Source organism: Paraburkholderia nemoris (assembly GCF_905221015.1).
Classification (GTDB): Bacteria; Pseudomonadota; Gammaproteobacteria; order Burkholderiales; family Burkholderiaceae; genus Paraburkholderia; species Paraburkholderia nemoris.
The window spans coordinates 1-115,343 of record NZ_CAJNBO010000027.1 but is presented as its reverse complement, the minus strand read 5'-3'; the positions used below and the strand labels follow the sequence as shown (position 1 = coordinate 115,343).

General features: G+C 61.5%; 101 protein-coding genes and 2 tRNA genes (1 of these 103 running past the window's edge). 67 read left to right on the top strand and 36 right to left on the bottom strand.

Going from position 1 to position 115,343, the window contains the following annotated elements; genetic code table 11:
* The 3 genes from iolG to KHO33_RS32525 all read left to right on the top strand — a co-directional run.
* Positions 1-817: the 3' portion of an inositol 2-dehydrogenase gene (gene iolG, locus KHO33_RS32535; protein ID WP_054042252.1), read on the top strand. It extends 200 nt beyond the left edge of the window; only the last 817 of its 1,017 coding nucleotides appear in the window; the start codon falls outside the window, past its left edge; its stop codon occupies positions 815-817.
* Positions 817-1,857 carry a Gfo/Idh/MocA family oxidoreductase gene (locus KHO33_RS32530; RefSeq protein WP_200566710.1) on the top strand — a complete coding sequence of 347 codons (1,041 nt, stop codon included), beginning with the start codon at positions 817-819 and terminating at the stop codon, positions 1,855-1,857. Before iolG ends, KHO33_RS32530 begins: the two co-directional genes overlap by 1 nt.
* 145 nt (positions 1,858-2,002) lie before the next feature.
* Entirely contained in the window at positions 2,003-2,230 is a 228-nt protein-coding gene (locus KHO33_RS32525; RefSeq protein ID WP_054042293.1) for a sulfurtransferase TusA family protein, read from the top strand.
* 133 nt (positions 2,231-2,363) lie between these two features.
* On the opposite strand, the gene galU is transcribed toward KHO33_RS32525, so the two are convergent.
* Entirely contained in the window at positions 2,364-3,245 is an 882-nt protein-coding gene (galU, locus tag KHO33_RS32520; RefSeq protein WP_054042256.1) for a UTP--glucose-1-phosphate uridylyltransferase GalU, read from the bottom strand.
* Between the two features lie 67 nt (positions 3,246-3,312).
* The gene (locus tag KHO33_RS32515; protein WP_200566711.1) at positions 3,313-6,192 is read right to left on the bottom strand and encodes a valine--tRNA ligase; all 2,880 of its coding nucleotides are present in this window, start codon (positions 6,190-6,192) and stop codon (positions 3,313-3,315) included.
* A gap of 350 nt (positions 6,193-6,542) precedes the next feature.
* Between KHO33_RS32515 and KHO33_RS32510 the strand changes: the two genes are divergently transcribed.
* Both KHO33_RS32510 and KHO33_RS32505 read left to right on the top strand, forming a co-directional pair.
* Positions 6,543-8,894, top strand: coding sequence for a UvrD-helicase domain-containing protein (locus KHO33_RS32510; protein WP_200566712.1), 2,352 nt, complete (start codon positions 6,543-6,545; stop codon positions 8,892-8,894).
* Positions 8,891-9,697 (top strand): 5'-methylthioadenosine/adenosylhomocysteine nucleosidase, encoded by an 807-nt coding sequence (locus KHO33_RS32505; protein WP_054042260.1) that lies wholly within the window; start codon positions 8,891-8,893, stop codon positions 9,695-9,697. The genes KHO33_RS32510 and KHO33_RS32505 overlap by 4 nt, the downstream gene beginning before the upstream one ends.
* A 36-nt stretch (positions 9,698-9,733) precedes the next feature.
* Here KHO33_RS32505 and KHO33_RS32500 read toward each other — a convergent pair whose 3' ends face one another.
* Positions 9,734-11,638, bottom strand: coding sequence for a propionate--CoA ligase (locus KHO33_RS32500; protein WP_200566713.1), 1,905 nt, complete (start codon positions 11,636-11,638; stop codon positions 9,734-9,736).
* 210 nt (positions 11,639-11,848) lie between these two features.
* The gene (locus KHO33_RS32495) at positions 11,849-13,114 is read right to left on the bottom strand and encodes an MFS transporter (RefSeq protein ID WP_200566714.1); all 1,266 of its coding nucleotides are present in this window, start codon (positions 13,112-13,114) and stop codon (positions 11,849-11,851) included.
* Positions 13,115-13,636: 522 nt separating this feature from the next.
* On the opposite strand from KHO33_RS32495, the gene KHO33_RS32490 reads away from it, so the two are divergent.
* The gene (locus tag KHO33_RS32490) at positions 13,637-15,316 is read left to right on the top strand and encodes a methyl-accepting chemotaxis protein (protein WP_054042265.1); all 1,680 of its coding nucleotides are present in this window, start codon (positions 13,637-13,639) and stop codon (positions 15,314-15,316) included.
* Between the two features lie 495 nt (positions 15,317-15,811).
* Here the strand turns inward: KHO33_RS32490 and KHO33_RS32485 are convergent, their stop codons facing one another.
* The 4 genes from KHO33_RS32485 to KHO33_RS32470 are packed head-to-tail and all read right to left on the bottom strand — an operon-like array spanning position 15,812 to position 20,837.
* Entirely contained in the window at positions 15,812-16,672 is an 861-nt protein-coding gene (locus KHO33_RS32485; protein WP_054042267.1) for an efflux RND transporter periplasmic adaptor subunit, read from the bottom strand.
* A gap of 13 nt (positions 16,673-16,685) precedes the next feature.
* A complete protein-coding gene (locus tag KHO33_RS32480; protein WP_054042269.1) occupies positions 16,686-16,886 on the bottom strand; it encodes a DUF1656 domain-containing protein in 201 nt (66 codons plus the stop codon).
* A complete protein-coding gene (locus tag KHO33_RS32475) occupies positions 16,876-19,083 on the bottom strand; it encodes an FUSC family protein (RefSeq protein ID WP_200566715.1) in 2,208 nt (735 codons plus the stop codon). Before KHO33_RS32475 ends, KHO33_RS32480 begins: the two co-directional genes overlap by 11 nt.
* A gap of 11 nt (positions 19,084-19,094) precedes the next feature.
* Positions 19,095-20,837: an efflux transporter outer membrane subunit gene (locus KHO33_RS32470; protein WP_200566716.1), complete on the bottom strand. Its 1,743-nt coding sequence runs from the start codon at positions 20,835-20,837 to the stop codon at positions 19,095-19,097.
* 155 nt (positions 20,838-20,992) lie between these two features.
* Between KHO33_RS32470 and KHO33_RS32465 the strand changes: the two genes are divergently transcribed.
* Positions 20,993-21,931 carry a LysR family transcriptional regulator gene (locus KHO33_RS32465; protein WP_054042271.1) on the top strand — a complete coding sequence of 313 codons (939 nt, stop codon included), beginning with the start codon at positions 20,993-20,995 and terminating at the stop codon, positions 21,929-21,931.
* Positions 21,932-22,160: 229 nt separating this feature from the next.
* Positions 22,161-22,319: a hypothetical protein gene (locus KHO33_RS32460; RefSeq protein WP_172737886.1), complete on the top strand. Its 159-nt coding sequence runs from the start codon at positions 22,161-22,163 to the stop codon at positions 22,317-22,319.
* Positions 22,320-22,454: 135 nt separating this feature from the next.
* On the opposite strand, the gene KHO33_RS32455 is transcribed toward KHO33_RS32460, so the two are convergent.
* From KHO33_RS32455 to wrbA, 5 genes are all read right to left on the bottom strand, one after another.
* Positions 22,455-23,174: an SOS response-associated peptidase gene (locus KHO33_RS32455; protein ID WP_200566717.1), complete on the bottom strand. Its 720-nt coding sequence runs from the start codon at positions 23,172-23,174 to the stop codon at positions 22,455-22,457.
* Between the two features lie 122 nt (positions 23,175-23,296).
* Entirely contained in the window at positions 23,297-24,103 is an 807-nt protein-coding gene (locus tag KHO33_RS32450; protein ID WP_200566718.1) for a metallophosphoesterase, read from the bottom strand.
* Between the two features lie 51 nt (positions 24,104-24,154).
* A complete protein-coding gene (locus KHO33_RS32445) occupies positions 24,155-25,573 on the bottom strand; it encodes an FAD-binding oxidoreductase (RefSeq protein ID WP_200566719.1) in 1,419 nt (472 codons plus the stop codon).
* Between the two features lie 86 nt (positions 25,574-25,659).
* A complete protein-coding gene (locus KHO33_RS32440; protein ID WP_054042280.1) occupies positions 25,660-26,112 on the bottom strand; it encodes a DUF2069 domain-containing protein in 453 nt (150 codons plus the stop codon).
* Complete coding sequence (gene wrbA / locus KHO33_RS32435) at positions 26,109-26,711, bottom strand: NAD(P)H:quinone oxidoreductase (protein WP_115780521.1); 603 nt, start codon at positions 26,709-26,711, stop codon at positions 26,109-26,111. The genes KHO33_RS32440 and wrbA overlap by 4 nt, the downstream gene beginning before the upstream one ends.
* Before the next feature lie 120 nt (positions 26,712-26,831).
* Here wrbA and KHO33_RS32430 point away from each other — a divergent pair, with 120 nt between their 5' ends.
* Entirely contained in the window at positions 26,832-28,145 is a 1,314-nt protein-coding gene (locus KHO33_RS32430) for a YihY family inner membrane protein (protein WP_200566720.1), read from the top strand.
* 39 nt (positions 28,146-28,184) lie between these two features.
* Here the strand turns inward: KHO33_RS32430 and KHO33_RS32425 are convergent, their stop codons facing one another.
* The 3 genes from KHO33_RS32425 to KHO33_RS32415 all read right to left on the bottom strand — a co-directional run bounded on the left by KHO33_RS32425 (position 28,185) and on the right by KHO33_RS32415 (position 30,983).
* Positions 28,185-28,505, bottom strand: a complete 321-nt coding sequence (locus KHO33_RS32425) for an Mpo1-like protein (protein WP_093643326.1) — start codon at positions 28,503-28,505, stop codon at positions 28,185-28,187.
* A gap of 199 nt (positions 28,506-28,704) precedes the next feature.
* Positions 28,705-29,550, bottom strand: coding sequence for an alpha/beta fold hydrolase (locus KHO33_RS32420; protein WP_200566721.1), 846 nt, complete (start codon positions 29,548-29,550; stop codon positions 28,705-28,707).
* Entirely contained in the window at positions 29,547-30,983 is a 1,437-nt protein-coding gene (locus KHO33_RS32415) for an O-acetylhomoserine aminocarboxypropyltransferase (RefSeq protein ID WP_200566722.1), read from the bottom strand. Before KHO33_RS32415 ends, KHO33_RS32420 begins: the two co-directional genes overlap by 4 nt.
* Positions 30,984-31,233: 250 nt before the next feature.
* Between KHO33_RS32415 and KHO33_RS32410 the strand changes: the two genes are divergently transcribed.
* The 4 genes from KHO33_RS32410 (at position 31,234) to KHO33_RS32395 (ending at position 36,469) form a co-directional block, all read left to right on the top strand.
* Complete coding sequence (locus tag KHO33_RS32410; RefSeq protein ID WP_054042287.1) at positions 31,234-31,698, top strand: CBS domain-containing protein; 465 nt, start codon at positions 31,234-31,236, stop codon at positions 31,696-31,698.
* Positions 31,699-31,839: 141 nt separating this feature from the next.
* Entirely contained in the window at positions 31,840-33,777 is a 1,938-nt protein-coding gene (locus tag KHO33_RS32405) for an MFS transporter (RefSeq protein WP_200566723.1), read from the top strand.
* Positions 33,778-33,847: 70 nt separating this feature from the next.
* Positions 33,848-34,948, top strand: a complete 1,101-nt coding sequence (aroC, locus tag KHO33_RS32400) for a chorismate synthase (protein WP_200566724.1) — start codon at positions 33,848-33,850, stop codon at positions 34,946-34,948.
* A 45-nt stretch (positions 34,949-34,993) separates the two neighbouring features.
* The gene (locus KHO33_RS32395) at positions 34,994-36,469 is read left to right on the top strand and encodes a tetratricopeptide repeat protein (RefSeq protein WP_200566725.1); all 1,476 of its coding nucleotides are present in this window, start codon (positions 34,994-34,996) and stop codon (positions 36,467-36,469) included.
* A gap of 136 nt (positions 36,470-36,605) precedes the next feature.
* On the opposite strand, the gene KHO33_RS32390 is transcribed toward KHO33_RS32395, so the two are convergent.
* Positions 36,606-38,279, bottom strand: coding sequence for an electron transfer flavoprotein-ubiquinone oxidoreductase (locus KHO33_RS32390; RefSeq protein ID WP_200566726.1), 1,674 nt, complete (start codon positions 38,277-38,279; stop codon positions 36,606-36,608).
* A gap of 191 nt (positions 38,280-38,470) precedes the next feature.
* On the opposite strand from KHO33_RS32390, the gene KHO33_RS32385 reads away from it, so the two are divergent.
* Positions 38,471-39,247: an SDR family oxidoreductase gene (locus tag KHO33_RS32385; protein ID WP_054040421.1), complete on the top strand. Its 777-nt coding sequence runs from the start codon at positions 38,471-38,473 to the stop codon at positions 39,245-39,247.
* Between the two features lie 91 nt (positions 39,248-39,338).
* Positions 39,339-39,770, top strand: a complete 432-nt coding sequence (locus KHO33_RS32380) for an acyl-CoA thioesterase (RefSeq protein ID WP_200566727.1) — start codon at positions 39,339-39,341, stop codon at positions 39,768-39,770.
* A gap of 37 nt (positions 39,771-39,807) precedes the next feature.
* On the opposite strand, the gene KHO33_RS32375 is transcribed toward KHO33_RS32380, so the two are convergent.
* Positions 39,808-40,353 (bottom strand): LuxR C-terminal-related transcriptional regulator, encoded by a 546-nt coding sequence (locus KHO33_RS32375; protein ID WP_054040426.1) that lies wholly within the window; start codon positions 40,351-40,353, stop codon positions 39,808-39,810.
* A gap of 250 nt (positions 40,354-40,603) precedes the next feature.
* Here KHO33_RS32375 and KHO33_RS32370 point away from each other — a divergent pair, with 250 nt between their 5' ends.
* The 15 genes from KHO33_RS32370 (at position 40,604) to KHO33_RS32300 (ending at position 54,610) form a co-directional block, all read left to right on the top strand.
* Positions 40,604-41,308: a CoA transferase subunit A gene (locus KHO33_RS32370; RefSeq protein WP_054040428.1), complete on the top strand. Its 705-nt coding sequence runs from the start codon at positions 40,604-40,606 to the stop codon at positions 41,306-41,308.
* 2 nt (positions 41,309-41,310) lie between these two features.
* Positions 41,311-41,952 (top strand): CoA transferase subunit B, encoded by a 642-nt coding sequence (locus tag KHO33_RS32365; protein ID WP_200566728.1) that lies wholly within the window; start codon positions 41,311-41,313, stop codon positions 41,950-41,952.
* Positions 41,953-42,307: 355 nt separating this feature from the next.
* Complete coding sequence (locus KHO33_RS32360) at positions 42,308-43,219, top strand: alpha/beta fold hydrolase (protein WP_200566729.1); 912 nt, start codon at positions 42,308-42,310, stop codon at positions 43,217-43,219.
* Between the two features lie 96 nt (positions 43,220-43,315).
* The gene (locus tag KHO33_RS32355) at positions 43,316-43,669 is read left to right on the top strand and encodes a RidA family protein (RefSeq protein WP_054040431.1); all 354 of its coding nucleotides are present in this window, start codon (positions 43,316-43,318) and stop codon (positions 43,667-43,669) included.
* An 84-nt stretch (positions 43,670-43,753) separates the two neighbouring features.
* Positions 43,754-45,997, top strand: coding sequence for a RelA/SpoT family protein (locus KHO33_RS32350; RefSeq protein WP_200566730.1), 2,244 nt, complete (start codon positions 43,754-43,756; stop codon positions 45,995-45,997).
* A 151-nt stretch (positions 45,998-46,148) separates the two neighbouring features.
* Positions 46,149-46,225: transfer RNA gene (locus KHO33_RS32345), tRNA-Val, on the top strand.
* 250 nt (positions 46,226-46,475) lie between these two features.
* Entirely contained in the window at positions 46,476-48,383 is a 1,908-nt protein-coding gene (gene thrS / locus KHO33_RS32340; RefSeq protein WP_200566731.1) for a threonine--tRNA ligase, read from the top strand.
* Positions 48,384-48,432: 49 nt separating this feature from the next.
* Positions 48,433-48,957 carry a translation initiation factor IF-3 gene (gene infC / locus KHO33_RS32335; RefSeq protein WP_074263967.1) on the top strand — a complete coding sequence of 175 codons (525 nt, stop codon included), beginning with the start codon at positions 48,433-48,435 and terminating at the stop codon, positions 48,955-48,957.
* 248 nt (positions 48,958-49,205) lie between these two features.
* The gene (rpmI, locus tag KHO33_RS32330; RefSeq protein ID WP_028200199.1) at positions 49,206-49,403 is read left to right on the top strand and encodes a 50S ribosomal protein L35; all 198 of its coding nucleotides are present in this window, start codon (positions 49,206-49,208) and stop codon (positions 49,401-49,403) included.
* Between the two features lie 29 nt (positions 49,404-49,432).
* Positions 49,433-49,792, top strand: a complete 360-nt coding sequence (gene rplT, locus KHO33_RS32325) for a 50S ribosomal protein L20 (protein WP_006052502.1) — start codon at positions 49,433-49,435, stop codon at positions 49,790-49,792.
* A 157-nt stretch (positions 49,793-49,949) separates the two neighbouring features.
* Complete coding sequence (gene pheS / locus KHO33_RS32320; RefSeq protein WP_028200200.1) at positions 49,950-50,963, top strand: phenylalanine--tRNA ligase subunit alpha; 1,014 nt, start codon at positions 49,950-49,952, stop codon at positions 50,961-50,963.
* A 137-nt stretch (positions 50,964-51,100) separates the two neighbouring features.
* Positions 51,101-53,536 carry a phenylalanine--tRNA ligase subunit beta gene (gene pheT / locus KHO33_RS32315; protein ID WP_200566732.1) on the top strand — a complete coding sequence of 812 codons (2,436 nt, stop codon included), beginning with the start codon at positions 51,101-51,103 and terminating at the stop codon, positions 53,534-53,536.
* Between the two features lie 69 nt (positions 53,537-53,605).
* Positions 53,606-54,016 (top strand): integration host factor subunit alpha, encoded by a 411-nt coding sequence (locus tag KHO33_RS32310; RefSeq protein ID WP_054040433.1) that lies wholly within the window; start codon positions 53,606-53,608, stop codon positions 54,014-54,016.
* A gap of 46 nt (positions 54,017-54,062) precedes the next feature.
* Positions 54,063-54,470 (top strand): MerR family transcriptional regulator, encoded by a 408-nt coding sequence (locus tag KHO33_RS32305; protein ID WP_200566733.1) that lies wholly within the window; start codon positions 54,063-54,065, stop codon positions 54,468-54,470.
* A 63-nt stretch (positions 54,471-54,533) separates the two neighbouring features.
* Positions 54,534-54,610 (top strand) — tRNA-Pro (locus KHO33_RS32300).
* 147 nt (positions 54,611-54,757) lie between these two features.
* Here KHO33_RS32300 and KHO33_RS32295 read toward each other — a convergent pair.
* The 3 genes from KHO33_RS32295 to KHO33_RS32285 all read right to left on the bottom strand — a co-directional run bounded on the left by KHO33_RS32295 (position 54,758) and on the right by KHO33_RS32285 (position 59,328).
* On the bottom strand, positions 54,758-55,888 hold the full coding sequence (locus KHO33_RS32295; RefSeq protein WP_054040442.1) for an acyl-CoA dehydrogenase family protein: 1,131 nt from the start codon (positions 55,886-55,888) through the stop codon (positions 54,758-54,760).
* Positions 55,889-55,900: 12 nt separating this feature from the next.
* Complete coding sequence (locus KHO33_RS32290) at positions 55,901-57,109, bottom strand: acyl-CoA dehydrogenase family protein (protein ID WP_200566734.1); 1,209 nt, start codon at positions 57,107-57,109, stop codon at positions 55,901-55,903.
* A 98-nt stretch (positions 57,110-57,207) separates the two neighbouring features.
* Positions 57,208-59,328, bottom strand: coding sequence for a 3-hydroxyacyl-CoA dehydrogenase NAD-binding domain-containing protein (locus tag KHO33_RS32285; RefSeq protein ID WP_200566735.1), 2,121 nt, complete (start codon positions 59,326-59,328; stop codon positions 57,208-57,210).
* Positions 59,329-59,487: 159 nt separating this feature from the next.
* Between KHO33_RS32285 and KHO33_RS32280 the strand changes: the two genes are divergently transcribed.
* The 7 genes from KHO33_RS32280 (at position 59,488) to KHO33_RS32250 (ending at position 65,361) form a co-directional block, all read left to right on the top strand.
* The gene (locus KHO33_RS32280; RefSeq protein ID WP_054040446.1) at positions 59,488-60,396 is read left to right on the top strand and encodes a LysR family transcriptional regulator; all 909 of its coding nucleotides are present in this window, start codon (positions 59,488-59,490) and stop codon (positions 60,394-60,396) included.
* A gap of 591 nt (positions 60,397-60,987) precedes the next feature.
* On the top strand, positions 60,988-61,785 hold the full coding sequence (locus KHO33_RS32275; RefSeq protein WP_200566736.1) for a transporter substrate-binding domain-containing protein: 798 nt from the start codon (positions 60,988-60,990) through the stop codon (positions 61,783-61,785).
* 13 nt (positions 61,786-61,798) lie between these two features.
* Positions 61,799-62,476 (top strand): ABC transporter permease, encoded by a 678-nt coding sequence (locus KHO33_RS32270; protein ID WP_054040450.1) that lies wholly within the window; start codon positions 61,799-61,801, stop codon positions 62,474-62,476.
* Positions 62,477-62,479: 3 nt separating this feature from the next.
* Positions 62,480-63,247, top strand: coding sequence for an ABC transporter permease (locus tag KHO33_RS32265; protein ID WP_128576684.1), 768 nt, complete (start codon positions 62,480-62,482; stop codon positions 63,245-63,247).
* Between the two features lie 60 nt (positions 63,248-63,307).
* Positions 63,308-63,928 (top strand): type 2 periplasmic-binding domain-containing protein, encoded by a 621-nt coding sequence (locus tag KHO33_RS32260; protein ID WP_128576685.1) that lies wholly within the window; start codon positions 63,308-63,310, stop codon positions 63,926-63,928.
* 28 nt (positions 63,929-63,956) lie between these two features.
* Positions 63,957-64,712: an amino acid ABC transporter ATP-binding protein gene (locus KHO33_RS32255; RefSeq protein WP_054040453.1), complete on the top strand. Its 756-nt coding sequence runs from the start codon at positions 63,957-63,959 to the stop codon at positions 64,710-64,712.
* Between the two features lie 43 nt (positions 64,713-64,755).
* A complete protein-coding gene (locus KHO33_RS32250) occupies positions 64,756-65,361 on the top strand; it encodes a hypothetical protein (protein ID WP_054040455.1) in 606 nt (201 codons plus the stop codon).
* 47 nt (positions 65,362-65,408) lie between these two features.
* Here the strand turns inward: KHO33_RS32250 and KHO33_RS32245 are convergent, their stop codons facing one another.
* On the bottom strand, positions 65,409-66,089 hold the full coding sequence (locus tag KHO33_RS32245) for a helix-turn-helix domain-containing protein (protein WP_236074738.1): 681 nt from the start codon (positions 66,087-66,089) through the stop codon (positions 65,409-65,411).
* A 36-nt stretch (positions 66,090-66,125) separates the two neighbouring features.
* Here KHO33_RS32245 and KHO33_RS32240 point away from each other — a divergent pair, with 36 nt between their 5' ends.
* The 6 genes from KHO33_RS32240 to KHO33_RS32215 all read left to right on the top strand — a co-directional run bounded on the left by KHO33_RS32240 (position 66,126) and on the right by KHO33_RS32215 (position 72,180).
* Positions 66,126-66,638 carry a GNAT family N-acetyltransferase gene (locus KHO33_RS32240; RefSeq protein ID WP_236074737.1) on the top strand — a complete coding sequence of 171 codons (513 nt, stop codon included), beginning with the start codon at positions 66,126-66,128 and terminating at the stop codon, positions 66,636-66,638.
* A 140-nt stretch (positions 66,639-66,778) separates the two neighbouring features.
* On the top strand, positions 66,779-67,684 hold the full coding sequence (locus tag KHO33_RS32235; protein ID WP_200566738.1) for a LysR family transcriptional regulator: 906 nt from the start codon (positions 66,779-66,781) through the stop codon (positions 67,682-67,684).
* A 123-nt stretch (positions 67,685-67,807) separates the two neighbouring features.
* Entirely contained in the window at positions 67,808-68,686 is an 879-nt protein-coding gene (locus tag KHO33_RS32230; RefSeq protein WP_200566739.1) for an alpha/beta fold hydrolase, read from the top strand.
* Positions 68,687-68,703: 17 nt separating this feature from the next.
* Positions 68,704-70,122 carry a 3-isopropylmalate dehydratase large subunit gene (gene leuC, locus KHO33_RS32225; RefSeq protein ID WP_200566740.1) on the top strand — a complete coding sequence of 473 codons (1,419 nt, stop codon included), beginning with the start codon at positions 68,704-68,706 and terminating at the stop codon, positions 70,120-70,122.
* Entirely contained in the window at positions 70,116-70,733 is a 618-nt protein-coding gene (leuD, locus tag KHO33_RS32220) for a 3-isopropylmalate dehydratase small subunit (RefSeq protein ID WP_200566741.1), read from the top strand. Before leuC ends, leuD begins: the two co-directional genes overlap by 7 nt.
* Positions 70,734-70,836: 103 nt before the next feature.
* Positions 70,837-72,180 carry a dicarboxylate/amino acid:cation symporter gene (locus tag KHO33_RS32215; RefSeq protein ID WP_234475532.1) on the top strand — a complete coding sequence of 448 codons (1,344 nt, stop codon included), beginning with the start codon at positions 70,837-70,839 and terminating at the stop codon, positions 72,178-72,180.
* Here KHO33_RS32215 and KHO33_RS32210 read toward each other — a convergent pair whose 3' ends face one another.
* Complete coding sequence (locus tag KHO33_RS32210; protein ID WP_236074735.1) at positions 72,181-72,465, bottom strand: LuxR C-terminal-related transcriptional regulator; 285 nt, start codon at positions 72,463-72,465, stop codon at positions 72,181-72,183.
* On the opposite strand from KHO33_RS32210, the gene KHO33_RS32205 reads away from it, so the two are divergent.
* Positions 72,374-72,754 carry a DUF5594 family protein gene (locus KHO33_RS32205; RefSeq protein WP_200566743.1) on the top strand — a complete coding sequence of 127 codons (381 nt, stop codon included), beginning with the start codon at positions 72,374-72,376 and terminating at the stop codon, positions 72,752-72,754. The genes KHO33_RS32210 and KHO33_RS32205 overlap by 92 nt on opposite strands.
* Here the strand turns inward: KHO33_RS32205 and KHO33_RS32200 are convergent, their stop codons facing one another.
* The 3 genes from KHO33_RS32200 to KHO33_RS32190 all read right to left on the bottom strand — a co-directional run bounded on the left by KHO33_RS32200 (position 72,755) and on the right by KHO33_RS32190 (position 77,848).
* A complete protein-coding gene (locus KHO33_RS32200; RefSeq protein ID WP_200566744.1) occupies positions 72,755-74,338 on the bottom strand; it encodes a methyl-accepting chemotaxis protein in 1,584 nt (527 codons plus the stop codon).
* Between the two features lie 21 nt (positions 74,339-74,359).
* Positions 74,360-76,159, bottom strand: coding sequence for a methyl-accepting chemotaxis protein (locus KHO33_RS32195; RefSeq protein ID WP_054040479.1), 1,800 nt, complete (start codon positions 76,157-76,159; stop codon positions 74,360-74,362).
* Positions 76,160-76,456: 297 nt separating this feature from the next.
* A complete protein-coding gene (locus KHO33_RS32190) occupies positions 76,457-77,848 on the bottom strand; it encodes an aminotransferase-like domain-containing protein (protein WP_200566745.1) in 1,392 nt (463 codons plus the stop codon).
* 347 nt (positions 77,849-78,195) lie between these two features.
* Here KHO33_RS32190 and KHO33_RS32185 point away from each other — a divergent pair, with 347 nt between their 5' ends.
* From KHO33_RS32185 to KHO33_RS32150, 8 genes are read left to right on the top strand one after another with little or no spacing between them, the layout of a single operon-like run.
* On the top strand, positions 78,196-78,678 hold the full coding sequence (locus tag KHO33_RS32185; protein ID WP_054040483.1) for an MSMEG_0572/Sll0783 family nitrogen starvation response protein: 483 nt from the start codon (positions 78,196-78,198) through the stop codon (positions 78,676-78,678).
* 19 nt (positions 78,679-78,697) lie between these two features.
* Complete coding sequence (locus tag KHO33_RS32180; RefSeq protein ID WP_200566746.1) at positions 78,698-79,732, top strand: Nit6803 family nitrilase; 1,035 nt, start codon at positions 78,698-78,700, stop codon at positions 79,730-79,732.
* Positions 79,725-80,795, top strand: a complete 1,071-nt coding sequence (locus KHO33_RS32175; RefSeq protein ID WP_154559110.1) for an MSMEG_0568 family radical SAM protein — start codon at positions 79,725-79,727, stop codon at positions 80,793-80,795. The genes KHO33_RS32180 and KHO33_RS32175 overlap by 8 nt, the downstream gene beginning before the upstream one ends.
* A 2-nt stretch (positions 80,796-80,797) precedes the next feature.
* On the top strand, positions 80,798-81,397 hold the full coding sequence (locus tag KHO33_RS32170) for an MSMEG_0567/Sll0786 family nitrogen starvation N-acetyltransferase (protein WP_200566747.1): 600 nt from the start codon (positions 80,798-80,800) through the stop codon (positions 81,395-81,397).
* Positions 81,394-82,380: a sll0787 family AIR synthase-like protein gene (locus tag KHO33_RS32165; RefSeq protein ID WP_200566748.1), complete on the top strand. Its 987-nt coding sequence runs from the start codon at positions 81,394-81,396 to the stop codon at positions 82,378-82,380. The genes KHO33_RS32170 and KHO33_RS32165 overlap by 4 nt, the downstream gene beginning before the upstream one ends.
* Positions 82,377-83,552 (top strand): MSMEG_0565 family glycosyltransferase, encoded by a 1,176-nt coding sequence (locus KHO33_RS32160; RefSeq protein ID WP_200566749.1) that lies wholly within the window; start codon positions 82,377-82,379, stop codon positions 83,550-83,552. The genes KHO33_RS32165 and KHO33_RS32160 overlap by 4 nt, the downstream gene beginning before the upstream one ends.
* A 17-nt stretch (positions 83,553-83,569) precedes the next feature.
* Positions 83,570-83,854 carry an MSMEG_0570 family nitrogen starvation response protein gene (locus KHO33_RS32155; protein WP_054040489.1) on the top strand — a complete coding sequence of 95 codons (285 nt, stop codon included), beginning with the start codon at positions 83,570-83,572 and terminating at the stop codon, positions 83,852-83,854.
* Between the two features lie 27 nt (positions 83,855-83,881).
* The gene (locus KHO33_RS32150; RefSeq protein WP_200566750.1) at positions 83,882-85,171 is read left to right on the top strand and encodes an MSMEG_0569 family flavin-dependent oxidoreductase; all 1,290 of its coding nucleotides are present in this window, start codon (positions 83,882-83,884) and stop codon (positions 85,169-85,171) included.
* A 107-nt stretch (positions 85,172-85,278) separates the two neighbouring features.
* Here KHO33_RS32150 and KHO33_RS32145 read toward each other — a convergent pair whose 3' ends face one another.
* From KHO33_RS32145 to KHO33_RS32130, 4 genes are all read right to left on the bottom strand, one after another.
* Positions 85,279-87,390, bottom strand: a complete 2,112-nt coding sequence (locus KHO33_RS32145) for a phosphocholine-specific phospholipase C (RefSeq protein ID WP_200566751.1) — start codon at positions 87,388-87,390, stop codon at positions 85,279-85,281.
* Between the two features lie 79 nt (positions 87,391-87,469).
* Positions 87,470-87,793, bottom strand: a complete 324-nt coding sequence (locus tag KHO33_RS32140) for a hypothetical protein (RefSeq protein ID WP_200566752.1) — start codon at positions 87,791-87,793, stop codon at positions 87,470-87,472.
* A 137-nt stretch (positions 87,794-87,930) separates the two neighbouring features.
* Positions 87,931-88,392, bottom strand: a complete 462-nt coding sequence (locus KHO33_RS32135; protein ID WP_054040495.1) for a RidA family protein — start codon at positions 88,390-88,392, stop codon at positions 87,931-87,933.
* 94 nt (positions 88,393-88,486) lie between these two features.
* Positions 88,487-89,350, bottom strand: a complete 864-nt coding sequence (locus tag KHO33_RS32130) for an IclR family transcriptional regulator (protein WP_200566753.1) — start codon at positions 89,348-89,350, stop codon at positions 88,487-88,489.
* A gap of 117 nt (positions 89,351-89,467) precedes the next feature.
* On the opposite strand from KHO33_RS32130, the gene KHO33_RS32125 reads away from it, so the two are divergent.
* The 3 genes from KHO33_RS32125 (at position 89,468) to KHO33_RS32115 (ending at position 93,398) form a co-directional block, all read left to right on the top strand.
* Entirely contained in the window at positions 89,468-90,670 is a 1,203-nt protein-coding gene (locus KHO33_RS32125) for an aminotransferase class V-fold PLP-dependent enzyme (protein WP_211629249.1), read from the top strand.
* 161 nt (positions 90,671-90,831) lie between these two features.
* The gene (locus tag KHO33_RS32120; RefSeq protein WP_200566765.1) at positions 90,832-91,947 is read left to right on the top strand and encodes a porin; all 1,116 of its coding nucleotides are present in this window, start codon (positions 90,832-90,834) and stop codon (positions 91,945-91,947) included.
* A gap of 80 nt (positions 91,948-92,027) precedes the next feature.
* A complete protein-coding gene (locus KHO33_RS32115) occupies positions 92,028-93,398 on the top strand; it encodes a GntT/GntP/DsdX family permease (RefSeq protein ID WP_054040499.1) in 1,371 nt (456 codons plus the stop codon).
* Between the two features lie 56 nt (positions 93,399-93,454).
* On the opposite strand, the gene KHO33_RS32110 is transcribed toward KHO33_RS32115, so the two are convergent.
* From KHO33_RS32110 to KHO33_RS32095, 4 genes are all read right to left on the bottom strand, one after another.
* Positions 93,455-94,333: a prohibitin family protein gene (locus KHO33_RS32110; protein ID WP_054040502.1), complete on the bottom strand. Its 879-nt coding sequence runs from the start codon at positions 94,331-94,333 to the stop codon at positions 93,455-93,457.
* A gap of 473 nt (positions 94,334-94,806) precedes the next feature.
* Positions 94,807-95,637, bottom strand: coding sequence for an alpha/beta fold hydrolase (locus tag KHO33_RS32105; protein WP_054040504.1), 831 nt, complete (start codon positions 95,635-95,637; stop codon positions 94,807-94,809).
* A gap of 8 nt (positions 95,638-95,645) precedes the next feature.
* The gene (locus KHO33_RS32100; protein WP_200566755.1) at positions 95,646-97,238 is read right to left on the bottom strand and encodes a benzoate-CoA ligase family protein; all 1,593 of its coding nucleotides are present in this window, start codon (positions 97,236-97,238) and stop codon (positions 95,646-95,648) included.
* 95 nt (positions 97,239-97,333) lie between these two features.
* Complete coding sequence (locus KHO33_RS32095) at positions 97,334-97,807, bottom strand: DUF4863 family protein (RefSeq protein WP_054040508.1); 474 nt, start codon at positions 97,805-97,807, stop codon at positions 97,334-97,336.
* Positions 97,808-97,991: 184 nt separating this feature from the next.
* Between KHO33_RS32095 and KHO33_RS32090 the strand changes: the two genes are divergently transcribed.
* The 4 genes from KHO33_RS32090 (at position 97,992) to boxA (ending at position 103,613) form a co-directional block, all read left to right on the top strand.
* Positions 97,992-98,996, top strand: a complete 1,005-nt coding sequence (locus KHO33_RS32090; protein ID WP_054040510.1) for a helix-turn-helix transcriptional regulator — start codon at positions 97,992-97,994, stop codon at positions 98,994-98,996.
* Positions 98,997-99,113: 117 nt separating this feature from the next.
* On the top strand, positions 99,114-100,784 hold the full coding sequence (boxC, locus tag KHO33_RS32085) for a 2,3-epoxybenzoyl-CoA dihydrolase (RefSeq protein WP_054040512.1): 1,671 nt from the start codon (positions 99,114-99,116) through the stop codon (positions 100,782-100,784).
* A 98-nt stretch (positions 100,785-100,882) separates the two neighbouring features.
* Positions 100,883-102,310, top strand: a complete 1,428-nt coding sequence (gene boxB, locus KHO33_RS32080) for a benzoyl-CoA 2,3-epoxidase subunit BoxB (RefSeq protein ID WP_054040514.1) — start codon at positions 100,883-100,885, stop codon at positions 102,308-102,310.
* A gap of 58 nt (positions 102,311-102,368) precedes the next feature.
* The gene (boxA, locus tag KHO33_RS32075; RefSeq protein ID WP_200566756.1) at positions 102,369-103,613 is read left to right on the top strand and encodes a benzoyl-CoA 2,3-epoxidase subunit BoxA; all 1,245 of its coding nucleotides are present in this window, start codon (positions 102,369-102,371) and stop codon (positions 103,611-103,613) included.
* Positions 103,614-103,679: 66 nt separating this feature from the next.
* Here the strand turns inward: boxA and KHO33_RS32070 are convergent, their stop codons facing one another.
* Positions 103,680-103,916, bottom strand: coding sequence for a type II toxin-antitoxin system Phd/YefM family antitoxin (locus tag KHO33_RS32070; RefSeq protein ID WP_054040517.1), 237 nt, complete (start codon positions 103,914-103,916; stop codon positions 103,680-103,682).
* Positions 103,917-103,944: 28 nt separating this feature from the next.
* Positions 103,945-104,703 carry a TetR/AcrR family transcriptional regulator gene (locus KHO33_RS32065; RefSeq protein ID WP_200566757.1) on the bottom strand — a complete coding sequence of 253 codons (759 nt, stop codon included), beginning with the start codon at positions 104,701-104,703 and terminating at the stop codon, positions 103,945-103,947.
* Positions 104,704-105,005: 302 nt separating this feature from the next.
* Here KHO33_RS32065 and KHO33_RS32060 point away from each other — a divergent pair, with 302 nt between their 5' ends.
* The 8 genes from KHO33_RS32060 (at position 105,006) to KHO33_RS32025 (ending at position 114,959) form a co-directional block, all read left to right on the top strand.
* Positions 105,006-106,286 carry a Zn-dependent hydrolase gene (locus tag KHO33_RS32060; protein ID WP_054040519.1) on the top strand — a complete coding sequence of 427 codons (1,281 nt, stop codon included), beginning with the start codon at positions 105,006-105,008 and terminating at the stop codon, positions 106,284-106,286.
* A gap of 148 nt (positions 106,287-106,434) precedes the next feature.
* Positions 106,435-107,784: an NAD(P)-dependent oxidoreductase gene (locus KHO33_RS32055; protein WP_200566758.1), complete on the top strand. Its 1,350-nt coding sequence runs from the start codon at positions 106,435-106,437 to the stop codon at positions 107,782-107,784.
* Positions 107,785-107,851: 67 nt separating this feature from the next.
* On the top strand, positions 107,852-109,186 hold the full coding sequence (gene preA, locus KHO33_RS32050) for an NAD-dependent dihydropyrimidine dehydrogenase subunit PreA (protein WP_200566759.1): 1,335 nt from the start codon (positions 107,852-107,854) through the stop codon (positions 109,184-109,186).
* Between the two features lie 124 nt (positions 109,187-109,310).
* Positions 109,311-110,822 (top strand): NCS1 family nucleobase:cation symporter-1, encoded by a 1,512-nt coding sequence (locus KHO33_RS32045; protein ID WP_054040525.1) that lies wholly within the window; start codon positions 109,311-109,313, stop codon positions 110,820-110,822.
* 75 nt (positions 110,823-110,897) lie between these two features.
* The gene (gene hydA / locus KHO33_RS32040) at positions 110,898-112,349 is read left to right on the top strand and encodes a dihydropyrimidinase (RefSeq protein ID WP_200566760.1); all 1,452 of its coding nucleotides are present in this window, start codon (positions 110,898-110,900) and stop codon (positions 112,347-112,349) included.
* Positions 112,350-112,703: 354 nt separating this feature from the next.
* Entirely contained in the window at positions 112,704-113,486 is a 783-nt protein-coding gene (locus tag KHO33_RS32035; RefSeq protein ID WP_054040529.1) for an amino acid ABC transporter substrate-binding protein, read from the top strand.
* A 22-nt stretch (positions 113,487-113,508) separates the two neighbouring features.
* Positions 113,509-114,186 carry an amino acid ABC transporter permease gene (locus KHO33_RS32030; protein ID WP_200566761.1) on the top strand — a complete coding sequence of 226 codons (678 nt, stop codon included), beginning with the start codon at positions 113,509-113,511 and terminating at the stop codon, positions 114,184-114,186.
* Positions 114,186-114,959, top strand: a complete 774-nt coding sequence (locus KHO33_RS32025) for an amino acid ABC transporter ATP-binding protein (RefSeq protein ID WP_200566762.1) — start codon at positions 114,186-114,188, stop codon at positions 114,957-114,959. The genes KHO33_RS32030 and KHO33_RS32025 overlap by 1 nt, the downstream gene beginning before the upstream one ends.
* The last annotated feature ends 384 nt before the right edge of the window (positions 114,960-115,343 follow it).

The window sequence follows — 115,343 nt, the reverse complement described above, 5'->3', positions numbered from 1 at the left end:
GATCGGCGCGACGGTGATCTGTTCGAGCACGGACACCCACGCGGATCTGATCATGAAATCGGCCGCGCAGAAGAAGCATGTGTTCTGCGAGAAGCCGGTCGATCTGACTTTGGAACGGGCACGTGCCTGCGCCGAAGCGGTGGAGCGTGCTGGCGTGGTTTGCATGATCGGGTTTCAGCGCCGCTTCGACCCGACCTTTTCCGCGTTGAAAGCGCGCATCGATGCGGGCGAAATCGGCACGCCGGAAATGCTGGTGGTGACGAGCCGCGATCCGGGCGCACCGCCGGTCGAGTACATCAAGCACTCGGGCGGCATCTTCAAGGACATGCTGATTCACGACTTCGACATCTTCCGCTGGATTCTCGACGACGAAGCCGACACGCTGCACGCCACGGGGAGTTGTCTTTCGGATCCGGCGATTGCCGAAGCGGGCGATATCGATTCGACCGCGGTCACGATCCGCACGAAGCACGGACGTCTGTGCCAGATCAACACCGCACGGCGCGCGGCTTATGGGTACGACCAGCGTTTCGAAGTGCTCGGCAGCACCGGCATGCTGCAGGCGGGCAACGTGCGGCCTACCGAGGTCACTGCGTATTCGAAAACCGAAGTGTCGAGCGACGTGCCCGAGGCATTTTTCCTCGAGCGCTATCGTGCGGCGTACGCACTGGAAATCGCGCATTTCTTCGATGCGATCACGCACGGCAAGCCGGTACGAACCACCGTCGCCGACGGCCTGAAAGCGCTCGAACTCGCCGACGCCGCGACGCGCTCGTGGCGCGAGGGCCGTGCGGTGAAACTCGGGGAGGCATCGTGATGAAGGCGACGACTGGGCGGCTTCGTTTGGGTGTGGTCGGCTTGGGACGGTTGGGCAAGCGCCACGCGGAGAATCTGGCGTATCGCGTGCCGGGCGCGACGCTCGTGGCCGCTTGCAGTCCGGTGGAAGAGGAAAGGGCGTGGGCACGTGAGACGTTGCCCGAACCGCGTCTCTACGCCGATTATGCGGACCTGCTCGCCGATCGCGACGTGGACGCGGTGTGGCTCGTCACGCCGTCGTCCTTGCACGCGCAGCAGATTATCGATGCATTGCGTGCGGGCAAACACGTGTTTTGCGAGAAGCCGCTGTCGCTGGATCTCGCCGAGTGCGAACGCGTATTGGCTGAGGCCGCGCGCTATCCGCATCTGCAGGCCACCATCGGCTTCATGCGGCGTTTCGATCCGAGCTACAAGGATGCGTTCGACAAAATCGAAGCCGGCAAGATCGGCCGGCCGTTTCTGGTGCGCTCGCAAACCACCGATCAGAACGACAACGACGGTTTCTTCGTGCGTTTTGCAGCGACCTCCGGCGGGATCTTTCTGGATTGCACCGTGCACGACATCGACGTCGCGCGTTGGCTGCTCGGGAAACCGCGCGCCAAACGCGTGTTCGCGGCGGGCGCGGTTGCATTGCATGAAGGGCTGCGGGAATTCGGCGACGTCGATAACGGCGTGGCAATCTGCGAGTTCGAAGACGGCAAGCTCGCGATGTTCTATGCGTCACGCACGCAAGCTCACGGTAACGACACGCATAGCGAGGTGATCGGCACTGCCGGCGCGCTGGCGATTGGCCACAATCCGCGTGCAAATCGCGTCGAGATTTACGACGCGACGGGCATTCGCAACGAATGCACGCCGACCTTCTTCGATCGTTTCGAGGATGCGTTTTTGCATGAGGCGCGCGCCTTCGTGGCGGCGGTGCAGGGCGACGCGGCATCGGATGCGCAGGCAGGCGCCACGCTGGCCGACGCGCTCGAAGCGACGCGGATCGGCATGGCGTTGCGGCAGTCGCTGCAGAGCGGCGAGGCGGTCACGTTGTAGCGCCCAAGGCAGCAAAGCGCCGCCGGATTGCGATATTCGACATGACAGCGTCACTTCCGGCGGCTAAACGACACCTGCTGTAGAATTTGACCCTCTGTCCGGCGTCGCTTATGGCGCCTCACCCCGAAGGTCATCGTCGATGCAAATTCAGGTTCACAAGGAAGTCGATGCGCGCGGGCTGATGTGCCCGCTGCCCATCTTGCGCGCCAAGAAGGCGCTCGCCGACATGGAAAGCGGCCAGATTCTCAAGGTGCTCGCCACCGATCCGGGCTCGCAGCGCGATTTCGCCGCATTCGCGAAGCAAACCGGCAACGAAATCGTCGAAAGCTCGTCGCACGACAAGGTTTTCACGTTTCTGATGAAGCGCCGCTGAAATACAAAACAAAAGTACCAAACAAAAGGCGCTGTGCCCGCGATTGCGGGGCACAGCGCCTTTTTTTACATCCGACTACTGCTTAATCGCGAGAGGCTGACAGCGCAAGGGTTCCGCGCGGCTGTCCCGTTGCTCAGCCTTCCAGCACCGGCGAACGGGTACGCAGATATTCTTCGAAATCGGCTGCCACTTCCGGGTGACGCAGCGCGAACTCGACCGTCGCTTTCAGATAACCCAGCTTGCTGCCGCAGTCGAAACGCGTGCCGTGGTACTTGTACGCCAGCACCTGCTCATCGGCGAGCAACGACTGAATCGCGTCCGTCAGTTGCAATTCGCCGCCCGCGCCCGGCTTCAGCGCGCGCAGATGTTCGAAAATACGCGGCTTCAGCACATAGCGGCCCACCACGCCGAGATTCGACGGCGCGACGTCCGGCTCCGGCTTTTCGACGATGCCCGACATCTTGATGATCGAGTCTTCCCACTCCTTGCCGTCGACGATACCGTACGACTTCGTCTCCGAGTGCGGGATCTCTTCGACGCCGATCACCGAGCTGTGATAGTGGTCGAACACCTCGATCATCTGCGTCATGACGGGCGGCTTGCCGTACAGCAAGTCGTCCGCGAGGATGACGGCGAACGGGTTGTCGCCCACCAGCTTTTCAGCGCACATCACCGCGTGGCCGAGGCCGAGCGCTTCCGGCTGACGCACGTAGAAACAGTCCACATGGCTCGGCTTGATGCTGCGCACCAATTCCAGCAGCTTGTCCTTGCCGCGAGCCTGGAGTTCGGCCTCGATTTCGTATGACTTATCGAAATGGTCCTCGATCGCGCGCTTGCTGCGGCCCGTCACAAAGATCATTTCGGTGATGCCGGCCGCCATCGCCTCTTCCACCGCGTATTGAATCAGTGGCTTGTCGACGATCGGCAGCATCTCCTTCGGGCTTGCCTTCGTGGCAGGGAGGAACCGGGTGCCAAGACCTGCTACCGGAAAAACCGCTTTTGTAACTTTTAGCATGTGATTACCCTGAATCCTCTGGTTTAGCTTAGCGCCCTGTCAGCCCGGGGCGGACAGGGCGCGTCGATCAGGCCGGCAAACGTGCCAATTGGGCTTTCAGCTTGCCGATTGTGGTTTCGAATTCTGCCAGCCTTTTCTGCTCCTGCTCAACGACTGCCGGTGGCGCCTTTGCCACAAAGCTTTCATTCTGCAATTTGGCATTGCACTTGATGACTTCCGTGCCAAGCCGCGCAATCTCCTTCGACAGACGCTCGCGCTCCATCGCGACGTCAATTTCCACTTTCAGCACCAGCTTGTCATTCCCTACGATAGCAATTGGCGCGCCATCTGCCTGCGCGTCCAGCGTTGCCTCGTCGGCAATGATCTGCACCTCCGACAATCGGGCCAATGCCTGAGCGTACGGAGCGAAGGTTGCGAGGCGCTCCGCGTTGCCGGTAGCGAGCAACGGCACCTTGACCGCCGGCGACAGATTCATCTCGCCGCGCAGATTCCGGCACGCATCGATCACCGCCTTCAGGTCGGCCGCCCATTGCTCCGCGTCTTCGTCGATCTTCGACGGTTCTGCAACGGGGTAGGGCTGCACCATGATGGACGCTTCGCCCTCGGCTTTGCCTTCGGGATAACGTCCGGCCAACGGCGCAACTTTTTGCCACAGCGCTTCGGTGATGAACGGAATCACCGGATGCGCGAGGCGCAACACCGTCTCGAGTACGCGCAGCAGCGTGCGGCGCGTTGCGCGCTGCTGGTTCGGCTGACCAGTCTGGATCTGCACCTTGGCGAGTTCGAGATACCAGTCACAGTATTCGTCCCATACGAACTTGTATAGGGCGTTGGCCACATTGTCAAAACGATAGTCAGCGAAACCCTTGGCGATTTCCGCTTCCACGCGCTGCAGACGCGAGACGATCCAGCGGTCGGCTGCCGAGAAATTCAGGGGGCCGTCCGGACCGCATTCGCCGCATTGCTCCGGCTTGCCGAAACCGCAATCGTGGCCTTCGCAGTTCATCAGCACGAAGCGGGTGGCATTCCACAGCTTGTTGCAGAAGTTGCGATAGCCTTCGCAGCGCGCCAGGTCGAAGTTGACGTTGCGACCGAGCGTGGCCATCGACGCCATCGTGAAGCGCAGCGCGTCCGTGCCGAACGCCGGAATGCCGTCCGGGAATTCCTTGCGGGTTTTCTTTTCGATCGACGCAGCCTGCTTCGGATTCATCAGGCCGGTGGTGCGCTTGGCGACCAGCGCGTCGAGGTCGATGCCGTCGACGATATCGATCGGGTCGAGCGTGTTGCCCTTGCTCTTCGACATCTTCTGGCCTTCGGCGTCGCGCACCAGACCGTGCACGTAGACCGTGTCGAACGGCACCTTGCCAGTGAAGTGCGTGGTCATCATGACCATGCGCGCGACCCAGAAGAAGATGATGTCGAAACCGGTGACCAGCACCGACGAAGGCATGAAGTGCTTCAGCTCTGGCGTCTCGGCAGGCCAGCCGAGCGACGAGAACGGCACCAGCGCCGATGAGAACCATGTGTCGAGCACGTCTTCGTCGCGCTTAAGCGGGCCCGTGTAGCCGGCTTCCGCGGCCTTCTCGCGCGCGCCTTCTTCGGTCTTGGCAACGAAGATTTCGCCGTTTTCGCCGTACCACGCCGGGATCTGATGGCCCCACCAGAGTTGGCGCGAGATGCACCAGTCCTGGATGTTTTCGAGCCACTGGTAGTACGTGGTGGACCAGTTTTCCGGCACGAACTTGATTTCGCCGCTGCGAACCACGTCCAACGCCGTTTCGGCGATCGATTTGCCCGGATTGAAGGTGCCTTCCGGCGCCGGCTTGCTCATGGCGACGAACCATTGGTCCGTCAGCATCGGCTCGATCACGACGCCCGTGCGGTCGCCGCGCGGCACCATCAGCTTGTGCGGTTTGACCGATTCGAGTGCGCCGAGCGCTTCGAGATCCATCACCACCTGCTTACGGGCTTCGAAACGGTCCAGACCGCGGTAGGTTTCCGGCGCGTTGTCGTTGATCTTCGCGTCGAGCGTGAGGATCTCGATCATCGGCAGCTTGTGGCGCAGGCCGACCTGATAGTCGTTGAAATCGTGCGCGGGCGTCACCTTGACCACGCCGGTGCCGAATTCGCGGTCGACGTAGTCGTCGGCGATGATCGGGACTTCGCGGCCGGAGAGCGGCAGCGTGACCGTCTTGCCGATCAGATGCGCATAGCGTTCGTCTTCCGGATGGACCATCACGGCGGTATCGCCGAGCATGGTTTCCGGACGCGTGGTGGCGACCGTCAGATGGCCCGAGCCGTCCGTGAGCGGGTACTGGATGTGCCAGAGGTGGCCGTTTTCTTCTTCGCTGACCACTTCGAGGTCGGAGACGGCGGTGAGCAGCACCGGATCCCAGTTGACGAGGCGCTTGCCGCGGTAGATCAGGCCTTGTTCATACAGGCGTACGAACACGTCGCGCACGGCGGCCGACATTTTGTCGTCCATCGTGAAGTATTCGCGCGACCAGTCGATCGACGCGCCGAGGCGGCGCACCTGATTCGTGATGGTCGAGCCGGATTCCTGCTTCCATTCCCAGACGCGTTCGGTGAACTTTTCGCGGCCGAGGTCATGACGGGAGACGCCTTTCGCATCCAGTTGGCGCTCGACGACGATTTGCGTGGCGATGCCCGCGTGGTCCGTGCCTGGCACCCAGAGGGTGTTTTCACCGAGCATGCGGTGATAGCGGGTGAGGCCGTCCATGATCGTCTGGTTGAACGCGTGGCCCATGTGGAGAGTGCCGGTGACGTTCGGCGGCGGCAGCTGGATCGAGAAGTCTTTCTTGCTTTCGTCGAAGGTGGCCTTTGCGTAGGCGCGCTTTTCCCATTCGGGGCCCCAGTGGGCCTCGATGGTGTGGGGCTCGAAGCTTTTGGCAAGTGTGGAGGTGGGGTCGCTCGGGGTCTCGCTCATTTCTGTCCGTCTGCTGGTGGATGCAAAGAATGTTCAATTATAAGCGGCGCTGCGCGCGGGGGGCTTTGGGGGTGGTTTTGGGGTTGGTTTTTGCCTGTGCGGCGCTTGTTGTCAGTGTTCTTAGGGCTTTGGCGTTTCCTTGTTCTGGCTTTGGTGCTTTTCCTTGCATTGTTAGTGGTCTATTAGTGCCGCCCCGCACAGGGGCAACGCTAATAGACCACTACCAAATCAAGGAAAGGCACCAAACCCAGAACACGAACAAAAAGCGCCGCGAAGGCAAAAAACCCCCAAAAAAACCCAACCCCCGGAGGGGCATATAATGTCGAACGCCCTCGCCGTCCTCCCAAAAAATGCCCGATCTGCTAGCCAATCTAAACCCCGAACAACACGCCGCCGTCACGCTCCCCAACGAGCCCGCACTCATCCTCGCAGGCGCAGGCAGCGGCAAAACTCGCGTCCTCATCACGCGCATCGCGTGGCTCATCCAGCACGGTCTGGCGTCGCCCGCCACTATCCTTGCGGTGACCTTCACCAATAAGGCCGCCCGCGAAATGATGTCGCGTCTTTCGGCGCTCCTGCCGATCGATACCCGTGGCATGTGGATCGGCACCTTCCACGGCCTCTGTAACCGCATGCTCCGCGCGCATCATCGCGACGCCGGCCTGCCGGCCACCTTCCAGATTCTCGATACCGCGGACCAGCTCTCCGCGATCAAGCGTCTGATGAAGGGCCTCAACATCGACGATGAAAAGTACCCGGCGAAAAATCTCCAGTACTTCATCAACAATTCGAAAGAACAAGGCCTGCGCCCGAAAGACGTCGACGCCACCGACAACTTCAACCGCAAATTCGTCGAACTCTACGAAGCCTACGACCAGCAATGCCAGCGCGAAGGCGTCGTCGACTTTCCGGAATTGCTGCTGCGCTGCTTCGAACTGCTCGCGCACAATCCGCCGCTGCGCGCCCACTATCAGGCGCGCTTCCGGCACATCCTCGTCGACGAGTTCCAGGACACCAACAAGCTGCAATATGCGTGGCTGAAAATGCTGGCCGGGCAGACCAACTCGATCTTCGCGGTCGGCGACGACGACCAGTCGATCTACGCCTTCCGCGGCGCGAACGTCGGCAACATGCGCGACTTCGAACACGAGTTCAACGTCCGGCACATGATCAAGCTGGAGCAGAACTACCGCTCGCACGGCCATATTCTCGACGCTGCCAATCAGCTAATCGCCAACAATTCGCGGCGTCTGGGCAAGAATCTGCGCACCGACGCGGGTCACGGCGAACCGGTGCGCGTCTACGAGTCCGCAACTGATACGCAGGAAGCCGGCTGGATCGTCGAGGAAATCAAGGCGCTGATCAGCACCGGCACCTCGCGCAGCGAAATCGCCATCCTTTATCGCAGCAACGCGCAGTCGCGCACGATCGAACACACGCTGGTCAATGCGGGTATCGCGTATCGCGTGTACGGCGGTCTGCGCTTTTTCGAGCGCCAGGAAGTCAAGCACGCGCTCGCCTATCTGCGCCTGATCGACAATCCGAACGACGACACCGCGTTCGCCCGCGTCGTCAATTTCCCCACGCGCGGCATCGGCGCGCGCTCGATCGAGCAACTTGCCGACGCGGCGCGTCTGTACAACAGCTCGATGGCCGCGGCGATTCCGTATGTCGCGGGTAAGGCGGGGTCGAGCCTCGCGAGTTTCGCGAACCTGATCGGCAAGATGCGCGCGGAAACGCAGCAGATGAGCCTGCCGGAAACGGTCGAATACGTGGTCCGCACGAGCGGTCTCACGGAGTTCTATCAGAACGAACGTGAAGGCCAGGACCGGCTGGAGAACTTGCAGGAACTGGTCAACGCGGCCGCTGCTTTCGTCAGCGAAGAAGGCTACGGCATGGATACGCCTGCGCGCTCGATTCCGCTGCGCCCGGGTGCGACCACGGCGCCTGAGCTGGCCGTCGCCACGGATGATCCGAATACCGTCGTGCTGGACGCGCCCGGCATCGCTGATCCGGCGCAAAACCCGGACACGATGACGCCGCTCGCCGGTTTCCTGTCGCACGCGTCGCTGGAAGCAGGCGACAACCAGGCGCAAGCCGGTCAGGAAGCCGTGCAGTTGATGACGGTGCACGCGGCCAAGGGTCTCGAGTTCACGGCGGTGTTTATCACCGGGCTCGAAGAAGGGCTGTTCCCGCATGAAAACAGCGCGATGGAATCGGACGGTCTGGAAGAAGAGCGTCGTCTGATGTACGTGGCGATCACGCGGGCCAAGGAGCGTTTGTATCTGTCGTTCGCGCAGAGCCGGATGCTGCACGGCCAGACGCGCTACAACATCCGCTCGCGCTTCTTCGACGAACTGCCGCAGGAAACCCTCAAGTGGCTCACGCCGAAGGTCGAAGCGGGCGCGCGCTGGGGCGGGCGTTCGGATAACGCCGGTTATGGTCGCGACTGGTTCGCGCGGCCGGGTTACACGGGCGCCGTCTCGTCGACGCCGGCGCCGTTGCCGGCTTTTGCGAACGAACAACGCGCGGCCGAAACGGGTTTCCGTGTCGGCCAGCAGGTGTTCCACACCAAGTTCGGGGAAGGCACGATCACCGCACTGGAAGGCGGTGGCACGGATGCCAAGGCCCAGGTCAAATTCAAGCGGCACGGCGAGAAGTGGCTGGCGCTTGCGGTCGCCAAATTGCAGGCGGTTGAATGAGCACGGGCGGCATCGATACAAACCGCAGCGGCGCGCCGGTCTCGCATCGTCCGCTTGGCATTCTGGCGGCCTTGCCGCAGGAACTCGGCGATCTGATCGAAGCGATGCGCGCCGAATCCGGCGTACGCACGATTACCCACGGTCAGCGTGACTATCACCTCGGCACTGTGCACGGCGCGCCTTGCGTCGTGACACTGGCGCGTGTCGGCAAGGTCGCAGCGGCGGCCACCGTCAGCGCCTTGATTCATGCATTCGACGTCGAAGCGGTCGTGTTCACCGGCGTGGCGGGTGGGGTGGGGACTGAGGTGCGGGTTGGCGATATCGTCGTCGCCAACGTGCTGATGCAGCACGATCTCGACGCGTCGCCGTTGTTTCCGCGCTTCGAAGTGCCGTTGCTCGGCGTGTCGCGCTTCGCAGCCGATGCGGCGCTTGCTGATCAACTGGCTGCCGCGTGTGAGCGTTTTGTTGCTGAAGAGGGCGCTGCGTCGGCTGCGCGCTTCGGCACGCGCGAGCCGCGCGTACATCGTGGCTTGATTATTAGTGGCGATCAGTTCGTAGCGAGTGCAACGGGCGTCAAGGCCTTGCGCGATGCGCTGCCAGATGCGCTCGCGGTCGAGATGGAAGGCGCGGCGATCGCGCAGGTCTGTTACGAGTACGGCCTGCCGTGCGCGGTAGTGCGGACCATCTCCGACACCGCCGACGATCACGCGCCGCAATCGTTCGTGTCGTTTCTCACGGAGATCGCGGGGACGTATTCGAATGCGATTCTGAAGCGGTTTCTTGAGGCGCGTAGCGCGGGTTGAATCGCGCGAGCTACGAATTGGCCGCGCGCCTGTGCGCTATCCCTTCCCGGAAACCCCCAGCGCCTCCCGCACCTGCTGCAGCGCCGCCGGATCCTCGATCGTTGGCAGATCGCCCGGCTCGCGTCCCTCGGCCAGCGCCGCAATCGCGCGGCGCAGCAGCTTGCCCGAGCGCGTCTTCGGCAGCATCGACACCACCACCACACGCGCCGGTCGCGCAATCGCGCCGAGCTGGCGGTCGACCGTTGCGGTGAGTTCGGCTTCCAGCTTCGCCCGTGCCTTCTCGCTCGCATAGGCTTGCGCGTCGCGCAGCACCACAAAGGCCATCGCCGTTTGCCCCTTCAGCGCATCCGTCACGCCGACCACCGCGACTTCCGCGACCGCCGCGTGGCTCGACAACGCCTCCTCGATCTCGCGCGTGCCGAGCCGGTGGCCGGCGACGTTGATCACGTCGTCTGTGCGGCCGAGGATCGTCACGTATCCGTCTTCATCCTGAATGCCCCAGTCGAAGGTCGAGTAGGCCTGCTGGTTCGGAATGCTCGACCAGTACGTGCTGACAAAGCGCTTGTCATCGCCCCATACCGTCGACATACAGCCGGGCGGCAGCGGATAGCCCAGCGTAAGCACACCTTTTTCGCCGGGCGGGCAGGGCTCGCCCGTCAGTTCGTTGCGCAAGGTCAGATTGAAGCCGGCCGACGGCACGCCCGGCGAGCCGAGCTTGGTGGGCAACGCTTCGACGCCGCGCGGAATCGCCAGCATCGGCCAGCCGGTTTCGGTCTGCCAGTAATTGTCGATCACGGGCTTGCCGAGCGCGTCGGCGATCCATGCGGCGGTCGGTTCGTCGAGCGGCTCGCCGGCAAGGAACAGCGCGCGCAGGCTCGAGAGATCGGATTTTTTCAGCAGCGCCGGGTCCTGCTTTTTCAGCACGCGCAACGCAGTCGGCGCGGTGAACATCAGATTGATCTTGTGCTGTTCGACGAGGCGCCACCAGATGCCGCCGTCCGGACGAATCGGCGTGCCTTCGTACATCACGGTCGTGAGGCCCGCGATCAGCGGCGCATAGACGATGTAGCTATGGCCGACCACCCAGCCTACGTCCGACGCGGTGAACATCGTGTCGCCGGGCTTGCCCTGAAAGATGTGTTCCATCGAAGCCGCGAGCGCCACCGCATAGCCGCCGACATCGCGTTGCACGCCCTTCGGCTTGCCGGTGGTGCCCGACGTGTACAGCACATACGAGGGTTCGTTCGATTCGAGCCATTCGCACGGCACGTGGGCGTCGAAAAATTTCTCGCGCAGCGGCTCGTAGGCGACGAGGTAGCTCGCGTTCAGGCGCTCGGGCGCGAGTTGCCGGTCGATCAACAGCACGTGCGGCGTCTTGTGGGTCGCGCGCGCAAGCGCTTCGTCCACCAGCGGCGTGTAGTCGATCACTTTGCCGCCACGCGCGCCGGCGTCGGCGGTGACGATCAGTACAGGTTTCGCATCGTCGATGCGGGCCGCCAGATTGGGCGCCGCGAAGCCGCCGAACACCACCGAGTGAATCGCGCCGAGCCGCGCGCACGCGAGCATCGCGAACAGCGCTTCGGGGATCATCGGCAGATAGAGCAGCACGACGTCGCCGCGCTTCACACCCAGCGAGCGCATCACCGCGGCCATGCGGTTGATTTCCGCGTACAGCTCGGCGTAGGTGTAGCGCCGCTCGATGCCGGTTTCCGTCGACACGTACACCAGCGCGTTCTGCTGGGGGCGCTCGGCCATATGCCGGTCCACCGCGTTATGGCACAGGTTCGTGCGGCCGCCGACGAACCAGCGCGCGAACGGCGGATTTGAGCGGTCGAGCACGGTATCGAACGGCGTTTGCCAATGAATCCGCTGCGCCTCGTCACGCCAGAATTCCTCGGGCTGCTCGATCGAACGGCGGTGGAAGTCGCGGTAGGTGGTCATCGGCGGCGATCCTTCTGCTGCGTGAGTGAACGGATGTCGAGTCGTACGGCTCGGGGCGGCGGCGCGGCGCGGCGAGAGGGCAGCACGTACATCCGCACAAGCATAGAGCAGGCGTCACCTTGCGGACAACGCGGGTTCACCATGAGGGGGCGGCCCAACGGAAAAAGGCGCCGTAGCGCCTTTTTCTACATGCAACCAGAAGAGATCCCATCACGCTTTCGCGCGCTTGCCTTCGACATCCGGCAGAAACACCGTCAACAGGCCGATCAGCGGCAGGAACGAGCAGACCTTATACACATAGGTGATGCTGGTGGCGTCGGCCAACTGCCCCAGCACGGCAGCGCCGATCCCGCCCATGCCGAACGCGAGACCAAAGAAGAGGCCCGCGATCATCCCCACCTTGCCGGGGACCAGTTCCTGCGCATAGACGAGGATCGCCGAGAACGCCGAAGCCAGCACGATACCGATGATCACCGTCAGCACGCCGGTCCAGAACAGGTTGGCATACGGCAGCAGCAGCGTGAACGGCGCGACGCCGAGGATCGACACCCAGATCACGTACTTGCGGCCGATCCGGTCGCCGATCGGACCGCCGATCACCGTGCCTGCCGCAACCGCCGCGAGGAACACAAACAGATGGACCTGGGCGGCCTGCACCGGCAGATGGAACTTGTCGATCAGATAGAACGTGAAATAGCTGTTGATGCTGGCGAGGTAGAAGTACTTCGAGAACACCAGCAGCATCAGCACGCCCATCGCGAACATGACCTGGTTGCGCGACAGGGTCGCGTGACCGGTCTGGCTGCGCGCCTTCTTCACGGCCGGATGCTGCTTGTACCAGCGGCCGATCTGCGTGAGCACGACGATCGCGACCAGCGCCGCCACCGAGAACCACGCGATGCTGCGCTGGCCGTGCGGAATCACGATCAACGCGGCAAGCAGCGGCCCGAGTGACGAACCCGCATTGCCGCCCACCTGGAACAGCGACTGCGCCAGACCGTGACGGCCGCCCGAGGCCATGCGCGCCACCCGCGACGATTCCGGATGGAACACCGACGAGCCGCAGCCGACCAGCGCCGCCGCGACCAGCAGCACGCCGAAACTCGGCGCGACCGACATCAGCAGCAGGCCGGCGAGCGTGAAGCCCATGCCGACCGGCAGCGAATACGGCTTCGGATGCTTGTCGGTATAGCTGCCGACCAGCGGCTGCAGCAGCGACGCGGTGATCTGGTAGGTCAGCGTAATCAGGCCGATCTGCCCGAACGACAGCGAAAAGTTGTCTTTCAGCATCGGGTAGATCGCCAGGATCAACGACTGGATCATGTCGTTGAGCAGGTGCGAAAAGCTGATCGCACCCAGCACGGAATAGACCGTGCGCTGGACCTTGGCAGCCGGCTGCGCGCCAGCGGGGTTGGCGGAACCCGCGGGGGAGGCTGAGGCGCCTGCGAGGGCGCTTTTATCGAGGCTCGTTTCCATACGCTAGATGAGAGAGAAGAAAGGGTGTGCGGTCATGATTTCAGGCCGCCGGCGCGTCGCGATTCCAGGCATTCGCATGCCTGTGCGTGACCTGCCGGGTTGCCGCGGCATTTCGACGCGGCGCCGGGCCTTGTCAGCTATTTGTCGAAGTTTAATGTGGCTCGCGCGAATTGTAAGGACAAGTTTTGTCGAGAATCGGACACGAATTGCGTATTCCATGCGTCATGGATGTGCCGAAACCTCAAACGCGGTGCACCGCAACGGTGCCTGTGTCAAGCGTGTTGCGCATGGCGATGCGTGGCTGGCACGCCGTCTGATAAATGCGATTCGGGGATTTTTGGCCATGTATAAAACGGTCGCGGGCGCGAAGCTTACAAGGCGACGCGTCGAGGACCGGGCGCGACAATCGGCATGAGACGAGCGGCGTTAAAGATCGCAGACGTTTGTGCCGTAGACCCGGAGAGATAAGTATTAATGCCGGAACCGACCTTTCCGGCAGTTCGAAACGTGGGGACGAGGAATATGAAAGCAGTTTCGCTGGGTGGCCAGACGGGCGCGGGGTTCGTACCGGAAGGGGAAGCGGCGGGCAAGCCGTCGCCATCGCGTGGCCAGGGCAACCGCTCGCGGGCCGTGCGGCTCAAGGGCTTGTCGGTGAAGGCGACGTTGCGGCTGGCGTTTGCCGTGCTGCTGATCGGCACGCTTGCGATCGGCGTGTTTTCGCTGACCCAGATCAGCCGCCTGAATGCTTCCGCACAATCGATCTACGACCAGGGCCACGTCGCGAGCCGCGCTGCGGAAGAGGCGCGTGGCCACATGCTGCGCGCAAGCCGCGCGCAAAAGATGCTGCTGACCGCGACCACCGCCAAGGAGCGCGACGAGCTCGGCGCCGACATCGACAAGGGCTTGAGCGGCCTAGCCCGAGAGCTCGGCACGCTGCAACAGTACGTCGACACATCCGACGCAAAGGCCGTCGACCAGCAGAAAAAATTCGCCGCAGCCGTCACCGTATGGAGCGGCCACTTGCGCGACTTCGTGACCCTCGTAAAAGCGCAACCGCTCGATCTTTCGCAGATGAACTGGCAGGTCGGCACTCAGGACGTCTCGTTGCTGGTCGAGACCGGCAAGCTCGAAAAACTGGTCGACGAACTCGTCGCCCAACGCGGCACAGCCGCGAAGGCGACCATCGAGGCATCGGGCTTTATCTTCCACTCATCGTTCGTGATGCTCGCGGCGATGACAGTCGCGCTGATCGTACTGGCGTTCGGCATTAGCGAGTGGGTAATCCGACGCCTCGCCGGCCAACTCGGCGGCGAGCCGGCATACGCAAAGGAAATCGCGAGCCGAATCGCCGCGGGCGACCTATCGAACCAGATCGCATTGGGCCGCAAGGACAAGTCGAGCATGCTGTACGCGCTGCACGACATGCAAAGCGGCCTCGCGACGACGGTGTCCGACATCGCATCCAGCGCGGACGCAATCGCGACCGCATCCGGCGAAATCTCGATGGGCAACCTCGACTTGTCGCAGCGCACTGAACAACAGGCAATGGCGCTCGAACGAACCGCGAGCAGCATGGAGCAACTGACTTCCACGGTTCGTCAAAACGCCGACAACGCCAAGCAGGCGAGCACCCTAGCCAACAACGCCTCGGAAATTGCGGAGAAGGGTGGCGACGTAGTAAGCCGCGTGGTGGCGACGATGAACGAGATCAACGACAGCGCGCGGAGCATTGGCGACATCATCGGCGTGATCGAGGGGATTGCATTCCAGACCAACATTCTCGCGTTAAACGCAGCGGTGGAAGCAGCACGTGCCGGCGAAGAAGGCCGAGGATTCTCGGTAGTCGCCGCCGAAGTGCGCAACTTGGCCCAACGCAGCGCGGCTGCCGCGAAGGAGATCAAGGGCTTGATCAGCACATCGGTGGAGCGAGTGAGCAACGGCTCGACGCTGGCGCAGGATGCCGGACAAACGATGGACGAAGTGGTGAAGGCGGTGAAACGCGTAACCGACATCATGGGCGAGATATCGGCGGCCTCATCGGAACAGAGCGCGGGAATTGAAGAGATCAATCTCGCCGTCACGCAGATGGATTCCGGCACACAGCAGAACGCCGCACTAGTGGAACAAGCCACGGCGGCCGCCAGATCCCTGGACGACCAGGCCCGCGGCTTGAAGCAGATGGTCGGAAAGTTCAGGCTATAAAACGCTGAAGCACCGCGACTAAAGAAACGAGACTGGAATACCGCCTCGGCGCGCATCGCGCCGCCGAGGCGAGGCCGATGGACCCCACTATGTTCAAGCGAAACTCCTGATTTCCCCGGCATACCGATCCAAGGCGCACGCAGCGCCGCCGCGGTGAAACCGATGGTCCTCACGGTGCGCAACTGAAGCCCCTGGTTTCCCTGGCATACCCATCCGCGACGCACGCAGTGCGGAGTGGGAGCTGATGAGCCCCTTGTCACTAGCGTATGTAGGTGCACGAACCCAGATTCCAGATGCACCACTACCCCAAGCAGACCACGGTGCCCACTTAGCAGTAGCGGTTTGAGCTGCTTTCTCTTGCCTACTTCTCTTTGCAGCCGGCAAAGAGAAGTAGGTGCCGCCCCGCACAGGGGCAACACTAATAGACCACTACCAAAACAAGGAAAGGCCAAAGCCCTAAGAACACAGACAACAAGCGCCGCGAAGGCAAAAACCTTAGCTAGGCTTAACAACAACAGTACAAGTAATCCCAGCAGCAAGCACAACTCCATCAGGCACAGAATCAATCCTCACCCGCACAGGCACCCGCTGTGCAAGCCGAACCCAATTAAAAGTCGGATTAACATCAGCGAGCAGCTCACGACTTTCCGGATTATCCCGATCATAGATGCCACGAGAAATACTCTCGACATGCCCCTGCAAGGTACCGCCACTCATCAACCGAACTTCAGCCTTATCCCCGACCCGCACATGAGGCAGCTTAGTCTCTTCGAAGTAGCCGTAAACCCAAAAAGAATGACTATCAACAATAGCCAGCTTAGCTGACCCAGCAGTAGCATAATCCCCACGAAACACATTCAGATTAGTGACATACCCATCAACAGGTGCCACCACACGAGTGCGTTCAAGATTCAGCTTGGCAGCATCAAGCGCAGCCAAAGCCTGCTGATAAGAAGCCTCAGCAGCCGAAGCAGTATGAGTCGCATTCTCCCGACTCTCTTTAGACACGACCAAAGCATCCATATCAGCCCGCCGTTGCGCATCATCCCGCTTCATCTGCAGCTCAGCCTTACGCGCAGCAACAGCAGCCTCGGCCTGCTCAACAGCAATCTGATAATGCGAAGGATCGACCTGCATCAACAGATCCCCCTTCTTAACCAGTTGGTTGTCTTTAACAGGCAAATCCACAACAGCGCCAGAAACATCAGGCGCCACATTCACAATTTCAGCGCGCACGCGCCCATCACGTGTCCACGGCTCATCCATGTAATGAACCCACAACACGCGCCCAATCAAAATCGCGACGATAAAAATAACGGCTGTCGCGACGAAGCCCACAACATTTCGGATGGTCATGTTTCGACTCTGATCAACGATAAACGGCGAGACCCAGCACGCCGCACACACACACGAGCAAGCTGGCCCGGAACAAGGATGGATGCCACACCACGCGATACAGGCCCGTATAGGCGATCACGCGGTCCAGCACCCAGGTAAGCGCGGCGCCCGCGACAAACAGCAGCACAATGGCCGGCACGTAGGCGTCGAAAACGGCGATATCACGTGGCATGACGAACTCCTTCTGACGCGTCGGCACGTCCGCTCATCAGCGGTTCAAGCGGCGATTGCGGATCGAGCAGCGCGGTACGAATGAAATGCAGTTGACTCAGAATGCGTTGCAGCCGATGCCGATCCTCACGCGGTGGCGTGAAGGTGGCGAGCATCAGTTGAACGGCGGCAATCGCATCGGTGGTGGCGGCGAGCGCGCGGTCGAAGCGGTCCGCACGCGGCCGTTCGAACAGCGCGGTCACCGCATCGCGCATCGCACGCAATGTGATGCGCCACGGCATCGACTTCGCGTAGCGTGCGTCGCGCGGCAGCGCCGCCACTTCGCCGCGCAGGTCGATCATCGCGTTGCCTACTTCGAGCACCGCGAAGAGCCAGCGCAAGGTGTCGCGTTTGACCTCGGGTTCGTTCTGCGCGAGCGCGTTGATCTGGGACATCAGATCGCGTGCGCCGCTCTCGAAGCGTGAACGCACCCGGCGCATGCCCGCGCGGCTCGCCAGCGCCACCTGGCGGCGCAGGTCCACCAGCAGGCGATTGCGCAGCCAGGGCGTCGAGGGCGGCAGCAGCACGGCAAAGGCAACCGCGCACACCAGCATCGACAGCACCAGCGCAATCGCGTCGTTAATGGTGCCGCTCGGATCGTAGTGAATCAGGTTGTCCGGGCCAGCCAGGAAACAGAAGAAGATGCAGTAGCCGACGCCGTAGCCGGCTAGCGCGGGCCGCGTCGTCATGAATACGCCGAGCAGCAGGAACGGCGTGAGCGTGGCACACAGCAGCGGAAAGCCGTCGATGTGCGGATACACGCCGTACACCGCGATCATCCCCATCACTGAGGCGACCAATGTGCCGGCGGCCATCTGGAATGCCGTGCGCTTCGGATTCGGCGACGCTGACGCCAGCGCGCAGACCGCCGCGGCGTCCAGCGTCAAGGTCGAGCCGCTTGGCCACGCGGTCGCGATCCAGAACGCGCCGAGCACGATCATGACGATCGCCGCGCGCAAGCCGGCGACGCCCGCGGCAATTCCATTCGTTTTCGGTTCGTAACGCTCGATCCAGCGCTCACGCTCGTGCGTGTCGACGGCAAGCGAAGCATAGGTGGCCGCGTATGCGTGCAGGTCGTCGATGAAGCGATACAGAAGTTCGGCGCCCGTGTCGAAGTCGAGCAGCGGAGCGTCCGGCTGCGTTTCCAGTGCGGCGCGTGTCTCGCGCACCCGCTTGGGCAGCTCCGCTTTGTACGCGTCGAGTTGCGCGGCGGCGTGGGCGGCATCCGTGGCGCTCAACACCGGTTCGCCGGATTTCGCGAGCAACGGCGCGATTTCCTTGAAGTACGGTTCGAGCGCTTCTACCGCGACCATCGCGCCGCTCGTCTGCGAATCGCGCAGCCGGTTCATCAACTGATGCAGCGCGTGAAAGCGCGTCGAGGCGGTCATGAACTCGCTGTTCAGACGCGCGAGACGGCCGCCGCGCATCCGCGAATCGGGGCCTTCGAACACGGCGACACTGCGCGCGGCTTCGAAACCGACGATGTCGGCGACAAATCTCGCATTGGTCGCTTCGATCTGCGCGCGATCGTTGCGGCCGGCCAATGAGGCCGACACATACTCGACGAACGCCGAGAAACGCGCACGCACGGTGCTGCGCATTTGCAAGCCGGCGAACTGCGGAAACACGAGGCCACTGACGGCGCCCGCGCAGATGATGCCGACCACCACTTCAGCCACCCGCGTGAGCGCGCTGAGAAACGCGCCATCCGGATGCTGTGAAGCGGGAATACCGATCAGCGCGGCAGTGTAGCCGGCCAGCACGAAACCATACGACTTGAAGTTGCGATTGCGCGCGGCGCCCGCGGTGCAGATGCCGACCCAGATCGCGGTGGTGACGATAAACAGTTCCGGCTGCTGCGCGAACAGGCCGATCAGCGCCAGCATCACGACGAGGCCGACCAGCGTGCCGCAGATCCGGTAGAAACTTTTGGCGAAGACCATCCCGCTTTGCGGCTGCATCACGATGAACACGGTAGTCATCGCGGTGCGCGGCTGCGGCAGGTCGAGTTTCATCGCGATGCCGAGCGCGAGGAAGCAGGCGGCGAGCGCTTTGAACAGATAGACCCACGTGAGGCCGTCGGTGCGGGCCCAGTCGGCGGCGGCTGAGTAGAGCGCGGCGAACGATGACGGGCGTGAAAGAGAAGGGGGGGCTGACATGGTCGGCTTCTTCACTCAGCCGCGCCGGCGTTGACGTTGGCGGAAGCGTGGTTCGTGCTTGCCGCGGCGTTCGGGCGGGCGTTGCCATCCGCGCGGTTCGTCGCGGCGCGTGACGGTCCTGCCGCCGGAGCGGTCGGGCCCTGCGCTTGTACCGTGGCGGAATCCGGCGCGGCATTATCCGCGTGGCTGGCGGAGCCGGTTTGCGCCGGCACGTCCGACGGTTTGGCCGCGGTGTTCGAACTGGCTGGCGCGGCGTTGCCCTTACTTTTCCCATGCGCCGGCAGCGTCTCGTTCGCCTGTGGGCCGTTGGCCGGTTCGTCGAGTCCACCACCCAATGCCGTGACCAGCGACGCATGCGCGCCCAGCCGCTCGGCCTGAATCTTCGCAACGCCTTCCTGCGCGCGCAGCAACTGACTTTGTGCGATCAGCACGTTCAGATAGTCGGTCAAACCGCGCCGATAGCCTTCGCGCGCGAGGTCATAGTTCTTGCGCGCCGCTGCAACCGAACGATCTGCGTCTTGCGCCTGGGTGGCGAGCGAACGGATCCGGATCACCTGATCGGAGATGTCCTTCAGCGCGCCGACGATCGACTGGTTATAGCGGTCGACCGCCTCGTCGTACCCGGCCGCCGCAGCGCCGAGCTGCGAGCGCAGACGGCCGCCGTCGAAGATCGGCAGCGAGAGCGCCGGACCCGCGCTCCAGCTATGCGACGGGTCCTTCAGGAACTGGAATAGCGGCCCCATCGCCGCATAGCCGCCGATCGACGCCAGCAGGTTGATGTCCGGGTAGAAGCTGGCCTTGGCGACGTCGATGCCGCGCGCTTGCGCCGCGACCGTCCAGCGCGCCGCAACCACGTCCGGCCGATGGCCGATCAGATCCGCGGGCAACGCGCTCGGCAGAGCGGCGGGTGAGTTGTCGAGCGAGAGCGCCGGACGCTGGATCGCGTCACCCGCGCCCGGACCCTTACCGGCCAGCGCGGCCAACTGATTGCGGCCGAGGGCGATCTTTTCCTCGATCTCGTCGATCTGGCGTTCGTATTCCGGCATCGGCGTTTCGGCCTGGCTCACTTCGAGCTGGGTGCCGATGCCGCCTTTCAGGCGCCGGTTCGCCAGGTCGACGATCTGCTGCTGTTGCTGCAGTGTGGACTTGGCGATATCGAGCAGCGCGTAGTTCAGCGACAGCTCGATGTACGTGCGCGCCACGTTGCCTTCCAGTTCGAGCTGGGCGGCGCGGAAGTCCGCCGCGCTGGCATGGGCTGCGTCGAGCGCGCTCTCGGCGGCGTTCTTGTCCTTGCCCCAGAGATCGAGGTTGTATGAGAGACCCAGCGTGCCGGTGTTGTTCCATGACTGCTGGCCTGCGAGCGGGCCCGGGCCGTAGTAGAGGTTGTCGGCCCATTTCTGACGCTGGATCGACAGGCTGCCGTTCACTTGCGGCGATAACGCCGAACGGGCGACACCCGCCATCGACATGGCCTCGCGCACGCGCGCCTGGGCGACAGCGAGACTCGGGTTGCTCGTCTGCGCGGCTTCGATCCACTCATTGAGCTGCGGGTCGTTATAGGCGCGCCACCAGTCGGCGGCAGGCCATTGGGCGTCCGCGTCGGCGGCCCGGATGGCGTTGCCCACGTCGAGCGAGGAGGGCTCCATTCCGCGATCCTGCGGCGCGATGCCTCCGGTACTGGCACAGCCGGCGATTGTTAATAGGATCGTAAGAACCGCGGCTGCGGCGACCCCTTTCTGTACCGGAGACTGCACGATTTCCTCCAAAATTGGCTATAGAAGCATGTGCGTCATTATATTTTTTGATTGATTGGGGAATAACCGGTAAAGATGCAAGGCATTTTTACGCGATATGAGATAATCGCCTTTGCGAATCGTGTAACAATCGCAGCGGATTACTAGGGAAAAGTATGGATACGCTTCAAAACATGCGCGTATTTGTCCGCGTCGTCGAAGCGGGCAGTTTCACGGGTGCCGCGCAACACCTCAACACGACCACGGCGTACGCGTCGCGTGCGGTTTCCGACCTGGAAGCGCACCTGCGCACGCGTCTGTTGAACCGCACCACGCGCCGTATCGCACTGACAGAGGCGGGTGAGCGCTATCTGCAGCGCTGCGAGCAGATCCTCGCGTACGTGGACCAGGCGGAAGCGGAGGCCGGCGACGCCCACGCGCGCCCGTCCGGCAAGCTCAAGGTCCACGCAATGACAAGCTTCGGCCAGCACTACGTGGTGCCGGCGGTGGGCCGCTATCAGCAGCGCTACCCGGACGTGAGCATTGAACTGACGCTGGCGCAGCGCATGCCCGATCTTCTCGACGAAGGTTTTGACGTGTCGCTGACATTGGCAATCGGTCTGCCGGATTCGGGGCTCGTGTCGCAGCGACTGTGCAGCGCGTTCAGCATCGCGTGCGCGTCGCCGGCTTATCTGGAGCGGCACGGCGTGCCCGAAAAACCCTCAGACCTCGCGCGCCACACTTGTCTGCAAATGGTGACGCCGATATTCCCGACCGACAGATGGATCTTCGACGGCCCGAACGGCGAAGAAACCATCAACCTCGGCCCGACCACTTTTCAGGTGAATGTCGCCGAAGCGATGGCGGTCGCGGTGAGCAGCGGCATGGGGGTCGGACTGATACCGATCTACTCGGCGATTAGCGGTCTGCGCAGCGGTGACCTCGTGTGGCTGTTGCCGGAATACACGTCGCAGGAAATGAATCTGTATGCGCTGTATCCGTCCAGGCAGTATCTGGACGCGAAAATTCGTACTTGGGTTGAATTTTTGCGCGACGAACTGCCCGCCACGCTGGCCGTCGATCAGGAAGAGTTACGCCAGTTCGCGCGCAGCTGAAGCGGCGCCACGCAGGCGGTTGACCATTGTTGACGGTTCAAGGCGGCGGTGGCGTGACAGACTGTTACATAAGTGCCGCGTCGCAACATTTCCTTACTTCTGCGCCGGGGTCGATTTGCTAACGTGTGGTTCATGCGCTGCCGGCATTCTGCCGGACGCGTTCAATTAGCCGCTGTTCGGCAAATCGCAAGATCCGCAACAATCGCAACAACCGAAGGAAGAGGGATTCATGGATACGCATCTGATGATCGGCGTGGCCGTCATGCTGGGACTGATCGGAATCGCCGCATCGCGCGATCTGCTGCGCCGCCTGCGTGACCAGCAGCCGCAACTGGTGCCGATCAAGGTCGAGCGTCCTGATCCGCAAGGGCAGCAGCGCGATCGTTGAAGCAGGCTAGTGCGCCAGGTTGCTGGGCGCGCGGCAATTGAGCTTGCTTTTGTACCTTTTCGGTGTGCCTTGCGCGTGCATTGCCGCGCCCTTGCGGTCCGGCCGCCGATTAGTTTCAATCCGCGCTCCGCACGTTCAGTGCAGCGCTTCAATCAGACCCGGCTCGTCGTTGAGCGTGCGGTCTACCTCCGGGCTCACCCGGTGCCAGCGGAACCGCGCAGCGGGCAGGCAGGCGCTGCGCGCGAGCTGCTCGAGTTCGTCGAACTGCAGGGCCGGATCCAGCCATCTGCGCGCCGCCTCCGGCGCGAACACCAGCGGGCGTCGGCCGTGTACGTCGATCAGACCCTTGTCGGCGGTGGCCGTTACGATCACCAATCCCATGCCTTCCGTTTGCGGTTCGGTGCCGCGCACGCTCGATAGCGCCGCGAGGTACATCGGTGCGTCGCTTTTCAGGTGCACGAAGTAGGGCTGGCGGACCGTTGCCTCAGCGTCCGCTGTGTTATCTCCATGCGATGTTCCCGGCGTCGCTTCCATGCGCCATTCGAACCAGCCGTCAGCCGGCACCAATACTCGCCCGGTTTTCCACAGATCTTTGAAGTAGCGCGTATGCGGCGCGGTTTCGGCGCGCGCATTGATGGTCTGCGGCAGATGCTGCTCGCGTGCCCAATCCGGGCAATAACCCCAGTGGATCGCGTGCAGTGTCTGGTCCGGGTAAATCGCGAGCGGATGCGTGCCCGGCGCGAGGTTGTAGCCGGGGCGGCGGTCGGCGTCGTCGAATAGCATGAGCGGATCGGCGAGGCCGAGCTGCCGTGCGTACAGATGCGGATCGCGATACTGGCTGATTCGACCACACATGAGCGACCTCCGGAGATGACCGGGCTGGCGGGTTTGGCCGAGTCGAAGACCCGAATCCAACGACAACAACAGCGTAGTGCGTGGCGCCTGGCCGCGCTACCCAGATCGGCCCCAAGCCGACGCTATATCTCGACGACTTTATCCCACGCGAATTGCGGATTTTCCCACTGGCGGGTGCGCCGGTCGAAATAGCCGCGCGGATTGCAGACCACGCGCGTGCCGTTCACCGTGTAATCGAACGGCGTATGCGTATGTCCGTGAATCCACAGGGCAACGGGCGAGCGCACCAGTTCCGGCAAATGATTGACGAAACCGGCCGAGACGCGGTCCTCCGCGTAGCGCTCGGCCAGACTCAGCCGATGCGGCGCGTGATGGGTGACGACGATCGTCTTGCCGTCGAACGGCTTCGCCAGTTCGCTTTCGAGCCAGGCGCGCGCCCGCCGGTGCAACGCGAGGGAATCGTCAGGGGTGAAGTCGCGCGGCGAATCCTGCGTGTCGTGCGGCCAGTTCATCTGGATCAGGCCGCGGAAGTCGAGCATCACCCGGCGCGATGCGTCGATGGACTCGGCGATCGTGTCCGGATCCCCGCCGTATAACGCGAAGTCGGTCCATAAGGTGGTGCCGAGCACGCGCCAGCGGCCTTGCGGGTCGACCAGCGCGGCATTGTTCAGCACGTGCACGTTGTCGACCTGGGCCGCTGCGTCGTACAGTGCCGTGTCGAGCGCGCTGAATTCGCCGTCGTAGTACTCGTGATTGCCGGGCACGTAGACCACCGGCACGGCACCGTCGAAAGTCTGCGCGGCCCAGCGCGGACCCGCCGCGTGATTGTGGATGTCGCCGGCCAGCACGATCAGATCCGCTTCCGCATGCGGGACCAGTTCGGGCTCGTCGTTCTCCAGATGCAGATCGGACAGCACTCGAATCTTCACGACAGCGACTCCTGCAATTAGCCTCGCACCAGACGGCGAAGGCTTCAAACCCTAGCGTAGCACCTTGCCCGGATTCATCAGGTTCAGCGGATCCAGCGCGCGTTTGACGGCGCGCATCAATTGCACCTCGACGTCCTGCTTGTAATGCATCGCCTCGTCGATCTTCAACTGGCCGAGGCCGTGTTCCGCACTGATGCTGCCGCGATGCCGGTGCACACTGTCGTACACGATCTGGTTGATCGGGCTTTGCCAGGTCTTGAGGAACGCCTTTGCGTCGACGCCCTCAGGCGCCTGCACGTTGTAATGCAGATTGCCGTCGCCGAGATGCCCGAACGTGACCATGCGCGCGCCCGGCACGGCTTGGGCGATTGCCGCGTCGGTTTCCTCGATAAAGTGGCCGATGCGCGAAATCGGCACCGCGATATCGTGCTTGATGTTCAGGCCTTCCTCAGCCTGCGCGAGCGGGATGTGTTCGCGCAGATTCCAGAATGCCCGCGACTGCGTGAGGTTCTCCGCGACTACCGCGTCTTCGACCAGACCATCTTCGAGCGCGGTTTCCATCAGGCGCTCGAATAGTCCGCGCGCGTGTTCCTCGCTCTCGCTGTCGGACAGCTCCAACAGCACGACTTGAGCATGCGGTTCGGCGAACGGATAGCGCATCTGCTCGAAGTGCCGGCCCACCAGTCGCAGACAGAAATCCGACATCAGTTCGAAGCCGGTCAGAAGCGGCCCGGCGACGCGTTGCGTGAGCGAGAGGAAATCGAGCGCCGCATGCGGCGACGCGAGCGCGGCGAGTGCCGTGACGCGCGCGGCCGGCTGCGGATGCAGCTTGAGCACGGCGGCGGTGATGATGCCGAGCGTGCCTTCCGCGCCGATGAACAGATCGCGCAAGTCGTAACCGGTGTTGTCCTTGCGCAGTCCTCGCAGGCCGTCCCACAACTCGCCTTGCGCGGTGACCACTTCGAGGCCGAGGCACAATTCGCGCGTGTTGCCGTAGCGCAGTACGCCGGTGCCGCCCGCGTTGGTGGCGAGATTGCCTCCGATCGTGCAACTGCCTTCCGCGGCGAGGCTCAGGGGGAACAGGCGGCCGGCTTCCTCGGCGTGCCTCTGTACTTCGGCGAGGATGACGCCGGCTTCGACGGTGATCGTGTTGTTGTGCGGATCGATGTCGCGTACACGATTCAAACGCCGCAGACTGATCACCGCCTGCGCGCCGCTTGCATCCGGCGTGGCGCCGCCGGCCAGACCGGTGTTGCCGCCTTGCGGCACCAGCGCGATGCGATGTTCGACGGCAAGTTTGACGAGCGCCGCGACTTCGTCAGGCGTGGCCGGGCAGAGCACCGCGCAGGCCGCGCCGGTGTAGCGGCGGCGCCAGTCGGTGAGGTACGGGGCGGTGTCGTGCGGGTCGGTCAGCACCTGCGAGGCGCCGATGACGTCGCGGCAAGCGGTGAGGAAAGCGGCTTGAGTCATGTTGGTCGGTCAGGATGTTCGGCGGATAGATTACGCGGAGGGTAACTTGAAAAGCGACGTGAAAAACGACGCGAAAAGCGCAGTTCTCATCGTGTGCTTCCCTCGGCCTGGCCGGTGTTCTGCTGTGCGTTTTCTTGTGCGGCCTGCTTTGCCGCCAGCTTCGCTGCCCGCTTTGCCGCGCGCTTGAACGGGGCGACATAGGCGAGCGTGCAGACGAAGAAAACCACGGAGAGCGCGGTTTCGAGCCAGCCGAGGCGGGCGCTCAGGCCACGATCGCTCCAGCCGCGCACGATGCCCTCGGCAAAATACAGCAGGATCAGCATGGACGCCCATTGCAGCGTGTAAAGCCGGTGCCGCCACACGCCGGGCAGGGCGAGCAGCAGCGGGACGGCTTTGAGCACCAGCGCCGAGCCGCCCGGGCGCAGCGGCGCGAGCCACCATTCCCACGCGACTGACAAAACGATCAGCGCGAGCAAGGCGGCGGTGGCGCCGAAAGCGGCGGCGCGTTTTTGCTGCACCGGCAGGGCGGCTGTATTCACGGCCGCTCGCTCATGGAGGCCGCCGTGCGGGCAACGCGGGCGCCGAGGGCAATCGCTAGCGTCTTTTCGTCGGCGGAGATGCCCTGTTCGGCCGTGCCCGCGCGCGCGAAATGCGACGCGCCGTAGGGCGTGCCGCCGGTTTGCGTGGTGGAGAGCGCGCTCTCCGTGTACGGAATGCCGACGATCAGCATGCCGTGGTGCAGAAGCGGCAGCATCATGGACAGCAGCGTGGACTCCTGGCCGCCGTGCAAGCTGCCGGTGGACGTAAACACGCAGGCCGGTTTGCCGGACAGCGCGCCCGACAGCCACTGCGGCGTGGTGCCGTCGAGAAAATATTTTAGCGACGCCGCCATGTTGCCGAAGCGGGTGGGCGAGCCGAGCGCGAGACCGGCGCATTCTTCGAGGTCGCGCAGTTCGACGTAAGGCGGCCCTTCAGCGGGAATGTCCGGCTGGGTTGCTTCGCAGACGGTGGAAACCGCCGGCACGGTGCGCACGCGCGCCTGCATGCCGGGGACGCTGTCGACGCCGTGCGCGATCGCCAGCGCAAGCTCGCGCGTGGCGCCGTGACGGCTGTAATAGAGCACGAGAATGTCTTTCATAGGCCTCATCGGTGAACGGGTATTATAGGGGCTGGGTCCGCTGCACAGGCCATCCATAGCCATTCGGCCAGGCCTCGGGCACGGTCCTGAAACACCGTTTTATGAAGCAAGGAGGTGGGTTTGTTGTCCAGGGTGCGTTTCGATCTCGACACGCTCAAACGGCTCGCGCAGTTTGCGGCGAAGCGCAGTAGCGAAGACCGCATTCCGCAGGTGGCCGGCAGCCTCACGTTCACCACCATGCTCTCGCTAGTGCCGCTCGCTACGGTTGCGTTTGCGCTGTTCACGGCGTTTCCGATTTTCAGCTCGTTTCAGATGTCGCTGCAGATTTTCCTCGCCGACCATCTGATGCCTGCGCAGCTCAACAGTCAGATTTTCGATTATCTGAATCAGTTCGCGTCGAAGGCCAAGGGCCTCACGACCATCGGCATGATTTTTCTGTTCGTCACCGCCGTGATGACGATGATGACCGTGGAATCCGCTTTCAACGTGATCTGGCGGGTGCGCAAGGCGCGGCCGATCGCGCAGCGCATCCTGGTCTACTGGGCGATCATTACGCTCGGCCCGATTCTGATCGGCGTGAGCCTGTCGATTTCTTCCTATCTGTTCACCCGGTCCATGGCGGTCACGGCTGTCCAGCATATTCCGTCGGTGATCGACTGGGCGCTGACCGGCGCCGCGCTGCCGTTGACGGCGCTCGCCTTCACGATGCTTTACGTATTTCTGCCGAACTGCCGGGTGGAGTGGCGCGACGCGGTGATCGGCGGGATTACTGCCGCGATCGCATTCGAACTCGCCAAGCGCGGCTTTGGCTACTACGTGCGCCGAATTCCCACCTACACCGCGGTGTACGGTGCGTTTGCCGCTGTGCCGCTATTCCTGCTGTGGATGTACCTGTGCTGGTTCATTGCGCTAGCCGGGGCGATGATCGCGTCTGCGTTGCCGGCAATCCGCATAGGCCAGTTTCACCGGCCGACTTTCGAGGGCAGCGACCTGTTCGATTCGCTTGAACTCCTCGCGCGGCTCTCGGAAGCGCGCGATGCGGGTAAGCGCGGCTACACGATGCCGGAGATCTCGCGAATGCTTCGCCGCGACATGGATACCACGGTCAGGCTGCTGCTAAAACTCGAGGAGATCGAGTGGATCGCGCGCTTGCAGGACGACGACACGCGTCCGCACTTCCTGCTGCTGGCGAATCCCGCGCAGATCACGGTCGAGCGTCTGTTCGACCTGTTCGTGATCGATCGGGCGGAACTCGAATATCAGCTTGAACTGAACTCTACGCGCGTGGATGGCCAGACACTTCTTGCGGCGTTGGAAAACGACAAGCTGAAAGTGACGCTCGCTGTGCTGCTGGCGGCGCGTGCTGCCGCGCGGGCAGCGAAGGCGCAGGAAAGTGAACAGGGTACTTCTTCAATGCCGCATCAGGCTGCATGAGCACGCTGCATAAGCAGGCCGTCTGATGCGGCGGCAAACCTACAGCGAAATCTTCCCCACGCAGATGTCCTTGAACATCACCCAATCGCCCATCAGGCTATAAAACGGATGCCGGAAGGTAGCCGGCCGGTTCTTCTCGAAGAAGAAATGCCCGACCCAAGCAAAGCCATAGCCGCAGATCACGGCAGCCGGCAGCCATAGCCAGTCACCGGTGGCGAGCGCCATGGCGAGGCAGCCGATCACGCCGAGCGAACCCACGAAATGCAGCCGCCGCGATACCGTGTTGCGATGCTCGCTCAGGTAGTACGGGTAGAACTCCGCGAAACTCGCGAAGTGATCGGTGTGCGCGGTTTGAGCCATCACGGCCTCCGAATGTCGACGCTACTCGATTCCGTGCCCGTCGCTCCCAGGTTGCTTCGCCGCGCGCGGACATGCTTGGAACGCGCTCGAAACAGGACAGGCTTGACCCATTGTGCGGCTATCGGACCACGCGCGCAACTAGGCCATTCGGCCGATAGCGAGCCTTTACCTGCCCGGTTATCGTGACGACTCGCAGCGACTATCGAACGCCGGTTGGAACCGCGCCTGCGGCTTTCGAGGCGAAGCTGAACAGCGCGTCGAGCGTGGCATCGGGCTGTTCGGTCATCAAGGCATGGCCGGCCTCGAGCGTGACGGTGTCGACCGGTACGCCGGCCTGGGAGAGCGCGGCGGCGAGCGCTTTGGCCGCACGCGGCGGTGTCATCGCATCGCGCCGGCCCACGATCAGGCGCGTCGGGCAACGCACTTCGGTGGCGCGTGTGAGGCCGTCCGCGTAGCTATTGCAGGCGGTGAAGTCGGTGTGGAACAGGTGCGGCTCGCCGCTTGCGGAGACACGCTCCATCAGCCGCTGGTTCATGCCGTGCAGCCAGAAGCCCGGGCCGGGGCACGACGGTTTGGCGGCGAGCGTCGAATGCGACCATTGATTGACCATGCCGATTGCATCGGGCTCGCGGTGCAGGGCAGCGTCGAGCAAGGCGTCGGAGACAGCCATCGGCACGGCGGTGGCGAGCAGCGCCAGGCGCGTCGAGCGTTCCGGATAGCGGCCGGCGAAGTCGAGCGCGACCAGCGAGCCCATGCTGTGTCCGGCCACGAAGGCGCGTTGCACGCCGGCGGCGTCGAGCAGGGCGGCCAGCCAGTCGGCCATTGCGGTCACGGTGGTAAGCGCCGGGCCGGCGCTGCGGCAGTGACCGGGCAGGTCGACCGCCAGTACGCTGAAGCCGTGATGCGCGAAGTAACGCGTTTGCAATGCCCACACGCTATGGTCATGCTCGGCGCCGTGGATGAACACCGCCGTCGGCAGGCTGGGGTCGAAGGGTTTGCCGCCGGTGTACGCGTAGGCGGGCTTGCCTTGAACGGTGAGGATCATGCGGACTCCGGGCGGGGTTTGGCGGCATCGGCAGGCGAGGCGGAGGCGGATGGGTTGCCGGTTGCTGGAGCAGCGGATGAACTGGCGGGGCCGGTTTTTGCCGCGCTGGACGGACTATTGGATGGTCCACTCCCCGCGCTCGTCCCGCTCGCCTTCTGCGCCGCTTTCAGCGCGCGTTTGAGGTCGTCGATCAGATCGTCGGGGTCTTCAAGACCGATCGACAGGCGGATCGTACCTTCGGCGATGCCGGCTGCGGCGAGCGCGGCGGCGTCCATGCGAAAGTGCGTCGTCGATGCGGGATGGATGACCAGCGAGCGTGCGTCGCCGACGTTCGCGAGATGCGAGAACAGCGAAAGCGCTTCAATGAAGCGGCGCCCGGCGGCGCGGTCGCCGCGCAGATTGAAGCTGAACACCGCGCCCGCGCCGCGCGGCAGCAGACGCTTCGCGAGCGCGTGGTCCGGATGCGACGGCAGTTCCGGGTAGGCGACGGCTTCGACGGCGGGGTGTGCGTTCAGGAATTCGACCACCTTGCGGGTATTCGCGACGTGCCGTTCCATGCGCAGCGGCAGCGTCTCGATGCCTTGCAGCAGTTGCCAGGCGGCCTGGGGATGCAGGCACGCGCCGAAGTCGCGCAAGCCCTCGCGACGTGCGCGCAGGAGGAACGGCGCGACCGTGCTTTCCTCAGCGAACACCATGCCGTGAAAGCCCTCGTACGGTTCGGTGAATTCGGGGAAACGGCCGGATGCGTTGAAGTCGAACGTGCCGCCGTCCACGAGTACGCCGCCGATCGTGGTGCCGTGGCCGCCGAGGAATTTGGTCGCCGAGTGATAGACGAAGTCGGCGCCGTGCTCGAATGGCTTGAGCAGGTAGGGCGTAGTGAAGGTCGAATCGACCAGAAGCGGCACGCGGTGCTCATGCGCGAGTTGTGCCACCGTGGCGATATCGAGCACGTCGAGGCCCGGGTTGCCAAGCGTCTCGCCGAACAGCAGGCGTGTGTTCGGGCGCAGCGCGGCGCGCCATGCGTCGATGTCACCGGGTTTGACGAAGGTCGTCTCGATGCCGAAGCGCCGCAGCGTGTAGTGCAGCAGGTTGTGCGAGCCGCCGTACAGCGCGCTGGAGGCGACGATATGGGAGCCGGCGCCCATCAACGTGGCGATCGCCAGATGCAGCGCGGCCTGGCCGCTGGCCGTGCCGATCGCACCCGCGCCGTTTTCCAGCGCGGCAACTCGCTCCTCGAAAACGGCCACGGTCGGATTCGAGATGCGCGAATAGACGTGGCCGGCGCGCTCCATATTGAAGAGCGCTGCGGCGTGGTCCGAGTCGCGGAACGAAAACGAGGTAGTCTGGTAAATGGGCGTGGCGCGCGCGCCGGTAGTCGGGTCGGGCGCGGCGCCGGCGTGCAGCGCAAGCGTATCGAAACGGTTGGCGGACATCCTGGGCGGCGAGGCCACGGACGGCCTCGCGAAAGGTGAAAGTGGCGGCCATCCTATCACCGGCATGGATCGCTTCAAGCGCGGTTTTCCCGCGGGTCGGCCAATGTGGGCGCGCTGAACGGCGCCAGGCTGACCTTGCAAACGCCCGTTGCGCCTTGGTGGGCGGGCCGCTTTCCTTTTATGGACCTTTCCGCTAGGATCGAAAGTCATTCAGGCAATATCAGCTTAGCGGGTATCACGGAGACAGATTATGCGAGTCAGCGACATTCTTAAAGTCAAAGGCAACACCCTTTTCACGGTCACGCCGGATACCACGCTGCACGACGCAGTCAATACCATGGCCGAGCACGATATCGGCTCGCTGGTCGTGATGGAATACGGCGACCTCGTCGGCATGCTGACGTTTCGCGAAATTATTCTGACCTTGAGCAAGCACGGCGGCAGCCTCGGTACCTCCACGATCCGCAAGTTGATGGACGACCATCCGCTCACCTGTACGCCCGAAACGGATGTCAACGAGGTTCGTCGCATGATGCTCGAGCATCACGTGCGCTATTTGCCGGTGCTGGAAAGCCGCACGCTGATGGGCGTGATCTCGTTCTACGACGTCGCCAAGGCGGTGGTCGAAGAGCAAGGCTTCGAAAACCGCATGCTCAAGGCCTATATCCGCGACTGGCCGGAAGAACCGCAGGATCAACAACCGGCGCCGCGTTAACTCACGCACGGTGGCTCACCGCGGCGTTCGCGCCGTTGCTGTGAGTATGAAAATGCGATCAAGGCGCGCGCGAAAGCGTGCGCTTTTTTTGTGTCCGGCCCTTTCCCCTTTGCTGCTCTATTAGCCTGTTCTCCGACCCTCATGAGCGATCGTCCGATACCTGCCGCCCGCCGTGCCGCCCGCTCCCACGAGACGCACGAGTCCCAGTTCCGCCTGCTGAGCCAGCGCCGCTTCGCGCCGTTTTTCTGGACCCAGTTTCTCGGCGCGATGAACGACAACGTTTTCAAGATCGGCTTCACGTCGCTCGTCACGTACCAGGCGGCGCGCTTTTCAGGCGTCGATCCTAAAACCGCGGCGTTCCTGATCTCGGCCATCTTCATTCTGCCGTTCGTGCTGCTCTCGGCCACCTCCGGCCAGATCGCGGATAAGTACGACAAGGCGATGCTCACGCGCTTTGTCAAGAGCTTCGAGATCGTCGTGATGCTGATCGGCGGCACGGGTTTCTGGATGCATAGCGCGCCCTTGCTGTATCTGTGCACGTTTCTGATGGGCGTCCATTCGACCGTATTCGGACCGGTCAAGTATTCGTATCTGCCGCAGCATCTGTCGAAGTCGGAACTGGTCGGCGGTAACGGCATGGTCGAGATGGGCACCTTCGTCGCGATTCTGATTGGGACGATTGTCGGCGGCGTGGGCGCGGGTTTTGTCGAGCATGGCGCGGTGGTGCTGGCCTGCGCCTGTGTCGGGATTGCGCTGGTGGGGCGGCTGGTGTCGAACTTCGTGCCCGTCACGGCGGCGCCGCAGCCCGATCTGAGCATCAACTGGAATCCGGTTAGCGAGACGTGGCGCAACCTGAAACTCGCGCGCGAAAACCGGACGGTGTTTCTGAGCCTGCTGGGGATTTCCTGGCTGTGGTTCGTCGGCGCGACTTTTCTATCTTCGTTTTTCAGTTTTGCGAAAAACGTGCTGTCCGCCGACCCGGACGTGGTGACCGTGCTGCTCGGCACGTTCTCGATCGGCATCGGCCTCGGTTCGCTGATGTGCGAAAAGCTCTCGAAGCGGCGCATCGAAATCGGCCTCGTGCCGCTCGGCTCGATCGGCATGAGCGTGTTCGCGATCGATCTGTTCTTCGCGAGCCATGCGTTGCCGGCCGCCGGGCATCTGCTGAGCGTCGGCGAATTTCTCGTGCGGCCTGCTCATTGGCGCGTACTGGCCGATCTGTTCCTGCTGGCCATGTTCGGCGGCTTCTATAGCGTGCCGCTCTACGCGCTGATCCAGAGCCGCAGCCAGCCGACCCACCGCGCGCGCATCATCGCCGCGAACAATATTCTGAATTCGCTGTTCATGATCGTCTCAGCGTTGATGGCGATGGGACTGACCGCGGCGGGCTTCAGTATTCCGGCGATTTTCCTCGTCACGGCGCTACTGAACATTGTCGTCGCGACGTACATTTATTCGCTCGTGCCCGAGTTTTTGCTGCGCTTTATCGCCTGGGTGCTGGTGCATACGTTCTACCGGATTCGCCTCGTGCACGCCGAACGGATTCCGGAAGAGGGCGCGGCCGTGCTGGTGTGCAACCACGTGAGCTTCGTCGACGCGATCGTCATCATGGCCGAGAGCCCGCGTCCGATCCGTTTCGTAATGGACCATCAGATCTTCAAGTCGCCGTTCGCCGGCTGGGTGTTCCGCCATGCGAAGGCGATTCCGATTGCGCCCGCCCATCAGGACCCAGAGCTGCTGACGCGCGCCTATGAGCGCTGCGCAGAGGCGCTCGCCGAGGGCGATCTGGTCTGCATCTTCCCGGAAGGCAAGCTGACGAAGACCGGCGAGATGAATCCGTTCCGCCATGGCGTGACCGAGATCATCCGCCGCACGCCGGCTCCGGTGATACCGATGGCGCTGCGCGGGCTGTGGGGGAGCGTGTTTTCACGCGCCAACGACGCGCGCTTGCCACGACCGATCCAGAAGGGCGTGATGAGCCGGCTGACGCTGGCGGTGGGTGAGCCGATCGATCCGGCCGAGGCGACGCCTGAGGTGCTGCAGCAGATCGTCACCGAGTTGCGCGGGGCGCGGAAGTAGGGCGGCCGGGACTTAGCCCCTGTAGGGCTGGCATAATGGTGCTTTCCCCGCATTTCTTTGGACGACGCCCATGTCCGGCAACACGCTCGGTACGCTTTTCACTGTCACGACCTTCGGCGAATCGCACGGCCCCGCTATCGGCTGCGTGATCGACGGCTGCCCGCCGGGCATGGCGCTTAGCGAAGCCGACATCCAGCTCGAACTCGACCGCCGCAAACCCGGCACGTCGCGCCATGTCACGCAGCGCCAGGAAGAAGACAAGGTCGAGATCCTGTCGGGCGTGTTCGAAGGCCAGACCACCGGCGCGCCGATCGCGCTGCTGATCCGCAATACAGACCAGCGCAGCAAAGACTACGGCAACATCGCCGACACCTTCCGTCCCGGTCACGCCGACTACACCTACTGGCAGAAATACGGTATTCGCGACTATCGCGGCGGCGGCCGTTCGTCGGCCCGTCTGACAGCACCCACGGTAGCGGCCGGCGCGGTTGCGAAGAAATGGCTGCGTGAAAAGTTCGGTGTTGAGATCCGCGGTTACATGGCGGCGCTCGGAGAAATCGACGTGCCGTTCGTCGACTGGTCGCATGTGCGTGAGAACCCGTTCTTCGTGCCGAATGCGGAGATCGTGCCGGAGCTGGAAGCGTATATGGACGCCTTGCGTAAAGACGGCGACTCGATCGGCGCACGCATTAACGTCGTGGCTTCCGGCGTGCCGGTTGGGCTTGGCGAGCCGCTGTTCGATCGGCTCGACGCGGATATTGCGCACGCCATGATGGGCATCAATGCGGTGAAGGGCGTCGAGATCGGCGCGGGCTTCGCCAGCGTCGCGCAACGCGGTTCGGTGCACGGCGACGAATTGACGCCGGAAGGCTTCGTCGGCAATCACGCGGGTGGTGTGCTCGGCGGTATTTCGACCGGCCAGGACATCACGGTGTCGATCGCGATCAAGCCGACTTCGAGCATCCGTACGCCGCGCCGCTCAATCGACAAGGCGGGGCAGCCCGCTGTTGTCGAAACGTTCGGTCGTCATGACCCGTGCGTCGGCATCCGCGCCACGCCGATCGCCGAATCCATGCTCGCGCTGGTGCTGATCGACCATGCGTTGCGCCACCGCGCGCAATGCGGCGACGTCGCCGTCAGCACGCCGAAGATCGCGGCGAGCGCGCCGTAAAGGGCACTCTCTGAGTGTCTTCGTAGTGCGCGCAGCTTCATCTCAATGACCGATACCAACACCGGGCCGGCCGATAGCCAACTCGCGAACCTGCGCGCGCGTGCCGCCGCGCCGCACGCTGGTGCCGCGGACTGCCTCGCATTCGGATATTTGTCGCTGGAACGCGCCGGCCGCGACAAGGCCCTTCGGTGCGAGGCGCTCGCGGCGCTGGTGCGCGCTTACCAGCTTGATCCCTCCTGCGAACCTACGCTGCTTCACACCATTGCGCAGACGGCCTTCATCGTGCGCGACTGGTCGCTCGTCGACTCCGCCACGACGCTGTTGCTCGCGCAAAACACCGAAGACGCCAACGCGCTGATCTGGCGTGCGGCGGCCGTGCAACAGCGCAATGACTTCGACATGGCCGAGCGGCTGCTGCGCGAAGCGGTACGCGTCGTGCCCGGCAACCCGGTGGCGCTTCACAAGCTCGCGTTGTGCGTCAAGGAGCAGGCGCGGCTGGCTGAAGCGGAGGCCTTGCTCAGGCAAGTGCTGGCCTTGTCGCCCGACAACATGCATGCGCTATTCGATTTGTCGGAACTCGAAATCCGAACCGGACGTTTCGCCGAAGGCTGGGCGCATTACGAGTCGCGCGTCGCGTTCGGCGACGATCTGAATAATGCGCAGCATGCGCTCGCTGAGATCAGCGCGCATTGGCAGGGCGAATCGCTGCAAGGCAAAACGCTGGTCGTCTACGGCGAGCAAGGTAACGGCGACTGCCTTTGGGCGGTGCGCTTTCTGCCGCTACTGGCCGAGCGGGCGCGACGCGAAGGCGGCCGGGTGATTTTCGGTCACGATGGGCCGTTACGGCACCTATTCGAACGGATGCTGCCTGCTGACCTGCCACTCGAAACGAGTCTTGAAACGCGGCCGGATTTCCATTGCGGGTTGATGAGCTTGCCGCTGCGGCTCGGCGTCTTCGATGCAACCGGGTGGGGTGCGCCGTATCTGAGCGCCGAGCCCACGCGCACGCAGGCGTGGCGCGAGCGGGTTCGTGCACACACGGCCGGCAAGCGGGGCAATCGCAACGTCGGTCTAGTGTGGAACGGAAATCCTGAGCATATCCGCGATATGCGGCGGTCGGTGCCTGTCGAGCAACTCGAGCCGCTATTGAGCGTGCCGGGCGTGACCTGGTTTGCGTTGTCGCCTGGGCGCAGCGAGACAGTCGCGCAGTGGCGGGTCAAGGGACTCGATGTTGTCGACCTGACCCACCATTTTCAATCCGGATTCGACGACGTCGCCGCGCTACTGGCGAATCTGGATCTGGTCGTCACGATTGATAGCGGGCCTGCGCATCTGGCGGGGGCGCTCGGCGTGCCGACGTGTTTGATGATCGATCATGTGTCGGCATGGTTCTGGGGCGACGAATCGGGCACCACGGCCTGGTACGATTCTATTGAGCTCTTCCGACAGCCTGAGATTGGCGCATGGGCGCCGGTGCTGGCTAAAGTGCGGGAGAGGATTGAAATGATGCGGGGCGTTTGAGCTTGTTGCTTTGCGGCGACGTTGGCAGTACGTCTGCAATGGATGCCGCTTTGTTTTTACCTGCGTGGAGCTTGCTTACCTGCATGCCGTGCGCGGACAAACAAACAAGCTCCGTGCACGGCAAACAAACACCGAATCACATATTCGGATAGTTCGGACCGCCGCCACCCTCAGGCGTCACCCAGACGATATTCTGGGTCGGGTCCTTGATATCGCACGTCTTGCAATGCACGCAGTTCTGCGCGTTGATCACGAGACGCTCGCTGCCGTCGTCGTTCTTCACGAATTCATACACCGCCGCGGGGCAGTAGCGTGACTCCGGACCGGCATATGTCTGCCAGTTCACATTCACGGGCACCGAAGGGTCTTTCAGCGTCAAGTGAGCCGGCTGATTCTCTTCGTGGTTGGTGTTCGAAATGAACACGGAAGACAAACGGTCGAACGTCAGCTTCCCATCCGGCTTCGGATACGTGATCTGCTTGCACTGCGACGCAGGTTTCAGCATCTCGTGATCGGAATGCTGGTGATGCAGCGTCCAGGGCACGTTGCCGCCCAGCAGCTTCTGCTCGATGCCGACCATCAGGGTGCCGAGGTACAGGCCCTTGCTCATCCACTGCTTGAAATTACGCGCGCGATGTAGTTCCGTGTGCAGCCACGAGGTCTTGAACGACTCCGGATAAGCCGTCAGCTCATCGCTGGTGCGACCTGCCTGCACGGCTTCAAAAGCAGCCTCAGCCGCCAGCATGCCGGTCTTGATCGCCGCATGTGAACCCTTGATCCGCGATGCGTTCAGGAAGCCCGCATCGTCACCCACCAGCGCGCCACCCGGAAACACCAGCTTAGGCAGTGACAACAGACCGCCCGCAGTAATCGCCCGCGCGCCGTACGACACGCGCTTGCCGCCTTCCAGAATCGCTCGGATCGCAGGATGCGTCTTGTAGCGCTGGAATTCCTCGAACGGCGACAGGTACGGATTCGTGTAGCCCAGACCGACCACGAAGCCCACCACCACCTGGTTGTTGTCCATGTGATAGAGGAACGAGCCGCCGTAGGTGTCGTTCTCCAGCGGCCAGCCGGCCGTGTGCATCACCAGACCCGGCTTGTGCTTCGACGGATCGATTTCCCACAGTTCCTTGATGCCGATACCGTAGACCTGCGGATCGACGCCGTCGCGCAGCTTGAACTTGTCGTTCAGTTGACGGCCGAGATGCCCACGTGCGCCTTCGCAGAACAGCGTGTACTTTGCGTGCAATTCCATGCCGAGCTGAAAGTTCTCGGTCGGCTCGCCGTCCTTGCCGATACCCAGATTGCCGGTGGCGACACCTTTAACCGAGCCATCGTCGTTGTACAGAATCTCAGCGGCCGGAAAGCCCGGGAAAATCTCCACACCGAGCGCCTCAGCCTGCTGGCCCAGCCAGCGCGTGACATTCGCGAGGCTGATCACATAATTGCCGTGGTTCTTGAAGTTGTCCGGCAGCGCCCAGGTCGGCACGCTCTTCGAACCGGTTTCCGTCAGGAACAGGAACTTGTCTTCGGTCACGTCCACCGTCAGCGGCGCGCCTTTTTCCTTCCAGTCCGGGATCAGTTCGGTGATCGCGCGCGGATCCATCACCGCGCCCGACAGGATATGAGCCCCGATCTCCGAGCCTTTTTCCAGTACGCACACGCCAAGCTCGACGCCTTTTTCCGCCGCCAGCTGCTTCAGGCGGATCGCTGCGGACAGGCCAGCCGGGCCGCCGCCGACGATCACGACGTCGTATTCCATCGACTCGCGTGGACCGTATTGCTCAATGAGGCTTGCGGGGGTCATTGATGCTCCTCTTCTTACCGTTAGAATGCTTTTTTCGGGATCGTATTGTGGGCGATGGTCTCCGCCACTGCAACCAGATGAGCAGAGATTAGCACGATCGTTCTATTTCTGTGATACGGTATGACCCGCAGTGACGGTCCTACCGCACCTGTCAACCGCGTCTGTAACAACAACCGAACAAGGGAACGACAATGGGCCGTTCGATCAATCTGGAAGGCAAGGTCGCGCTGATCACCGGCGCCTCGAGCGGGTTGGGGAAGCGCTTTGCTCAAGTATTGTCGCAGGCTGGCGCCAAGGTCGTGTTGGCAAGCCGCCGCACCGAGCGCCTGAAGGAGTTGCGCGCCGAGATCGAAGCCTCCGGTGGCGCGGCGCACGTCGTCTCGCTCGACGTCACGGATTATCAAAGCATCAAATCAGCCGTTGCCCACGCGGAAACCGAGGCGGGCACGATCGACATTCTGGTGAACAATTCTGGTGTGTCGACCACGCAGAAGCTTACGGAAGTCACGCCGGCCGATTTCGAATACGTGTTCGACACTAACACGCGCGGCGCGTTCTTCGTTGCCCAGGAAGTCGCCAAGCGCATGATCATGCGCGGCAATAGCGCGCAAAAGCCGTCATACCGGATCATCAATATCGCGTCGATGGCGGGCCTGCGGGTGTTGCCGCAGATCGGCCTGTACTCGATGAGCAAGGCCGCTGTCGTCCATATGACGAAAGCCATGGCGCTGGAGTGGGGCAAGCACGGCATCAACGTGAACGCCATCTGCCCGGGCTATATCGATACCGAGATCAACCATCATCACTGGACGACCGAGCAGGGGCAGAAGCTGGTCTCGCTGCTGCCGCGTCATCGTGTCGGCAAGCCGGAGGATCTGGACGGGCTATTGCTGCTGCTGGCGGCCGACGAATCGCAGTTCATCAACGGCTCGGTGATTGCCGCCGACGATGGGTTCGGTCTCGCCTGAACGCGGCATTGGGCGGCCGTTCCCTGTTTGTCATGTTTGCCCCGGCCCATGCGCCGGTTTCACCCTCGTTTCAACCCGTTAAAGAAGTACGATGAGCGATTTTCACGCAGTTTTTGAGATGTCGATGCCGATCCGCTGGGGCGACATGGACGCATTCGGCCATGTGAACAACACGGTCTATTTCCGTTACATGGAGCAGGTGCGGATTTCCTGGTTCGAACAACTGGGTCTGGCCGGGAGCAACGCCGACGGGCAGGGGCCGGTGATCGTCAATGCGTCGATGGAGTTTCTCAAGCAGTTGCACTATCCGGGCGATGTGATCGGCCGGATGTCCGTGGCCACGCCCGGGCGCAGCAGTTTTGACACGGTGTTCGAACTCGTGCGCGCCGATGATCCGACCACCGTCTATGCCCGCGGTGCTGCGCGCTGCGTGTGGATCGACTATGCCGCGGGCAAGTCCGTGCCGGTTCCGGATATGCTGCGCGTGACGATCGAGAGCGCGGCGCTGGTCAAGGCGGCTTAAGAGCTCCCAGCGCTCCCAGTGCCTCCTCAGCGCTTTCTCAATGGCCGAGCAAGCGCTGCAACAGCTCGGTCGCATTTCCCGTATCGTATTTGCGCATCAGCCGCGCGCGGTAGACATCGACCGTGCGCGGGCTGATATCCAGCGCCCGTCCGATCTGCTTGCTGGTTTTGCCTGTCACCAGTTGCGCGGCGATTTCCCGCTCGCGCGGCGTTAGCTCGACCGCCACGCGTCGTGTCGCGCTCAAATCCTCGAAAGTCCACACACCCGCTGCGTGCGGGTCCATGCGTTGCTGCGCGCGGCCCGTCACGTGGCACCAGAACAATTCCCCGTTGGCCCGCTTCATGATCCGGTCATCCGCGTAGCTGCCTTGGGCGGTCATGATCGGCGGAATCCGCGCGCCGATCCGCTCGAATTCGTCCGTTGACGGATATAGCACCTGGAACGACTGGCCGAGCAGCGCCTCGCGCGTGCAGCCGAATATCGACGCCAGCTCGTCGTTGCAGTCTTCGATGATCCGTTCGCGTGACAACACGAGTCCGATCGGGGCGAGGTGAAACGCGGTTTGGTAATCCAGTGCGGGCATGGGCTGGCGGCAAGTACTTATGTATTTTTGCGTATTGTGCCGCATGGTGCGCCCAGCGTACTCTTTCGGGCACATGACAACGCGGCGAAATGTTCGCAGCAGGCATTTGCGTGAGGCAGGGTAACCTGAGCGCAGAACAGGCCGCGGATGACTAGAATGACGTGTCGGGCGCTTGCCCGCTAAGCGTCATATCGAAGTCGCAACGATCCGAATTCCGTTTTCGGGTTTCCATAAAGGAAGGGACATACTGATGAACAAGGTCTATCCAGGCGCCGCCGAGGCGCTGAAAGACATCGTCAAGGACGGGCAGACGTTCGCCGTCGGCGGTTTCGGGCTGTGCGGCATTCCTGAGGCGCTGATCGCGGCGCTGCGCGATTCGAAGGTGCAGGGCATCACCTGCATCAGCAACAATGCGGGCGTCGACGGTTTCGGCCTCGGTCTGCTGCTCGAAACGCGCCAGGTCAAGAAGATGATTTCTTCGTACGTGGGCGAGAACAAGGAGTTCGAACGCCAGTATCTGGCCGGCGAACTCGAGCTCGAATTCACGCCGCAAGGCACGCTCGCCGAGAAGCTGCGCGCGGGCGGCTCGGGCATTCCGGCCTTCTTCACGAACACCGGCTACGGCACGCTGATCGCCGAAGGCAAGGAAACCCGCCAGTTCGGTGAAAACCATTACGTGCTCGAACATTCGCTGACGGCCGACGTCGCCTTGGTCAAGGCATGGAAAGCCGATAAATCGGGCAACCTGATCTATCGCCGCACCGCGCGCAACTTCAACCCGATGTGCGCGATGGCCGGCAAGATTACCGTCGCGGAAGTCGAGGAAATCGTTGAAGTGGGCGAACTCGATCCGGATGCGATCCACACGCCGGGCATTTTCGTGCAGCGCATTGTGCTCAATGCGAATCCGGAAAAACGCATTGAACAACGCATCGTCCGCGCGAAAGGAGATTGATCATGGCATGGACTCGTGACGAAATGGCCGCACGCGCGGCGAAGGAATTGCAGGACGGCTTCTACGTAAACCTCGGCATCGGCTTGCCGACGCTGGTGGCGAACCACGTGCCGGCTGGCGTCGAAGTGTGGCTGCAGTCGGAAAACGGCCTGCTCGGCATCGGCCCGTCGCCGACCGAAGAAGAAGTGGATGCCGACCTGATCAACGCCGGCAAGCAGACGGTGACCACGCTGCCGGGTTCGTCGATTTTCTCGTCGGCGGATTCGTTCGCGATGATTCGCGGCGGCCACATCAACCTGGCGATTCTGGGCGCGATGCAAATCAGCAAGAAGGGCGATCTGGCCAACTGGATGATCCCGGGCAAGATGATCAAGGGCATGGGCGGCGCGATGGATCTGGTCGCGGGCGTCAAGCGCGTGGTCGTGCTGATGGAACACGTCGCGAAGGGCGACCAGCACAAGATTCTCGAGGAATGCACGTTGCCGTTGACGGGTGTGGGCGTGGTCGATCAGATCATTACCGATCTCGGCGTGATCGAAATCACGGAAGACGGTCTGAAGGTGACTGAGCTGGCGCCGGGCGTCAGCGTCGAGGAAATCCAGACAAAGACGGGCGCGCCGCTGGATGTGAGCGCGGTGATCTGAATGGTGGTGTGAGCCGCCTGCTTTGGTCCTTGTGACGGAAGCTGGTGGCAACGCGAGTTGTCTTGTGGATCTTGGGGTGGCTTGCGAAGCGAATTGAATTGACGCGAGGTTGTAGGCGGGCGAGGCGCGAGTCTCGCCCGTTTTGTTTTGGTGGCGCCTTTTCGTGCCGTTTTTGCGCTGCCCGGATCCGGGCGCCGGCGCTGCGGCTTATACCCTAGTGCATCCTGATCAGTCTTAGGCCGTTCGGCCGATCCTTGCCGCGCGGCAAAGCGGTTTACAATCGTTTGAAGATTCGACGTTCATTTCCCGCCGCTTGGTCTGCGCCGAGCCCATGGCGCTTTTGCAAGGAACCCAGATGACCGAGACGTCCGCTTCCACCGCCGGGCGGCCCGCGCCGCGCCAACGTTATGTGCAGTGCGCGAGCGCCGGTGGCCTGCACCGGATCGCCTACACCGAGTGGGGCGACCCCGCTAATCCACGTGTGCTGCTGTGCGTGCACGGTTTGACGCGCTCGGGGCGCGATTTCGACCGCCTTGCTGCGGAATTCGCCGGCACTTGCCGCGTGGTATGTCCGGATGTAGCGGGGCGGGGCTTGTCTTCTTGGCTCGCCAACCCCAACTTCTATAGCGTGCCGCAGTACGTCGCCGATATGGTCACGCTGATCGCGCGCCTGAACGTCGAAACGGTCGACTGGTTCGGCACCTCGATGGGCGGTTTGATCGGGCTCGCGTTGGCCGGCCTGCCGGAAACGCCGATTCGTAAAATGCTGCTGAACGACGTCGGGCCGCATCTGGAGCCAGTGGCCGTGCAGCGCATCGGCGATTACCTCGGCAAGCCCGTGCGTTTTGAAACGCTGCAGCAGGGCATCGATTACGCCGCGTTGCTCGCGCAAACTTTCGGTCCGCTCACGCCCGAGGAGTGGCGCGAGATCAATACACCGCTTTTGCACGAGCAGGACGGCGCATGGTTGTTCCGCTACGACCCGCGAATCGCACAGCCGTTTGCCGCGACCACTGAGGAGGCGGCCAAACTCGGCGAGGCCGCGTTGTGGCATTCGCTGGCTGCGTTTCAAGGGCCGGTGCTGGTGGTGCGCGGCGAGCAATCGGATCTGCTCTCGCGCGAGACGGTCGCGAAGATGGTTGAGACCGGGCGCGCTGTATCCAGCGCCGAAATTACGGGCGTAGGGCATGCGCCGGCGTTTCTGTCGGCCGATCAGATCGACCTCGCGAGGCAGTTCTTTATGGGGCCGGCCGCTGACGCGTCATAATATCGAGTTCCGCGCGGCGTCCTTTATTGGGTGCCATGTGTAGGTGCAATGCGGAACGCATCTGCGGTCAATTTTCAACCAACCTCAGGATTCTTCATGGCAGTCATTCGTCACCACGTCGGCAAGCGCCTCTCGGAAACCGCTGTGTACAACGGCACCGTGTACCTCGCCGGCCAGATCGCCGAAGACGCGGAGCAGGACATCACGGGTCAGACGCGCGAAGTGCTAGGCCACATCGACCGTCTGCTGGAAGAAGTGAATAGCGACAAGTCGCACTTGCTGTCCGTGCAGATCTATATCTCGGACATGGTGCACTTCGCCGGCATGAACGCAGTGTGGGACGAGTGGGTCGCACAAGGCGCCACGCCGCCCCGCGCGACCGTCGAAGCGAAGCTCGCTAACCCGAAGTGCCTCGTCGAAATCGTCGTGGTTGCGGCGCAGCGCGATTGAGCCTGGCTGAGTCTGGTTTAAGCCAGGTCCCGCAGTTGTTGTTGAAAATCCGTTGATCCGTCTGGCCCGGTGGGCCGTCGCACCATGACTACCGAAATCGTTACGAGCACGCCGACCCCCATCCCTTCCTTCGACGAAGCGATGGCGTTCGTGCGCGAACATGCGGGCGAAGTGCGGCTCTCGTCGGGCGAGTTGCTGGCGGATCATGCGGCGGGTACGGCGTCGATCATGCGCAAGCTCAATGTCGATCCGCCGGCTGTGCTGGCGGCGGCCTTGTTTGCGCTGACGCCGCATCTGCAGGACCCGGAGCGCGTGATCGCCGATAATTTCGGCGAAGAAGTCGCGCAACTGGTTGGCGACGTGCGCAAGTTGTTGCGCCTCGGTACGGTGAGTTTGCGCGCCGCGCAGAATGCGATGCCCGAGGCCGGGCGCGATGCGCAGGCCGCGCGCCGCGCGCAGGTCGAGGCGCTGCGCAAGATGCTGCTCGCGTTCGCGCAGGACATTCGCGTCGTGCTGATACGGCTCGCGTCGCGCTTGCAATCGCTGCGTTATTACGCGGCGGCGAAAATCACGCCGTCGCCCGACGTCGCGCGTGAAACGCTCGATATTTACGCGCCGCTCGCCAACCGGCTCGGCATCTGGCAACTGAAGTGGGAGCTCGAGGATCTCGCGCTCCGCTTCGAAGAGCCGGTCACTTACAAACGCATCGCCAAGCTACTCGACGAGAAACGCGTCGAGCGCGAGAGCTATGTTGCGCAGGCAATCGAACGGCTGCAGCAGGAACTGGCTGCGGCGCATGTACAGGCTGAAGTCAGCGGCCGGCCAAAACACATTTACAGCATCTGGCGCAAGATGCACGGCAAGGAGCTGGATTTCGCCGAACTGTACGACGTGCGCGCGTTTCGCGTGATCGTGCAGGACATCAAGGATTGCTACACCGTGCTCGGCATCGTGCACAACCTGTGGCAGCCGGTGCCGAAAGAGTTCGACGACTACATCTCGCGGCCGAAGCCGAATGGCTATAAATCGCTGCATACGGTCGTGATCGGCGACGACGGCCGCGCGTTCGAAGTACAGATCCGCACGCAGGAAATGCATCAGTTCGCCGAGTATGGTGTGGCGGCTCACTGGCGTTATAAGGAAGCGGGCACGCGTGGTTACGGCGGCCAGTTCACCGCCAATGAGAAGTACGACGAGAAGATTGCGTGGTTGCGTCAACTGCTCGCGTGGAAAGACGATGTCTCCGAAGGCGAGCACGGCGAGAAGCGCGCTGCGCAGCCGTGGGAGCAATTGCGCCAGGCTACGCTCGACGACGACCACATCTACGTGCTCACGCCGCAAGCGCGCGTGATTCCGCTGCCGCACGGTGCGACGCCGGTGGACTTCGCGTATCACCTGCATAGCGAACTGGGGCATCGCTGCCGTGGCGCGCGGGTCGATGGCGCGATGGTGCCGCTCAACACGGCGTTGCAGAACGGCCAGACGGTCGAGATCGTCGCGGTGAAAGAGGGGGGTCCGTCGCGTGACTGGCTCAACCCGCAACTCGGGTATCTGCAGAGCCATCGGGCGCGGCAGAAAGTGCGCGCGTGGTTCAACGCGGTCGAAGTGCAGGAGCACATCTCGAGCGGCCGTGCGATGGTCGAAAAGACCCTGCAGCGCGAGGGCAAGACGTCGGTCAATCTCGATCAGCTCGCCGCCAAGCTCGGCTTCAAGACCACCGACGATCTGTTCTCAGTGGTCGGCAAAGAGGAGTTCAGTCTGCGGCTCGTCGAGCAGGCGCTGCACGATGCGCCGCCGCCCGAGCCGGTAGTCGAAGCGCCGGAACAGTTCGAGAAGCGCAGTAGCGGCGCGAGTGTCGCCCGTGGGGCTTCCACGGGTGTGCTGGTGGTCGGCGTCGACGCGTTGCTTACGCAACTCGCGCGCTGTTGCCGTCCCGCACCGCCCGACGACATCAGCGGCTTTGTCACGCGCGGCAAGGGCATGTCGATTCACCGCAGCGATTGCCCGACCTTCGTGCGCATGGCCGATCGCGCGCCGGAGCGTGTGTTGCAAACCGCGTGGTCGGCAGATGTCATGAGCGGTCGCGGGCAGTCGGTCTATCCGGTCGACCTCAGCATCGAGGCCACGGATCGGCAAGGTCTGCTACGCGATATCTCCGAAGTTTTCGCGCGCGAGAAGATGAACGTGATCGGCGTGAAGACGCAGTCGCGTCGCAATGCGGCGTTCATGCAATTTACTGTCGAAGTATCGAGCGCTGCGCAAATTCAGCGCGCGTGTACGTTGCTCGGTGAAGTAATTGGCGTGGTGCGCGCTTCTCGCAAGAGTTGATGCGCCGGCGAGGTGGTGGGGTGCCTTTGGGTACCAGCAGGTGCCCGGCAGGCATCGGTTCGATGCGCTCGCGCGCGTGAGTAGAAATTTAAAGTCGGTGCATAAAAGTACTTGCCAAGCGGTGTGGGGCTTCATATAATCTCGTTTCTTCAGGCTCGTAGCTCAGCTGGTTAGAGCACCACCTTGACATGGTGGGGGTCGTTGGTTCGAGTCCAATCGAGCCTACCAACGAAAGAGAAATTCCGGTTTTGCCGGGGTTTCGCAAACTGCAGTAAGCGCTTCGGCGCAAAAGGCAAATACGGTTATGGCACCGCGAACGTTGACCGAAACTACTTCGGAGCGACGCTAGTCGAGGACCACTTTCGCCACTGTAGTTAGCAGGAAATGTGAATGCGGCCCCTCGAAAGCGGGGCCGCATTTTTTTTGGTTTTTGACCTGGTTGTATGTGCCGCCGCCGGTCGGCACCACGGAGAACGCAATGGTTTCGATACGTCTGCCTGACGGTTCTGTTCGACAGTACGAGCATCCGGTGACCGTCGCCGAAGTGGCCGCCTCGATCGGTCCCGGCCTCGCGAAAGCTGCGCTCGGCGGCAAGATCGACGGTGAACTCGTCGATACGTCCGCGCTGATCGATCGCGACGTGGCGCTTGCCATCGTCACCGAGAAAGACGCCGACGGCCTCGACATCATTCGTCACTCCACGGCGCACTTGCTCGCGTACGCGGTGAAGGATCTGTTCCCGGAAGCACAGGTGACGATCGGCCCGGTGATCGACAACGGGTTCTATTACGACTTCGCGTATAGCCGTCCTTTCACGCCGGAAGATCTCGAGAAGATCGAAAAGCGCATGCAGGAGCTCGCGAAGAAAGACGAGCCGGTTTCCCGCCGTGTGGTTTCGCGCGACGAGGCCGTGGACTACTTCAAGAGCATCGGCGAAAAGTACAAGGCCGAGATCATCGAATCGATTCCCGCTACCGACGAAATCAAGCTGTACTCGCACGGCGGCTTTACCGATCTGTGCCGCGGCCCGCACGTGCCGTCCACCGGCAAGTTGAAGGTCTTCAAGCTGATGAAGCTTGCGGGCGCCTACTGGCGCGGCGACTCGAAGAACGAGCAGCTGCAGCGCATCTATGGCACGGCCTGGACGAAGAAGGAAGACCAGGAAGCGTATCTGCACATGCTGGAAGAGGCGGAAAAGCGCGATCACCGCAAACTCGGCAAGCAACTCGACCTCTTCCATATGCAGGACGAGTCGCCGGGCATGGTGTTCTGGCATCCGCGCGGCTGGACGCTGTGGCAGCAGGTCGAGCAGTACATGCGCCGCCGTGTGAACGACGCCGGCTACCTCGAAATCAAGACGCCGATGATCATGGACCGCTCGCTCTGGGAAGCGTCGGGCCATTGGCAGAACTATCGTGAAAACATGTTCACGACGGAATCGGAAAAGCGCGACTACGCGATCAAACCGATGAACTGCCCGGGTCACGTGCAGGTGTTCAACCACGGCTTGCGCTCGTATCGCGATCTGCCGCTGCGCTACGCGGAATTCGGCTCGTGCCACCGCAACGAATCGTCGGGCGCGCTGCATGGCCTGATGCGTGTGCGCGGCTTCGTGCAGGACGACGCCCACATTTTCTGTACCGAAGACCAGTTCATCAGCGAATCGATCGCCTTCAACACGCTGGCGATGAGCGTCTACAAGGACTTCGGCTTCGACAATGTCGAGATCAAGCTGTCGCTGCGCCCGGACGCGCGCGCCGGCACGGATGAGACATGGGACCGTGCCGAGCAGGGCCTGCGCGAGGCGCTGACGGCCTGCGGCGTGACGTGGGAAGAGTTGCCGGGCGAGGGTGCGTTCTATGGCCCGAAGGTCGAATACCACATCAAGGATGCACTCGGCCGCTCGTGGCAGTGCGGCACGTTGCAGCTCGATATGGTGCTGCCGGAGCGCCTGGGCGCCGAATATGTCGCCGAAGACAATAGCCGCCGCCGCCCGATCATGCTGCACCGGGCAATCGTCGGATCAATGGAGCGTTTCCTCGGCATTCTGATCGAGCACCATGCTGGTGCAATGCCGTCGTGGCTCGCGCCGATGCAGGTTGTGGTGATGAATATCGCCGAAAGTCAGGCTGAATATGCGCAGTCGCTAGCCCAATCGTTGCAAAAACAAGGGGTTAGAGTAGAGGCCGATTTGCGCAACGAGAAGATTAGCTATAAAATACGGGAGCACACGCTGGAAAAGGTGCCGTACCTGCTTGTGGTCGGCGACAAAGAGCGTGAAGCCCAAACGGTAGCCGTGCGTGCCCGTGGTGGTGTCGATCTGGGCGTGATGCCTCTCGATACCTTCATTGAACGTCTGCGCCAGGATGTGCAGTCGTTCAACTGAGCCACTTGGCAGCCCGGCTCGTTTTTTTAATTTTTAGAGGAAACGTAACATCGCTACTGATAAGTCTGCGCACCGCATCAACGGTGAAATTACAGCACCCGAGGTGCGTCTGGTCGGAGTCGAGAACGAACCGCTCGGCATCGTGAAACTCGCTGATGCGTTCCGCATGTCGGAACAGCAGGATGTGGATCTGGTTGAAATCGCTCCGCAAGCGGTTCCTCCGGTCTGCCGTTTGATGGACTACGGCAAGTTCAAGTACTCGGAAGCGAAGAAGCAACACGAGGCCAAGCTCAAGCAGAAGATCGTCCAGGTCAAGGAAGTCAAATTCCGCCCGGGCACTGATGACGGCGACTACAACGTCAAGCTGCGCAACCTCATCCGCTTCCTCGACGACGGCGACAAGACGAAAATCACGTTGCGTTTCCGTGGCCGCGAAATGGCTCACCAGGAAATCGGTATGCGCATGCTCGAGCGCCTGCGCACGGACCTCGACGAAGTCGGTCAGGTCGAGCAGATGCCGAAAATGGAAGGGCGCCAGATGATCATGGTGCTCGCGCCGAAGAAAAAGAAGTAAGCCGCTGGAGCAGCGGCGCATCGTGTGATGCGCGCTCCGGTTGTGAAAGATTGAAACGATGCTGCGCCGGGTGTCCGGTGCGGGATCGGCAGGTTTCGGAACGGCGCATATGCAAATGTGCGCCTCTTCCTGAAAAGCGGCTGCCGGCAGTAACGGCGGTCTGCATACCAAGTGGAATGGGTTTCGAAGGGCGGGTAATGGCCATCTGGCCGACCGCACACCCATATCCATCTAATAATGGAGTTGTCATGCCGAAGATGAAGACCAAGAAGAGTGCTGCAAAGCGCTTCGTGGTGCGTCCGGGCGGTACCGTCAAGCGCGGTCAAGCCTTCAAGCGCCACATTCTTACCAAGAAGACCACCAAGAACAAACGCCATTTGCGCGGTTCGACGGCAGTTCATGAAGCAGATATGAACTCCGTGCGCGCAATGCTGCCGTTCGCTTAACCCTTAACCGACACTCATAGGAGCAAGACATGCCTCGAGTAAAACGTGGGGTTACCGCACGGGCCCGTCACAAGAAGATCATCAAGCTGGCCAAGGGTTACCGCGGCCGTCGCAATAACGTCTATCGCATCGCCAAGCAGGCGGTCATGCGCGCAGGCCAATACGCCTACCGCGATCGCCGCAACAAGAAGCGTGTGTTCCGTGCATTGTGGATCACGCGTATCAACGCGGCGGTGCGCCAGCACGACATGACGTACAGCGTGTTCATCAACGGCCTGAAGAAGGCTTCGATCGAACTCGACCGCAAGGTGCTGGCCGACATGGCTGTGTTCGACAAGGCTGCTTTTGCTGCGATCGTTCAGCAGGTGAAAGCCGCCGTTGCAGCCTGATTGCGCTTTGGGCAATTAAACTGCGTGGTTCGTTGCAGCGAACATCCGGTAGTCTCGGTGACGCTGCAGCAAAAACGGGGCTCCTCACCGAGCCCCGTTTTTGTTGGTAGAACCGGATTTGCTTCGATAGAACACTGACGTTGAAATGATGGGATCAATGGATCTGGACCAGATTGTCGCCGACGCGCAAAAAGCCTTCGCAGAAGCCTCCGACGTCACCACCCTCGAGAACGAGAAAGCGCGCTTTCTCGGCAAATCGGGTGCGTTGACCGAGCTATTGAAGGGCCTTGGCAAACTCGATCCCGAAACGCGCAAGACCGAAGGCGCACGGATCAACCTCGTCAAGCAACAAGTGGAGGCCGCGTTGACGGCCCGCCGTCAGGCGCTCGCCGACGCGTTGCTGAACCAGCGCCTCGCCGCTGAAGCCATTGACGTCACGTTGCCCGGCCGCGGCACCGGCGCAGGCAGCCTGCACCCGGTGATGCGCACATGGGAGCGCGTCGAACAGATTTTCCGTACGATCGGATTCGACGTGGCCGACGGCCCCGAGATCGAAACCGACTGGTACAACTTCACTTCGCTGAACAGCCCGGAAAACCATCCGGCGCGTTCGATGCAGGACACCTTCTACGTCGACGGCAAGGATGCCGACGGCCGTCAACTGCTGCTGCGCACGCACACCAGCCCGATGCAGGTGCGCTACGCCCGTACCAACACGCCGCCGATCAAGGTGATCGTGCCGGGCCGCACGTATCGTGTGGATAGCGACGCAACGCATTCGCCGATGTTCAACCAGGTCGAAGGCCTTTGGATCGACGAGAACATCAGCTTCGCGGATCTGAAAGGCGTCTACTCCGACTTCCTCAAGAAATTCTTCGAGCGCGACGATATTCAGGTGCGCTTCCGTCCGTCGTACTTTCCGTTCACCGAACCGTCGGCTGAAATCGACATGCTGTTCGAAACGGGCAAGAACGCCGGCAAGTGGCTCGAAATTTCGGGTTCCGGCCAGGTTCACCCCACGGTGATCCGCAATATGGGCCTCGACCCTGAGCGCTACATCGGTTTTGCTTTCGGCAGCGGCCTCGAGCGGCTCACGATGTTGCGCTACGGCGTGCAAGACCTGCGTCTGTTCTTCGAAAACGACCTGCGTTTCCTGCGTCAATTCGCGTGAACTGGCGCGTACGAACGCGACAAGCATAGAGCGCGGCACTGCACGCAGTGCCGCAGCAGCGTCCCCGGCAGTGCCCAGTGAATCAATGGGCCGCCTGCCGGACCTGGACCTAACCTGATCAGAACGTACACAGAACCATGCAATTCCCGGAATCCTGGCTGAGAACCTTTGTCGATCCGCAACTGACGACCGATGAGCTGTCGCACGCGTTGACGATGGCGGGTCTCGAAGTCGAAGACCTGCGGCCGGCCGCGCCGCCGACCTCGAAGATCGTCGTCGGCCAGGTGCTGGAAGTCGTCAAGCACCCGGACGCGGACAAGCTCAACGTGTGCCAGGTCGACGCCGGCACGGGCGCCACGCTGAACATCGTGTGCGGTGCGCCGAACGTTGCGCCAGGCATCAAGGTGCCGGTCGCGCTGGTCGGCGCGCAACTGCCGCCGGCCGAAGAAGGCGGCACGCCGTTCGCAATCAAGCTCTCGAAGCTGCGCGGCGTGGAAAGCCAGGGCATGCTGTGCTCGGCACGCGAACTGAAGCTCTCGGAAGATCATAGCGGCCTGATGATCCTGCCGGAAGCTACGCCGATCGGCCAGGACATCCGCGAAACGCTCAATCTCGACGACACGGTTTTCGAAATCAAGCTGACGCCGAACAAGGCGGACTGCTTGTCGGTGTTCGGCGTGGCGCGTGAAACATCGGCCATCACCGGCGCGCCGCTGCGTCCGCTCGAGATCAAGCCGGTCGAAGTCAAGTTGAACGAAACGTTGCCCGTCAAAATCTCGGCGCCCGATCTGTGCGGCCGCTTCTCGGGTCGCGTGATTCGCGGCGTGAATGCGCGCGCGAAGTCCCCGCAATGGATGGTGCAGCGTCTCGAGCGTTCGGGGCAGCGCAGCATTTCCGCACTCGTCGACATCTCGAACTATGTGATGCTCGAACTGGGCCGTCCGTCGCACGTGTTCGATCTGGACAAGATCCACGGCGGCATGGACGTGCGTTGGGGCCGCAAAGGCGAAACGCTCAAGCTGCTGAACGGCAACACCGTCGAACTCGATGAAACCGTCGGCGTAATCGCCGATGAACAGCACATCGAAAGCCTTGCCGGCATCATGGGCGGCGACAGCACGGCCGTTACGCTCGACACCACCAACATCTATCTCGAAGCCGCGTTCTGGTGGCCGGATAGCATTCGTGGCCGCTCGCGCAAGTACAACTTCTCGACCGATGCAGGCCATCGCTTCGAGCGCGGCGTCGATTATGCGACCACCGTCGAGCACATCGAACGCATCACGCAATTGATCCTCGATATCTGCGGCGGCGAAGCCGGCCCGGTCGACGATCAGATCGTCAACGTGCCGAAGCGTGAGCCGGTGAAGATGCGTGTCTCGCGCGCGAACCGCATCATCGGCATCAAGATCGACGCGGACGAAATTGCGCAGATCTTCACGCGCCTCGGCCTCACGTTCGAACGTGACGGCGATACGTTCTCGGTGATCCCGCCGTCGTACCGCTTCGATATCGAAATCGAAGAAGACCTGATTGAAGAAGTCGCGCGTATCTACGGCTTCGAAAAGATCCCCGCACGTCCGCCGGTCGCGACCAGCGAAATGCTGCCGACCAACGAAACGCAGCGCTCGATTCACGTGATCCGTCACGCGCTCGCCGCACGCGATTACGCTGAAACGGTTAACTTCAGCTTTGTGGATGCCGAGTGGGAGCAGGACTTCGCCGGCAACGACAAGCCTGTTCGTCTGTTGAATCCGATTGCGAGCCAGTTGTCGGTCATGCGCACCACGCTGTTCGGCAGCCTGATCGAGGTCCTGCGCACGAACCTGAACCGTCGCGCGGCCGATCGCGTGCGCGTGTTCGAAGCCGGCCGCGTGTTCCTGCACGATCCGTCGATCAAGGCGGGCGAACTGACCGTCGAAGGTTTCGCGCAGCCGAAGATGATCGGTGGCCTCGCCTACGGTCCCGTGCTCGAAGAGCAGTGGGGCGCACAAACGCGCACAGTCGACTACTTCGACGTGAAGGGCGATCTGGAAGCGGTGCTCGCGCCGGCCGTGGCGCGCTTCGTGAAAGCGGAGCATCCGGCATTGCATCCGGGCCGCAGCGCGCGTATTGAACTGAATGGCCGCGCAGTGGGCTGGATTGGTGAATTGCATCCGCGCTGGATGCAGAAATATGATTTGCCGCATGCGCCGATTCTGTTTGAAATCGAATCGGAAGCATTAATGCAGCGTGTATTGTCGACTCCGGCGGATGTGTCTAAATTCCCGCCGGTGCGTCGCGATATCGCGGTGGTTGTCGATCAGAAAATCGAGGTGCAGGCGCTGCTGGACGAGCTCCAGAAGGCTCAGTCCGAAGAGGCCTGCAAGACTGTTCAGAAGGTTGTGCTTTTTGATGAATTCCGTCCAAAATCAAACACTTCCGGTGGTTTGGCTGCTCACGAGAAAAGCCTTGCGTTCCGTGTGACCTTGCAAGATACTGGCGGGACCCTTCAGGATGAAACGGTCGATTTGGCCATTCAAACTCTGGTGGAACGTCTGGCTCGAGTATATGGCGCACGGTTGCGTGGATAACCCGCATTTAACATTTGCACGGCATTTTTTCGCAACCTCCGTTTCTGCTTGGCGCGCCATTTGATAGATATGAATGAAATGAACTCGAGTGATTTCGAAGCCCTTCTTACGGCGCAACGCAGCGCCATGATTCGCGATATTCCGACATCACCCGCGGCCGTTTCCACCGAAACGCCGACGCTTACCAAGGCTGAACTTGCCGAGTTGCTGTTCGACAATGTCGGGCTCAACAAGCGGGAAGCGAAAGACATGGTCGAAGCATTCTTCGAGGTGATCCGCGATGCGCTGGAGAGTGGCGATAGCGTGAAGCTGTCGGGGTTCGGCAACTTCCAGTTGCGCGACAAACCCCAGCGTCCCGGCAGAAACCCGAAGACCGGCGAGGCGATTCCGATCGCCGCGCGCCGCGTTGTGACGTTCCATGCAAGTCAAAAGCTGAAAGCGTTGGTCGAGAACGGCGCTGAAGCGAGCTTCGCGCGCTGATCGACTGGCGCGTCCCTGCGCAACCCACCACGACGGCTAACTGACGATGACAGCGACGATCGAAAAAGTCGTCTTGCCTCCGATTCCGGCGAAGCGCTACTTCACGATTGGTGAGGTCAGCGAACTATGCGGCGTGAAACCGCATGTGCTGCGCTATTGGGAACAGGAGTTCACGCAGTTGAGGCCGGTCAAGCGGCGTGGGAATCGCCGGTACTACCAGCATCATGAGGTGCTGTTGATCCGGCGGATTCGTGAGTTGCTGTACGAGCAGGGCTTCACGATCAACGGTGCACGCAATCGGCTCGATTCGCATGGCGGTGGCGCGCAGGGTGGGCCGGCAGATCTGATCGAGGAAGGCGAGGGCGTGGCGGTTCCGGCCGCAGCAACGGCTGCGGTAGATGTGGAGCAGTTGCGCAAGGAATTGCTGCATGTGATCGACCTGTTGGGTCACTAGTTTTCTTTGTTAGCGCAGAGCGGTTCTAATCGATTGAAGTGTCTGTTATAATTTTTAGCTGTTCGGGGCGTAGCGCAGCCTGGTAGCGTACCTGCATGGGGTGCAGGTGGTCGGAGGTTCAAATCCTCTCGCCCCGACCAAAGAAATCAAGGCCTTACAAGCAATGCTTGTAAGGCCTTTTTCTATTTCCGAGGCGACTAGTGAGTCGCTGGCAAAACGAGCGAGGCCAGCGCCGCCGGAAAACCACCACAGCGGCGCTGATTCGAAGAAAGCCTGAAAACCGGATATCACCCTCTGCCGAGCGCGATAAACCGCTCGAGATGATGATCCTCATCGCCCAACTGATGGTCGATCATCACAAGACGCTTCGCATAGTGCGCCATCGGCAACTCCCACGTCATACCGATACCGCCATGCAACTGAATACATTCCTCGGCGACCATCGTCCCTATCCTGCCGATGCTGTATTTTGCCGCTGAAACCGCGCGTTCCCGCATCGTGCGCTCAGCGCCAAGCGCCGCTGCGGCATTGATCACCGCCGATCGCGCCTGCTCGATCTCGAGCAGCAGATCCGCCATCCGATGTTGCAACGCCTGGAAGCTGCCGATTGGCACGCCGAACTGCTTGCGCGTACGCAGGTACTCGAGCGTGTAGTCCTTCGCAACATCCATCGCGCCGACGGCTTCTGAACACAACGCAAGCACGCCGCAGCTGATCGCGTATTCGAGCGTTGCAAAGCCTTCTCCAACTGCGCCGAGCATCGCATCGTCGGCGAGCATGACGTTGTCGAACGTGACCTCAGCCGCGCGGCCGCCGTCGATCTTGCGATAGCCGCGCACGTTGACACCCGCGGCGTCGCGCGGGACGAGAAAGAGCGTGATGCCGGCTTCGGCGTCGTCAGCACCTGCGGTGCGTGCGGAGACCAGAAAAACGGAAGCGTTCTCGCCGTGCTGAACCACCGCCTTCGCGCCATTCAATTGCCATGCGTCGCCAATACGCCGGGCACGTGTTGTGACGCGCGACAGTTCGTAGTGGCCGTCCGGCTCACCATGCCCGAGCGCAACGATCCGGGATCCGTCGATCAATTCGCCAAGCGCGGCCTTTTGGGTTTCATTGCCGCCCCGCGCGATTGCCTGGCCGACGATCAGCGTATCGAGAAACGGCTCGACCACTAGGCCGCGACCCAGGCTCTCGAATACGACGGCGATATCGAAGCCGCCGCCGCCAAAACCACCGTGCGCCTCATCGAACAACGCGCCGATAATGCCGAGTTCCGCGAAGCGATTCCACAGGTCGGCGCTGAAGCCTTCGGGCGAGCCTGCGATGCGGTCACGCGTTTCGAAGGCGTATTGCTCGGTGACAAAACGGTTGAGCGTATCCGCCAGCATGCGGCGGTCTTCGGTGTGCTGGAAATTCATGACGTGCGCCCCTTACAGTCCCAGGATCATTTTGGAAATGATGTTCTTCTGGATTTCGTTGGAGCCGCCGAAGATCGACAGCTTGCGGTTGTTGAAATAGAGCGAGGCAGCGCTCGCGGCTTCGTCTGGACCGACTGGCGTGCCCTCGAAGCCATCGTGCAAGGCTTCCTCGACGAACGGTTGCGCATACGGTCCCATCGCGCGGCGCGTGAGCGAGGAGATCTCCTGGCGAATCTCGGTGCCGCGAATCTTCAGCATCGAACTCTCGGCGCCCGGCACGCCGCCACCGGCCACCGCCGCGATCACGCGCAGATTGGTGGTCTTCATGTTCTCCAGATCGATCTCGACGCGCGCCATGCGTGCGGCAAACGACGGATCTTCCGCAAGCGGCCGGCCGTTGCGTTGCTGCTTCGCGGCGATCTTGCGCAGCCGGTTGAACGCGGCGACCGAGAAGCCGACGCCCGCGATATTGGTGCGCTCATACGTGAGAAGGTACTTGGCGTAGGTCCAGCCTTTATTCTCTTCGCCCACGAGGTTCTCAGCCGGTACACGCACATCCGTGAAGAAGACTTCGTTGACTTCATGCTCGCCGTCGAGCGTGATGATCGGCCGCACTTCGACGCCTGGCGTGTTCATGTCGATCAGCAGAAAGCTGATGCCTTCCTGCTTGCGCACGTCGGTGGCGCTGCGCACGAGGCAGAAGATCATGTTCGCGTAGTGGCCGAGTGTGGTCCACGTCTTCTGACCGTTGACGATGTAGTGCTCGCCTTGCGCGTCGCTGCCGCGTACCGCGGTGGTCTTGACCGATGCGAGGTCCGAGCCCGCGCCCGGCTCAGAGTAGCCTTGGCACCACCAGTCCGAGCCATCGAGAATGCGCGGCAACCAGTGGCGCTTTTGCGCTTCGTTGCCGTATTTGATCAACACCGGGCCGAGCATGTTGACACCGAACGGCACGACGCGCGGTGCGCCCGCCAATGCGCATTCATTCTCGAAGATAAATTTCTGCACGGCGTTCCAGCCCGGGCCGCCGTACTCCTTCGGCCAATGATTGGCGAGCCAGCCCTGCGCGTTGAGGATCGCATGCCACTCGGCCATGTCGTCACGCGTGAGGCGGCGGCCGCCGTGTACCTTGTCGGCGAGACGTTGCGGGAGTTTGTCGCGCAAAAAACGCTGCACCTCAGTGCGAAAAGCCTCTTCTTCAGGTGTGAAGTTCAAATCCATAGCGGGTTCTTCCCTAAATATTCAATGGGCCAGCGAACCGGCGAACCAGGGGCGATCAGGCCGCCACCGGTCGAGAATGCTCCAAATAACGTGCCGTCTCAAGCTGACTGGTTGAGGCTCGCGAAATTCGCGCCGCGCTCGACCAGATCGACCAGCAGCGGCGACGCTCTCCAGAACAGCGGGTCTTCTTTGGCGAATTCGCGAATGTCAGCGAGAACCGTCGCGAGGCCCACCGTATCGGCGTATTTCATCGGACCGCCGCGATAGCGCGGAAAGCCATAGCCATAGAGGAAGGTCACGTCGACATCGAGCGGCCGCAGCGCGATGCCTTCGTGCAAGACATTGGCGCCTTCGTTGATCATCGCGGCCATGTAGCGGCGCATGATTTCTTCGTCGGTGAACGTGCGCGGCGTGATGCCGGCGCGCTCGCGTTCGGCGTCGATGATGGCCTCGACTTCAGGGTCGGGTGCGCCGCTGCGCGAACCTTCGGGGTACAGATAAAAACCACGGCCGGTCTTCTGACCAAACCAGCCGCGTTCGCAAAGACGGTCGGCGATCTGCACGTAGCGCGCGTTGGGGTTCCGCGTGGCCGCGCGCCGCTTGCGCGCAGCCCAACCGATGTCGCCGCCCGCCAGATCGACCACCTGGAACGGGCCCATCGGGAAGCCGAACGCGCGCACTGCCGCGTCGATCTGATACGGCGACGCGCCGTCTTCCATCATCGCGTCAGCCGCGCTGCGATACACCGCCAGCACGCGATTGCCGATGAAACCGTCGCACACGCCGGCCCGCACCGGCGTTTTGCGCAGCTTCTTGGCGAGTTCGAACGCGGTGGCGACCACGTCGGCGCTGACCTGCTTCGGCACCACCACTTCCAGCAGCTTCATGATGTTGGCGGGGGAGAAGAAGTGCAGACCGATCACATCCGCGGGGCGTGAGATGCTGGCCGCGATCGCATCGATGTCGAGATACGACGTGTTGGTGGCGAGCACCGCGCCCGCTTTGCAAACGCGATCGAGTTCGGCAAACACGGCTTTTTTCACCGACAGGTCTTCGAATACCGCTTCGATCACCAGATCGGCGTCGGCGAGTGCGTCGTATGAAGTGCTGCCTTGCCAGCGCGTCATCACGTCGGCTTTCTTTTCCGCGCTCATGCGGCCTTTGGCGATCAGGCCGTCGTAGACCTTTTCGATGTGCGCGCGACCGCGCGCGAGCGACTCGTCGTCGCGTTCGATCATCGTCACCGGCAGGCCGGCATCGAGCACGGCGACGGCGATGCCCGCACCCATTGTGCCGCCACCCACCACGCCGACTTTGTTCAGTGCGCGCGGTTTGGCATCGCGTGTTTCCGGTGCCTTGAGCACTTCGCGTTCGGCAAAGAACGCGTGAATCAGGCCGGCGCGCTGCGGGCTGTCGATGCATTCCAGGAACAGTTTGCGTTCGAGCCGCAGGCCTTCGTCGAAAGGCTGTTCGATGGCGGCTTCCACGGCGTCGACGATCTTTAACGGGGAGAACAGGCCGCGCGATTTCTTCGCCGTTTCCGCGCGCGCCGTGGCGACGGCGGCGAGGCTCGCCGCGCGGTCGCTTAGCGCAGCAGCATCGCGCGTGCGGCGTACCGGCGCATGGGCGGCCAGCAGTTCGTGCGCGTAGGCGAGTCCTTCTGCGAGGATGTCGTCACTGCTGCCGAGCCGGTCGATGAGGCCAAGCGCGAGCGCTTCTTTCGCGCCGGCGTGGCGGCCGCTCAAGATCAGGTCGAGGGCAGCCTGCGCGCCAATCAGGCGCGGCGTACGCTGTGTGCCGCCTGCTCCCGGCAGCAGGCCCAGTTGCACTTCAGGCAAACCGAGCTTCGCGCCATTCACGGCGAGACGGTAGTGCGCCGCGAGCGCCACTTCCAGGCCGCCGCCGAGCGCGGCGCCGTGAATGGCGGCCACCACCGGCTTCGAACATGCCTCGATACGGTCGCATACATCCGGCAGCGACGGCGGCACCGGCGGCTTGCCGAACTCGCGAATGTCTGCACCCGCGATGAAGTTGCGCCCGGCGCCGACGATCAGCACGGCTTCGACGGCTTTGTCTGCATCCGCGGCTTCGATGGCGGCGAGCAGGCCGCGCCGCACGTCGGCGGACAAGGCGTTGACCGGTGCGTGGTCGATGGTCACCAGCAGGACTTTGCCGCGCAATTCGCGCGTCACAACGTCGGCGGAAGGGTTGAGGGTCATCGTGTCGTCTCCTGATTGATATCGGGCAAATCGGGCCGAGGCGGGCAGATCGGGCATACCTGGTCTGCCGATTTCTCCGATTGTGGGTTGGTCAAGGTTTATTGACAATTACATAGACGGTTGACAGACTGTCAAAGATACTTTGACAAAGGCCTGTCCATGGACGTCAATTCGCTGACCTTGCTGGTCGATATCCTCGATGCGGGCAACCTGAGCGAAGCCGCGCGCCGGCTGAAAATGAGCCGCGCGAATGTGAGTTACCACCTGAACCAGTTGGAGCGCTCGATCGGGCTGCAACTGGTCAGGCGCACCACGCGCCGGGTCGAAGCGACTGAAATCGGTCTGCAGTTATACGAGCATGGCCGCACCATTCAGAATGCGTTGCTGGCCGCGCGCGAATCGGTCACCACGCTCGGGCAGAGCTTGCAGGGGCGGGTGAGGTTGAGTGTGCCGAGCGGTTACGGGCAACTGGTGATGTCGGATTGGCTGATCGCATTCAAGCGTCTGTATCCGGGCATCGTGCTGGATGTGATGTTCGAGAATCGGGTCGAGGATCTGATGCGTGACGAGGTCGACATCGCGGTTCGGGTGATGTCGGAGCCGCCGCAGAATCTCGTCGCGCGAGACATGGGGCCGGTGCGATATGTTGCGTGTGCGTCGCCGGATTTTGCTGCAAGCCGCGGTATGCCGGTGCGTCTCGATGATTTGCGCACCACGCCCTTGATTACGGCGGCGGTGGTTGGCAGGCAGTTGCGGGTGGCGGCGTATCTGCGCGACGAACGCCACGAAGTGCTGCTTGAGCCGACGATTATTTCCGAGAACTTTCTGTTCTTGCGCCAGGCGGTGCTGGCTGGTCTAGGCGTCGGTCTGGTACCCGACTACGTGGTGCAGGACGACCTGCGTCGCGGCGACGTGGTGACGGCGCTCGATGAATGGCGCCTAAGTATCTTCGGTACGAACATGTACCTGCTCTACATGCCGAATCGGCATCACACGCGGGCGGCAGCGAGTTTTATCGAGTTCATCCTTGAGCAGGCGCGCGGAAGCGGCAGAGGGGTAATCGCGTGAGTCGCAGCGAAGCGCGGGTGCCTCACTCGCGGGTATGCTTAACAAAACGGCGAGATAGCCGTGCATCTGGCAGCACATCAAATTTCAGGGGAGACGGAGATGAAATGGGCAATCGCATGTATCGCGCTACTTGCAATCGCCATTATCGTTGTGTTGGTCTCGCGTCTCCCGAGTGAGGATGCCATTCGCCTCGCCGGCTACGCGGCCACTGCGGGCTTCGCCGCATTAGTCGGCCTGCTGATTCGCTGGCGAGCCAATCGCGTTCAGCGAAATAAGCGCGCAGGCTGAACATGAACACACGCGTCGGGTATTCACCCGACCCGCGTGACAGCCCTGCAGTGCCTCGCTTCCCGCACGCTCGCTAAACCCATCGACCACCTGCTTCCATCCCGTCTCCGGGAAGGTCGACGCACGTCCCGAGTTTCGTCTGCGGCACGACTTTCGACCCATCCCACGCCACCCATTTAAGCGTAAACCCGATTAGGGAATTTGCATAAAATTAAAATATTGACGTTAAATTAACGACGGGCTACCTTTACTTCCAATGCGACGGAACATCCGGGGCGCAGCAATCGCGACGAGAGAGTTGCCATGTCACACAGCCTGTTTCAACGTATTCGAGGATTGGTCACCTGCGCCCTGGCGGCGACAGCGTTGGTCATGTCGGCGCCCGCTTTTTCCGAGGGCGACACGCTGAGGGTCGCCACGGAGGGCACCTATCCTCCGTGGAGCTTTAAAGATGCCTCCGGCCAGCTGCAGGGCTTCGATGTGGACATTGCGAATGCCCTCTGCGCACAGATGAAGATGAAATGCCAGATCGTTGCGCAGGCATGGGACGGCATCATTCCCGGTCTTCAGGCCAATCGGTATGACGCAATCGTTGCGTCGATGTCGACAACGCCCGCGCGCCGCAAACAGGTGCTGTTCACCAACAAGTACAAGGACACGACGTCCAGCTTTATCGCGGCAAAAGACAGCGGGATCAAGGACGTGTCGCCTGCGGGTCTGAAAGGCAAGCGCATCGGCGTTCAACGCGGCGCCTCGCAGCACCAGTGGCTGGTCGCCAACGGCTACGACAAGACGGCGTCACTCGTTCTGTATGACGATACGCGTCAGCCTGAATTGGACCTCGTTGCAGGTCGTGTCGACCTCATCATCGGCAACAAGGCAACCTTTTACTCAGACTTCTTCAAACGGCCTGACTCGAAAGACTTCGCGTTTGTCGGACCCGAATTCAAAGGCGGCGTACTCGGGGACGGAAACGCAATTGCCGTTCGTCTCGACAACGCCGAGCTCTGTAGTCGTATTAACGCTGCGTTGGCCGCAATTATGGCGAACGGCACCTACGATCAGATCAGAAAGAAGTATTTCCCTTTCTCTCTGATGTAAAGCGGGAGCCAGCATGGTCGATTTCACTTTGAATGGTTATGGCGGGCTCATTCTGCTCGGGGCCGTGACGACGTTGCTGGTCGCACTCGCGGCCACAGCGATCGGCTCGGTCATCGGGATCCTGATGGCCGCTGCCAAGTTGTCTCCCATGCGGATTCTCAGCCATTTCGCCGGGGCGTACACAACCACGATACGAGGTGTTCCGGACCTGCTGGTCATCTTCCTGGTGTACTACGGCGGCAGCGCAACTCTTTCTCATGTCCTCGGCCGATCCATTGAAATCAATGCGTTCGGCGCGGGTGCGGTGTCGCTCGGGCTGGTGTTTGGCGCCTATGCAACGGAGATCTTCCGGGGGGCGATTCTGGAAGTTCCGCGCGGGCAGTTTGAAGCCGCCGCAGCGCTTGGGTTGACGGGCACGGGGAGTTTTGTCCACGTTATTGCACCCCAGGCGTGGCGCCTCGCAGTCCCGGCTTTCGGGAATCAACTGACCGTACTGCTGAAGGAAACTGCGCTTGTTTCGCTGGTTGGTCTGGAAGATTTGATGCGACGAACAGGCTTCGCCGTTGAGGCGACCAATCGCCCATTCTTCTTTTATCTTGTTGCTGGCGTGCTGTACTTTGTTCTCAGCTTCGCCCTGACAAATGTCTTTAGTACGGTTCGACGCAGGACGTCGACCGCATTGACGAGGTGAGCCATGTTTGATTTCTCATTGCTCATTTCGAGTCTTCCGCGTCTGCTTGCTGCGCTGCCTGTCACGCTTGAGTTGTTTGTCTGCATCGTGGTTGTGGGTCTCATTGTGGGTGTACCCACCGCGCTCTTGGGATTGAGTTCGTCGAAGATTCTGAGCGCTTGCGTCAAGGTTTATATCGGCGCATTTCGCGGCACGCCGGCGCTCGTGCAGCTGTTCTTTCTCTACTACGGATTCGGACAGTTCTCTTTTATCCGACACTCCATGTTCTGGCCGCTCCTGCGTGACCCATTCACCTGCGCCGTCATTGCGCTGGGGTTGAATTCGGGCGCGTACACGGCGCGCATTCTGATGGGGGCGCTGTCTGCCGTACCCAAAGGCATCGTGGAAGCTGCCGAGGCACTTGGGCTGAGTCGGGCATCGATACTCAGCCGCGTTAAAGCACCGATCGCCATTCGTATTGCAATCCCCGCGTACGCCAACGAAACGATTCTGAATCTGAAGGCGACTTCGCTGGCATCGACGGTGACCATCATGGAATTGACCGGGACGTCGAAGCTGCTGGTCAGTGAGACCTATGCGCCCTATGAGATTTTCGTTGGAGCGGGATTGATTTATCTCGCGATGACGTTCTTCCTGTCGCACGCGTTCCGGATCCTCGAGCAGAACATCGCACGCAGAACAGGTAAGGACGTTAACGTTGCCAATCCTCGAAAGCCCAAGCAACCCGCGATGCTGAAGTCTTCCGATTCTGGCGACACCCACATAGCCTAGTGATCTTGTAGCGCATTTTTATAGGCGGACTCATGTTCCCGAGTCTCCTACGCAAAGTTAATGGAGAAACTAAAATTGCTTCGGTTTCTGACACTTGGACCCAGTGGTAGTAATCACGAGTTTGTGACTGCTCGATACATTCAACATCATGGTCTGGAAGAAAAAGCATCGATGGCTCTGGTGTTGAGCTTCGACGAGGCAGCGCGCATGGTGATCGACGGCGAGGCCGACTATATCGTTCAGGTTGCAGTGCATCCTTCAACGGCCGACATCGTCGCGAAGTACCGCAAGCAATTGTTCGTCATCGACGCCTTCGTCTCTTCCAGCAAGGACATGGCGGTAGTGACCCGAGTTGATATCGGTACACCACGAACGCTCGCGCTTCAACCGGCCACGCGTGACTATGTCAATACAGATGGACTGACGCTCATTCCGGAGACATCGACAGCATCGGTTGCGGATGGACTCCTCTCGGGCAAATACGAAAGTGGTTTGACGTACTCGTCTCTTGCAATCGAGAACCCCACGCGGTTCAGAATCGACGAGCGAATCGGTACCGTTGACGACCCATGGATTGTCTATGGGCGTGAGCGGTTGTCCGACGGTCAGGTTGTAGCCTGGAAGGACAGCCCGGCGGCTCGCGCATTCCACGCCCAGACACCCACGCGGCTTGATAGCTGAGTCGCACGAAATGCACAGGATTTCCGCTATGAACACGGTACCGAACAATGAGCTCGCGATATCGATCAAAGGACTCTCAAAGAGCTTCGGCGCGTTCAATGTACTCAACTCTATTTCGCTGCATGTCCGCCGCGGTGAAAAAATCGTTCTGTGCGGGCCGTCCGGTTCTGGAAAATCGACACTGATTCGCTGCGTGAATCGGCTTGAGAAGCATGATTCGGGAGATGTGCACGTCGACGGAATCGAGCTCACCGACGATGCGAAACACGTGCGCATGGTACGTGCGGATGTCGGCATGGTGTTTCAGCATTTCAATCTGTTCCCGCATATGACGGTGCTGGAAAACTGCACCTTGGCTCCGATGCGCGTTCGCGGACTGAAGCGGAAGGAGGCTGAAGCACGGGCGCTTGAAATGCTCGAACGGGTTCGTGTTGCGAGCCACGCCACGAAATACCCTGCGCAGCTTTCCGGTGGTCAGCAGCAGCGGGTGGCTATCGCGAGGGCACTTTGCATGTCGCCCACCATCATGCTTCTCGACGAACCGACGTCGGCGCTCGATCCGGAGATGGTCAGAGAGGTGCTCGATACGCTTACGCTGCTCGCACAAGACGGCATGACGATGCTTTGCGTCACACACGAAATGGGATTTGCAAGGGCAGTAGCCGATCGCATTCTGTTCATGGACCAGGGCGAAATCGTGGAAGACAGCGAGCCCGCCGATTTCTTCGACGCACCGAAGACTGAACGCGCGAAGCGCTTCCTCAGTCAGATGATTCAAAAATGAATGCGCCACGTTGAAGATGCGCGCGAATTTTCAGGAGTAAAGCATGGCCACAATCAGGTTTGGCACGCTCGGCCCATCCGGGACGAACCACGAGTACGTGACTCGTCGTTACATTGAATTCCACGGGCTTGAGGCTGAGGTCAAACTCTTTGGAAATTTCGACGATGCCCTGGCTGCGTTTGACGCAGACGAAATTGACTATCTCGTTCAGTGCGCGGTTCATCCAGATACGCCGCGCGTGATGGGCAGTAACTTCCGCGAGCGATTCGTTGTTGATACCTTCATCTCGTCGAGTCAGACATTGGCGATTCTCACACGTAAAGAAGTGAGCAAGCCGGAGACAATCTCGCTTGTTTCTCCTGCAACCGATGAGTACGCAGACCTCAGTTCGTATTCGAAGCTGATTCCTGCGGTCTCGATTCCAGTGGCCTTCGAGCGGCTGATGAAGGGAGAATGCGATTCCGCACTCGTCTATCGATACTATTTTGATTCGCAACCAGAGAAGCTGCGGGTGGACGCAACAATCGGTTCGCCGGATGACGCGTGGATTGTGTATGGCCGGGAGCGTGTTGGGGCGGGGGAGATTGTCGCGAGCCGGGAAAGCGTCGTAGCCAAGCAATTCGCAGAACTGCAGCGGTCGCAACGATAAACCGGTAGACGCGAGAGGCCAGTGCCACAGGTTGCGGCCTCTGCTTTCTAGCTGTATTCCCGGATGTTGAAGAAGACGGCGAGAAATTTGACCGGCACGCTCTCGATTTCTTCCGGACCATGCGCCGCATTCGGGTCGAACAGCAAACTATCACCGGGTTTCAGATCGTAGAGCCGATTGGCGTACCGGTATTTCATCGTGCCTTCAAGTACGTGAAGGAACTGGATTCCAGTTGTCTGGTGGGTTGACCACGGTTGGGATTTCTCGTCGAGCGTAACGACATACGGTTCCACGGAAAGGTTGCCTGACAATACGTGGCCAACGAGCCGATAGATGTGGCCGTACGACGAACCTTCCCGGTCGACAGTCACGCCTTGTCCAGTGGGTACGAACGAGCAGTCGTGGCGTTCACTCTGGTCGACGAAAAAACGCGACACCGGTTTGCCCAGCGCATTTGCAAGCCGCGTGAGCGTTTCTATCGATGGCGTTGCCGTTCCTTTTTCGATTCTCGAGAGCATCGAATGCGAAATGCCGGCCATTTTCGCGAGTGTGCCCGAAGCGATTCCTGCTGACGTTCGAAAGGCATGAATCTGCGCAGACAAAGCACGGGACACCTTTTCCACTGCTGGGTCGATCTGCTTCTCTGCTACCTCAATGTCCGGAGATTCTCCAGCGGGTGGCTGGTTCTGAGATTTTGGCATGGCGCCTTCAGTGAAGGAACAGTTCAAAGATGACTACGTGTTGCCATTATATGAGGCATTGCTGTGGGTGAGTGCCAGGTCAACAGCTTTTTGGCCGCACCGCGCGAGATAGTAAAGGGGATCACCGTGACGCATATTCGTCCTGTTGCACCGACCGATGCACATTCCGTTGCGCATCTTGTGGATGAGCTTCTGACGGAGCTTCTCAATGGTGAACTTGAACCTGCGGACCGAGTGTCTATCGCCGAAGCCGTTTTGAGCCAAACGAATCGCTGCTTCGGATATGTGGCGCTCGAAGGCGAGAGTCCGGTAGGCGTAATTCTAATGACAGAAGGCATGGCGATATACGCGGGAGGAGCCTTCGGACAGATCACGGAGCTATACGTTCGGCCGGAATACCGGTCGGATGGAGTAGCTGCAGCGCTGGTCCGCGAGGCCACGAAGTTCGGCAAGGAGCGAGGATGGAAACGACTCGACGTCGGCGCGCCTGATCAGCGACGCTGGGCCAGGACGCTTGCGTTCTATCTGTCCGCGGGTTTTGTTGAAGTTGGACCACGGTTGCGTCTGGACTTGTGATGATGTCCGTGAGGCTATTTAATTGACCACGGTCTGCATTTTGCCGCTGCTACAATGCATCTCACAAGACGGTCGAGACACGCTCCGTATTGACTACCATCCCGCCTCATAAAACCGAGAAGCAGTAAGCTCGTTTCTTCATGAATGATGCCGTCGACATAAGATTTCTGCTCAGCATTCGCGAAGCCGGCAGCCTTGCGGGCGCAGCGCGGAAGTTGGGCGTCACGCCGTCGGCGGTCACGAAACGGTTGCAGCAGATTGAGACGAAGCTTGACGTCCATTTGCTGGACCGTTCGACGAGACAATTGCGCTTCACGGAAGAGGGCGAACTGCTTTGTTCCAAAGGCGCAGAGCTTCTTCGTGACTTTGATTCGTTGCTCGCCGAGCTGGGTAGGCGAAGAGGGCAATTGGTCGGTGGTTTGAAAGTCAACGCACCACTTGGTTTCGGGCGGCGATACGTAGCCCGCATCGCATCTGCATTCAAGGATGCCCATCCGGATGTGGACGTCTCCTTGACATTGTCCGACCGCCCGCTCATTGAAGAATATGACCGCTATGACATCGTCGTTCATATCGGTGAGTTAGGTCCTTCGAACCTCGTCAGGTACGTGATTGCGCCTAACGCTCGCTACGTCTGCGCGTCCCCCGCCTTCCTGAAAAGATACGGTTCCCCCGCCAACCCGGAAGACCTCGCGAACGTTCCCTGCATCGCCCTTCGTCAAAACAATGAGGACGTGACGTTGTGGCATTTCTCGAAGGGGCGTACTTCACGGGGCGTCCGTGTTTCCTCAGGCCTCAGTTCGAATGACGGCGATGTGATTCACCAGTGGGCTCGCGAAGGGCGTGGGGTGATGCTTCGGTCGGAATGGGACGTAGCGGAAGAACTACAAAGCGGCTCGCTGATCCGGCTGCTGCCAGGCTGGAAGCTGCCGGATGCTGACGTCATCGCGCTTGTTCACCAAAGAACGGGCATGCCGGCACGAATCAAGACCTTTCTGCAGCATCTGCAACGGGAGTTTCGCCCGCGGCCGCCTTGGCGACCCTAATTCCGCATCGCAAGGTGAAAACCGCCCGTCGATTCGTGCCTGAAAGTTAATTTCAGATTGCCTCACTGGAAACCCTATCGCTGCAGGCTTCAACTAGACTGCATTCAGATACGGGAGGCAACGATGTTTACAGGTTTCACCGACGCGTCGATCTACGTCGACGGCATCCGGATCCACGCGATCCGCGGCGGTAACGGCCCGGCCTTACTGCTGCTGCACGGTCATCCGCAGACCCACGCGATCTGGCACAAGGTTGCGCCCACGCTGGCCCGGCACTTCACGGTCATTGCCGCGGATCTGCGCGGCTACGGCGATAGCGGCAAACCGCAAGGCGCGCCCGACCACAGCAACTACTCGAAACGCCGCATGGCCACGGATCAGGTGTCGTTGATGCGCGCCCAGGGCTTCACACAATTTGCCGTGGTCGGTCACGACCGGGGTGGACGCGTTGCGGCTCGCATGGCGCTCGATCATCCGCAAGCCGTGACGAAGCTGGTCACGCTGGACGTCGCGCCGACACTCGCCATGTATGAGCAAACGTCGTTCGAGTTTGCGCGCGCTTACTGGCACTGGTTTTTCCTCGTGCGTCCCGCGCCGTTTCCCGAAACGCTGATTCGCGCCGATCCGGATCTCTATCTGAAGCAGACCATAGGCGCTCGTAGCGCCGGGCTGGCGCCGTTCACCGATGCCGCTTACGCGGAGTATTTGCGCTGTCTGTCGGACACGGCCACCGCGCACGGCATCTGCGAAGACTACCGCGCGAGCATCACGATCGATCTCGATCACGACCGTGCCTCGCTCGCTGAGGGGCAGAAAATCGAGTGCAATTTCCTGGCGTTGTGGGGCGCGCAGGGCGTCATCGAGCAATGCTTCGAGCCGCTCGCCGAGTGGCGTCAGTGGTCGGCGCACGTGAGCGGCGAGGCGTTGCCGTGCGGTCATTACATTCCCGAGGAAGCGCCCGAGTTGCTACTCGAACGCGTCCTGCCGTTCTTGCAGTCCTAGTCGCCGGTCGGCCCATCATGTCAAAACGAACCCTTTACCAGAAGCTCGTCGATTCGCACGTCGTCACGCGCATCGATGAGCAAAACGTGTTGCTGTATGTCGATCTGCATCTGATGAACGAATACACCAGCCCGCAGGCGTTTAGCGCGCTCGCGGCGAAAGCGCGACCCGTGCGTCGTCCGCGTCAGCAGTTGGCGGTGGTCAGCCACATCATTCCGACGCATGCGGAATCGCCGCGCGTGATTCGCGATGCCGCTTCGTTGTTGCAGGCGAACAATCTCGCGCGCAACTGCGAGCAGGCCGGTATCGAACTGCACGCGGCGAACGATCCGCTGCAAGGCATTGAACATATCGTCGCGCCAGAACGTGGCTTGATTCGCCCGGGCATGGTCGTGCTATGCGGCGATAGTCACACGACTACGTATGGCGCGCTCGGCGCATTGGGCTTCGGCATCGGCACCTCGGAGGTCGAGCACGTGCTTGCCACGCAAACGCTGGTTTATCGCGTCGCGCTAACCATGCGCATTACGATCGACGGGACGTTGCCCTACGGCACATCGTCGAAGGATGTGATCCTGTGGGTCATCAGTCGCATCGGCGCGCAGGGCGCACGTGGTTACGCGGTGGAATTCGCAGGATCTACGATTGCCTCGCTGTCCGCGGAAGCGCGCATGACCTTATGCAACATGACCGTGGAAGCCGGTGCGCGAGCGGCGTTGATCGCACCCGATGCGACCACGTTCGACTACGTCCGCGCGCACGCAACATCGCTGGACGATGCCGCGTGGGCTGCGGCAATGAACGACTGGCGCGAACTGAAATCGGACGCCGGCGCGAGTTTCGATGCGGAACACCATTTCGACGCACACGATATCGCTCCGTTCGTTACATGGGGCACGAGTCCCGATCAGGCGATTGCGGTCGATCAGCGCATTCCCAATGCAGCCGCGCAAAAGACGCCTGAGGCTGCCGCAGCGCTGCGGCGCGCGCTCGACTATATCGGGCTCGATTCGGACCAGCCGATTGCAGGCACACCGATCGATCGTGTGTTCATCGGTTCGTGCACGAACGGACGTATCGAAGATCTGCGCGTGGTCGCTGCGATCGTACGAGGGCGCCATGTCGCGCAAGGCGTGCGCGCGATGGTCGTGCCGGGTTCGGGCAGCGTGCGCCGCCAGGCCGAAGCGGAGGGCATTGCGGCGCTGCTGCGCGATGCCGGTTTCGAATGGCGTGAGCCGGGCTGTTCGATGTGCCTCGCGATGAACGACGATTTTCTCGCGGTAGGCGAGCGCTGCGCATCCACGACCAACCGCAACTTCGAAGGACGTCAGGGGCGCGGCGGCCGCACCCATCTGATGAGCCCCGCGATGGCCGCAGCCGCCGCGCTAACCGGGCGCATCACCGACGTCCGCACGCTGGAGACGCAATCATGCTAACGAGACTCACCGAAATCGACGGCAATGCCGCGCCGTTGCCGATCGAAAACCTCGACACCGATCAGATCATGCCGAAGCAGTTTCTTCGCATCATCGACAAGGCCGGGCTGAGCGAGGGCCTGCTGTATGACTTGCGTTTCGACGCAGAAGGCGAGCGGCGCTCGGATTGCGTGCTCAATCAGACGGCGTATCGCGGCGCGCGCATCCTGATTGGTGGATCAAATTTCGGCTGCGGCTCGAGTCGTGAGCATGCCGTGTGGGGGCTTCAGCAATTCGGTTTCGAAGCCGTGATTGCGCCCAGCTTCGCGGAGATTTTCTATTCGAACGCGATGAATAACCGCTTGCTGCTGGTGCAACTGGATCGTGAAGCAGTCGACGTTCTAATGCAGGACGCGGTGACGCATCCGGCCGCCCGCCTGCATATCGACATCGAGCAGCAGACGGTGACAACGGTCAACGGTCGCACGTTTACGTTCCCGCTCGGCGCGCGTCACAAACAGATGGTGATCGAAGGCATGGACACCATCGATCTCACGCTCGCTTCACTCCCCGCGATTGAAGCGTTCGAGCGGATCCATTTCGAACGGCATCCGTGGGCCGCCGTGCTGTAAATCCCCAGGCGGCACTTTCGCCGCCATTCAACCGAAACGCGTGTGACCGATTCCCCGGCAGAAGGGAAGGGACGCGCTTTGCCTTAAAGAAAACGGAGGAGACATGAAGCGCAAACCGCTTTATAAGGTGCTGTACGTGCAGGTGATCGTGGCGATCGTTATCGGTGTGATTGTTGGCCATTTCCTGCCGGCGGATGCGGTGGCGATGAAACCGCTCGGCGACGCTTTCATCAAACTCGTGCGCATGATCATCAGCCCGGTGATCTTCTGCACGGTCGTGACCGGCATCGCCAGCATGCACGACATGCGCAAGGTCGGTCGCGTGGGTGGCAAAGCGCTGCTGTATTTCGAAGTGGTGTCGACGCTCGCGCTCGCCATCGGTTTGCTGGCCGCGCACGTGCTGAGACCCGGTGTGGGCTTTAACGTCGATCCCGCTACCCTCGACGCGGGTGCGATATCCAGTTACGCCGCACAAGCCGCACACGGCGAAGGGCTCGCGGGTTTCTTCATGCACATCATCCCGGAGACATTCGTCGGCGCGTTCACCCAGGGCGATATTCTGCCCGTGCTGCTGATCGCTATGCTGTTCGGCACGGCGCTCGCGGTGATGGGTGAACCCGCGAAACCCCTCATCGGTTTGATCGAACTGCTGTCGAAAACTTTCTTCCGTATTGTGCGCATGATTACGAGCCTCGCACCGATCGGCGCGTTCGGCGCCATCGCGTTCACGATCGGCAAATATGGCATCGTGTCTTTGCTGCCGATGATGAAACTGATCGGTACGTTCTATCTGACCGCATTCCTGTTCGTCTCGTGCGGACTCGGCCTGATTGCACGAGCATGCGGTTTCAGCTTGTGGCGCTTTGTCGTGTACATCAAGGACGAACTGTTGATCGTGCTCGGCACGTCGACATCCGAAGCAGCTTTGCCGCAGTTGATGGAGAAGCTCGAACGGCTCGGATGCTCGCGCGGGATCGTCGGACTGGTTGTGCCGACGGGCTACTCGTTCAATCTCGACGGTACCAATATCTACATGACGCTCGCGGTGCTCTTTCTCGCCCAGGCCACGAACACTCATTTGACGATTGCTCAGGAGATCACGTTGCTGGCGGTGACGATGCTGACGTCGAAGGGTTCGACCGGCGTGACAGGGGCCGGCTTTATCACGCTGGCCGCGAGCCTTTCGGTCGTGCCGACCGTGCCTGTGACGGCGATGGTGCTGATTCTCGGGATCGACCGTTTCATGTCCGAGTGTCGCGCGCTGACCAATACGATGGGTAACGGTGTGGCGTCGATCGTGATTGCGGCGTGGGAGAAGGAGCTGGATCGCGACAAGCTGAAGGCTGCGTTGGCGAGACCTGTTGTCACCGCTGGCACGGTTGTCGCGCAGGAGGGCGAGGCCATCGTGAGTCGCTTGCCTGAACGTGAAACGCAGCGCCCGATCTGACTACGCCGCCGTAGTCGCCTCGTGCCCATGCACGAGCGACAACAACCCGCGGCGCGAATTCACGCCAAGCTTCGCGAAAGCGCGCTTGGCGTAAGTTTCAACCGTCGATTCCTTGACACCCATCGCCTCGGCGATCGCGGCCGTCTCACATGCTACGATGCTCCGTTCATCGCACAGAACATCGGAGACATAGATGCGTCCAGAGAGTGCCACCCGTTTCGACGACCAATTCGCCCCCCGCATCGCCGAAGCAATCGCTGCCTGTTTCGCGACAACTGTGCACACAGAAGTCCTCCCCTACGGCGGCCACGGCCACCCGACCCGAGTGCGAATCCACGCAACCCCGATCGAAGACCTTCGTCACTACGCACACCCGTTGAACCTATACCTAACTTGGGACAGCGACGAAATAGAACGCCTGATGGGCCCAGAAGGCCCGGCCCGTTTCGCAGGCTATCTGGCCGCGCTACCCCGTAAGCTCGAAGCCTGGCGCCACGTCCGCGAACTGGACTTCATCTCGCACACCCAGGCTGAGCCAACGGTCTTACTCGGCGGCCTCGACTTCGAGTCTTGATTAAGAAGCTACAGCACCAATCCGAAAGAAACTCACACTCTGCACCAACCCTGAAGCCTTACTCTGCACCGCATCAGCCGCCGCAGCCGCCTGCTCCACCAAAGCCGCGTTACTCTGTGTCACCTGATCCATCTGCGTGACCGCATCGTTCACTTCCGCAATACCTGCAGCCTGATCGACACTGGCCGTCGCGATCGCCTCCACAATCCGCGTCACGCTGCCCGCGCTTTGCACCACACCGTCCATCGTATTGCTTGCGTGGTTGATCAACTGCGTACCGGCGTCGATCGTAGCCACCGACTCACGAATCAACGCCTTGATCTCACGCGCCGCATCGGCCGAGCGTTGAGCGAGACTGCGCACTTCACTCGCGACCACCGCGAAACCACGCCCCTGCGTACCGGCACGCGCCGCTTCAACCGCCGCATTGAGCGCCAGAATATTGGTCTGTGCGGCAATCGCTTCGACCACCGCGATGATATCGACGATCCGTTTGGACGCCGCATCGATCTGGCCCATGGTGCGCACGGCATCGGTCATCACCACACCGCCATCGCGCGCCGCTTGCGCCGCGGTCTGCGCGAGCGTGGTGGCCTCGCGTGCGTTGCTGGCGTTGCGCTGAACCGAGTCGGTGAAATGCTGCATCGACGCGGCGGTTTCTTCGAGCGAGGCGGCCTGTTGTTCCGTGCGCGCTGACAGGTCGAGGTTGCCGGCGGCGATCTCCTGCGTCGCCGAGGAAATCGTGTGTGCGCCTTCACGAATCTCGCTGACGATGTGCCGAAGGCGTTGATTCATTTCGTTGAGCGCGACCAGCAGCTGGCCGGTTTCGTCTCGGCTCACCACGGCGACATCCGCACGCAGATCGCCTGCCGCAACCGCTTGCGCGACGCCTACCGCCTGCTTGACTGGCAACGTGATGCTGCGGCTCAGGAACCAGACCGCGAAGGTGCCTACGCCGAGCGAGCAGATCACGACCGACAACAGCAGCACGCAGGCGAGCGTGTACGCATGTTCCGCGGCCTCGCCAGTACGCACGCTGGAGTCTTGCGCCTGCTGCATCACCATGGCGACGATGTCGTCGATCGCGGCGGTCGGCGTGCGGTCGATACCTTTGACGAGACCATCGACGACGTGCGCCGTATTCGGATCGGCCGCGTCGTAATGCTTGAGCGCGTCGAGGTAACTGTCCTGCAACGAGGCGTGCGTGGCGAGCGCCTTGTCGACGCCGTCGACGTTGGCGCCCAATGCACTCAGCTGATCCTTCAGACGCAGTAGCGCAGCGTGCGTCGTGCCGCTTTCCTTGCTGAAGGCGTCACGGTACTTGGCGAACGCAGCCGGATCCGCGCCGCGCAGCAACAGGTCCTTCCATTCCTGCACCTGTTTCTTGAATTCGACCTGCGCGACGCGCGCCGTGTCGGCGGCTTGCGCGTATTGACTGAGCGTTTGCGCGGACTGGATCTGCAGCGCATGCGTATTCGACAACGCGTGCCAGCCTTCCAGACCCACCACCATGGTCGCGGCGAGCAGCACCGTGCCGAGCAGCGCCAACTTGACGGCGATCTTCAGATTTCTATAGAACGTCACGGCGATTTCCTTTGGCGGACCTTAGTCCAGCTTGAATTGCGTCACGGCACTGGCAAGACTCACGGCCTGGCCTTGCAACGCGGCGGCGGCCGCTGTGGATTCCTCCACCAGCGCGGCGTTCTGCTGAACCATTTCATCGAGTTGGCTGACTGCACGGTTTACTTCCTGAATCCCGCGCGTTTGCTCGTTGGCCGCCTGGGTGATTTCGGAAATGATGGTGGTCACGTTGGCGACGTTGCTGACGATCTCAGTCATCGTCTCGCCGGCCTGGCGCACCTGGCCCGAGCCGGACGTCACGCTCGCCACGGTTGCTTCGATCAGCGCCTTGATTTCCTTCGCGGCCTGCGCGCTGCGTTGCGCGAGGCTGCGCACTTCGCCGGCGACCACCGCGAAACCGCGGCCCTGTTCGCCGGCGCGTGCGGCTTCCACCGCGGCGTTCAACGCGAGAATGTTGGTCTGGAATGCAATGCCGTCGATCACGCCGATGATGTCGGAGATCTTCACCGACGCATGTTGGATCTCGCCCATCGTCGTAATCACTTCAGAGATCACTACGCCACCACGCGAGGCGACCTGCGATGCGGACACGGCCGTGTCGTCGGCCTGCTTCGCGGCGCTCGCCGATTGCGTGACTGTCGAGGTAATTTCTTCCATCGACGCCGCCGTCTGTTGCAGGCTTGCCGCCGCGGATTCGGTACGGCCCGACAGATCGACGTTGCCTGCCGCGATTTCATTGGCGGCCACGCGCACCGATTCGCTGGCATCGCGAATCTGACGCATCACGTGGCTGAGTTTGTCGATGAAGGTGTTGAACGAGCGCGCGATCTGCGCGACTTCGTCGTTGCCGACGGCCGGCAGACGTTGTGTCAGATCGCCTTCGCCCGAGCCGATCGCGTCCATCGCGTCGCGTACTTTCGACAAGCGCTGGAACGACACGGCGGTGACCGCGGCCACGATGGCGGCGGCGATCGCGGCGATCACGATCAAGGCGATCACCGAAGCCGTCAACAGCGATCGCATGCCCGCCGTCGCTTCTGATTTGTCGAGCGCGACGACCGCATACCAGTCGGTGCCGGGAATAGCCTCGGCGCGCAGCAGCTTCGTGCTGCCGCTCACGTCGACTTCGACGGGGTGCTCGGCGCTGAAGAGCGCGGTCAGCTTATCGCTGGTAAGGGCGGGTGCGAGGTCCGATACCGGCTTCAAGGTCAGCTTGGCATCCGGGTGCGCGACGATATGACCGCTCGCGTCGATCAACATGCCGAAGCTCGCGGGCGTCGGATGAATCGCCTTGACGTTGGCGATCACGCTGTCCATCGCGACGTCGCCGGACACCACGCCTTTCACCACGCCGTCGCGCACCACGGGCGCGGCGAATGCCACCACCAGCTTGCCCGTACCCACGTCCACATAGGGTGGTGTCACCACCGGCTTGCCCGCTGCGGCGGCCTGCTTGTACCAGGGACGGCCGGTCGGATCGTAGTCGGGCGGAATGCCGGTCGGGTCCGAAAACTTCGCGGTCTTGTCCGCGTAGCCGACATACACGTTGGTGAACTTGCCGGCTGCGGCGATCTGCTTCAACGCGGCGGACGGATCGGGTTGCAGCACCGCGTCCTGCAGCGAATTGATCATCTGACTATTGGAGGCGATCCAATCTTCAATACCGTCTGCATGACCGCTTTCGACAGCGTTCAAACTGCTTTCGATTGCATCGGCGTTGTACGAGTTGGCAACGACATAGTTGAGAACCGCGTTAGCAGCGAGCGCAACCACAACGATAGCGACGCACAGGGCGACGATGCGCGCGCGAATGGAGGAGAACATGTTGGGAGTCTTTCGGAGTAAGCAGTGAGCCGTAGTCGGTGAGGCGGGGGCCTCATACGCGGTATACGGCGCCGGCAGTGGGGACTTGAGCAGGTAATGCTTTCAGTTTCTGACGGCGGCCGGCAACGCCGCTCGTGGCGGCGCGGCGCGATGCTACACACTTTTTCGCGTGCTGCGGGTTTTTCAATGGATGCCGAAACAGCGCCCTGGTATTGAGTTGCAGGGCGCTGTATTCGTATGAAGATAACGGTGGGTATGACGCTATGTGAGGCTATATGCCGATGCGCGCAAATGGTTTCACATCACCGGAGAATGCAGATGATGCGGATGGTCGAGTGTCTCGCCCACAATGCGCAGTGCCTCTTCGCATTCGTCGCGCGTTTTTGAGCCACCGAGACACACACGCATTGCGTTCGGCGGATTGCCGTCGGTGGAAAACGCCGCTCCTGCAACGGCGGCGATGCCCTGGTTGCGCAGTTGCAATGCGAGTTCGGAAGCACTCCAACCGCTTTCGGCCGGCACCGGCAACCACAAATGAAAGCCATCCGCGTGCGCTTCGTAAGGCCACGCTTCGAGCATGCGCGATGCAATCGCCTGGCGTGCGCGCGATTCATTGCGGATCGCGTTGAGCATATCGAGCGCGGTGCCGTCGACGATCCATTGTGTTGCGAGCGTGACGGTGAACGGACTCGCCATCACCGTTGTTGCGCGCAACGCGCCGGCGAGGCGCTGCGTTTGCCTGGCAGTCGGCGCGTGCAGATGCGCCACTCGCAAACCGGCGCCGAGACTCTTCGACAAACCCGTTACATAGTAGGTCAGTTCGGGAGCGAAGCTCGCGAGCGCATCGGGCGCACTTTGCGGCAGCATCGCATACGCATCGTCTTCGATGATCGGAATGCTGTAGCGCAAGGCGACATCGGCGAGCGCCTCGCGCCGTTTGTGCGAGAGCGTGAGGGTGCTCGGATTCTGCAGCGTCGGATTGCAATAGAACGCGCTCGGCTTGTCGGTCTTGCAGAGCGCTTCGAAGGCGTGCGCGAGCGGACCTTCGTCGTCACGCGGTAGGGCCTGAAGACGCACGCCGAGTTGTGCAGCAATCGCCTTGATGCCGGGGTAAGCCAGCGTGTCGAGACAGATTGTGCCGCCGGGCCGCGCCAACTGCGAGACGAGCGCCACCAGCGCGCTATGAATGCCGGGGCACACCAGCACGTTCTGCGCGTCGCAATGCGGCACGCGACGCTTCAGCCATTCGGCGCCCGCGTCCTTGTCGGCAGCCGAGCCGCCGAAGTCCTGATAGCGCAGCAACTGATACGGATCGCTGCCGCTCATCAGGCGCGCGGCCGAATCGCGCAAACGGACCGCGTAATCGGGCGGCTCGGGTGGCGTATTCATCGACATCTCGATGCTGCTGCCGCCGGCGAGCGGCAAGGTGGCGGTTCGGCCACGCACAAAGGTGCCGCTGCCCGCACGCGAATCGAGCAGGCCGCGCTTGCGCGCTTCCGCATATGCGCGCGCCACGGTCGTGTAGTTCAGCGCGAGTTCTTCGGCCAGATCGCGCAGCCCCGGCAAGCGGTCGCGCGGACGCAGGCGGCCGGTGGCGAGATCTTCTTCGATCAGATCGGGAATCGCGAGGTAGGCCGGCTTGCGGGTGTCGGCGAGGCGTTTGATCCAGTGATGTGTCGGGCTGCTCATTTGTAGCCTTCGGCTGGGGGTGAAGATCATTGATCGCATCCGGATGCGATCAATGATCGGATTGATCGTCTGTGGTGAATGAGTGCACCACGCCGACTCGTCCCGGCAGGCAAATCGCACTTGGCTGGTGCGACGTCGCGGGGGTGCGGGCTCTTGCCCGCGACGTCCCGGCTATATGCAAGCTTCACGCCTAAGAATTTTTCGAGTCGCATGTCGAATCGAGGCGGAATTGATTGCTGATTGATCGCATTTGCGTGACCGATCAATGGCACGGCCGTTGCATTGAGAGAAGCGCGCACGGATTAAACGCGCCATCTTTTACTTAGCAACCCTGATCGGAGAGTGTCATGCCAGCCGTCAACAAACCGCTGCATCAGAAAGGCGATTACCTTGTCGACTACGAAGAGAAAGTCTTCGAAGACGTGAAGGCCGAACCAGGCGAGAAGGCCCTCGTCACGTTCCATACGGTCGCGTTCGAGGGGTCGATCGGTTTCGTCAATCTGTTGCAGGCCACGCGTTTGCAACGCAAGGGCTTCGAGACGTCGGTGCTGCTTTACGGGCCGGGTGTCACGCTCGGCCTGCAACGCGGCTTTCCAACGCTTGGCGACGAAGCGTTCCCCGGCCATCTGAACTTCAACAAGCAACTGATGAAGTTCATGGAAGAGGGCGGCAAGGTGTACGCCTGCCGCTTCGCACTGCAAGCCTTGTACGGGCACGGCGAAGCGTCGCTGATCGAAGGTATCCGCCCGATCAGTCCGCTCGACGTGCTCGATATCCAGTTGCTTCATCGCAAGGACAACGCGCTGATCATCCACACGTGGACGGTTTGACGAGAGGCGGGTGATCACTATGTCCGACAAACGCATCGTGCGTGCCGCCGCGGTCCAGATCGCACCGGACTTCGAGCGCAGCGGCGGCACCCTCGAGAAGGTATGCGAGGCCATCGAGAAAGCGGCGCGCGAAGGCGTGCAACTGATCGTATTCCCCGAAACCTTCGTGCCGTACTACCCGTACTTTTCTTTCGTGCGTCCACCGGTTGCTTCCGGCGCCGATCATATGAAGCTCTACGAGGAAGCCGTGATCGTGCCGGGCCCGGTGACGCAAGCGGTGGCCGAGCAGGCGCGTTTGCATCGGATGGTGGTGGTGCTGGGCGTCAATGAGCGCGATCACGGCAGTCTCTACAACACGCAGTTGATCTTCGACGTGGACGGCCAACTGCTGCTCAAGCGTCGCAAGATCACGCCCACGTTTCATGAACGGATGATCTGGGGGCAGGGCGATGCGGCCGGCTTGAAAGTTGCGCAAACGGCGGTGGCACGTGTCGGCGCGCTCGCGTGCTGGGAGCATTACAACCCGCTCGCGCGCTATGCGCTGATGACGCAACACGAAGAGATTCATTGCAGCCAGTTTCCTGGGTCACTAGTGGGGCCGATCTTCGCCGATCAGATCGAGGTGACGATCCGGCATCACGCATTGGAGTCGGGCTGCTTCGTGGTCAATGCGACGGGTTGGCTGAGCGAAGCGCAGATTGCCTCGGTCACACCCGATACGAATTTGCAGAAGGCACTGCGTGGCGGCTGCAACACCGCGATCGTGTCGCCGGAAGGGCAGCATCTGGCACAGCCGCTGCGTGAGGGCGAAGGCATGGTGATCGCCGATCTCGACATGGCCTTGATCACCAAGCGCAAACGCATGATGGATTCGGTCGGCCACTACGCGCGGCCGGAATTGCTCAGTCTTGCGATCAACCGGCGGCCGGCGGAAACCGTCGCGCCGATGCCGGCCTGGTCCAGTGCTTCGGGCACGGGTTTCAATTCAAACGAAGGATGGCGCGATGAACTCCAGCGAGACACTGTCGGCAGCGAGCCGGCAATTGATGACTGAATTGCAGTCGGCCGGTTTGCGGCTCGTGTCTCCGGATGCGGGCGCGGCGAGCCGGCGTGGCGGCGCGGGACCCTCGGACCATAAGGCGGTGACGGTGGACGGCGTGACGATCATGGTGCCGGTGCATACGAGCACCGCCTGGCACTCGCCGTTCGTCGCAGAGACGCCGGACGCAAACGGCTCGAGCGCCTTGCTGCGCGGCACGATTCCGATCGCCAATATCAGCTTTCCTAAAGCGCCGCGCTTTTACGGTATGCAGACGCTCGACGGCGTGCCTTACTCGCACATTGCCGCGTTGCATAGTGCGGACGTGCTGGCCACGACGGTGCTGCAGACCTGCATCCGCTACGAGAGCCGCCGTAAGAGTTGCAAGTTCTGCGCGATTGGGCAATCGCTCGCAGCGGGCCGGACGATTGCGCGCAAGACGCCCGAGCAATTGGCCGAAGTGGCGCGCGCGGCCGTATTGCTCGACGGCGTCAAGCATATGGTGCTGACCACCGGCACGCCGCCCACGTCCGATCGCGGCGCGCAGATCCTCTGCGAGAGCGCGTTCGCTATCAAGGCGGCGGTCGATCTGCCGATCCAGGCGCAATGCGAGCCACCCGACGATGACCGCTGGTTCGCGCGCATGAAAGCAAGCGGCATCGATACGCTCGGCATGCATCTCGAAGTGGTGACGCCCGCGTTGCGCGAACGCATCATGCCGGGCAAGGCGAGCGTGCCGCTGGCGCGCTACATGGAAGCGTTCAAGGCGGCAGTGGCTGTGTTCGGACGTGGTCAGGTGAGTACGTACATACTCGCCGGTCTTGGTGATAGCGCGGAGGCCATTCTGGCCATGTCGCGCGAGTTAATCGAACTCGGTGTCTATCCATTCGTTGTGCCCTTTGTGCCGATCAGTGGGACGCCGCTCGAAGATCATCCCGCACCCACGCCTGAATTCATGAAGTCCGTTCTGCAACCGCTCGGCGCAATGCTGAACGTGGCCGCGATGCGCTCGAGCGATATCAAAGCCGGCTGCGGTAAATGCGGCGCGTGTTCGTCGTTGTCGTCGTACGAGGAGTGATCATGTTCGGTGAAGCGATCGCAGGTGAGGCACTGGAAGGCGATGTTGGTTTCGCACCCTATGCGCCGAGCGAATTCCGCATCAAGTGGACGACGCTCGATTGGGAAGCCGATGAAGCATACAAGTTGCGGCGCGCGGTGTTCTGCATCGAGCAGGGCATTTTCGTCGGCGACGATCGCGACGATATCGACGCGCACGCGCAGCAGCTTGTGGCAGTGAGCTGTGTCGCCGGCATGCCGGAGCAGGTGGTCGGCACGGTGCGGATTCATCGCGATGAAGGCAACGTGTGGTTCGGTTCACGTCTTGCTGTACATGCTGCGTTTCGCCGCCACGGAAAAATCGGCGCGACGCTGATTCGTCTCGCCGTGAGCAGTGCCCATGCGCTCGGCTGCGAGACTTTTCTCGCCCATGTGCAGAGCCAGAACGTGCCGCTCTTTTGCGCAATGCATTGGGACGTGCTTGCAGAGGAAACGTTGTTGGGCCGGCCGCATCATCTGATGCAGGTGCAACTGGATCGGTATCCGCCGTGTGTGACGCCGTATAGCGGTTTCGTGACTCATACGCAACCTCACAGCGCGGCTACCGCAGGGAGCGCGGCATGACAAGCGTGGCCGATCTCGTCGCCAGCCTGCGCGAAAGTCGCGGGTTTCGGCACAAGACGGATATCGTCGACGTGGTCGGCGCACTCGCCCGGCGTTTGCCTGGCGGCACGCAGGATCTCGCGCAGGCTGTTGCACTTGGCGACGATTGCGCGGCCATTGCCGATGGCGATGGCTACCTCCTGTTCGCCATCGAAGGCATGGTCAGCGATTTCGTGAGCGCTATGCCGTGGTTCGCCGGCTACAGCAGCGTGATGGTCAACATCAGCGATATCTACGCGATGGGCGGGCGGCCGCTGGCGGTGGTCGATGCGCTGTGGAGTCGAGGCATCGGCGCCGCCGAGGAGGTGCTTGCCGGCATGGCGGCGGCCTCCGTCGCTTATGGCGTGCCGATCGTAGGTGGTCATACGAATACGCGCAGCGAGGCGGCGCAACTGGCGGTGTCGATCGTGGGGCGCGCGAAAGTGCTGTTGTCGAGCTTCAATGCGAAGCCCGGTGATCGTTTGATGATGGCCGTCGATTTGCGCGGGCACTTCGAGGAACCGTATCCGTTCTGGAATGCGTCGGTGGGCGCGCCGCCTGAACGTTTGAGAGCGGATCTCGAACTGCTCCCGCGGCTAGCGGAAAGTGGCTTATGCGATGCGGCGAAGGACATCAGCATGGCCGGCACACTCGGCACGGCGTTGATGTTGCTCGAATGTTCACGAGTGGGCGCGCGGATCGACCTCGAGCGTATTCCGAAGCCTGCGGACGTCTCCTTGGAGCGTTGGGTCACTGCATTTCCGAGCTTCGGCTATCTGCTATCGGTTCGCGAAGAGCAAGTGGACGCAGTGCAGGCGCAGTTCGATTCGCGTTCGCTCACATGTGCCGTGATTGGTACGGTCGATGCGTCATCCGAAGTGGTTCTGCATCGCCACGATGAGGCGGCGGTGTTGTGGGATTTCAATCGCGAGCCGTTCATGGTCGCGAAGGACGGTCCGCGATGAATTCGTTGCGTATCGCGTTGCTGACGCATTCGGTCAATCCGCGTGGCGGGGTCGTGCATACGCTTGAACTGGCGACCGCGTTGACAGCGCTCGGTCATGACGTGACCGTCTTTGCGCCCGCTGCGCCGGGCGAGACTTTGTTCCGCCTGCCGCCATGTCGCGTGGTCTATGCGCCGATCACGTCATCGCAGGCGAGTACGGTAGCCATGGTGGAGGCGCGGATTCATGCATTCAAGCAGACCTTGATGGAACACGACGCGTGGTCGTTTGATGTCTTGCACGCGCAGGACAGTATCAGCGGCAACGCACTCGCCGAGCTGAGAGCGCAAGGGCTCATTCGCGGTTTCATGCGCACCGTTCATCACCTTGATCATTTCGACGATCCCCGTCTCGCTGCATGGCAGCGGCGGGCGTACGAGGATGCGGAGCAAGTGTTGTGTGTCAGCGATACATGGACGCGCGAGATGCGCTCGACTTTCGGCATTGCGGCGCTGACGGTGCCGAACGGTGTCGACATCACGCGTTTCACGCCTCATGAAGACGCGCACGATGCGCAGATCAGGCGGCGCCTGGGCATTGATGGCGGCCGGATCGTACTTTCAGTGGGCGGTATCGAAGCGCGTAAGAACACCCTCGCATTGCTCGAAGCATTCGCGTTGGTGCTGCGCACGTTGCCGGGCGCGCAACTTGTGATTGCCGGCGGCGCAAGCCTGCTTGACCACGACGCCTACGCCCGCAGCGTGCTCAAACGAGCGGCGGAGTTGGGGCTGTCAATTGGCCCGGACGAAAGCGTGGTTGTGACCGGGCCGCTCGAAGACGCCGCCATGCCCGCACTCTTCCGCAGCGCAGACGTGCTGTCGATGGTGTCCTTGCGCGAGGGCTTCGGTCTGGTGGTGCTGGAGGCGCTTGCTAGTGGCACGCCGGCGGTTGCTTCCGCAATCGCGCCGTTCACCGAGTATCTCGACGACTCCACGTGTTACTGGGCGAATCCGACCGATGTCGAGTCTATTGCGGTGGCGTTGCTACGTGCTCTCAGCGGCAGCAGTAGTCGAATTGATTTCGAGCAGGCCGTGCCCAGATTACTCGCACGCTTTAGTTGGGCCGCAAGCGCGCGGCGTCACGTCGACGTATACCGCCAATTGCTGGCAGCGCGTGCGTTAGCTATTCATTGATCGATTGAGGATTTGCGATGCCTGTCATGCACTTTCGGATTCAGTGGCCCGATGGCGATGAAGCGAACTGTTATTCGCCGTCGCTCGTCATTGGTGATTTCTTCAAACCTGGCGAGGCTTATCCATTGGACGATTTCGTCGAACGTTCGCGGCAGGCGTTAGGTATCGCTTCAGAGCGCGTGCGCGAGAAGTACGGCTTTGCCTGTTCGGCAGCGATGGATCAGCTCGCACAGATCGAACGCGACGCCGAGCGTTTTCGCGATCGGCCCGAGGCGACCGTCAAGGTTATCGAATTCAGCTAGGCGCTTATTTTTTGCAGAGGACGCATCATGTCGAATCCAACCCATCCTGGGCGCGCTGACGGGCATTACAGCGTGCTCGTCATCGGCGGCGGGCAGGCGGGCCTGTCGGTCAGCTACTACCTCAAGCAGGCCGGCATCGACCATCTGGTTGTGGAAAAGAACACGGTGACGCATACGTGGCGCCAGCAACGCTGGGACGCGTTTTGTCTCGTGACGCCGAACTGGCAGTGCGCGTTGCCCGGGTATCCCTACCTGGGTGACGATCCGCACGGGTTCATGAAGAAGGACGAGATCATCGACTACCTCGACGGTTTCATCGCGCACGTCGAAGCACCGGTGATCGAGCATGCGGAAGTCAAACGCGTGAAGCAATGCGACGATGGCGTCTATGCGATCGTCACTACGCAAGGCGATTTCACAGCGGATCAGGTCGTGGTTGCCTCGGGCGGCTATCACACGCCGATCGTGCCGCGTCTCGCCGAGCGTTTGCCCGTAAGCATCGTGCAATTGCAATCGTCGGCGTATCGGAATCCGCAGACCTTGCCCGAAGGTGCGGTTATGGTGGTCGGCACAGGGCAATCCGGCGCGCAGATAGCGGAGGACTTGCATCTGGCTGGACGCAAGGTGGTGCTGGCGGTCGGCGAGGCGCCGCGTTGCGCGCGTTTCTATCGAGGGCGGGATGTGGTCGATTGGCTCGCCGACATGCAGTACTACGACATGCCGGTGGAAAAGCACCCGTTGCGCGAAGGCGTACGCGACAACACCAATCACTACGTGACCGGCCGCGACGGCGGACGCGACATCGATCTGCGCAAGTTCGCCGCCGAAGGCATGGAGTTGTACGGCAGGCTCGACGATCTGCGCGACGGGCGATTCCATTTCGCCCCGACGCTCGCCGCCAATCTCGACGCCGCGGACGATACGTATAACCGGATCAATGCGAGCATCGATGGTTTCATCGAAAAGCATGGCATCGACGCGCCGGCGGGTGAAGTCTACGAACCTGTCTGGCGTCCAGCCGAAGAACGCACGACGCTCGATCTCCACACCAGCGGCATTTCGGCAATTATCTGGTGCATCGGTTTTACACCGGACTTCAGTTGGCTCGACGCGCCGGTGTTCAACGGTCGCGGTTATCCGGCGCATACCCGTGGCATTACACCGATCGACGGTTTGTATTTCGTCGGTTTGCCATGGCTGCATACATGGGGATCGGGGCGCTTCTCTGGCGTCGCGCGCGATGCGGAGTTCGTCGTACAGGCGATTCGGGAGAAAATGCGCGAGCGTGAGTCGGTGAGGGCGGCTGTGGCGGCTTGAGATTACGGCTTACACGCTACGACTCGAATGCATAAAAAACGGCCGCTGCTTTTTTATCGCAGCGGCCGCTTCTTTTCGTACGGACTGAATCGAAACCGAACTGAAACTTAGCTGCCCAGTGCCGGATCGCTCATGCTGCTATTGCCGGTTTCCACGTGTCCGGCGAGGCGCCGCGCGAACGTCGGATCCGTATCGACCGTGATCGCCAGGTCATACCAGCCATGCGCGTTGCGCAGATCGAGGTACAGCTGCTCGGTATCGCCGCCGCGCACCGCGTGCCTGATTACGTTTTTCGCGTCATACGCGTTGACGATGTTGAACACGCAACGCTCGCTGCCCACATTCTCCAGACGCAGTTGCAGATTCCCGTTCGCGACGTCATACCCTTCGGCAACTTCGGGCCGCGCAATGGCGGAGCCGTTCCACCAGCTTCTGGCAATCGGCGTGCCCGAAAAGCGCCGCAGAAAACCGTTCGGGCCGTACACCGTGAAGTCGTACGAGCCGTCGGGATGCAGCGGCAGTTCATCCTGAAGGCGCTTGCCGGCTTCGACCGTATAGGTGCGCGGCGCATCGAGACTAAACGCCGTGTAGACGAGAAACACTGCGCCGGCGCGGCCCGTGTTGACGAAACGCATTGCCAGCTTGCCGGCTCCGCCTTCACCGTGCACGCGCACGAACAGTTCGTACGGCAGCGCGCGCGCCGGGCGCACGCCGGGTTCCTGCTTCGGCACGGCCTGCACGAGCGGCGGCAGCGGCACATAGTCCGGATGGCGATTCTGATCGGGCGGCACATAGCCGGCCGTGCTCGGCAGCGTCGGGAACGCGTCGTTCGGGGTGCTGAAGTTAAACGCCGACATCAGATCGCCGCACACTGCGCGACGCCACGGCGTGATGTTCGATTCGCCCAGATTGTGCTGCTGGCCGAAGCGCTTTTCGATAAAGCGGATCACCGACGTATGGTCGAACAGTTCCGAGCATACGTAGCCGCCTTTCGACCATGGCGAGACCACCAGCATCGGCACGCGCGGTCCGAGCCCGTACGGACCCGCTGGCGTGCTACCGCTGCCCGCATAGTTTTCGTTGCTGGTGTCGACGGTCGACAAACCGTTTGCGCTCGATGCCGGCGCGAACGGCGGCGCCATATGATCGAAGAAACCGTCGTTCTCGTCGTAATTGATCAGCAGTACCGTCTTGCTCCACACCTCGGGATTCGACGTGAGAATCTGCAGAACCTGATCGACGTACCACGCACCGTAGTTCGACGGCCAGTTCGGGTGCTCGGAATACGCTTCCGGCGCGACGATCCACGAGACTTGCGGCAGCGCGTTGTTCTGCACGTCGCGCTTGAGGATGTCGAAGTAGCCGTCGCCATTCGCCACGTTCGTGCCGGTACGGGCGTTGTCGTACAGCGGGTTGCCCGGTTGCGCGTTGCGGTACTGGTTGAAGTAGAGCAGTGAGTTGTCGCCGTAGTTGCCGATGTACGGATTCTGCGTCCAGCCCCACGAGCCGCTGGCGTTGAGGCCCGTACCCATGTCCTGATAGATCTTCCAGGTGATGCCGGCGTTTTGCAGCACTTCCGGATACGTGGACCAGCCGTAGCCGAGTTCCGAGTTGTCGATCACCGGGCCGCCGCCGCTGCCGTCGTTGCCGACCCAGCCGCTCCACATGTAGTAACGGTTCGGGTCGGTCGGGCCCATCAGCGAGCAGTGGTACGCGTCGCAGATCGTAAAGGCGTCGGCGAGTTGATAGTGAAACGGAATGTCGTCGCGCGTGAGGTAGGCCATCGTCGTGGTGCCCTTGGACGGCACCCATTGATCGTAGCGGCCACCGTTCCATGCGGCGTGCGTGCTGGTCCAGTCGTGCGCGAGGTCTTGCAGGAATTGCAGACCGAGGTTCGGTGCGCTCGGGCGGAACGGCAACACGTAGCCGACATCCGCGGCAAGCGGCTGGTACCACACCGGCTTGCCATTGGGCAGGTTGATCGCGCGCGTGTCGCCGAAACCGCGTACGCCCTTGAGCGTGCCGAAGTAGTGGTCGAACGAGCGGTTTTCCTGCATCAGCACGACGATGTGCTCGACGTCGCGGATCGTGCCGGTCTTGTTGTTGGCGGGAATGGCGAGTGCGTTGCGAATGCCCAGCGGCAACATGCTCAACGCGGTGACGGAACCGGCGGCGTGCGCGGCGGAGCGCAGAAAATCACGGCGATTTTTTGAAGTCATGGTTTTGGCTTTCGATCTTCATAAGAGGAACGAGCCATGAGGCGCGAGCGTGAGCCACGCGCCACATGGGGCGCGGAACTCAATCTACGGTGTGGATGACGGGTGTGGCGAGCGGCGTCGAAGCGGCAGCGGACAGCGCCGCGTCGGCGCTTGATGCGGGCAGTGCTGGGGTTTGAATCGTGACTGCGGGTAATGCTGGTGAAGCGGAAGAAGGATTCGCTGACAGGACCTGTGAAGCGCCGCCGTTATCGCCGGCGCCGCCGGTAGAACTGGTGGTGCCTGTGTCCGGTGTGTGATCGTCGTTGTCGCAAGCGCCGAGCAGCATGCAGAGCGACACGGCGGCCAGTGCGCCCGCCAAACGTTTGCGATAGACGGCAATGGACGGCTTCGACACAACAGACATGGCAATGTCTCCGGCACGGGGAGGATGCGCCAGGGCATCCACGCGCCCAGGTCAGCGATGCGCAAGAATAGTCGCTTACCTGTGTAACTTTTGTGAAGATGTGGAAATTTGGGTATTTGTTGAGAGTTGGGCGGCCGTCAATCCTGGATCGCGACGATCGCCTCGATCTCGACGGTAATATTGCCCGGCAAGGAGCCCACGCCGACCGCCGAGCGGGAATGCCGACCGGCATCGCCGAATACATCGACGAACAGATCCGAGCAGCCGTTGATCACGCGCGGATGCTCCGTGAAATCCGGCGCTGCGTTGACCATGCCCAACAGCTTGACGACCTGCTTCACGCGCCGCAAATCGCCCAGTTCGTTATGCAGTACGGCGAGCAGATTCAGGCCGACCATCTGCGCGTGCCGGTACGCTTCGTCCGCGCTGACGGTGGCGCCGACCTTGCCGGTCATCAGCGAGCCGGATTCGTCGAGCGGACCCTGTCCGGATAGGAACAGCAGATTGCCCTCGCGCGTGCAGTGCGTGAAATTGCCGATCGGCGTCGGCACTTGCGGGAGCTTGAGGCCGCGGGTGTGCAGCCGGTCGTAGCAGTTCATCGATGGGGAAGTGATGGTGAGCGGTCTTTAAGGAGTCAGCGTTGCGCGCGGGTTGGGGGTTAAGGCTTCTTCGTGCTTGGGGCCCGGGGCGGCCTTACGCCGCCGGGTCCTGCTCGCGATGCCGCCAGCCGAGGCGCGCTTCGATACGGGCGGCCACCGCCTGCACGGCTTGTGCAAACCGTTCGGTGCCGAGCTCGGCTTTCGCCTCGGGCATCACGATCGAAATCGTGAAGACGCACGCGCCGGTGTTGTCGAGCACGGGCGCGGCAAGACACGCCACGGACGCATCCGATTCGCCGATCTGAATCGACAGCCGCGCCTCCAGCGCTTCGCGGGCAATCTGCGCGAGCACTTGCGGCCGGGTTTCCGCGCGACCGGTAGGCGAGCTTTGCGCGTGCTGTGCAAAAAACGCAACCCGTTCGGCATCCGGCAGATGCCCGACGAGCAAGCGTCCGGATGCGGTCCAGTTGAGCGGCACGCGGCTGCCCACTCGCGAGGTCACACGGAAATGCCCCGGCCCTTCGGCCATTTGCTGGACGACCATCATGCCGTCTTCGAGTCCGCAGACCTGCACGGTTTCTTCGACTTCGGCGGAGAGCCGCTGCATTTCTTCATGAGCGACCGCGAGGTAGTCGAGCGAGCTGGCGTACGTCAAACCGTAACCGTACAGACGCGAGCCGAGCCAGATCGTGCCGTCCATGCGCCGCGCCAGCAGGTTCTTCTCGACCAGATCGTTGATGATCGAATACACGGTGGACAGCGGCGCGCCGACCATGCGTGCGACTTCATACGCGGTAGCGGGACGGTTTGCCTGCTGGAGCGCGTCGAGAATCTGCACGGCGCGCTCGATCGCGCTGGTGCGCGTGCGCGGCGCAGCGGCTTCAGCCTGTGCTTTGGCGCCGGCTGAAGGCGCCGCGGGTACTGCTTCGGACGCGGAAGGTCGGGACGTGCGAGCCATTGTGCTCCTCTGACGCGAGATGTTTTTGTCCAGTTGACGCAGGGTGATTGTATGCTAGACTGATCCGCAATTACAACATATATTCCATAATTAAGAAATACCGGTCGGAGGCGCTTCATGGACATTCGCTCTCGCTTTGGCTTACGCCCTGTCATCAATGCTTCAGGCACGATGACGAGTCTGGGCGCGTCCATTGTCAGCGCGCCGGTCATCGACGCGGTGGCGCAGGTGCTGCCGCAATTCGTCGAGATCGACGATCTGCAACGCCGAGCCTCGGCGGCGATCGCCGAGGCATGCGGCAGCGAAGCCGGGTATATCACCGCGTCGTGCTCGGCGGCGATTACGCTCTGCATCGCCGCCACCATGACGGGCGATGACCACGGCCTGATCGAACGGTTGCCCGATACGAGCGCCCTGCAGCGCAACGAAGTCGTGATTCAAACCGGCCACCTCGTCAATTATGGCGCACCGGTAGACCAGGCGATCCGTTTGTCCGGCGCGCGCGTCGTGCCGGTGGGCGCGGCAACCGAAGCGCACGGCTACCAGTTGAATACCGCCATCACGGAACGCACGGCTGCGGCGCTTTACGTGGTTTCGCATCATACGGTGCAATTCGGCATGATCCCGCTCGAAGAGTTTATTGCGGTCGCGCACGCGAAGGGTGTGCCCGTGATCGTCGACGCGGCTTCCGAATACGACCTCAAACGCTTTATCGAAGCCGGCGCCGATTTCGCGCTCTACTCGGCGCACAAATTTCTCGGTGGGCTGACCGCCGGCATCGTCGCGGGTGAGAAAACGCTGGTACGTGCCGCGTATTTCCAGAACGGCGGCATTGGCCGCAGCATGAAAGTCGGCAAGGAAGGCATGGTGGGTGCGATTGCCGCGCTCGAACAATGGCGGCAGCGCGATCATGTCGCGGTTCGCGCCCGCGAACGCGGCTACCTCACGCTGTGGCGTGAGACCTTGAATCGTTGCGACGGCGTCTGGGCTGAGATCGACGCCGACCCGACCGGCAATCCGCTCGATCGTCTGAAACTGCATATCGATGCCAGGCAGGCGCGTATCACTGCGTGGGATCTCGCCGATGCGCTCGCGCGGCCACCCGAAGGCGAGGCGCCGGTGATCGTGCGCGATCATGAAGCGGAACTGCATTTCTTTTTCATCGACCCGTGCAATCTGCACCCGGGCGAAGAGCAGATCGTACTGGCGCGGCTGACTGCCGAGCTCGAGCGCGCACGTCAGTCGCCCGAACCCGTTGTTACGCCGTTTTACCAGCGCGACGCGCGCCGCATTGCCGCGCGCCGTAATTGGCCGGATTGATTCTCTCCCGGTTTATATCGATTGATCGATGACCGTTGTTTGACCGTAGCGCCGGATTCCATTCCGGCGCCGCTTTGACTTGCCCGTTTAGTACTACTCATATCGCCGGAACATTACCGTGTAACCGGCGTTCGCTTTTCTTTCGACTTGAGGAAACCATGATGCACAAGCAGATTCTTCGTACGGCCATCGCGTTCGCTGCCGCCGGACTCGCCGCGCAAGCCGCCCACGCGCAAAGCAGCGTGACGTTGTACGGCATTGTCGATGCCGGCTTTACTTTCACCAATAACCAGAAGGGTGAGAAGGCTTATCAGGCGACGCAGGGCAACGTGCAGGGCTCGCGTTGGGGCCTGCTCGGCAGCGAAGATCTGGGCGGCGGCAACAAGGTCCTGTTCAAGCTCGAAAACGGCTTCAGCCTGGAAAGCGGTGCAGCCGGTCAGGGCGGCCGCATGTTCGGCCGTAGCGCATGGGTAGCTCTCTCCAACAGCAAGGCGGGTACGATCACGCTCGGCCGTCAGTACAACAGCGTGCAGGACTATCTGTCGAACATGCAGATCAATGGCGTCGGCGCGATGAGCCAGTATGGCAACGCGATCTACGACAACGACGATATCAACAACACGTACCGCACCAACAATGCGGTCAAGTACACCACGCCGACCTATGCCGGCTTCACCGCGAACGCGATGTACGCGTTCTCGAATACGGCGGGCGAGTTCGCCAACAATCGCGCATGGAGCGTCGGCGCGGATTACGTGAACGGTCCCCTGCATCTTGACGCGGCTTACTCGCTGGTCAATCAGCCGGCTACCAGCACCGCGGGCGCGGCGCCGTCTGACAACTACTACAGCACCAGCTCGTCGATCATCAGCGGCGTGAAGCGCAACCAGGTGTGGGGCGCGGGCGGTTCGTACGTGTTCGGCCCGGCAACCGTTGCGCTGTTGTACACGAACTCGCAGTTCCAGTTGCTGAGCGGCGGCAGCCTGCGTTTCGCCAACTACGAAGCCAGCTTGAAGTATCAGTTCACGCCGGCTACGTTGCTCGCGCTCGGCTACATCTACACGACGCAGAACACCAGCGGCACCACGGCGACCAACGCTCACTACAACCAGCTGAGCGTGGGCGGCGAGTACTTCCTGTCAAAGACCACCGACCTCTACCTGAACGGCATCTACCAACGCGCGTCCGGTTCGCACGCATGGGTTGAAGGCATTTCGAATCCGTCGAGCAACAACGGCCAGTTCGTGACCGTCGCCGGCATCCGTCACAAGTTCTAAGTCCGCCGCCCGCGCCGCCGCGCATACAACATTCCGCCTGACGGAAACCGCGGCGCGGCTCTCTCTCTTCAGGAGCACCTATGGCGACCGTTCAAGGAAGTCTGTTACTCGTCTATGCATTGATTGCCATCATCGCGCTGGTCGTGCTGATCGCGCGCTTCAAGATGAATCCGTTCATCACGTTGATGATGGTGTCGGTGGCGTTGGCACTCGCCGTCGGCATGCCGGCGACGTCGATTCTCAAGTCGTTCGAAACCGGTGTGGGCGGCACGCTCGGCCATATCGCCATCGTGGTCGGGCTCGGTACGATGCTCGGCAAGATGATGGCCGAATCGGGAGGCGCGGAACGTATCGCGCGTACCCTGATCGACCTGTTCGGGCCGAAGAACGTGCATTGGGCGATGATGTGCATCGCGTTCCTCGTCGGCTTGCCGGTGTTTTTTGAAGTCGGTTTCGTGTTGTTGATTCCGATCGCATTCAACGTCGCCCAGCGGACCGGTACCTCGATGATTCGCGTCGGCATTCCGATGGTGGCGGGGTTGTCCGTCGTGCACGGTCTGATTCCGCCGCACCCGGCCGCGTTGCTCGCGGTCACGGCGTACAACGCGGATATCGGTCACACGATTTTCTACGCGCTGATCGTCGGCATTCCGACCGCGGCCGTGGCTGGCCCGCTGTTCTCGAAGCTGATCGCTCGCTTTGTCGTGCTGGACGGCTTTAACCCGATGGCGCAACAGTTCATCGAACAGGACGCGAAGCGCTCGCATCAGGAACTGCCGGGCTTCGGCATCACGTTGTTGACGGTGCTGCTGCCGGTGTTGTTGATGCTGGTCGGCAGTTGGGCGGATCTGATTGTGCCGGCCAAAACGTCGATGAACAACGCGCTGCGTCTGATCGGCCATCCGGATATGGCGTTGTTGTTGGCCGTGTTGTTGAGCTTCTACACGTTCGGCAAGTCGCGTGGCTTCAATCGCGAGCAGATCCTCAAGTTTACTAACGAGTGTCTTGCGCCGACGGCGAGTATCACGCTGGTGGTGGGAGCGGGCGCGGGCTTCGGACGCATCCTGATCGATAGCGGTGCGTCGAAGGCGATCGTCGATGTCGCGACGGGCGCGCATGTGCCGCTGCTGATTCTCGCGTGGCTGGTGGCGGCGTTGATTCGTGTGGCAACTGGTTCGGCAACGGTGGCAATGGCAACGGCGGCCGGCATCATTGCACCGATCGCGGCAGCGGCGGTGGGTACGGCGGGCGGTGTGCGGCCCGAGTTGCTGGTGCTGGCCACCGGCGCGGGGTCGCTGATTCTGTCGCACGTGAACGACGGCGGGTTCTGGCTGGTGAAGGAGTACTTCGGTATGACTGTGCCGCAGACCTTCAAGACGTGGACCGTTTGCGAAACGATCATTTCGGTAACGGCGCTGGTATTGACGTTGGGACTCTCGACCGTGATTTAAGCGGTGAGCGGTAGAAACGCCGCTGCCCACCTGCTGGGCAGCGGCGACGTTGTACCTTACTTCTCGATGTTCAGAAACGGCAGCGGTGCGCCAGCGCCCATATAGGTCGGCAGCTTGCCATCCCAGCGGTTGATCGCCTGCAACTGCAGATATTCCTGTCCGCCGTTGGTCTTGACGGCCTGCGCCTGAATCGCGATCGATTCCGCCTCACCGCGCGCCTTGGCAATCTGCTGATCCGCTTCGAACTTCACGCGCGCAAGTTCTCGTTCGGCCTGTTCGGCGCGCTGGCTTGCGGTGACCTTTGCCTCGATCGCCTGATCGAACGCGGCGCTGAACTTGAAGTTGGTGATGTTGATGTCCTGAATCAGAAAGCCGTAGCCTTTGAGCTTGGTGATCAGGCCGCTCATGATGTCGGTCGACACCTGCTGGCGCTTCGTGACCAGTTCTTCCGCGGTGTAGCGTGCCGCGACCGCCTTGAACACTTCGAACATGGCAGGTTGCACGTACGACGCCTCATACTCGAGCGACGGCGCCATCGCATACAGTGCTCGGACCTTGTTGGGGTCGACGCGATAGTTCATCGTCAGGTCGGTATGCACCGACTGCAGATCTTTCGATGCAGCTTGTGCGCCTTCCACCTTGGCGACGTCGAGTCCAATGAATACCTCATGCACGCGCGATACCGGGCTGACGAGGTGAGGACCCTCGGACAGCGTGTCAGATTCGATATGCCCAAAGGTTGTTACTACGCCGATGCGCGATTGCGAAACCTGTGTAAAGCACGAAAACAGCATGCCGACAGCTATAACCAGGACGAATGTGATAACGCCGTAGCGCATTTGCGGCTCATGGTCTTTGCGCAGCGATTTAGAAGCGAATACAGCTGCCGCGCCGATAATGGCGGCGAAGAAAAGAACAACAATAATCTGGCCCATGTCGATGATCTATCAGGTGAGAGAATGCAAAAAAGAGAAAAGACCGGTTGGATATGCACGTCGTTCGACCGGCCCCATGCGGAGGTGTGACGGAAAGCGGAAAGATCGTTTAGCGAATCTGGAATGAGAGCGAGCCGGCTGAGCCGCCCGGCGCAGTGCGATGAGGGTACTCAATAGGCCGTATGGCCGAGTGTTATCAAAGAACGCCGGTTTGTTCGTTTGCATTGAAGCGGTGCGAAATCATTAAGCGAATTTGTTGTTTTTTATGTTTCTGGCGATTAAAGAAGTCAGCGAAGTTGTGGCGAAGTCTACAAGCATATTGAATGCTTGCGCAACGGTATATTTTAGAGCGGTGGATTAAAGCGCTTGATCGCGAGCGTGCATTGCGAGTGGCACGCTTTTCTATTTATGTCGCATAAAAACTGCGCCGGGAGCGGCGCAGTTCTACGGCGTTTCGGTGCAGTCGTTTCGGGTTAGCGCTGTCTTGCAACGAATGCCGCAATCGCGTCATTCAACGCATCCGGTGCATCGCGGTGTGGCGAGTGCCCACACGCGTCGAGCTTGACCAATTGCGCATGCGGCACGCGCTCGCCAATCGTATCGATCTGCGCCATCGTGCCGTAGTTGTCGTCGTGGCCTTGCACTGCGAGTAAAGGCTGCTTGATGGCGGCGAGTTCATCCACTATGCGCCATTCCCTGAACGCCGGATTCAGCCAGATATCGTTCCAGCCATAGAACGCGGAATCGACGTCGGCGTGATAGCGGGCTAGCTTGCTGCGCAGATCGGTGGTTTCGTAGAGCTGCTTGGTCTGCGCGATGCTTTCCACAGAGATGTCTTCGACGAATACATGTGGTGCGATTGCTACCGCGCCGGCCAATTCATCCGGATGCTGCGCCGCGTAGAGCAGCGCGATCGACCCGCCGTCGCTATGGCCGATCACCCACATGCGCTTGCGTTCCTGTGCGCCGATATCGAGCGCATCGAGCAAAGCGGGCAGGATATCGCGCGCTTGCGCGGTCATGAAGTTGACCGGCCATTTGACGTCGTGCGCACGCGGTGTGGATAGTCCGTAACCGGGGCGCGAATAAACGAGACCACGCATGCCGAGCCGCTCGCACAAAGACTGCGGCCAGTCGCGCCACATCGCGATCGAACCGAGTCCTTCATGCAGGAAGACGGCGACCGGTGCATTGGCCGCCGCTTCATTCACCCAGCGATATTCGATGCGCAACGGTCCATGTGATGCCGTGGCGGGCAGTTCTGCGAATTCGCTAGCGAGGGTTGCGGTTGCGGGGTTCTGCATGGATCACCTTATGACTGTTCGCGCAGTTTGAAGCGTTGAATCTTGCCGGTAGCGGTTTTCGGCAAATCGTCGACGAACAGGATATCGCGCGGATACTTGTGCGGCGCGAGCCGTCCCTTGACGAAATTCTTCAACTCATCCGCGAGTATCTCAGACGGTACGAATTCACGCTTCAGCACCACGAACGCGCGGGTCTTCACGAGGCCGCCGTGATCCACACCGACCACAGCGGCCTCCAGCACCGCGTCGTGCTGCACCAACACCATTTCCACCTCAACGGGCGATACGTACTGACCGCTCACTTTCAGCATGTCGTCGCTGCGGCCCGCGTACACGTAGCAGCCGTTCGCGAGACGACGGTATTTATCGCCGCTGCGGATCCACTCGCCGAGGAACGTCGCGCGCGACTTCTCGCGATTGCTCCAGTACATGAGCGCCGCGCTTGGTCCTTTGATAAACAGATCGCCGACTTCGTCGTCGGGTACCGGATGACCGGCTTCGTCGCGCAATTCGACTTCGTAGCCGGGCACGGGGCGGCCCGTGGTGCCGTATTCGACTTCACCCGTGCGATTCGACAGGAAGATATGCAGCATCTCGGTCGAGCCGATGCCGTCGAGAATTTCGCAGCCGAAGTGTGCGGTGAAGCGCTCGCCAATTTCGCGCGGCAGCGCTTCGCCCGCCGAGGTGCACACGCGCATTGCGACATCCGCGCGCGCGGGCAGGCTGGGCGAGACGAGCATGTTCGCGTAGAGCGTCGGTACGCCGTAAAAAATGGTCGGGCGATGCCGCACGAGGCGCGTGAAAATCGCGTCGGCGGTAGGACGCTCGGCCATCAATACAGCCGTGGCGCCAACCGAAAGCGGGAACGTCAACCCATTACCCAGACCGTATGCAAAGAATAACTTGGCCGCCGAGAAAACCACGTCGCTTTCGACGATGCCGAGAATCGGCTTCGCATACAACTCGGCAGTCCAGTACAGATTCGCGTGCGTATGGACGGTGCCTTTCGGTTTGCCGGTCGAGCCGGACGAATACAGCCAGAACGCGATGTCGTCGCAACCGGTCGTGGGCGCCTTGATGGCCGGCGTGGCCGCATCGATCAGATCTTTAAGCAATGGCGCCGTCACAGGCTCGTCTTCAGGCGGCTGCGAGACGATCAACTGGCAACCGTCGTGTTCGGTGGTATCCATCGCCTGCGTGACATTCGGCAGCAATGCGCCGGATGCGATCACGGCGCGCGCATGGCTGTGCGTCAGCATGTACACATAGTCGGCCGTGGTGAGTAACGTGTTCGCGACGACCGGCACGACGCCCGCATAGAGCGCACCGAGAAAGGCGATCGGCAGTTCGACGGTATCGAGCATTACCAGCAGCACGCGCTCTTCCGGATGCACGCCGAGTGTGCGCAATGCGCTTGCGAAGCGCCGGGCCTGTTCTTCGAGTTCGCCGTAAGTGGTGTTGCCGGTGTCGTCGATATAGGCGGTCTTGGCGGCGCGCGCTTCATTCAGTCCAAACAGGTAGGCCGCAAAATTGAATAGCGCGGGCGGCGGTTCGACAGTCGGGGCGGGCCGACTCGCAGCCGTTTCCAGCAGGGCTTCCATGTGTCTCCTCCATCGGGTGGGGGCGGTCTGGCGGTTATGTGCTCTTGATCCGCTCGATGCTTTCTGTCTGATTGCTTGAAACTCGTCGCGTGCCGCTAAGCTGTGGTGGGCGTGAATTCGATCGCGCCTTGCGGCAGCAGATACAGCACTAGCGCCTGGCCATTCGCAACGGTCGGTCGATGCGCGCTGCCGGGGCCGTACACGCACCAGCCGGCCGGATGCCCGTCGAAGGTGGCGCCTTCGGTGAGCGGCATGATCAGATCGATTTCGCCATTCGGATGCACATGATGCGGACCGGCAATATCCTTCATATCGACCACGTCGACGGAAAAGCCGTGAGTTTCCGGCAAGGCCTTGAAGATCCGGCCATAACGAATGCCGCCGCCTTCGCGGTTGCACAGCCAGCCGTCGGCCACGCCGATGCTGCAGGCGTCCGCCAGCTCGCGGAAGGTCGCCCCGTCAGCGGGATACGTGTCGTTGAGCCACGTAGTCAGCGTGCCGTCGAGCGGCCGGCCGGCGAGTTGCTCTGTCACGCCCGCAATCAGGCGTTGAAAGTCATGTGGCGACATGCAAGCCTCCAGGTCAGCGCGCGGACGCACCTTAATTCATGCGTGCTGTTGCGCTGTCTCCGTGACGCCGCCGAAAAACCTCGACAGCGTTTGTTATTGGATCAATATTTGGCGAAAATTAACTGTTCACCAGAGCCATGTCAAGCACTATAGTACATGTAACGTATTCAATAGGCAGTTAAACATGAACCAAAATTACTCTTCCGCGCCGCTGGACGATCCTGCCGATGAGGACGCGAGCCGCGCCTCCGGGGCCAACCGCGGCGGCGACAGCGGGGCTGAGCGTGGGGCGGAGCGCGAGGAGCGCGATCCTTTTCTGACGGCGATGGGTGATCGCGTGCGTTTGCTGCGTGCGCGCCGCGGCATGACGCGCAAGACGCTGGCGACCGAAACCGGCTTGTCGGAGCGTCATCTGGCGAATCTGGAATCGGGCGTGGGTAACGCATCGGTGCTGGTGTTGCGGCAGATCGCGGCGACGCTGAACTGCCCGCTGGCCGAAGTGATCGGCGACGAGACTACGGCTTCCGCCGAATGGCTGCTGATCCGCGAACTGCTGCAGGGGCGCGACCAGGCGGCGCTGCAGCGCGCCCGTGTGGCGCTTGCCGAGATGTTCGCGCAGGCGCCGCGCGACCCGCATCGCAAGGACCGGATTGCGCTGATCGGCCTGCGCGGAGCTGGCAAATCGACCTTCGGCCGGATGCTGGCGCAGGAGCGCAAAGTGCCGTTCGTCGAGCTGACCCGCGTGATCGAGCAACTCGCCGGCTGTCCGCCGTCGGAGATTCATTCACTTTACGGTGCAAGCGCTTACCGGCGTTATGAACACCGCGCGCTGGAGGCGGTGATTCACGAGCACGAGCGCGCCGTGATCGCGTCGCCGGGCGGGCTGGTGTCGGAGTCGGGCACCTTCAACGCGTTGCTGTCGCACTGCTTTACCGTATGGCTGCAGGCCACACCGGAAGAGCATATGCGCCGCGTCGTCGCGCAGGGCGACCTGCGGCCGATGTCCGGCAACAAGGAGGCGATGGATGACCTGAAGCGTATCCTGGCGGGGCGTAGCGAACTGTACGGCCGCGCCGACATGACCTTCGACACCAGCGAAAAAACCTTGGCCGACGCCTACTTGCAACTGCGCGACCGGCTGGCTGCAAGGCTCGCGGCAGAATCACCGGACGAAGTGCGAGTGAGCTGAAATGCAGTGCGAGCCTAGGGTTTACTAGAAAACATGCACTAAAGTGCTTTACTCGGGGATGACGATGCACTATTGTTCAAAAAACAAGTTTTGCATCGTCCAGTCAGGAGACGCCCCATGTCCACAGCAGAAGCCTCAATCGCGCCGGTCGACTACCGCACCGATCCTTCGCAGTACAAGCACTGGAAGCTGAGTTTCAACGGTCCTGTCGCGACCCTTGGCATCGATATCGCCGAGGACGGCGGGATCCGGGACGGCTACAAGCTGAAGCTGAATTCATATGATCTCGGCGTCGACATCGAACTGCACGACGCGATACAGCGCATCCGCTTCGAGCATCCCGAAGTCAAAACGGTGGTGCTGACGAGCCTGAAGGACCGCGTGTTCTGCTCGGGTGCGAACATCTTCATGCTGGGTTTGTCCACGCACGCCTGGAAGGTCAACTTCTGCAAATTCACCAACGAAACGCGCAACGGCCTCGAAGACTCGTCGCGTCATTCAGGTCTGAAGTTTCTCGCCGCCGTGAACGGTGCATGCGCCGGTGGCGGTTACGAACTCGCGCTCGCTTGCGACGAAATCTATCTGGTGGATGACCGCTCGTCGTCGGTGTCGCTGCCGGAAGTGCCGCTGCTGGGCGTGCTGCCGGGTACGGGCGGCCTGACGCGCGTTACCGACAAACGCAAGGTGCGTCACGATCGTGCGGACATCTTCTGCACGGTGGTCGAAGGCATTCGCGGTGAGCGGGCGAAAGCATGGCGTCTCGTGGATGAAGTCGTGAAGCCGAATCAGTTCGATCAGACGATTCAGGCGCGCGCGCTCGAACTCGCCGAACAAAGCGACCGTCCGTCGGACGCACAAGGCGTCATGCTCACGCGTATCGAACGCGCCAACCGCGAAGACGGCCTGACTTATAAAACGCTCGACGTCACGATCGATCGTGCGAAGCGCATCGCCACTTTCACGGCGAAAGCGCCACAAGCCGGACAACCTACCGAGATCGACGCGATCGTCGCCGCCGGCACGAGCTGGTGGCCGCTGCAGTTCGCCCGCGAACTCGACGACGCGATCCTGTCGATGCGCACCAACGAGCTCGAGGTCGGCACCTGGGTCTTCAAGACCGAAGGCGACGCCCGTAACCTGCTCGCCACCGACGCCACGCTGATGCAGCACAAGGATCATTGGTTCGTGCGCGAGACCATCGGCCTCTTGCGCCGCACGCTGGCACGTATCGACGTGTCGTCGCGTTCACTGTTCGCGCTGATCGAGCCGGGTTCGTGTTTTGCAGGCACCTTCGCGGAACTCGCGTTTGCCTGCGACCGCAGCTATATGGCGGCACTGCCGAGCAACGAAGACGAAGAACCGGCGATCACGCTCTCGGAAGTCAACTTCGGTCTCTATCCGATGGTCACGCATCAATCACGTTTGGCTCGTCGCTTCTATGAAGAAACCGAACCGCTCGACGCCGTGCGTTCGAAGATCGGCCAGGCGATCAAAGCTGTTGAAGCCGAGCGCCTCGGTCTCGTGACCGCGTCGCCCGACGATATCGATTGGGCCGACGAAATTCGCATCGCGCTCGAAGAACGCGCGGCGATGTCGCCGGATGCGTTGACCGGCCTGGAGGCGAATCTGCGCTTCAACGGCCCGGAAACGATGGAGACGCGTATTTTCGGGCGTCTCACCGCATGGCAGAACTGGATCTTTAACCGGCCGAACGCAGTGGGCGAGAAGGGCGCGCTCAAGGTGTACGGCAAGGGCAGCAAGGCGCAATTCGACGTCTCGCGCGTTTGATGCTTTCCACGCGGCGCGACGCGACGTAACCGAAAGCGACGCCACCTGCCAGCGCGCCTCTCATCCGCAAGCTCTGTATTCCGACCAAGGAACCGACCATGTCAACGATCAACTACAGCGAAAAGATTCCGAACAACGTCAATCTCGCCGACGACCGCGCACTGCAACGCGCGCTCGAACAATGGCAGCCAAATTTTCTGTCGTGGTGGGGCGATATGGGCCCGGAAGGCTCGCATGGCTATGACGTGTATCTGCGCACGGCGGTGAGCGTCGACGCGGGCGGCTGGGCGCATTTCGATCACGTGAAAATGCCGGACTATCGCTGGGGCATTTTCCTCACGCCCGGCGAACAGGACCGCAAGATTCATTTCGGCGAGCACAAGGGTGAGGCTGCGTGGCAGGACGTGCCCGGCGAGCATCGTGCGAATCTGCGCCGCATCATCGTCACGCAAGGCGATACGGAGCCGGCTTCGGTCGAGCAGCAACGGCATCTCGGTTTGACCGCACCGTCGATGTACGACCTGCGCAACCTGTTTCAGGTGAACGTGGAAGAAGGGCGCCACCTGTGGGCGATGGTGTATCTGTTGCATCGCTACTTCGGCCGTGATGGTCGAGAGGAAGCAGAAGCACTGCTCGGCCGCCGTTCAGGTGACGAAGACAATCCACGTATTCTCGGCGCCTTCAACGAGAAAACGCCGGACTGGCTCGCGTTTTATATGTTCACGTACTTCACCGACCGCGACGGTAAGTTCCAGTTGTCGGCGCTCGCCGAGTCGGGTTTCGACCCGCTTGCACGCACGACGAAGTTCATGCTGACCGAAGAAGCGCATCACATGTTCGTCGGCGAATCGGGTGTCTCGCGCGTGATTCAGCGCACAGCGCAAGTGATGAACGAACTGGGCACGGACGACGTCGCGAAGATTCGCGCGGCCGGCGTGATCGATCTGCCGACCATTCAGCGTTACCTGAACTTCCACTACTCGGTGACGATCGATCTGTTCGGCGCCGATCATTCGTCTAATGCGGCCACGTTCTATAGCTCGGGTTTGAAGGGCCGCTATGAAGAGAACAAGCGTGACGACGATCATCAATTGAACGGTCAAAGCTACAAGCTGCTCGACGTGCAGGACGGCAAACTGGTCGAGCGTGAAGTGCCGATGCTCAATGCCATGAACGAAGTGCTGCGCGACGACTACATTAAGGATTCGGTGGCGGGTGTCGGCCGCTGGAACAAGGTGCTCGAAAAGGCCGGTATCGATTTCCGCATGACAGTGCCGCATAAAGCGTTCAATCGACAGATCGGCACGTTTGCAGGTACGCGTGTGTCGCCAGATGGGCGCGTGATCGGCGAGACCGAATGGGCCGCCAATGAAGCGAAGTGGCTTGCCTCGCCGGAAGACCGCGCGTATGTCGCTTCGCTGATGGGCCGTGTCGTAGAGCCCGGCAAGTTCGCGAACTGGATTGCGCCGCCGGCAATGGGCGTGAACCGTCAGCCGGTCGATTTCGAATACGTGCGCTTTAACTGAGCATGGCGATTGAAAACGTGCGGCGTCGTATTCGCACGAATATCTGGTGGAGGATGTCATGAACGGCCCAGTATCGATCGAAGTTCTCAGGCAGCATCTGATCGATCCGGAAATCTGCATTCGCTGCAATACCTGCGAAGAGACTTGCCCGGTCGATGCGATCACGCACGACGAGAACAATTATGTGGTCAAGGCGGATGTCTGCAACGGCTGCATGGCGTGCGTGCCACCGTGTCCGACTGGCTCGATCGATAACTGGCGCACCGTGCTGAAAGCCGATGCGTATTCCATCGATGAGCAGTTCAAATGGGACGTGTTGCCTGAGCAGAACACGATGGCCGTACCTGCTGCTGAAGATGAATCGGTCGCGGCCGGAGCGTCAGGCGATACGCCGGCGGATGCAAGTGGTATTGAAGTCGATACTGTGCGCGGGTCGGTCGTGCCGCCGTGGTCCGCGGCGAAACCGTACGTGAATCTCTACACGCACAAGGCGCCGACTACCGCGACGGTGGTCGGCAACTACCGGCTGACCGACGGCTCGACCGATAGCGACATCCACCACATCGTGCTCGATTTCGGTTCGATGCCTTTCCCTGTGCTGGAGGGTCAGTCGATCGGCATCCTGCCGCCGGGCGCGACCGCCGATGGCCGCACACATCACGCGCGGCAGTATTCGATTGCGAGCCCGCGCGATGGCGAACGTCCCGGCTATAACAATGTTTCTCTCACCGTGAAGCGCGTGTCCCAGCAGCACGGCGACGCGCTCGATGGGGTGTGCTCGAATTATCTGTGCGATTTGAAGAAGGGTGACGTGGTCAGCGTGATCGGCCCGTTCGGCGGCACCTTCCTGATGCCGAACCATCCGAACTCGCATCTGCTGATGATTTGCACGGGCACCGGTTCAGCGCCGATGCGCGCGATGACCGAATATCGCAGACGTCGTCGTCTGAAAGGCGCGACCGGCAAACTGATGTTGTTCTTCGGCGCGCGCACGAAAGAAGAGTTGCCGTACTTTGGGCCATTGACGAATCTGCCCAAGGATTTCATCGACACGAATTTGGCGTTTTCCCGCACAGCGGGTCAGCCCAAACGCTACGTGCAGGACGCGATGCGCGAGCGCGCGGTCGATGTCGCGCAGATGCTCAAGGACGACAACACGCATATCTACGTGTGCGGCTTGAAGGGGATGGAAGACGGCGTGCTGCAAGCGCTCAAGGAAATCGGCGAACAGCACCAGCTCGACTGGGAAGCGCTATGGATGAAACTGAAGCGGGAAGGGCGGCTGCATTTGGAGACGTATTGAACGACTAGCTTCCGGCTGGGGGCGGGCCTGCATGCTTGCGGGCCAGATTGGGGGTGTCCAGAACGATCACTTCGCCTCCTCCCAGTCGCCCTCTACGACTGGATCGGTGGAATTGTCGTAACGCATGACCGAATCGCGTAGCACTTCTAGCGGACTGCGTTCTACGCCGCGATATGGCCGAACTTCAAGCGCCGGCTTGCCATGGTCGGTGACGATCAAGCTTTCGCCGGACGCCTCAACTTGCTGGAGCAATTCAAGCGCCTTCGCCTTGAATTCGGACTTCGATACCCGATTGCCTTGCACAATAGCTCCTATGGTCAGTTGCCTATAGTCATTGACCGCCTGACCCTTTCCCTTGCGCCGGCGACACGGCACCACACGCACGAATCACCAACTGCACGACTTCCTCCGTTGTCACCTCAAACGCCTTCTGCGTCAGCGCGCGTTTGCCCTTAAGCGCGCGAATCTGCGCATCGAAGTCGGCGTAATGCTGGGTGGTCGCCCAGATCATGTACATCAGCGTTTGCGCATCCACCGGCGCCAGCAGCCCGCGCGCGATCCAGTCGTCGATCACCTTCACCCGGCTGTCCAGCCACGGTTTCACGCGCCCCGTGAGAATGTCCTCCATATGCTCCGCGCCGTGGATGATCTCGCTCGCCCACACCTTCGAGCCTAAGGGCCGGCGGCGCGACAACTCCATTTTCGCGCGGACGTATCCGCCAATCGCTTCGACGGGATCGTCGCTGCATTCGAACGTATCCGCCGCGCGATGCCAGTCTTCGAACAGGTCTTCCAGCACGCGCCGGTACAGCGCGAGTTTTGTCGGGAAGTAGTAATGCAGGTTAGCTTTCGGTAAGCCTGCACGTTCCGCGATCATCGCGGTGCTGGTTCCGTCGAGTCCTCGCTCGGCGAAAACCGCTTCGGCGCACGCCAATAAATGCGCTTCATTCGACTCGCGAATGTGCGCCTTGCGCCGCCGCAAAGGCGCGCGAGTTTCGTCCAGTGTCTCGTCGTTTTCCGTGATGTCGGCAGCCACGTTGTCGTCTCTCATGTTGGCCTTCATCGGCATGTGTGCCGCGTCGCGCTTCATTCTAGTCGTTTGAGCGCGGATGGACACGCGCATTCGAGGCCGTCGAAAAATGCGTGCTGCGGTGCAATGGCACGCTTCTCGCTATGTTTCCCACCGTACGAAAGGTGTTGATTTGGCGGGCTTAATCGTCTACAACCTGTCCAACTGGACAGGATTGAGAGAGCGGGAGATGCCCCAGGGTTTGCCCTCTGTATAAGAGGCGATCAAAGGCATCGAGTGTGCACCGCCGCCGTGCGGACACGCCCCAAAACCCGCCGCCGATGCACCAGTTTCATGTCGATTCACCGAAAGGAGCGAGACGAATGAACGCGGTATCCGAAGCGCTGAAGCACGCAGAACCCGCTACGTCGATCAAGGTCGACGGCAAGCGGCTGTGGGACAGCCTGATGACGATGGCGAAGATCGGCGCGACGCCCAAGGGCGGCGTCTGCCGATTGGCGCTGACCGACCTCGACAAACAGGGACGCGACCTGATCGTCAGTTGGGCGAAAGAAGCGGGTTGCACGGTCAGTGTCGATCAGATGGGCAATGTGTTCATGCGCCGCGCCGGGCGCAACCCCGATGCGTTGCCGGTCATGACCGGTTCGCATGCGGACTCGCAGCCGACCGGCGGTCGCTTCGACGGTATCTACGGCGTGCTTGGCGGACTCGAAGTGATCCGCAGTCTCAACGATCACGGCATCGAGACCGAGCATCCGGTTGAAGTGGTGATCTGGACCAACGAGGAGGGCTCGCGTTTCGCGCCTGCCATGGTCGCCTCGGGGGTGTTCGCCGGCGTTTTCACGCTGGATTACGGTCTCTCGCGCAAAGACGTGGACGGCAAGACCATCGGCGAGGAACTCAAACGTATCGGCTATGCGGGCGATCTGCCTTGCGGTGGACGTCCCTTGCATGCTGCGTTCGAATTGCACATCGAACAAGGGCCGATTCTCGAAGCCGAGCACAAAACCATTGGCGTGGTGACCGATGCGCAAGGTCAGCGCTGGTACGAAATCACGCTGACCGGGCAGGAGGCACACGCGGGTCCGACGCCGATGCCGCGCCGTCGCGATGCATTGCTCGGAGCCGCGCGCGTGGTCGATCTGGTCAATCGCATCGGCCTGGATAACGCGCCGTTCGGTTGCGCGACGGTCGGCATGATGCAGGTCTATCCGAACTCACGCAATGTGATTCCGGGCCGCGTGTTTTTCACCGTCGACTTCCGTCATCCGGACGACGCGGTACTCGCAAAGATGGACGCGGCGTTACGTGAGGGTGTGGAGAAAATCACCAGCACCATCGGTCTGGAAACCGAACTCGAGCAGATCTTCTACTACGCACCGGTCGCTTTCGACGAAGCCTGTGTGAAGTCCGTACGCGCCGCGGCCGAACGCTTCGGCTATCCGCATCGCAACATGGTGTCAGGCGCGGGACACGACGCCTGTTATCTGTCGCAAGTCGCGCCGACTTCGATGGTGTTCGTGCCGTGCGTCGACGGGATCAGTCACAACGAGATCGAGGACGCGACCTTCGAATGGATCGAAGCGGGTGCGAACGTCTTGCTGCACGCCATGCTCGGACGAGCGTGCGAGCCGGTTTCATAACGCTTTAGCGGTAGCTGTAGCGGGTTGTGGTTGCGAGTTTTAGTGCTTCCCCAGCCTCACCGTAGTGCCTATAAAACATGCCGCCCCGGCTTCGCTTTTGCACAGCCGGCGGGACCGGCTACGTCCTCACATCGAAGAAGGAACGTGTATGGCCATCAAGCAAACCGGCGATATTGCGCCTCAGCGCCTATCGGCCGATCAACTCTCGTGCGAATTCTCCGATATCGCACCGTTGCTCGACGCGAGTGCCGCGGCCGCAGCAGCGAGCCGCTGTCATTACTGCTACGACGCGCCGTGTGTGAACGCGTGTCCGACGCAGATCGACATTCCCAGTTTCATTCGCAAGATCAGCAACGGCAATCTGAAGGGCGCGGCCGTCGACATTCTGTCGGCGAATCCGCTGGGCGGGATGTGCTCGCGCGTTTGCCCGACCGAGATTCTTTGCGAGGGTGCTTGCGTGCGCAACCATCAGGATGCGAAGCCGGTGGCGATCGGTGCGCTGCAACGTCATGCGACCGATTGGGCGATGGCGCGCGGCGAAGTGCTGTTCAAACGTGCGGCTGAAACGGGGCGGCACGTCGCGGTGGTCGGTGCGGGACCGGCCGGACTCGCGTGTGGGCATCGGCTTGCATTGGCCGGTCATAACGTGACGATCTATGACGCCCACGAGAAAGCGGGTGGCCTGAACGAATACGGCATCGCAGCGTATAAAACCGTCGACGATTTTGCGCAGCGCGAAGTGGCGTGGCTGTGCTCGATCGGCGGCATCGAGATAAAAAACGGCGTCGCGCTTGGACGTGACGTGGATCTCGACGCGCTGCGCAAGCAGCATGACGCGGTTTTCCTCGCGATCGGTCTCACAGGCGTGCGCGCATTGACGATGGACGGTGAGGACCTGAGCGGCGTCATGAACGCAGTAGATTTCATCGAACAGGTGCGCACGGCGAGCGACTTCGGCACGGTGCCGGTGGGGCGGCGCGTTGTCGTGATCGGCGGCGGCAATACGGCAGTGGATGCAGCAGTGCAAAGCCACAAGCTCGGCGCGACCTCGGTGACGATGGTGTATCGGCGCGGCATCGAGTCGATGAGTGCGACGTGGGCCGAACGCGATTTCGCGCAGACCAACGGCGTCACGCTCGTCACGCATGCAAAGCCGGTCCGTTTGATCGGAGAAGGCGGCGTGGTGACGGGTGTCGAATTCGAGCGCACGTTAGGCGATGGCAGTCTGGAGCGCTTCGTGGTCGAAGCCGACATGGTGCTCAAGGCAATCGGACAGACGCTGGTGCCGGTCGGTATCGAACGCGAACTGTTGACGCTGGACGGCAGCCGTATCGCGGTCGATGCCAACGGACAAACCTCGTTGCCAGGCGTATGGGCGGGTGGCGATTGCGCGGCGACGGGCGGGATCGATCTGACGGTGCAAGCGGTGCAGGACGGCAAGATTGCCGCCGCCGCGATTGACGCCCAGTTCGCCCGCACAGCAGTCAAGGCCGCGTAAGACTGCATAAAGCCGCTTAAGCCACGCATCACACCAAGATAAAACAGCAGTCCCCAAGGAGCCGAACATGGCCGATCTGCGCTGTACGATTGCCGGCATTACGTCGCCGAATCCTTTCTGGCTCGCTTCCGCGCCGCCGACCGACAAAGCCTATAACGTGAACCGCGCGTTCGAAGCCGGCTGGGGCGGGGTCGTATGGAAGACACTGGGCCTCGACCCGCATGTGGTGAACGTCAGCTCGCGCTATGGCGCGGTGCAATGGAACGGCCAGCGCATCGCGGGCCTGAACAACATCGAACTGATCACCGACCGCCCGCTCGACGTCAACCTTAAGGAAATCGCCCAGGTCAAACGCGACTGGCCGGATCGCGCGATGATCGTCTCGCTGATGGTGCCGTGCAACGAGCGCGACTGGAAGTGGATTTTGCCGCTCGTCGAAGACACCGGCGCCGATGCGGTTGAACTGAATTTCGGCTGTCCGCACGGCATGAGCGAGCGCGGCATGGGCGCGGCAGTGGGTCAGGTGCCCGAATACATCGAGATGGTCACGCGCTGGGTCAAGGAAGGCTCGAAGCTGCCATGCCTCGTCAAACTCACGCCGAATATCAGCGACATCCGCCTCGGTTCGCGTGCGGCCTATAAAGGCGGTGCGGACGGCGTGTCGCTGATCAACACGATCAACTCGATCGTCGCGGTGGATCTCGACGCGATGTCGCCGCTGCCGATGGTCGACGGCAAAGGCACGCACGGCGGCTACTGCGGTCCGGCGGTGAAGCCGATCGCGCTGAACATGGTGGCCGAAATTGCGCGCGACGTGGAAACGCCGAATCTGCCGATCTCCGGCATCGGTGGCATTTCGTCATGGCGCGATGCGGCCGAATTCATGGTGCTCGGCGCAGGCAGCGTGCAAGTCTGCACGGCGGCGATGCACTACGGATTCCGCATCGTGTCCGATCTCGCCGACGGCCTCTCGAACTGGATGGACGAAAAAGGCTACGCGACACTCGACGACATTCGCGGCCGTGCCGTGCCGAACGTCACCGACTGGAAGTACCTGAACCTTAAATACGACATCAAGGCGCGCATCGATCAGGACAAGTGCATCCAGTGCGGCCTCTGCCATATCGCCTGCGAAGACACCGCACACCAGGCGATCATGAAAGAAAAAGATGGCGTCCGGCATTTTGAAGTGATGGACTCCGAATGTGTCGGCTGCAATCTGTGCATGCATGTGTGCCCGGTCGAGCAGTGCATCACGATGGAGCGCGTGGACAGCGGCGAGTACGCGAACTGGACCACGCATCCGAACAACCCAGCGCGGGTGGATGCCGGTGAAGGCAGCAAGTCGGACGCCGTTGAAACCGCAGAGCATGCCCATGCCCACGCAGCAAAAGCAGCCTGAAACCTGAGCTACCTGTAGGAAAAGAAACGAAGCGAAGCGCTTGTACTGAACCTGTAATTTTCCCTCAAGGCCTGACGCGCCATCAGAAGCCGCGCGGGCCTCAACGATCAGTGGAGATCTTTCGATGAAGCAGACAGCGCAACCCGTCGATCCGCAGTTTGCGGCCGGCGCGCAGGGCAGCAGTCTTTACAACGACGACCTTGCGCCGACCGGCGTCGCACAGCGCACGTGGCGGTGGTATCACTTCGCCGCGCTGTGGGTGGGGATGGTGATGAACATCGCGTCGTACATGCTCGCGGCAGGTTTGACGGAGGAGGGCATGTCGCCGTGGCAGGCAGTGGCGACCGTGTTACTCGGCAATCTGATCGTGCTGGTGCCGATGCTGCTGATCGGGCATGCGGGTGCGAAGCACGGCATTCCCTACGCGGTGCTGGTGCGTTCTTCCTTCGGCACGCAGGGCGCGAAATTGCCGGCGATGCTGCGGGCGATCGTCGCGTGTGGCTGGTACGGCATTCAGACATGGCTGGGCGGCAGTGCGATCTACACGCTGCTGAACATTCTGACCGGCAACGCGCTGCACGGCGCGGCGTTGCCGTTCCTCGACATCTCGCTCACGCAGCTCGCGTGTTTCCTGGTGTTCTGGGCGCTGCAAATCTATTTTATCGTGCATGGCACCGACTCGATCCGCTGGCTCGAAAGCTGGTCCGCGCCGATCAAGATCGTGATGTGTATTGCACTGGTGTGGTGGGCCACCTCGAAGGCGGGCGGTCTCGGCTCGATGTTGTCGGCGCCGTCGCAATTCGTGCCGGGTGGCAAGAAAGAAGGAATGTTCTGGGCGACTTTCTGGCCCGGCCTCACGGCAATGGTGGGCTTCTGGGCGACGCTCGCGCTGAATATTCCCGACTTCACACGCTTTGCCAAAACGCAGCGCGATCAGATCATCGGCCAGTCGATTGGCTTACCGGTGCCGATGGCTTTGCTTTCGGTAATCTCCGTGGTGGTGACGTCGGCGACCGTGGTGATCTACGGTAAGGCAATCTGGGACCCGATCGACCTGACGAGCCGCATGACGGGTATCGGCGTCGGCCTTGCGTTGATCATCCTGACGCTGGATACGATGTGCTGCAATCTCGCGGCGAATCTCGTCGGGCCAGCCTATGACTTTTCGAGCCTGTGGCCGAAGGGTATTTCGTATCGCGTCGGCGGCATGATTACCGCGACCATTGCCATCGTGATGATGCCGTGGAAGATTCTCGCCACCACGCAGGGCTATATCTTCACGTGGCTGGTCGGCTACTCGGCTTTGCTCGGTCCGGTGGCGGGCATTCTGATGGTCGACTACTTCTTGATTCGTGGCACACGGCTGGACCCGCGCGAACTGTTCGACGAGCATGGCGAGTACAGCTACACCGGTGGCTGGAATATCGGCGCGGTGGTGGCGCTCGTGGTCGGCGTGCTGCCGAATCTGCCGGGTTTCCTGCACACCGCGTTTCCGGCGTCGTTCCCGAATGTGCCGGCGATTTTCAACACACTCTATACGTATGCCTGGTTTGTCGGACTCGCGTTGGCGTCGATCGTATACAGCGCGTGGATGAAGTTGAGTAAAGGACCGAGTGCGCGCGTGGCGAGTGCCTGAGTGGGTCCATGAGCCATGCACGAAGCAAATGAAGTACGTAGCACCGAAACCAGCAGTTCATAAGGAGGCGGCACCATGACGACCCTGATTCGCGGCGGCACGATTATCGACGCGGAGAACACGTATCGTGCGGACGTGTTGTGTGCGGACCCGCAGGACGGCGGCACGATCCTGAAGATCGGAGCGGACCTGGAGGCGCCGGCCGGCGCGGCGATCGTCGATGCGGGCGGGCAGTATGTGATGCCCGGCGGCATCGATCCGCATACGCATATGGAATTGCCGTTCATGGGCACCACGGCCAGCGACGATTTCTACACTGGTACGGCTGCGGGTTTATCCGGCGGCACGACCAGTATCATCGACTTCGTGATTCCGAGTCCGAAGCAATCGCTGATGGAGGCCTTCAAGGAATGGCGTGGCTGGGCTGAAAAAGCGTCGGCGGATTATGGCTTTCACGTTGCGGTGACGTGGTGGGACGATTCGGTCTATCGCGACATGGGCACGTTGGTGCACGAACACGGCGTGTCGAGTTTCAAGCACTTCATGGCCTACAAGAACGCGATCATGGCCGACGACGAAGTGCTGGTGAACAGCTTCTCGCGCTCGCTCGAACTCGGCGCGCTGCCCACCGTGCATGCGGAAAACGGTGAACTGGTGTTTCAGTTGCAGCGTCAGTTGCTGGCAAAAGGTTTTACGGGACCGGAGGCGCATCCGCTGTCGCGGCCGCCGGAAGTGGAGGGCGAGGCCGCCAATCGGGCGATTCGCATTGCGCAAGTGCTAGGCGTGCCGGTATATATCGTCCACGTGTCCGCGAAAGATGCGGTCGACGCGATTGCGCGTGCCCGCAGCGAAGGCCTTCGCGTATTCGGCGAAGTGTTGCCGGGCCATCTGGTGATCGATGAAGCGGTGTATCGCGATCCCGACTGGACCCGCGCGGCGGCGCACGTGATGAGCCCGCCGTTCCGTTCCGCGGAGCATCGCGAAGCATTGTGGCGGGGTTTGCAAGCGGGCCAATTGCACACCACCGCGACTGACCACTGCGTGTTTTGCGCGTCGCAGAAGGCCATGGGTCGTGAGGACTTTACGAAGATCCCGAACGGCTGCGGCGGCGTGGAAGATCGTATGGCGGTGCTCTGGCATCACGGCGTGAATGCGGGGCGTCTCACGCCGAACGAATTCGTGCGCATTACCTCGACTAACGCCGCGCAGATTTTCAACCTGTATCCGCGGAAAGGTGCGGTTCAGGTGGGGGCCGATGCCGACCTGGTCGTGTGGGATCCGCAGGCAAGCAAGACGATTTCAGTGAAGACGCATCACCAGAAGGTCGACTTCAACGTGTTCGAAGGCATGACGGTGCAGGGCGTGGCGATGCACACGCTCACGCGCGGCGCGCTGGCATGGACCGATGGGGAATTGAGGGCGGTGCGTGGCGCAGGGCGGTATCTGAAGCGCCCGCCGAATCCGGCTTATTTCGACGCGATTCGGGTGGCCAATAAGCGCAAGGAGCCGCATCCGGTGGAACGGTAAGCCGTTTGCAAACCAACGGGCGGCCTCGTAATGCCGCCCGTACCGACTAATTTTCAACGCCGCGCGTTCGCCGCGGCGATACCCCTCCCGCGTTTTCCCCGATGGCGCCCGGCACGCATTCCGTGGTGCGATGCATGCCGCGCCTCCCATATCTGCTGTAGAGTCGAATTCGACGTTGTATGAGCCACCTTGGCTGTCCGCTTAGCACGCAAGCGCATATTGATCGGAAACCTGATCCTTTGTAAAAACGCAAACCGTTTGCTACAGTCCGCCCACTCTGCCGGGTCTGACCGCCGGCGGGATGCCGCACACAAAACAATGCAACTGACGTAGCAAACTTTACGGAGCCACCAGATGAAGTCGATTCGTTCCATTCTGCTGATCGCGCTGCTGCAAGCGGTGACCCTGAGCCCGGCATTCGCTGCTGACGAGCTCGCGCAGATCAAGTCCGCGGGCGTGTTCAAGATCGGCACCGAAGGCACCTACGCACCGTTCACGTACCACGATGAATCCGGCAAGCTGACCGGCTTCGACGTCGAGATCGGCACGGAGATCGCCAAGCGCCTCGGCGTCAAGCCGCAATTCGTCGAAGGGAAATGGGACGGCCTGATCGCCGGTCTCGATGTGAACCGCTACGACTCGGTAATCAACGAAGTCGCCGTCACTGACGCACGCAAAGCGAAATACGATTTCTCGGACCCGTACATCACATCGCACGCGGCGCTGATCGTGCGTTCGGACAACACCACGATCAAGACGTTTGACGACCTGAAGGGCAAGAAGTCGGCGAATACGTTGACCAGCAACTTCGGCAAGATCGCGGCTGCACACGGCGCCGAAGTGATTCCCGTGCAGGGCTTCAACGAATCGGTTGATCTGTTGACCTCGGGCCGCGTCGATGCAACCGTCAACGATTCGCTGTCGTTCCTCGACTTCAAGAAGCACAAGCCGGATGCGAAGGTGAAGATCGCCGCGCTCGACACGTCGGCTGACAGCAGCGACAAATCCGCGGTGCTGATCCGCAAGGGCAGCCCGGAATTGCAGGCGGCCATCAACAAGGCGCTCGCCGACATCAAGAAAGACGGCACTTACGCGAAGATTTCGCAGAAGTACTTCGGTAAAGACGTCTCCCAATAAGCGTCATCTGCGAGTCTGAATCATGCCGGCATGGTTGCATCTGATGGCGCAGTCGCTGCGGCCCCTGCTGTATGCGGGGCTCGTCTTTACCGTGCCGCTCACGCTGGCATCGTTCGCGATCGGGATCGTGCTCGCGTTTATCGTCGCACTGGTCCGGCTATTCGGGCCGAAGTGGGCGATTGCGTGCGTACGTTTCTACGTGTGGCTGTTTCGCGGCTCGCCGTTGCTCGTGCAACTGTTCGTGATTTTCTACGGACTACCGAACGTGGGCATCGTGCTCGATCCGTTAACGGCGGCGATCATCGGTTTTTCGCTGAATGTCGGCGCGTATAACTCGGAAGTGATACGCGGCGTGATCGAGTCGATCCCGAAGGGCCAGTGGGAAGCGGCGTACTCGATGGGTATGACGCGCGAACAGGCGCTGCGCCGCGCGATCTTGCCGCAGGCGGCGCGTGTGGCGCTACCGCCGCTGTCGAACTCATTCATCGCGTTGGTGAAAGACACATCGCTAGCGGCGGTACTGACGGTACCTGAGGTATTTCAGGCAGCGCAGCGAATCGCGTCCGTGACCTATGAACCGCTGATTCTCTACACAGAGGCGGCGCTGGTTTATCTTGTGTTCAGTTCGGTATTGTCGTCGGCGCAAGTCCGGCTCGAGCGCAAGTTCGGCCGTCATGCACTTTTCCATGCGGGCAACTGATGATTCGACTGGAAAAAATCGACAAGTACTTCGGCGAGAACCGGGTGTTGAACTCGGTGGATCTTCAACTCGCCTCGGGCAACGTCACCGCGCTGATTGGCCCATCCGGCAGCGGCAAGAGTACGCTGCTGCGCTGCGTGAACCTGCTGGAAATCCCGGAATCTGGATCACTTCAAGTCGGCGACCAACGCCTCGAATTCAGCCGCGACCACAAGCCGCCGCGTGAGGAGGTGCTGACAATCCGCCGCCGCACTGGCATGGTATTCCAGAACTTCCAGTTGTTTCCGCACTTGACGGTACGCCAGAACGTCATGGAGGGCTTGCTGACCGTACAGAAGTGGGACAAGGAAAAAGCGCGCGTACGAGCAGACGAATTGCTGGAGAAAGTCGGCATCGCGCAAAAAGCAGACGCATGGCCCTCAACACTTTCCGGCGGCCAGCAACAACGCGTAGCGATAGCGCGGGCGCTAGCCCCATCGCCGGAAGTATTGTTGTGCGACGAACCCACCTCGGCACTCGACCCCGGACTAGCCGCGGAGGTAGTAGACGTACTGAAGCAGCTCGCGACAGAAGGCATGACGATGTTAATGGCGACGCACGATTTGCGCCTCGCCGCGACAATCGCACGAGACGTAGTGTTTCTAAACAACGGCGTAGTGGTCGAGGCCGGCCCATCAAGGGACATTTTCATGAACCCGAGCCAACCGGAAACAGAGCGTTTCGTATCGACACTGACGCACAGCTTGCCGGACGCATGGACAGAGCGAGGTTAACCTGAGAGAGGGAAGGGCGACAACAAAAACCAGTCAGCCGTTGACCAGCAGCGCATCACAAGAAAGAGGGGCGCCAAAGCGCCCCTCAAGAAAAACACACAACATTGCCAATCCGAGCCCACTGGTTTTCTAGCAGACTCTTCCGACGAGCACACAGTGCAAGTCGGGAAGTATGACTCCCTTGTCACTAGCATGTGCATGGGCACGAACCCAGATTCCAGATGCACCACTACCGCCTGCGAGCTGCGGCCCCCACTTAGCAGGCGTGGTTTGAGCCGCTTTCTTTTGCCTACTTGTATATTCCCTCCTGTGGCGCCGACCCGATCAGTTGTCGCCACATGGACAGTCAGCTCGTCTGCCTAAAGTGCCTCGAGCCCGCAGAAA

Bases quoted from the DNA above. Each gene is read 5' to 3' on its own strand.
- KHO33_RS32055 (WP_200566758.1), top strand. From the start codon at position 106,435: ATGGCCATCAAGCAAACCGGCGATATTGCGCCTCAGCGCCTATCGGCC.
- KHO33_RS32455 (WP_200566717.1), bottom strand. From the start codon at position 23,174: ATGTGTGGTCGAATCAGCCAGTATCGCGATCCGCATCTGTACGCACGG.
- KHO33_RS32195 (WP_054040479.1), bottom strand. From the start codon at position 76,159: ATGTTCTCCTCCATTCGCGCGCGCATCGTCGCCCTGTGCGTCGCTATC.
- KHO33_RS32130 (WP_200566753.1), bottom strand. From the start codon at position 89,350: ATGGCTCGCACGTCCCGACCTTCCGCGTCCGAAGCAGTACCCGCGGCG.
- KHO33_RS32505 (WP_054042260.1), top strand. From the start codon at position 8,891: ATGAGCACGGGCGGCATCGATACAAACCGCAGCGGCGCGCCGGTCTCG.
- KHO33_RS32065 (WP_200566757.1), bottom strand. From the start codon at position 104,703: ATGAAGCGCGACGCGGCACACATGCCGATGAAGGCCAACATGAGAGAC.
- KHO33_RS32445 (WP_200566719.1), bottom strand. From the start codon at position 25,573: ATGACTCAAGCCGCTTTCCTCACCGCTTGCCGCGACGTCATCGGCGCC.
- KHO33_RS32500 (WP_200566713.1), bottom strand. From the start codon at position 11,638: ATGACCACCTACCGCGACTTCCACCGCCGTTCGATCGAGCAGCCCGAG.
- KHO33_RS32110 (WP_054040502.1), bottom strand. From the start codon at position 94,333: ATGGGCCAGATTATTGTTGTTCTTTTCTTCGCCGCCATTATCGGCGCG.
- galU (WP_054042256.1), bottom strand. From the start codon at position 3,245: ATGCTAAAAGTTACAAAAGCGGTTTTTCCGGTAGCAGGTCTTGGCACC.
- KHO33_RS32295 (WP_054040442.1), bottom strand. From the start codon at position 55,888: ATGAATTTCCAGCACACCGAAGACCGCCGCATGCTGGCGGATACGCTC.
- rpmI (WP_028200199.1), top strand. From the start codon at position 49,206: ATGCCGAAGATGAAGACCAAGAAGAGTGCTGCAAAGCGCTTCGTGGTG.
- leuC (WP_200566740.1), top strand. From the start codon at position 68,704: ATGTCAAAACGAACCCTTTACCAGAAGCTCGTCGATTCGCACGTCGTC.
- KHO33_RS32365 (WP_200566728.1), top strand. From the start codon at position 41,311: ATGGCATGGACTCGTGACGAAATGGCCGCACGCGCGGCGAAGGAATTG.
- KHO33_RS32255 (WP_054040453.1), top strand. From the start codon at position 63,957: ATGAACACGGTACCGAACAATGAGCTCGCGATATCGATCAAAGGACTC.
- KHO33_RS32360 (WP_200566729.1), top strand. From the start codon at position 42,308: ATGACCGAGACGTCCGCTTCCACCGCCGGGCGGCCCGCGCCGCGCCAA.
- KHO33_RS32490 (WP_054042265.1), top strand. From the start codon at position 13,637: ATGAAAGCAGTTTCGCTGGGTGGCCAGACGGGCGCGGGGTTCGTACCG.
- KHO33_RS32145 (WP_200566751.1), bottom strand. From the start codon at position 87,390: ATGACTTCAAAAAATCGCCGTGATTTTCTGCGCTCCGCCGCGCACGCC.
- preA (WP_200566759.1), top strand. From the start codon at position 107,852: ATGGCCGATCTGCGCTGTACGATTGCCGGCATTACGTCGCCGAATCCT.
- KHO33_RS32035 (WP_054040529.1), top strand. From the start codon at position 112,704: ATGAAGTCGATTCGTTCCATTCTGCTGATCGCGCTGCTGCAAGCGGTG.
- KHO33_RS32390 (WP_200566726.1), bottom strand. From the start codon at position 38,279: ATGACCCCCGCAAGCCTCATTGAGCAATACGGTCCACGCGAGTCGATG.
- KHO33_RS32420 (WP_200566721.1), bottom strand. From the start codon at position 29,550: ATGATCCTCACCGTTCAAGGCAAGCCCGCCTACGCGTACACCGGCGGC.
- KHO33_RS32105 (WP_054040504.1), bottom strand. From the start codon at position 95,637: ATGCAGAACCCCGCAACCGCAACCCTCGCTAGCGAATTCGCAGAACTG.
- KHO33_RS32270 (WP_054040450.1), top strand. From the start codon at position 61,799: ATGGTCGATTTCACTTTGAATGGTTATGGCGGGCTCATTCTGCTCGGG.
- KHO33_RS32155 (WP_054040489.1), top strand. From the start codon at position 83,570: ATGCCTGTCATGCACTTTCGGATTCAGTGGCCCGATGGCGATGAAGCG.
- hydA (WP_200566760.1), top strand. From the start codon at position 110,898: ATGACGACCCTGATTCGCGGCGGCACGATTATCGACGCGGAGAACACG.
- pheT (WP_200566732.1), top strand. From the start codon at position 51,101: ATGCAATTCCCGGAATCCTGGCTGAGAACCTTTGTCGATCCGCAACTG.
- KHO33_RS32235 (WP_200566738.1), top strand. From the start codon at position 66,779: ATGAATGATGCCGTCGACATAAGATTTCTGCTCAGCATTCGCGAAGCC.
- KHO33_RS32310 (WP_054040433.1), top strand. From the start codon at position 53,606: ATGAATGAAATGAACTCGAGTGATTTCGAAGCCCTTCTTACGGCGCAA.
- rplT (WP_006052502.1), top strand. From the start codon at position 49,433: ATGCCTCGAGTAAAACGTGGGGTTACCGCACGGGCCCGTCACAAGAAG.
- KHO33_RS32265 (WP_128576684.1), top strand. From the start codon at position 62,480: ATGTTTGATTTCTCATTGCTCATTTCGAGTCTTCCGCGTCTGCTTGCT.
- KHO33_RS32045 (WP_054040525.1), top strand. From the start codon at position 109,311: ATGAAGCAGACAGCGCAACCCGTCGATCCGCAGTTTGCGGCCGGCGCG.
- KHO33_RS32350 (WP_200566730.1), top strand. From the start codon at position 43,754: ATGACTACCGAAATCGTTACGAGCACGCCGACCCCCATCCCTTCCTTC.
- KHO33_RS32135 (WP_054040495.1), bottom strand. From the start codon at position 88,392: ATGAACTGCTACGACCGGCTGCACACCCGCGGCCTCAAGCTCCCGCAA.
- KHO33_RS32140 (WP_200566752.1), bottom strand. From the start codon at position 87,793: ATGTCTGTTGTGTCGAAGCCGTCCATTGCCGTCTATCGCAAACGTTTG.
- KHO33_RS32480 (WP_054042269.1), bottom strand. From the start codon at position 16,886: ATGCCACGTGATATCGCCGTTTTCGACGCCTACGTGCCGGCCATTGTG.
- KHO33_RS32250 (WP_054040455.1), top strand. From the start codon at position 64,756: ATGGCCACAATCAGGTTTGGCACGCTCGGCCCATCCGGGACGAACCAC.
- KHO33_RS32260 (WP_128576685.1), top strand. From the start codon at position 63,308: ATGGAGAAACTAAAATTGCTTCGGTTTCTGACACTTGGACCCAGTGGT.
- KHO33_RS32060 (WP_054040519.1), top strand. From the start codon at position 105,006: ATGAACGCGGTATCCGAAGCGCTGAAGCACGCAGAACCCGCTACGTCG.
- KHO33_RS32290 (WP_200566734.1), bottom strand. From the start codon at position 57,109: ATGGATTTGAACTTCACACCTGAAGAAGAGGCTTTTCGCACTGAGGTG.
- KHO33_RS32370 (WP_054040428.1), top strand. From the start codon at position 40,604: ATGAACAAGGTCTATCCAGGCGCCGCCGAGGCGCTGAAAGACATCGTC.
- KHO33_RS32485 (WP_054042267.1), bottom strand. From the start codon at position 16,672: ATGACCATCCGAAATGTTGTGGGCTTCGTCGCGACAGCCGTTATTTTT.
- KHO33_RS32405 (WP_200566723.1), top strand. From the start codon at position 31,840: ATGAGCGATCGTCCGATACCTGCCGCCCGCCGTGCCGCCCGCTCCCAC.
- boxA (WP_200566756.1), top strand. From the start codon at position 102,369: ATGAACGGCCCAGTATCGATCGAAGTTCTCAGGCAGCATCTGATCGAT.
- KHO33_RS32030 (WP_200566761.1), top strand. From the start codon at position 113,509: ATGCCGGCATGGTTGCATCTGATGGCGCAGTCGCTGCGGCCCCTGCTG.
- boxC (WP_054040512.1), top strand. From the start codon at position 99,114: ATGTCCACAGCAGAAGCCTCAATCGCGCCGGTCGACTACCGCACCGAT.
- KHO33_RS32095 (WP_054040508.1), bottom strand. From the start codon at position 97,807: ATGTCGCCACATGACTTTCAACGCCTGATTGCGGGCGTGACAGAGCAA.
- KHO33_RS32475 (WP_200566715.1), bottom strand. From the start codon at position 19,083: ATGTCAGCCCCCCCTTCTCTTTCACGCCCGTCATCGTTCGCCGCGCTC.
- KHO33_RS32355 (WP_054040431.1), top strand. From the start codon at position 43,316: ATGGCAGTCATTCGTCACCACGTCGGCAAGCGCCTCTCGGAAACCGCT.
- thrS (WP_200566731.1), top strand. From the start codon at position 46,476: ATGGTTTCGATACGTCTGCCTGACGGTTCTGTTCGACAGTACGAGCAT.
- KHO33_RS32275 (WP_200566736.1), top strand. From the start codon at position 60,988: ATGTCACACAGCCTGTTTCAACGTATTCGAGGATTGGTCACCTGCGCC.
- KHO33_RS32385 (WP_054040421.1), top strand. From the start codon at position 38,471: ATGGGCCGTTCGATCAATCTGGAAGGCAAGGTCGCGCTGATCACCGGC.
- KHO33_RS32165 (WP_200566748.1), top strand. From the start codon at position 81,394: ATGACAAGCGTGGCCGATCTCGTCGCCAGCCTGCGCGAAAGTCGCGGG.
- pheS (WP_028200200.1), top strand. From the start codon at position 49,950: ATGGATCTGGACCAGATTGTCGCCGACGCGCAAAAAGCCTTCGCAGAA.
- wrbA (WP_115780521.1), bottom strand. From the start codon at position 26,711: ATGAAAGACATTCTCGTGCTCTATTACAGCCGTCACGGCGCCACGCGC.
- KHO33_RS32125 (WP_211629249.1), top strand. From the start codon at position 89,468: ATGGACATTCGCTCTCGCTTTGGCTTACGCCCTGTCATCAATGCTTCA.
- KHO33_RS32215 (WP_234475532.1), top strand. From the start codon at position 70,837: ATGAAGCGCAAACCGCTTTATAAGGTGCTGTACGTGCAGGTGATCGTG.
- KHO33_RS32380 (WP_200566727.1), top strand. From the start codon at position 39,339: ATGAGCGATTTTCACGCAGTTTTTGAGATGTCGATGCCGATCCGCTGG.
- KHO33_RS32395 (WP_200566725.1), top strand. From the start codon at position 34,994: ATGACCGATACCAACACCGGGCCGGCCGATAGCCAACTCGCGAACCTG.
- KHO33_RS32170 (WP_200566747.1), top strand. From the start codon at position 80,798: ATGTTCGGTGAAGCGATCGCAGGTGAGGCACTGGAAGGCGATGTTGGT.
- KHO33_RS32465 (WP_054042271.1), top strand. From the start codon at position 20,993: ATGGATACGCTTCAAAACATGCGCGTATTTGTCCGCGTCGTCGAAGCG.
- leuD (WP_200566741.1), top strand. From the start codon at position 70,116: ATGCTAACGAGACTCACCGAAATCGACGGCAATGCCGCGCCGTTGCCG.
- KHO33_RS32410 (WP_054042287.1), top strand. From the start codon at position 31,234: ATGCGAGTCAGCGACATTCTTAAAGTCAAAGGCAACACCCTTTTCACG.
- KHO33_RS32510 (WP_200566712.1), top strand. From the start codon at position 6,543: ATGCCCGATCTGCTAGCCAATCTAAACCCCGAACAACACGCCGCCGTC.
- KHO33_RS32185 (WP_054040483.1), top strand. From the start codon at position 78,196: ATGCCAGCCGTCAACAAACCGCTGCATCAGAAAGGCGATTACCTTGTC.
- KHO33_RS32025 (WP_200566762.1), top strand. From the start codon at position 114,186: ATGATTCGACTGGAAAAAATCGACAAGTACTTCGGCGAGAACCGGGTG.
- KHO33_RS32305 (WP_200566733.1), top strand. From the start codon at position 54,063: ATGACAGCGACGATCGAAAAAGTCGTCTTGCCTCCGATTCCGGCGAAG.
- KHO33_RS32375 (WP_054040426.1), bottom strand. From the start codon at position 40,353: ATGCCCGCACTGGATTACCAAACCGCGTTTCACCTCGCCCCGATCGGA.
- KHO33_RS32115 (WP_054040499.1), top strand. From the start codon at position 92,028: ATGGCGACCGTTCAAGGAAGTCTGTTACTCGTCTATGCATTGATTGCC.
- KHO33_RS32495 (WP_200566714.1), bottom strand. From the start codon at position 13,114: ATGGAAACGAGCCTCGATAAAAGCGCCCTCGCAGGCGCCTCAGCCTCC.
- KHO33_RS32515 (WP_200566711.1), bottom strand. From the start codon at position 6,192: ATGAGCGAGACCCCGAGCGACCCCACCTCCACACTTGCCAAAAGCTTC.
- KHO33_RS32460 (WP_172737886.1), top strand. From the start codon at position 22,161: ATGGATACGCATCTGATGATCGGCGTGGCCGTCATGCTGGGACTGATC.
- aroC (WP_200566724.1), top strand. From the start codon at position 33,848: ATGTCCGGCAACACGCTCGGTACGCTTTTCACTGTCACGACCTTCGGC.
- KHO33_RS32425 (WP_093643326.1), bottom strand. From the start codon at position 28,505: ATGGCTCAAACCGCGCACACCGATCACTTCGCGAGTTTCGCGGAGTTC.
- KHO33_RS32180 (WP_200566746.1), top strand. From the start codon at position 78,698: ATGTCCGACAAACGCATCGTGCGTGCCGCCGCGGTCCAGATCGCACCG.
- boxB (WP_054040514.1), top strand. From the start codon at position 100,883: ATGTCAACGATCAACTACAGCGAAAAGATTCCGAACAACGTCAATCTC.
- KHO33_RS32415 (WP_200566722.1), bottom strand. From the start codon at position 30,983: ATGTCCGCCAACCGTTTCGATACGCTTGCGCTGCACGCCGGCGCCGCG.
- KHO33_RS32205 (WP_200566743.1), top strand. From the start codon at position 72,374: ATGCGTCCAGAGAGTGCCACCCGTTTCGACGACCAATTCGCCCCCCGC.
- KHO33_RS32090 (WP_054040510.1), top strand. From the start codon at position 97,992: ATGAACCAAAATTACTCTTCCGCGCCGCTGGACGATCCTGCCGATGAG.
- KHO33_RS32190 (WP_200566745.1), bottom strand. From the start codon at position 77,848: ATGAGCAGCCCGACACATCACTGGATCAAACGCCTCGCCGACACCCGC.
- KHO33_RS32280 (WP_054040446.1), top strand. From the start codon at position 59,488: ATGGACGTCAATTCGCTGACCTTGCTGGTCGATATCCTCGATGCGGGC.
- KHO33_RS32160 (WP_200566749.1), top strand. From the start codon at position 82,377: ATGAATTCGTTGCGTATCGCGTTGCTGACGCATTCGGTCAATCCGCGT.
- KHO33_RS32285 (WP_200566735.1), bottom strand. From the start codon at position 59,328: ATGACCCTCAACCCTTCCGCCGACGTTGTGACGCGCGAATTGCGCGGC.
- KHO33_RS32100 (WP_200566755.1), bottom strand. From the start codon at position 97,238: ATGGAAGCCCTGCTGGAAACGGCTGCGAGTCGGCCCGCCCCGACTGTC.
- KHO33_RS32120 (WP_200566765.1), top strand. From the start codon at position 90,832: ATGCACAAGCAGATTCTTCGTACGGCCATCGCGTTCGCTGCCGCCGGA.
- KHO33_RS32150 (WP_200566750.1), top strand. From the start codon at position 83,882: ATGTCGAATCCAACCCATCCTGGGCGCGCTGACGGGCATTACAGCGTG.
- KHO33_RS32530 (WP_200566710.1), top strand. From the start codon at position 817: ATGAAGGCGACGACTGGGCGGCTTCGTTTGGGTGTGGTCGGCTTGGGA.
- KHO33_RS32230 (WP_200566739.1), top strand. From the start codon at position 67,808: ATGTTTACAGGTTTCACCGACGCGTCGATCTACGTCGACGGCATCCGG.
- KHO33_RS32175 (WP_154559110.1), top strand. From the start codon at position 79,725: ATGACTGAATTGCAGTCGGCCGGTTTGCGGCTCGTGTCTCCGGATGCG.